General features: G+C 66.2%; 106 protein-coding genes, 1 tRNA gene and 3 pseudogenes (2 of these 110 running past the window's edge). 43 read left to right on the top strand and 67 right to left on the bottom strand.

Features of this window, described 5'->3' with window-relative positions; all coding sequences use genetic code 11:
* Both FB384_RS17065 and FB384_RS17060 read left to right on the top strand, forming a co-directional pair.
* Window positions 1–165, top strand: the final stretch of a protein-coding gene (locus FB384_RS17065; protein ID WP_183784273.1) for an aldehyde dehydrogenase family protein. 1,260 nt of this gene lie to the left of the window's left edge; only the last 165 of its 1,425 coding nucleotides appear in the window; the start codon falls outside the window, past its left edge; its stop codon occupies window positions 163–165.
* Window positions 162–1,289 carry a M20 family metallopeptidase gene (locus FB384_RS17060; RefSeq protein WP_183784271.1) on the top strand — a complete coding sequence of 376 codons (1,128 nt, stop codon included), beginning with the start codon at window positions 162–164 and terminating at the stop codon, window positions 1,287–1,289. Before FB384_RS17065 ends, FB384_RS17060 begins: the two co-directional genes overlap by 4 nt.
* A 939-nt stretch (window positions 1,290–2,228) precedes the next feature.
* Here FB384_RS17060 and FB384_RS17055 read toward each other — a convergent pair.
* The 5 genes from FB384_RS17055 to FB384_RS17035 form a co-directional block, all read right to left on the bottom strand.
* A complete protein-coding gene (locus tag FB384_RS17055) occupies window positions 2,229–3,596 on the bottom strand; it encodes an amidase family protein (protein ID WP_323985302.1) in 1,368 nt (455 codons plus the stop codon).
* Window positions 3,597–3,742: 146 nt separating this feature from the next.
* Window positions 3,743–4,282, bottom strand: a complete 540-nt coding sequence (locus FB384_RS17050; RefSeq protein WP_221212763.1) for a nuclear transport factor 2 family protein — start codon at window positions 4,280–4,282, stop codon at window positions 3,743–3,745.
* A gap of 101 nt (window positions 4,283–4,383) precedes the next feature.
* A complete protein-coding gene (locus tag FB384_RS17045; protein ID WP_183784265.1) occupies window positions 4,384–5,865 on the bottom strand; it encodes a sodium:solute symporter family protein in 1,482 nt (493 codons plus the stop codon).
* Between the two features lie 132 nt (window positions 5,866–5,997).
* Window positions 5,998–7,329 carry an MFS transporter gene (locus FB384_RS17040; protein WP_183784263.1) on the bottom strand — a complete coding sequence of 444 codons (1,332 nt, stop codon included), beginning with the start codon at window positions 7,327–7,329 and terminating at the stop codon, window positions 5,998–6,000.
* Window positions 7,330–7,346: 17 nt separating this feature from the next.
* Window positions 7,347–8,189 carry an acetoacetate decarboxylase family protein gene (locus tag FB384_RS17035; RefSeq protein WP_221212762.1) on the bottom strand — a complete coding sequence of 281 codons (843 nt, stop codon included), beginning with the start codon at window positions 8,187–8,189 and terminating at the stop codon, window positions 7,347–7,349.
* Window positions 8,190–8,542: 353 nt separating this feature from the next.
* On the opposite strand from FB384_RS17035, the gene FB384_RS17030 reads away from it, so the two are divergent.
* The 11 genes from FB384_RS17030 to FB384_RS16980 all read left to right on the top strand — a co-directional run bounded on the left by FB384_RS17030 (window position 8,543) and on the right by FB384_RS16980 (window position 19,461).
* Entirely contained in the window at window positions 8,543–9,814 is a 1,272-nt protein-coding gene (locus FB384_RS17030) for a M20 family metallopeptidase (protein ID WP_183784261.1), read from the top strand.
* Window positions 9,811–10,668: an IclR family transcriptional regulator gene (locus FB384_RS17025; protein ID WP_183784259.1), complete on the top strand. Its 858-nt coding sequence runs from the start codon at window positions 9,811–9,813 to the stop codon at window positions 10,666–10,668. The genes FB384_RS17030 and FB384_RS17025 overlap by 4 nt, the downstream gene beginning before the upstream one ends.
* A 41-nt stretch (window positions 10,669–10,709) precedes the next feature.
* Window positions 10,710–11,696, top strand: coding sequence for a thiamine pyrophosphate-dependent dehydrogenase E1 component subunit alpha (locus FB384_RS17020; RefSeq protein ID WP_183784256.1), 987 nt, complete (start codon window positions 10,710–10,712; stop codon window positions 11,694–11,696).
* Window positions 11,689–12,702 carry an alpha-ketoacid dehydrogenase subunit beta gene (locus tag FB384_RS17015; protein WP_183784254.1) on the top strand — a complete coding sequence of 338 codons (1,014 nt, stop codon included), beginning with the start codon at window positions 11,689–11,691 and terminating at the stop codon, window positions 12,700–12,702. The genes FB384_RS17020 and FB384_RS17015 overlap by 8 nt, the downstream gene beginning before the upstream one ends.
* Entirely contained in the window at window positions 12,699–13,493 is a 795-nt protein-coding gene (locus tag FB384_RS17010) for a hypothetical protein (RefSeq protein WP_183784252.1), read from the top strand. Before FB384_RS17015 ends, FB384_RS17010 begins: the two co-directional genes overlap by 4 nt.
* Window positions 13,490–14,827, top strand: coding sequence for an aspartate aminotransferase family protein (locus FB384_RS17005; RefSeq protein ID WP_183784250.1), 1,338 nt, complete (start codon window positions 13,490–13,492; stop codon window positions 14,825–14,827). The genes FB384_RS17010 and FB384_RS17005 overlap by 4 nt, the downstream gene beginning before the upstream one ends.
* Window positions 14,828–14,850: 23 nt before the next feature.
* Window positions 14,851–15,849, top strand: coding sequence for a quinone oxidoreductase family protein (locus FB384_RS17000; RefSeq protein WP_221212761.1), 999 nt, complete (start codon window positions 14,851–14,853; stop codon window positions 15,847–15,849).
* Between the two features lie 55 nt (window positions 15,850–15,904).
* On the top strand, window positions 15,905–16,318 hold the full coding sequence (locus FB384_RS16995) for a RidA family protein (RefSeq protein ID WP_183784248.1): 414 nt from the start codon (window positions 15,905–15,907) through the stop codon (window positions 16,316–16,318).
* Complete coding sequence (locus FB384_RS16990; RefSeq protein ID WP_183784246.1) at window positions 16,315–17,436, top strand: aminotransferase class V-fold PLP-dependent enzyme; 1,122 nt, start codon at window positions 16,315–16,317, stop codon at window positions 17,434–17,436. The genes FB384_RS16995 and FB384_RS16990 overlap by 4 nt, the downstream gene beginning before the upstream one ends.
* A gap of 487 nt (window positions 17,437–17,923) precedes the next feature.
* Window positions 17,924–18,265, top strand: a complete 342-nt coding sequence (locus tag FB384_RS16985) for an ArsR/SmtB family transcription factor (RefSeq protein ID WP_183784244.1) — start codon at window positions 17,924–17,926, stop codon at window positions 18,263–18,265.
* Window positions 18,262–19,461, top strand: coding sequence for an MFS transporter (locus FB384_RS16980; protein WP_183784242.1), 1,200 nt, complete (start codon window positions 18,262–18,264; stop codon window positions 19,459–19,461). Before FB384_RS16985 ends, FB384_RS16980 begins: the two co-directional genes overlap by 4 nt.
* Window positions 19,462–20,094: 633 nt before the next feature.
* Here FB384_RS16980 and FB384_RS16975 read toward each other — a convergent pair.
* On the bottom strand, window positions 20,095–20,694 hold the full coding sequence (locus tag FB384_RS16975; RefSeq protein WP_183784240.1) for a hypothetical protein: 600 nt from the start codon (window positions 20,692–20,694) through the stop codon (window positions 20,095–20,097).
* 330 nt (window positions 20,695–21,024) lie between these two features.
* Here FB384_RS16975 and FB384_RS16970 point away from each other — a divergent pair, with 330 nt between their 5' ends.
* Genes FB384_RS16970 through FB384_RS16960 form a run of 3 tightly spaced genes read left to right on the top strand, consistent with a single transcriptional unit; the run spans window position 21,025 to window position 24,204 of the window.
* Window positions 21,025–21,342 carry a hypothetical protein gene (locus tag FB384_RS16970; RefSeq protein WP_183785759.1) on the top strand — a complete coding sequence of 106 codons (318 nt, stop codon included), beginning with the start codon at window positions 21,025–21,027 and terminating at the stop codon, window positions 21,340–21,342.
* The gene (locus FB384_RS16965; protein WP_183784238.1) at window positions 21,339–22,775 is read left to right on the top strand and encodes a sodium:solute symporter family protein; all 1,437 of its coding nucleotides are present in this window, start codon (window positions 21,339–21,341) and stop codon (window positions 22,773–22,775) included. Before FB384_RS16970 ends, FB384_RS16965 begins: the two co-directional genes overlap by 4 nt.
* A complete protein-coding gene (locus FB384_RS16960; protein ID WP_183784236.1) occupies window positions 22,768–24,204 on the top strand; it encodes an amidase in 1,437 nt (478 codons plus the stop codon). The genes FB384_RS16965 and FB384_RS16960 overlap by 8 nt, the downstream gene beginning before the upstream one ends.
* Before the next feature lie 34 nt (window positions 24,205–24,238).
* Here the strand turns inward: FB384_RS16960 and FB384_RS16955 are convergent, their stop codons facing one another.
* The gene (locus FB384_RS16955) at window positions 24,239–25,576 is read right to left on the bottom strand and encodes an aminotransferase class I/II-fold pyridoxal phosphate-dependent enzyme (RefSeq protein WP_183784234.1); all 1,338 of its coding nucleotides are present in this window, start codon (window positions 25,574–25,576) and stop codon (window positions 24,239–24,241) included.
* Window positions 25,577–25,706: 130 nt separating this feature from the next.
* Between FB384_RS16955 and FB384_RS16950 the strand changes: the two genes are divergently transcribed.
* From FB384_RS16950 to FB384_RS16940, 3 genes are all read left to right on the top strand, one after another.
* Window positions 25,707–27,056: an aspartate aminotransferase family protein gene (locus FB384_RS16950; RefSeq protein ID WP_183784232.1), complete on the top strand. Its 1,350-nt coding sequence runs from the start codon at window positions 25,707–25,709 to the stop codon at window positions 27,054–27,056.
* An 85-nt stretch (window positions 27,057–27,141) separates the two neighbouring features.
* Window positions 27,142–28,647 (top strand): aldehyde dehydrogenase family protein, encoded by a 1,506-nt coding sequence (locus FB384_RS16945; RefSeq protein ID WP_228726050.1) that lies wholly within the window; start codon window positions 27,142–27,144, stop codon window positions 28,645–28,647.
* Complete coding sequence (locus tag FB384_RS16940; protein WP_183784230.1) at window positions 28,647–29,837, top strand: CaiB/BaiF CoA transferase family protein; 1,191 nt, start codon at window positions 28,647–28,649, stop codon at window positions 29,835–29,837. Before FB384_RS16945 ends, FB384_RS16940 begins: the two co-directional genes overlap by 1 nt.
* 796 nt (window positions 29,838–30,633) lie before the next feature.
* On the opposite strand, the gene FB384_RS16935 is transcribed toward FB384_RS16940, so the two are convergent.
* The 17 genes and pseudogenes from FB384_RS16935 to FB384_RS16860 form a co-directional block, all read right to left on the bottom strand.
* Window positions 30,634–31,356: a 5-oxoprolinase subunit PxpA gene (locus FB384_RS16935; RefSeq protein WP_228726049.1), complete on the bottom strand. Its 723-nt coding sequence runs from the start codon at window positions 31,354–31,356 to the stop codon at window positions 30,634–30,636.
* A gap of 114 nt (window positions 31,357–31,470) precedes the next feature.
* A complete protein-coding gene (locus tag FB384_RS16930; RefSeq protein ID WP_183784226.1) occupies window positions 31,471–31,866 on the bottom strand; it encodes an SRPBCC family protein in 396 nt (131 codons plus the stop codon).
* Between the two features lie 17 nt (window positions 31,867–31,883).
* Complete coding sequence (locus tag FB384_RS16925; RefSeq protein WP_407676084.1) at window positions 31,884–33,245, bottom strand: NAD-dependent succinate-semialdehyde dehydrogenase; 1,362 nt, start codon at window positions 33,243–33,245, stop codon at window positions 31,884–31,886.
* A 117-nt stretch (window positions 33,246–33,362) separates the two neighbouring features.
* Window positions 33,363–33,548, bottom strand: a complete 186-nt coding sequence (locus FB384_RS16920; RefSeq protein WP_183784224.1) for a tautomerase family protein — start codon at window positions 33,546–33,548, stop codon at window positions 33,363–33,365.
* 14 nt (window positions 33,549–33,562) lie between these two features.
* Window positions 33,563–34,534: a 5-oxoprolinase subunit C family protein gene (locus FB384_RS16915; protein WP_183784222.1), complete on the bottom strand. Its 972-nt coding sequence runs from the start codon at window positions 34,532–34,534 to the stop codon at window positions 33,563–33,565.
* Entirely contained in the window at window positions 34,524–35,420 is an 897-nt protein-coding gene (locus FB384_RS16910) for a 5-oxoprolinase subunit B family protein (protein WP_183784220.1), read from the bottom strand. The genes FB384_RS16915 and FB384_RS16910 overlap by 11 nt, the downstream gene beginning before the upstream one ends.
* Window positions 35,413–36,789 carry an acetyl-CoA carboxylase biotin carboxylase subunit gene (locus FB384_RS16905; RefSeq protein WP_183784218.1) on the bottom strand — a complete coding sequence of 459 codons (1,377 nt, stop codon included), beginning with the start codon at window positions 36,787–36,789 and terminating at the stop codon, window positions 35,413–35,415. Before FB384_RS16905 ends, FB384_RS16910 begins: the two co-directional genes overlap by 8 nt.
* Window positions 36,786–37,034, bottom strand: coding sequence for an acetyl-CoA carboxylase (locus tag FB384_RS16900; protein WP_183784216.1), 249 nt, complete (start codon window positions 37,032–37,034; stop codon window positions 36,786–36,788). The genes FB384_RS16905 and FB384_RS16900 overlap by 4 nt, the downstream gene beginning before the upstream one ends.
* Before the next feature lie 55 nt (window positions 37,035–37,089).
* Complete coding sequence (locus tag FB384_RS16895; protein ID WP_183784214.1) at window positions 37,090–37,425, bottom strand: Rieske 2Fe-2S domain-containing protein; 336 nt, start codon at window positions 37,423–37,425, stop codon at window positions 37,090–37,092.
* Window positions 37,426–37,488: 63 nt separating this feature from the next.
* On the bottom strand, window positions 37,489–38,268 hold the full coding sequence (locus FB384_RS16890; protein WP_323985260.1) for an FAD-binding oxidoreductase: 780 nt from the start codon (window positions 38,266–38,268) through the stop codon (window positions 37,489–37,491).
* A gap of 24 nt (window positions 38,269–38,292) precedes the next feature.
* Window positions 38,293–38,544, bottom strand: a pseudogene (locus FB384_RS27530) (2Fe-2S iron-sulfur cluster-binding protein); the annotation flags it as partial.
* 1 nt (window position 38,545) lies between these two features.
* Window positions 38,546–39,532 (bottom strand): ferritin family protein, encoded by a 987-nt coding sequence (locus FB384_RS16885; protein ID WP_183784210.1) that lies wholly within the window; start codon window positions 39,530–39,532, stop codon window positions 38,546–38,548.
* Window positions 39,529–39,843 carry an MmoB/DmpM family protein gene (locus tag FB384_RS16880; protein WP_183784208.1) on the bottom strand — a complete coding sequence of 105 codons (315 nt, stop codon included), beginning with the start codon at window positions 39,841–39,843 and terminating at the stop codon, window positions 39,529–39,531. Before FB384_RS16880 ends, FB384_RS16885 begins: the two co-directional genes overlap by 4 nt.
* 12 nt (window positions 39,844–39,855) lie before the next feature.
* Entirely contained in the window at window positions 39,856–40,110 is a 255-nt protein-coding gene (locus tag FB384_RS16875; RefSeq protein ID WP_183784206.1) for a toluene-4-monooxygenase system B family protein, read from the bottom strand.
* A gap of 26 nt (window positions 40,111–40,136) precedes the next feature.
* Entirely contained in the window at window positions 40,137–41,633 is a 1,497-nt protein-coding gene (locus FB384_RS16870) for a YHS domain-containing protein (protein ID WP_183784204.1), read from the bottom strand.
* A gap of 48 nt (window positions 41,634–41,681) precedes the next feature.
* Window positions 41,682–42,386, bottom strand: a complete 705-nt coding sequence (locus FB384_RS16865) for a hypothetical protein (protein WP_183784202.1) — start codon at window positions 42,384–42,386, stop codon at window positions 41,682–41,684.
* Between the two features lie 167 nt (window positions 42,387–42,553).
* The gene (locus tag FB384_RS16860) at window positions 42,554–44,080 is read right to left on the bottom strand and encodes a PucR family transcriptional regulator (RefSeq protein ID WP_228726452.1); all 1,527 of its coding nucleotides are present in this window, start codon (window positions 44,078–44,080) and stop codon (window positions 42,554–42,556) included.
* Window positions 44,081–44,273: 193 nt separating this feature from the next.
* On the opposite strand from FB384_RS16860, the gene FB384_RS16855 reads away from it, so the two are divergent.
* Window positions 44,274–45,245, top strand: a complete 972-nt coding sequence (locus FB384_RS16855) for a 5-oxoprolinase subunit B family protein (RefSeq protein ID WP_183784198.1) — start codon at window positions 44,274–44,276, stop codon at window positions 45,243–45,245.
* On the top strand, window positions 45,242–46,252 hold the full coding sequence (locus tag FB384_RS16850) for an acetyl-CoA carboxylase biotin carboxylase subunit family protein (protein ID WP_183784196.1): 1,011 nt from the start codon (window positions 45,242–45,244) through the stop codon (window positions 46,250–46,252). The genes FB384_RS16855 and FB384_RS16850 overlap by 4 nt, the downstream gene beginning before the upstream one ends.
* A 311-nt stretch (window positions 46,253–46,563) precedes the next feature.
* On the opposite strand, the gene FB384_RS16845 is transcribed toward FB384_RS16850, so the two are convergent.
* Window positions 46,564–46,845 carry a hypothetical protein gene (locus tag FB384_RS16845; RefSeq protein WP_183784193.1) on the bottom strand — a complete coding sequence of 94 codons (282 nt, stop codon included), beginning with the start codon at window positions 46,843–46,845 and terminating at the stop codon, window positions 46,564–46,566.
* Between the two features lie 674 nt (window positions 46,846–47,519).
* On the opposite strand from FB384_RS16845, the gene FB384_RS16840 reads away from it, so the two are divergent.
* The gene (locus tag FB384_RS16840) at window positions 47,520–48,239 is read left to right on the top strand and encodes an ASCH domain-containing protein (protein ID WP_183784192.1); all 720 of its coding nucleotides are present in this window, start codon (window positions 47,520–47,522) and stop codon (window positions 48,237–48,239) included.
* Between the two features lie 533 nt (window positions 48,240–48,772).
* Here FB384_RS16840 and FB384_RS16835 read toward each other — a convergent pair.
* On the bottom strand, window positions 48,773–48,964 hold the full coding sequence (locus FB384_RS16835) for a hypothetical protein (RefSeq protein WP_183784190.1): 192 nt from the start codon (window positions 48,962–48,964) through the stop codon (window positions 48,773–48,775).
* 305 nt (window positions 48,965–49,269) lie between these two features.
* The gene (locus FB384_RS16830) at window positions 49,270–49,854 is read right to left on the bottom strand and encodes a hypothetical protein (RefSeq protein WP_183784188.1); all 585 of its coding nucleotides are present in this window, start codon (window positions 49,852–49,854) and stop codon (window positions 49,270–49,272) included.
* Between the two features lie 638 nt (window positions 49,855–50,492).
* On the opposite strand from FB384_RS16830, the gene FB384_RS16825 reads away from it, so the two are divergent.
* The 8 genes and pseudogenes from FB384_RS16825 (at window position 50,493) to FB384_RS16790 (ending at window position 57,606) form a co-directional block, all read left to right on the top strand.
* Window positions 50,493–50,765 (top strand): hypothetical protein, encoded by a 273-nt coding sequence (locus tag FB384_RS16825; protein ID WP_228726048.1) that lies wholly within the window; start codon window positions 50,493–50,495, stop codon window positions 50,763–50,765.
* Window positions 50,766–51,036: 271 nt separating this feature from the next.
* A pseudogene (locus tag FB384_RS16820) lies at window positions 51,037–51,668 on the top strand (transposase); the annotation flags it as partial.
* 145 nt (window positions 51,669–51,813) lie between these two features.
* Window positions 51,814–52,584 (top strand): SDR family NAD(P)-dependent oxidoreductase, encoded by a 771-nt coding sequence (locus tag FB384_RS16815; protein WP_183784186.1) that lies wholly within the window; start codon window positions 51,814–51,816, stop codon window positions 52,582–52,584.
* Between the two features lie 52 nt (window positions 52,585–52,636).
* Window positions 52,637–54,016, top strand: coding sequence for a GntP family permease (locus FB384_RS16810; protein ID WP_183784184.1), 1,380 nt, complete (start codon window positions 52,637–52,639; stop codon window positions 54,014–54,016).
* 23 nt (window positions 54,017–54,039) lie between these two features.
* On the top strand, window positions 54,040–54,978 hold the full coding sequence (locus FB384_RS16805) for an NAD(P)-dependent oxidoreductase (RefSeq protein WP_183784182.1): 939 nt from the start codon (window positions 54,040–54,042) through the stop codon (window positions 54,976–54,978).
* Window positions 54,975–55,871, top strand: coding sequence for a transketolase (locus tag FB384_RS16800; protein ID WP_183784180.1), 897 nt, complete (start codon window positions 54,975–54,977; stop codon window positions 55,869–55,871). The genes FB384_RS16805 and FB384_RS16800 overlap by 4 nt, the downstream gene beginning before the upstream one ends.
* Entirely contained in the window at window positions 55,868–56,890 is a 1,023-nt protein-coding gene (locus FB384_RS16795; protein WP_183784178.1) for a transketolase family protein, read from the top strand. The genes FB384_RS16800 and FB384_RS16795 overlap by 4 nt, the downstream gene beginning before the upstream one ends.
* Window positions 56,891–56,946: 56 nt before the next feature.
* Window positions 56,947–57,606, top strand: coding sequence for a GntR family transcriptional regulator (locus FB384_RS16790; RefSeq protein WP_183784176.1), 660 nt, complete (start codon window positions 56,947–56,949; stop codon window positions 57,604–57,606).
* Window positions 57,607–58,110: 504 nt separating this feature from the next.
* Here FB384_RS16790 and FB384_RS16785 read toward each other — a convergent pair.
* Genes FB384_RS16785 through FB384_RS16760 form a run of 6 tightly spaced genes read right to left on the bottom strand, consistent with a single transcriptional unit; the run spans window position 58,111 to window position 64,786 of the window.
* Window positions 58,111–58,536, bottom strand: a complete 426-nt coding sequence (locus FB384_RS16785; RefSeq protein ID WP_183784175.1) for an acyl-CoA thioesterase — start codon at window positions 58,534–58,536, stop codon at window positions 58,111–58,113.
* A gap of 31 nt (window positions 58,537–58,567) precedes the next feature.
* Window positions 58,568–60,955: a bifunctional salicylyl-CoA 5-hydroxylase/oxidoreductase gene (locus tag FB384_RS16780; protein ID WP_183784173.1), complete on the bottom strand. Its 2,388-nt coding sequence runs from the start codon at window positions 60,953–60,955 to the stop codon at window positions 58,568–58,570.
* Window positions 60,956–60,966: 11 nt separating this feature from the next.
* Window positions 60,967–62,625, bottom strand: coding sequence for an AMP-binding protein (locus tag FB384_RS16775; protein ID WP_183784171.1), 1,659 nt, complete (start codon window positions 62,623–62,625; stop codon window positions 60,967–60,969).
* Between the two features lie 51 nt (window positions 62,626–62,676).
* The gene (locus tag FB384_RS16770) at window positions 62,677–63,621 is read right to left on the bottom strand and encodes an acyl-CoA thioesterase (protein ID WP_183784170.1); all 945 of its coding nucleotides are present in this window, start codon (window positions 63,619–63,621) and stop codon (window positions 62,677–62,679) included.
* Window positions 63,618–64,061: a cupin domain-containing protein gene (locus FB384_RS16765; protein WP_183784168.1), complete on the bottom strand. Its 444-nt coding sequence runs from the start codon at window positions 64,059–64,061 to the stop codon at window positions 63,618–63,620. Before FB384_RS16765 ends, FB384_RS16770 begins: the two co-directional genes overlap by 4 nt.
* A gap of 56 nt (window positions 64,062–64,117) precedes the next feature.
* On the bottom strand, window positions 64,118–64,786 hold the full coding sequence (locus FB384_RS16760; RefSeq protein WP_323985257.1) for a fumarylacetoacetate hydrolase family protein: 669 nt from the start codon (window positions 64,784–64,786) through the stop codon (window positions 64,118–64,120).
* Window positions 64,787–65,114: 328 nt separating this feature from the next.
* Between FB384_RS16760 and FB384_RS16755 the strand changes: the two genes are divergently transcribed.
* On the top strand, window positions 65,115–65,525 hold the full coding sequence (locus FB384_RS16755; protein ID WP_183784164.1) for a RidA family protein: 411 nt from the start codon (window positions 65,115–65,117) through the stop codon (window positions 65,523–65,525).
* Between the two features lie 64 nt (window positions 65,526–65,589).
* Here the strand turns inward: FB384_RS16755 and FB384_RS27525 are convergent, their stop codons facing one another.
* Entirely contained in the window at window positions 65,590–65,811 is a 222-nt protein-coding gene (locus FB384_RS27525) for a PaaX family transcriptional regulator C-terminal domain-containing protein (RefSeq protein WP_221212759.1), read from the bottom strand.
* Window positions 65,812–65,887: 76 nt separating this feature from the next.
* Here FB384_RS27525 and FB384_RS26890 point away from each other — a divergent pair.
* Window positions 65,888–66,048, top strand: a pseudogene (locus tag FB384_RS26890) (IS3 family transposase); the annotation flags it as partial.
* A 196-nt stretch (window positions 66,049–66,244) separates the two neighbouring features.
* Here the strand turns inward: FB384_RS26890 and FB384_RS16745 are convergent.
* The 5 genes from FB384_RS16745 to FB384_RS16725 are packed head-to-tail and all read right to left on the bottom strand — an operon-like array spanning window position 66,245 to window position 70,451.
* The gene (locus FB384_RS16745; protein ID WP_183784161.1) at window positions 66,245–67,231 is read right to left on the bottom strand and encodes an amidohydrolase family protein; all 987 of its coding nucleotides are present in this window, start codon (window positions 67,229–67,231) and stop codon (window positions 66,245–66,247) included.
* 5 nt (window positions 67,232–67,236) lie between these two features.
* Window positions 67,237–67,761, bottom strand: coding sequence for a 3-hydroxyanthranilate 3,4-dioxygenase (locus FB384_RS16740; RefSeq protein ID WP_183784159.1), 525 nt, complete (start codon window positions 67,759–67,761; stop codon window positions 67,237–67,239).
* Window positions 67,758–68,186, bottom strand: coding sequence for a RidA family protein (locus tag FB384_RS16735; RefSeq protein ID WP_183784157.1), 429 nt, complete (start codon window positions 68,184–68,186; stop codon window positions 67,758–67,760). The genes FB384_RS16740 and FB384_RS16735 overlap by 4 nt, the downstream gene beginning before the upstream one ends.
* The gene (locus FB384_RS16730) at window positions 68,179–68,976 is read right to left on the bottom strand and encodes a 2-keto-4-pentenoate hydratase (RefSeq protein WP_183784155.1); all 798 of its coding nucleotides are present in this window, start codon (window positions 68,974–68,976) and stop codon (window positions 68,179–68,181) included. Before FB384_RS16730 ends, FB384_RS16735 begins: the two co-directional genes overlap by 8 nt.
* A gap of 14 nt (window positions 68,977–68,990) precedes the next feature.
* Window positions 68,991–70,451: a 2-hydroxymuconic semialdehyde dehydrogenase gene (locus tag FB384_RS16725; RefSeq protein WP_183784153.1), complete on the bottom strand. Its 1,461-nt coding sequence runs from the start codon at window positions 70,449–70,451 to the stop codon at window positions 68,991–68,993.
* A gap of 234 nt (window positions 70,452–70,685) precedes the next feature.
* Between FB384_RS16725 and FB384_RS16720 the strand changes: the two genes are divergently transcribed.
* Window positions 70,686–71,618, top strand: a complete 933-nt coding sequence (locus FB384_RS16720) for a LysR substrate-binding domain-containing protein (protein WP_183784151.1) — start codon at window positions 70,686–70,688, stop codon at window positions 71,616–71,618.
* A 181-nt stretch (window positions 71,619–71,799) separates the two neighbouring features.
* Here FB384_RS16720 and FB384_RS16715 read toward each other — a convergent pair whose 3' ends face one another.
* The 8 genes from FB384_RS16715 to FB384_RS16680 all read right to left on the bottom strand — a co-directional run bounded on the left by FB384_RS16715 (window position 71,800) and on the right by FB384_RS16680 (window position 81,747).
* The gene (locus FB384_RS16715) at window positions 71,800–72,681 is read right to left on the bottom strand and encodes a PaaX family transcriptional regulator (RefSeq protein ID WP_323985256.1); all 882 of its coding nucleotides are present in this window, start codon (window positions 72,679–72,681) and stop codon (window positions 71,800–71,802) included.
* 194 nt (window positions 72,682–72,875) lie between these two features.
* Complete coding sequence (locus tag FB384_RS16710) at window positions 72,876–74,714, bottom strand: hydantoinase B/oxoprolinase family protein (protein WP_183784147.1); 1,839 nt, start codon at window positions 74,712–74,714, stop codon at window positions 72,876–72,878.
* On the bottom strand, window positions 74,707–76,395 hold the full coding sequence (locus FB384_RS16705) for a hydantoinase B/oxoprolinase family protein (protein ID WP_183784144.1): 1,689 nt from the start codon (window positions 76,393–76,395) through the stop codon (window positions 74,707–74,709). Before FB384_RS16705 ends, FB384_RS16710 begins: the two co-directional genes overlap by 8 nt.
* Window positions 76,395–78,455 (bottom strand): hydantoinase/oxoprolinase family protein, encoded by a 2,061-nt coding sequence (locus FB384_RS16700; protein ID WP_183784142.1) that lies wholly within the window; start codon window positions 78,453–78,455, stop codon window positions 76,395–76,397. The genes FB384_RS16705 and FB384_RS16700 overlap by 1 nt, the downstream gene beginning before the upstream one ends.
* The gene (locus tag FB384_RS16695) at window positions 78,455–79,249 is read right to left on the bottom strand and encodes a hypothetical protein (RefSeq protein ID WP_183784140.1); all 795 of its coding nucleotides are present in this window, start codon (window positions 79,247–79,249) and stop codon (window positions 78,455–78,457) included. The genes FB384_RS16700 and FB384_RS16695 overlap by 1 nt, the downstream gene beginning before the upstream one ends.
* Before the next feature lie 4 nt (window positions 79,250–79,253).
* Entirely contained in the window at window positions 79,254–80,270 is a 1,017-nt protein-coding gene (locus FB384_RS16690) for a succinylglutamate desuccinylase/aspartoacylase family protein (RefSeq protein ID WP_183784138.1), read from the bottom strand.
* Window positions 80,267–81,430 carry a M20 family metallopeptidase gene (locus FB384_RS16685; RefSeq protein ID WP_183784137.1) on the bottom strand — a complete coding sequence of 388 codons (1,164 nt, stop codon included), beginning with the start codon at window positions 81,428–81,430 and terminating at the stop codon, window positions 80,267–80,269. Before FB384_RS16685 ends, FB384_RS16690 begins: the two co-directional genes overlap by 4 nt.
* The gene (locus FB384_RS16680) at window positions 81,430–81,747 is read right to left on the bottom strand and encodes a hypothetical protein (RefSeq protein ID WP_183784135.1); all 318 of its coding nucleotides are present in this window, start codon (window positions 81,745–81,747) and stop codon (window positions 81,430–81,432) included. Before FB384_RS16680 ends, FB384_RS16685 begins: the two co-directional genes overlap by 1 nt.
* 159 nt (window positions 81,748–81,906) lie before the next feature.
* On the opposite strand from FB384_RS16680, the gene FB384_RS16675 reads away from it, so the two are divergent.
* Both FB384_RS16675 and FB384_RS27520 read left to right on the top strand, forming a co-directional pair.
* Entirely contained in the window at window positions 81,907–82,407 is a 501-nt protein-coding gene (locus tag FB384_RS16675) for a MarR family winged helix-turn-helix transcriptional regulator (RefSeq protein ID WP_183784133.1), read from the top strand.
* 164 nt (window positions 82,408–82,571) lie between these two features.
* Entirely contained in the window at window positions 82,572–82,865 is a 294-nt protein-coding gene (locus tag FB384_RS27520) for a transposase (protein ID WP_183785671.1), read from the top strand.
* Here FB384_RS27520 and FB384_RS16665 read toward each other — a convergent pair.
* Window positions 82,816–84,426, bottom strand: coding sequence for an FAD-dependent monooxygenase (locus FB384_RS16665; protein WP_228726047.1), 1,611 nt, complete (start codon window positions 84,424–84,426; stop codon window positions 82,816–82,818). The genes FB384_RS27520 and FB384_RS16665 overlap by 50 nt on opposite strands.
* 111 nt (window positions 84,427–84,537) lie before the next feature.
* Between FB384_RS16665 and FB384_RS16660 the strand changes: the two genes are divergently transcribed.
* Complete coding sequence (locus tag FB384_RS16660) at window positions 84,538–85,122, top strand: TetR/AcrR family transcriptional regulator (RefSeq protein WP_183784131.1); 585 nt, start codon at window positions 84,538–84,540, stop codon at window positions 85,120–85,122.
* Between the two features lie 310 nt (window positions 85,123–85,432).
* Here FB384_RS16660 and FB384_RS16655 read toward each other — a convergent pair whose 3' ends face one another.
* Both FB384_RS16655 and FB384_RS16650 read right to left on the bottom strand, forming a co-directional pair.
* Window positions 85,433–86,359, bottom strand: a complete 927-nt coding sequence (locus tag FB384_RS16655) for a hydroxymethylglutaryl-CoA lyase (protein WP_323985301.1) — start codon at window positions 86,357–86,359, stop codon at window positions 85,433–85,435.
* Between the two features lie 544 nt (window positions 86,360–86,903).
* Window positions 86,904–87,797, bottom strand: coding sequence for a MaoC/PaaZ C-terminal domain-containing protein (locus FB384_RS16650; protein ID WP_183784127.1), 894 nt, complete (start codon window positions 87,795–87,797; stop codon window positions 86,904–86,906).
* A gap of 129 nt (window positions 87,798–87,926) precedes the next feature.
* On the opposite strand from FB384_RS16650, the gene FB384_RS16645 reads away from it, so the two are divergent.
* Window positions 87,927–88,901: an NADPH:quinone oxidoreductase family protein gene (locus tag FB384_RS16645; protein ID WP_183784124.1), complete on the top strand. Its 975-nt coding sequence runs from the start codon at window positions 87,927–87,929 to the stop codon at window positions 88,899–88,901.
* 39 nt (window positions 88,902–88,940) lie between these two features.
* On the top strand, window positions 88,941–89,609 hold the full coding sequence (locus tag FB384_RS16640) for a TetR/AcrR family transcriptional regulator (protein WP_221212758.1): 669 nt from the start codon (window positions 88,941–88,943) through the stop codon (window positions 89,607–89,609).
* Between the two features lie 22 nt (window positions 89,610–89,631).
* Here the strand turns inward: FB384_RS16640 and FB384_RS16635 are convergent, their stop codons facing one another.
* The 8 genes from FB384_RS16635 to FB384_RS16600 form a co-directional block, all read right to left on the bottom strand.
* Entirely contained in the window at window positions 89,632–90,807 is a 1,176-nt protein-coding gene (locus tag FB384_RS16635; RefSeq protein WP_183784122.1) for an iron-containing alcohol dehydrogenase, read from the bottom strand.
* A gap of 58 nt (window positions 90,808–90,865) precedes the next feature.
* Window positions 90,866–91,837: an NADPH:quinone reductase gene (locus FB384_RS16630; RefSeq protein ID WP_323985299.1), complete on the bottom strand. Its 972-nt coding sequence runs from the start codon at window positions 91,835–91,837 to the stop codon at window positions 90,866–90,868.
* An 88-nt stretch (window positions 91,838–91,925) separates the two neighbouring features.
* A complete protein-coding gene (locus FB384_RS16625; protein WP_183784118.1) occupies window positions 91,926–93,527 on the bottom strand; it encodes an AMP-binding protein in 1,602 nt (533 codons plus the stop codon).
* Between the two features lie 2 nt (window positions 93,528–93,529).
* Entirely contained in the window at window positions 93,530–94,810 is a 1,281-nt protein-coding gene (locus FB384_RS16620; RefSeq protein WP_183785665.1) for an acyl-CoA dehydrogenase family protein, read from the bottom strand.
* A complete protein-coding gene (locus FB384_RS16615) occupies window positions 94,810–95,772 on the bottom strand; it encodes a phosphotransferase family protein (RefSeq protein WP_183785663.1) in 963 nt (320 codons plus the stop codon). The genes FB384_RS16620 and FB384_RS16615 overlap by 1 nt, the downstream gene beginning before the upstream one ends.
* A 56-nt stretch (window positions 95,773–95,828) precedes the next feature.
* Window positions 95,829–96,584: an SDR family oxidoreductase gene (locus tag FB384_RS16610; RefSeq protein WP_183784116.1), complete on the bottom strand. Its 756-nt coding sequence runs from the start codon at window positions 96,582–96,584 to the stop codon at window positions 95,829–95,831.
* 1,209 nt (window positions 96,585–97,793) lie between these two features.
* Window positions 97,794–98,975 carry an LLM class flavin-dependent oxidoreductase gene (locus FB384_RS26885; protein WP_228726045.1) on the bottom strand — a complete coding sequence of 394 codons (1,182 nt, stop codon included), beginning with the start codon at window positions 98,973–98,975 and terminating at the stop codon, window positions 97,794–97,796.
* Between the two features lie 84 nt (window positions 98,976–99,059).
* A tRNA-Ile gene (locus tag FB384_RS16600) sits at window positions 99,060–99,133 on the bottom strand.
* A 73-nt stretch (window positions 99,134–99,206) separates the two neighbouring features.
* On the opposite strand from FB384_RS16600, the gene FB384_RS16595 reads away from it, so the two are divergent.
* From FB384_RS16595 to FB384_RS16585, 3 genes are all read left to right on the top strand, one after another.
* Complete coding sequence (locus tag FB384_RS16595; protein ID WP_323985255.1) at window positions 99,207–99,527, top strand: SelT/SelW/SelH family protein; 321 nt, start codon at window positions 99,207–99,209, stop codon at window positions 99,525–99,527.
* Window positions 99,528–99,700: 173 nt separating this feature from the next.
* Window positions 99,701–100,816 (top strand): WD40/YVTN/BNR-like repeat-containing protein, encoded by a 1,116-nt coding sequence (locus FB384_RS16590; RefSeq protein WP_183784114.1) that lies wholly within the window; start codon window positions 99,701–99,703, stop codon window positions 100,814–100,816.
* On the top strand, window positions 100,813–101,136 hold the full coding sequence (locus tag FB384_RS16585; RefSeq protein WP_183784112.1) for a MoaD/ThiS family protein: 324 nt from the start codon (window positions 100,813–100,815) through the stop codon (window positions 101,134–101,136). The genes FB384_RS16590 and FB384_RS16585 overlap by 4 nt, the downstream gene beginning before the upstream one ends.
* Window positions 101,137–101,304: 168 nt before the next feature.
* Here the strand turns inward: FB384_RS16585 and FB384_RS16580 are convergent, their stop codons facing one another.
* Window positions 101,305–102,585, bottom strand: a complete 1,281-nt coding sequence (locus FB384_RS16580) for a cytochrome P450 (RefSeq protein ID WP_183784110.1) — start codon at window positions 102,583–102,585, stop codon at window positions 101,305–101,307.
* A gap of 127 nt (window positions 102,586–102,712) precedes the next feature.
* On the opposite strand from FB384_RS16580, the gene FB384_RS16575 reads away from it, so the two are divergent.
* On the top strand, window positions 102,713–103,741 hold the full coding sequence (locus FB384_RS16575) for an LLM class flavin-dependent oxidoreductase (RefSeq protein WP_183784108.1): 1,029 nt from the start codon (window positions 102,713–102,715) through the stop codon (window positions 103,739–103,741).
* A 6-nt stretch (window positions 103,742–103,747) separates the two neighbouring features.
* Here FB384_RS16575 and FB384_RS16570 read toward each other — a convergent pair whose 3' ends face one another.
* The gene (locus FB384_RS16570) at window positions 103,748–104,140 is read right to left on the bottom strand and encodes an SCO5389 family protein (protein ID WP_183784106.1); all 393 of its coding nucleotides are present in this window, start codon (window positions 104,138–104,140) and stop codon (window positions 103,748–103,750) included.
* A gap of 175 nt (window positions 104,141–104,315) precedes the next feature.
* Window positions 104,316–105,542 (bottom strand): hypothetical protein, encoded by a 1,227-nt coding sequence (locus FB384_RS16565; protein ID WP_183784104.1) that lies wholly within the window; start codon window positions 105,540–105,542, stop codon window positions 104,316–104,318.
* A 341-nt stretch (window positions 105,543–105,883) separates the two neighbouring features.
* On the opposite strand from FB384_RS16565, the gene FB384_RS16560 reads away from it, so the two are divergent.
* Complete coding sequence (locus FB384_RS16560) at window positions 105,884–106,408, top strand: hypothetical protein (RefSeq protein WP_183784102.1); 525 nt, start codon at window positions 105,884–105,886, stop codon at window positions 106,406–106,408.
* A gap of 187 nt (window positions 106,409–106,595) precedes the next feature.
* On the opposite strand, the gene FB384_RS16555 is transcribed toward FB384_RS16560, so the two are convergent.
* The 6 genes from FB384_RS16555 to FB384_RS16530 form a co-directional block, all read right to left on the bottom strand.
* On the bottom strand, window positions 106,596–107,480 hold the full coding sequence (locus FB384_RS16555; protein ID WP_183784100.1) for a mycobacterial-type methylenetetrahydrofolate reductase: 885 nt from the start codon (window positions 107,478–107,480) through the stop codon (window positions 106,596–106,598).
* A gap of 148 nt (window positions 107,481–107,628) precedes the next feature.
* Window positions 107,629–109,089: an adenosylhomocysteinase gene (gene ahcY / locus FB384_RS16550; protein WP_183784098.1), complete on the bottom strand. Its 1,461-nt coding sequence runs from the start codon at window positions 109,087–109,089 to the stop codon at window positions 107,629–107,631.
* A 249-nt stretch (window positions 109,090–109,338) separates the two neighbouring features.
* Window positions 109,339–112,896, bottom strand: a complete 3,558-nt coding sequence (gene metH / locus FB384_RS16545) for a methionine synthase (RefSeq protein ID WP_183785661.1) — start codon at window positions 112,894–112,896, stop codon at window positions 109,339–109,341.
* A 2-nt stretch (window positions 112,897–112,898) separates the two neighbouring features.
* Window positions 112,899–113,876: a carbohydrate kinase family protein gene (locus FB384_RS16540; protein ID WP_183784096.1), complete on the bottom strand. Its 978-nt coding sequence runs from the start codon at window positions 113,874–113,876 to the stop codon at window positions 112,899–112,901.
* A gap of 110 nt (window positions 113,877–113,986) precedes the next feature.
* On the bottom strand, window positions 113,987–115,186 hold the full coding sequence (gene metK, locus FB384_RS16535) for a methionine adenosyltransferase (protein ID WP_323985298.1): 1,200 nt from the start codon (window positions 115,184–115,186) through the stop codon (window positions 113,987–113,989).
* A gap of 67 nt (window positions 115,187–115,253) precedes the next feature.
* Window positions 115,254–115,343, bottom strand: partial view of a glycine/sarcosine N-methyltransferase gene (locus FB384_RS16530; RefSeq protein WP_183784091.1) — the final stretch only. Its footprint extends 1,611 nt past the window's final position; the window shows 90 of its 1,701 coding nt (coding positions 1,612–1,701); its start codon lies off the right edge, out of view; it ends in the stop codon at window positions 115,254–115,256.

Genomic DNA, 115,343 nt, shown 5'->3' with positions numbered 1-115,343 from the left:
ATCCCCGCCGGGGTCGTATGGGTAAACCAGTGGCAGGGCGGGGGCCCCGAGAGGCTGTACGAGCCGGCCGGCGACAGCGGCATGGGCGCCACCGGCTCCCGAGCCGCCTACGACGCGGCCACCCGCCCAGCTTCCATCCACACTGCACCGACGGAGGACGCATGACGGCCGACGCCAAGCAGTACGCCGCCGATGCGGTCGGCGCTCGGCGCGACCGGCTGATCGAGCTTTCCCATCGCATCCACACCCACCCAGAACTCGCATTCGAGGAAGAGCGGGCGAGCGCGTGGGTGGCGGAGGCTCTCACCGTGGCCGGGTTCGAGGTCGAGCACGGCTGCTATGGCCTTCCTACCGCTGTCCGTGCGACCGCCGGAACGGGGCCGCTGCACATCGGGATCTGCGCCGAGTACGACGCACTCCCCGATATGGGCCACGCCTGCGGCCACAACATCATCGCCGCGGCTGCCGTCGGGGCCGGAGCGGCGCTCGCCGGTCTTGCCGACGACCTGGGGTTGACGGTGACCGTCCTCGGCACCCCGGCGGAGGAGGGCGGTGGAGGCAAGATCCTCATGCTCGAACGCGGAGCATTCGAGGGAATGGACGCGGCAATGATGGTCCATCCCGGCGCAGTGGAGATGGCCGCGATGCCCGGCCTTGCCGTCTCGCAATTCGAGGTCGCCTACCGCGGAAAAACCGCACATGCGGGGGCGTATCCGCAGCACGGCGTCAACGCCGCCGATGCGATGACCGTCGCGCAGGTCGCAGTGGGACTTCTGCGCCAACAGACTGGTCCGGACGACCGCATCGCCGGCATCGTCACGGAGGCCGGCACTGCGGCGAACATCATCCCGGACGCAAGCCGCGGAGGGTGGATAGTCCGATCGTCCACACTGGAGTGCCTCTCCCGACTCAAGCAGCGCGTGCAGAACTGTTTCGATGCCGGGGCACTGGCTACCGGATGTGAACTGACCACCACACCGATCTCCCTCGACTACGCCGACCTGCGGCCCGACGCGACCATGCTCGATATGTACCGGGCCAACGCCGAGGCGCTCGGGCGTGTCTTCCCGGACCTGTCCGGCGGCTCGCCGGGCGGCGCAGCAACCGACATGGGCAATGTCTCCCACGTCGTGCCCACTATCCACCCGATGCTGGGGCTGGACTGCCTGCCCGCAGTGAACCATCAACCCGAGTTCACTGCGGCCTGCATCACCCAGGCCGCCGACAAGGCTGTGCTCGACGGCGCCACCGCGATGGCATGGACGGCGATCGACCTCGCCCGCGCCTGATACATCAGAAAGGCCCTTACGCGTTCCACCCCCGACCTGGATATGTCCCAGCGCGATCTCTGTCCTGACCAAGAAGCGTCCGCAGCGCCTTGAGCGGCGCACGGCTCGTTCTGTGAGCGTCAGGAACCTTCGGCAACGACTCCAGATCTTGTCGCGCGGCGAGCGGACAGAGGATCTGCGGCTGGTTATCGGACGAGGCCGGAGGATAGCGCCTGGTGATTCGTTCGGCGCGATACGTCGCCCCAGCATGCACAGTTGGCATCTTGAGTGCGACCGGCAACCGGCAGGACCCCGCTGCCCGGCACGGCACCACACCGACGGCGGACGGTAACAGGAAAGACGACATTCGGCTTCGCACCATCTGGAATGCCCCATCCGCTCGGAGACAGTTCACCACTGTCGAGCTGAGCAGAGTGATCTGTACCCGACCTCCCGGCTGCCAACCCAAGGAAGTGAAGGCCACGCCCGACGCTGCGCGTCGAATCCCTTGTATTGCGAGCGCTGTACGGGATCGATTCCCTTCGTTTTGCCTGGTAGTGGGCCGGGTCGGACTTGAACCGACGGCCAAAGGATTATGAGGCACCCGGCAGCCGTCGCACAGCGCTCCTACCAGCTGAAACGATCGCACGGGACGTCACGATGGGTGCGAATGAGGCACCATGAGGAACCGTTTCGCACCCAAACTCGCACCCACTAAACACACTCGAGCCAGACAATCAGGAGCGGCACAAACACCCGACATGGACGCGGCGGCCTTCATCCGCTGTCCGTAGACGGTCTTCATCCACGAGGCATACGGACTTGTTCTGGTTGGTTCGACAACACCTGCACCGAGACACGCGGGAAGACTCTCGGCGTTGCGCCTTGACCGGGACCCTAGCCATCGGTCGGCCCGTGTCCTTGGCCTATCTCCGACGAGTATGAGTTCCGGCGGGTCCTTCATCCGGGGCTCCCCGGTCTCGTCCCGAGCTCTCGCTCGCACACGGCGGCGATGTGCACCAGCGCGGCCTCGTCGAACATGTGCCCGGTGAGCATGACGCCTACTGGCAGGCCGTGCGATTCTGCTATCGGCATCGACAGCGAGGGGTGCCCGGTGAGGTTAGCCGCTGCGGTGTTGGCCAGCACCGACCATCCGCGCAGGACCCGCTCCGAGTTACTGAGTGTTCGGTCGACGGCATGTGGGAGTCCCGGCGTTGTCGGACAGATGAGGGCATCGACACCGTCAAGGGCGCGCTCATATCCGGCGACGAGCGATCGGCGCGCGTTCTGGGCTTGCGCGTACCATTCGCCTCGGAATGAACCACGGAGATGCGAACCGGCTATCAGCGCCGCCTTGGCGGCCGGTCCCAGTCGAGCCGCACCGGCCCACCCGCGCGCGATCGCCGCCGCCAGCTCGGGCCAGTACTTTCCGCGCCACTGGTAGCCGTTGCCACCGGCCGCGAGCAGGGCCGACATCCCCTCCACCGATGTGCCGAACATGATGGCACCGGCAGTCGAGTGCTCGGGCAGGTCCACGGGCACGATCTCAGCCCCGAGGCCGACCAGCGCCTTCACGACCCCGTCCATGGCTCGTCGCACTGACGGCTCGACGCCGTGAGCCTCTGAGCTGCACTGCGTCAATAGGCCGAGGCGGATGCCGCGAAGGTCGGTGGGCGGTGCCGTCGCTGCTTCGCTGCATACCTCCGGCTCCGACATGTCCGGTTGGCGCGGATCATGACCATCGGGACCGGAAATGGCGTCCAAGACGGCGGCGAGGTCGGTAATCGTGCGTGCCAAGGGACCCACATGGTCGATCGTGTGGTCCACGCCGAGCGTTCCCGTCGCAGGCACGAGCCCCGCCGTGGGTTTGAGGCCATACACGCCGCACCAGGCCGCCGGCACACGAACCGAACCGCCCTGATCCGCGCCGATGGCGACCTGGACGTCGTCATAGTGCAAGGATGCCGCTGCCCCTGCCGAGGACCCTCCTGCGGTCCGACTGCGGTCGAACGGGTTGAGTACTGCCCCACCCAGGCCGGTGTCTCCGCCTGCCGCCAGGCCGAGCTCGTCCATCCTGCCCATACCGACGATGAGAGCACCCGAGGCCCGCAAGCGTTCGACGACCGTGCTGTCCTCGCGCGGACAGAAGTCGGCGAGAAGTTCCGAGCCTGCTGTCATCGGCAGTCCGGAAACGGCGATGCAGTCCTTGACCACGGCGGTGAAGCCGTCGAGGCTCCCGTCCGACGTCGGCGCGACGTCGGACCAGACAGTAATCGCGTTGAGAGGGTCGTCCTCCTCGCTCGGAGCCTTCGTCGCACGGACGGGCACGCGTCCCGCTTCTTCGGCGGGGACCTCGCCGATGGCCCTGAGGATCTCACCGAGGAGGATCCGGATCTGCGGGAGTTCCGCATCCGTCACCGGCAGCCCGAGCGACTCGGCGTGTTCCGACAGTTTGACGAGATTCGTCCATGGGCTCACCTCTGTGCCCGTCCGGCCGCTACGTCTTCGGGGGCACCGGTTCGGTTGGGCTGCCGGACCCAGCCCTGCCGCCAATCCGAGATGTGCTGCATCTGGACGTCGATCGAGTAGAAGTACCACTGGCCGTCGATCTTGCGGAAGTCGTTGGTGTACCAGGCAGTCATGAACACCGATTCCAGGCCCTCGCTCCCGTCAGCCTTGGCCATCGTCGAGAACTCGAGCAGGTCCCAGCGGCCTGTGGCACTCAACCCGTCGTCGCTGACGTCGACGACCGGGTTGTCCATGAAGTGCGCGGCCCAGGGCATCGTGCTCGTGACACCCGAGAAGTGCTTGTGAATGGCCTCCAGTCCGTGGTGCTCGCCGAAGATGTTGCTCTTCCAGACAACCCCCTCGTCGTCCTGCGGGACGAAGAGCGCGATGAGCGCGTCCGGATCGGCGCCCAGATCGCAGGTGCGGGCGTAGACGTTCTGGAGCCGTTTGATCGCCTCGATGTCTTCGAGCCGCCGGATCCGCGCCTCGAGATCGGTGTTGGTCATGCTCATGCCCTTCCTGTGTTCATTGATTAGGTCTTGCTCCTCACGACGGCTGTGCGCTCATCGGAGGCCGTGTGCCGCCGCCGATTCGCCGTTCCAGGCGGTCACACGTGCGCCATGTCCTTCTCCCCACCGCGCTCCCCCTCGGAGCGACCATGAACCCTGAGGAAGAAGTCCTCCACTTCAGCGGGCACCTGCTTCGGGCCGGCCAAGGTGACCACGATGCCGACGACCACGCTGATCGCGAACCCGATGGGGCTGATGAGGTGGTACGGGAAACCCACCACGAGTCCGATGGTCACGTAGATGGCGCCGCTGACCATCGCGGCGAGGGCGGCGTTGGTGGTGAACCGCTTCCAATAGAGGCCCGCCAAGATCGGGACCGCGAGCAGCGACGAGTACACCGAGATGTAGGTCAGGACCAGCATGATGTTGCCGACGATCGTCAGGGCCACGACCAGTGTCGAGAGGCCCAGCGCAAGGAAGACCCCGCGGCCGACCTTGACGTAGAAGCCCTCGGACCGGCCCGGCACGATGTAGCGGCGGGCGATGTCGTTCGTCGCGATGGACACCGCGCTGTTCCAGATCGCGATCATCGTGCTCGTGCCGACGAGCAGCAGCATGACGAGGATCAACCCCTGCAGCAGCGAGGGAGCGTAGTCGACGACCAGCCGGGGCAAGGCCTCTTCGGGACTCTTCAAATCCGGCACGAGCACCCGGGCCATCATCGTGGTCCCGGCCACCAGCCCGTACAGCAACGTGATGAGCACGGTGTTGATGACCATGGCGGTGCGTGCGACCTTCGCACTGCGCGCCGAGAACATCCGCTGGCCGTACCAGGGGGCCGCGATGTACGACATGATGTTCTGGAATCCCCAGGTCAGCACAGCCGCGAAGCCATACGCCTCCAGGTCCCACACGGGACTGAACGACAGGTACTGCGGATCGAAGACATTCGACAGTCCGGACAACCCATCGGCCTGGGTCCAGCCGATGACGAACACCACCGGGATGAAGACGAGGATCATCACGTAGGCGACGACGTCGAACGAGATCGCGGTCATGAAACCGCCGCCCAGCGCGAGCACCAGACAGAACAGGACGAGCCCTACGACCGTGACTTTGGGGTCGATACCCAGCAGGACCGTGGTGATCACCGACAGTCCCGCGAGATAGATCGGTGGCAACATCCACGTCAGCGTCAAGGTAATCGCGCTGGCTACCGCCCGCGTCGCCTCGCCGCGCGGTCCGTGGAACCGCCGCTCGAAGAACTCCGCGATGGTCGAGATGCGGAGACGTCGGTAGGGCTGCGCGACCGTGACCGCGTAGATACCGAAGACGAAGATGAAGATCAGCGAGGTGTAGTACAGCCCGACCGTGCCATACATGTAGGCGACCGACGCGCCGCCGATGAGCGTCGCGGTGTTGAACTCCGCCGCGCCCAATGTGCAGACCATCGGGAACAGTCCGGTCTTCCGGCCGGCGAGATTGAAATCCTCGTAGGTCCTCGTCCGTCTCCAGGACCGGTAGGCCAGGTAGGCGAGGATCGCCGCGAAGACTGTCAGGATCACTTGTTTCTCGAGCATGTTCGGTTCCTTCAGGGCTCGGTGCGGAGCAGAGTGGGGCGGCCCGGGAACAGGTCACAGGGCACGTGAAGAGTCGAGTTGATTCGATCTGGACCCGAACTTGTCGAGTTGGCGGAGACCGACGAGGCTGGGTCAGCCTGTGGGTTCGACTTTGCCTGTGCGCAGCGAGACTCCGAGGGTCTCGTGAACGAGGAGAGCGCAGATCAGGCTGATGAGCGCACCTGCCGACAGGTACATCGCAGGCGCATAGGTCGTTCCCGTCGCACTGATCAGGACAGTGTTGATGAACGGTCCGGCACCGCCGAACAGGACCACGCCGAGGTTGTATCCGATTGCCAACCCGCTGTAGCGGCGAGACGTCGGGAACAATTCCGAGAACAGTGCCGGTTGCGGCGCCAGCAGCATCGCGTCACCGACGAGGATGAGCATCATCCCCAGCAGGACGGTCCATAGTGAGCCCTGGTGGATGAGGACGAACCCGATCGGCGCCGTGACCATCACTACGACTGCGCCCCACAGGATGAACGGTCGGCGACCGACGCGGTCGCAGACTCGGGCGAAGGCAACGACGAGCACGACCAACAGCAGCATCGAGACCATGACGGCCGTCTGAGCCGTCGAGTTCCCCAGCCCCAGGTCTACGGCCAGGAACTTCGGGCCGAAGACGAGGAGCACGTAAGTGCACATCGTCGGGCAGCAGACGAGGCCGCAAACGAGCAGGATCGAGCGCCAGTTCTCCCGGACCGCCTCGCGCAGCGGCGACTTCTCGCGGGACTCGGTCTGGCTCATCTCCTCGAACTCGATGGATTCTTCGAGCTTCAGACGCATGTACAGCCCGATCATGCCCAGCGGGAGAGCGGCGAGGAAGGGGATGCGCCATCCCCAGGACTCGAGTTGGTCTCCGGTCAGCGACACGGACAGGACCAGCGAGGTCGCCGTGGCGGTGAACAGGCCGAGCACGATGGTGATCGTCTGCCAGCTGCCGTAGAAGGCGCGGCGGTGTGAGGGCGCCGACTCGACGACGTAGGCGGCGGCGCCCATCCACTCCCCGCCTGCCGACAGCCCTTGCAGGCACCGCAGCAGCAGGATCAGCAAGGGGGCTGCGATTCCGATGCTCGCGTAGGAGGGAACGACGGCCATCAAGGCGGTCGCTACCGAGATCGTGAGGATGATCGCCGACAAGGTCGTCTTTCGCCCGTACCGGTCTCCGATGTGTCCGAACAGGACGCCGCCGAGGGGGCGCACGACGAAGCTGATCCCGAAAACGAGGAACGTCAGCATCATCGAGACTGCCGGGTCGTCGTCAACGAAGAACAGCTTGGCGAAAATGGCCGCGAAGTAGCCGTACAGCGCGAATTCGTACCATTCGAGGAAGTTCCCGATGCAGGCCGCGATGATCGCCCGGCGCCGTTCCGGGGTGAGGACGGTCGTTGCCGAGGCCGAGGAGATGTCTTGAGTGGTCATGTCACCTTCTTCGTTGGTCACCAACCGGGAGTGCCGTAGACCGGCAGGGTGTTCGGGTCGAGCTCGGCGACGTAGGTGCCGTAGTCGATGGCGAGTTCTGCCGGCCCCCACACGGCATGCGCGGGCCCGGTCGGTGCGAGCAGATGGAGCGGGTCACGCGAAGAGGGGCGCCATTCCAACTCCGCCTCGCCTTCGCGGAACGGGCCAGCAGGGCTCAGCTGGAATGGGATCTGCACCAGTCGGGCGAAGTCGTAGCCCGGCCCGTCAGCGCGGGGAATGAGCTTGGCCGTGAACTGCGTCTCGAACCACGGGGGTGCCGGACAGTTGCCTTCGACGGCGTCTCGGGCGGACCCTCGCAGCAGTTCATGCCCCAGGGCATCGGTGATCCCGAACTCGACTCCGCCGGGACGAGCCTTCAGGCGTGCCTCGGTGACCTGCTTTTTCGGCAGTCCGAACATCTCGCGGCCGAGGATGCCGTGGTTGAGGCCCTCGACGAAGGTTTCGAGTGCATAGGCTCCGCGAAGGTCGCCGTGGAGGCATTCAAGATTGACGCCGCCTTGCATGTAGGCGGGGCGCGCCTCGACGTTGCCGCGATCATCGGTGAACCGTGCGCCGAGGAACTCGGCGATCCAGATGATCACCTCAGGGTCGCGCGGGGCGCTCAACGGGCGGGGAAGCACAGCCGCTGCCACGTTCTGCGACACCGGGTAGGTCACTGACATCCAACGCAGTGCTACCTCCTCCGTCCCGGGCATGTAGAGGGGCGCGAAGGCGGGCATGGCGCCGGGAGGTTTCCGCTCGGGCAGCAGTGGAGGGTGCGTGGGAGATCCGGTCGATTCACCGGAACGCGACGTGCTCACGAGGGTGCCCTCCTTGGATGCGGAACTGAGACGAGCTTCGGCGACAATCGATACGTGTGAGGCCGGTCCTTCGTCAGGCCGTCGCGACGGCGGCCTTGGCTGTGATCCCGACAACATGAATGAGTTCATCGGTTCGCACCAGCGATTGCGAAGTCGATTTACATTATTTGAAAACCTTGAGGTTCCTCGGATCGCAGTGGCGCGTCTGGCGAGATTGAATGCCTGGTCACAGGCGAGGCAGGTGGCACGATTTCAGATAGTCGAACCTTGCGGCCAGATGCTGGACTTCTTTTCCGTCGCCCGGACACGATGCACGGCATACGCAGGACTCGCCGGCGAGAGAGGGGTTCCCCATGATCAGCGACGCCCACGAGGTCTCCGTCCGGGACGGATCCCTGGTCCTGGACCGGGGCCGGCGCGAGGCGCTGATGGAGTTCCTCGCGGAGACGGTCAGGCGGGTGAGCGTGTCCGGCGAGGAGGACCGCGTGATCGACGTCTACGAGGACTTCTTCCTCTCGCGGGGATGGCCGGTCCGCAGGGACCGTCTAGCCGATAGCTCCAGCGCAGGCGACGAGGTCCGCGCCGAGGAACGGGCGAACCTGGTCGGCTACTACCGGACCCGCAGGCCGGATCGCCCTGTCGTGGTCATCAACGGGCACATGGACGTCGTCCCGGTGCTCGACGGTGACCAGTGGGACCGCGAGCCGTATTCGGGCGACCGTTCGTGCGGCTTCGTCCACGGGCGAGGGACGGTCGACACCAAGGGCGGGATCGCCGCCGCTTTGTGGGCTCTCGACCTTATCGACCGGTCCGGTGCCGAGCTTCCGTTCGACGTCGCCGTCGAGCTGGTGGTCGGCGAGGAGACCACCGGCGTCGGCACCCGCGCCGCGCTCGAACGATTACCGCGGCGGCTTGGCACGATCGTGCTCGAGCCCACGGACGGAGCGGTCGTGACGGTCGCCTCGGGCCTCGTGTTCTTCACCGTCGAGGTGCTCGGCCGCGCAGCGCACACATCTGTGCCCTGGCATGGCGTCGACGTGGGGCCGAGGATCATCGATATCTACCAGGCGCTCACACGTCTCGGTGAGCAGCGGGCCGCAGAGCAAACCGACGCGAGGATGCCCTTCCCGTCCGCCGTTCCGCTGGCCATGGGCACGGTCGAAATCGGCGGGTGGCGAGCGGCGGTCCCCGCGCGCGGACGCCTCTCGGGCCGGATCGGGATCATGCCCGGCGAGAGCGTCGACGACGTCCGGGCGGCCCTGGCCGAGTGCGTGGCGTCGGTCGCCGCCGCAGATCCATGGATGGTCGAGCACCCACCCGTCGTGCGCTGGGACAACGAGGGTCTGGCCAGCTGGGAGACGCCCGAGTCGGATCACGTCGTCGTTGCCATGGACCGCGGACGCAGATTCGCGGGTCTTGAACCGAGGATCGAGGGAATGACCGCAGGCTGCGACGCCGGGATCCTCCGCAGTGCGGGAGTCCCCACCGTCGTCTTCGGCCCGGGAGACATGCGCTTCGCCCACAGCCCCGACGAGAGGATCGCCGAATCCGACGTCGCCGAAGCAACCCAGGTCCTCGCGCAGGCTCTGCTGGCGTGGGGCGACCTCGCGGAAGAGCAGCGATGACCGCCGAGGACCACCGGGGCAACGCCGATCCCGGAGATGACGCCGGGGCCGAAGGCACCGTTCTCCAGACCCTGGCCAGAGGGCTGTCGGTCCTGGAGGCCGTTGCCGAACGTAACGGCAGCGCGACTCCGAAGTCCCTGGCACGTCAGCTGGGGCTCAAACAGGCGACGTGCTATCACCTGCTGCGCACTCTGCGCGCCGAAGGCTACGTCATCCGACTGCCCGGCGGGCAGTTCGACGTTGGCCCGCGCGGCCTCGCCCTTGGCAAGAACCTCTCGGCCCGCACCGCGCCGTCGCCCGACATCGCCGCGATCCTGGCTCGCCTGCACAACAAGACCGGCGAGACGGCCTACGTGTGCGGATGGTTCCACGGGACGATCTTGCACCAGCAGGTCATCAGCGGGCAGCAGTCGCTCATCGTCAAAAACCTCGACGTCGGCTACGTGGGCAACATGCATGCCCGCGCGTCCTGCCAGGCGATCCTCGCGTACCTGCCAACCTCCCGCGTGACGACCATGTTCGAAGGGACTCCGTTAACCAAGCTCACTGACAACACGATCGGCACGTTCGACGACCTGCTCGAGGAGCTGGGAACGATCCGCCGTCGCGAGTACGCCCTCGACATCGAGGCGTTCGCGATCGACGTCTGCTGCGTCGCCGCACCGTTTTTCGACCCTTCCGGCGCTCCAGCCGGCTCGTTCACGGTCTCGGTGCCGGTGTCCCGGTTCGCGCGTGCCCGCGGGTCCCTGGTCAAGGAGGTCAGGGAGGCCGGGGCGATGGCGACGCATCTGCTGCGGACCGGCCGCCTATCCCCGCCTGGCGTCACACCACCGTCCGAGGCCGCTGCCGAATGACGCCGGCCGCGATGTCCTCCCCAGAGAACCGAAGGAGCACGATGACCACGTCACTCCCCTCGCCCGAAACGGGTGCCGAGGAGGGCCGCCTGCTGGCCTTTCTCGGTGCCATGGCCCGAATCAGGGCGTTCGAGACTGAGATCGCGCGCCTGCGCGGCCTCGGTACCGTCGTCGGCTCAGTGCACCTGTGCAGTGGGCAGGAGGCGATCTACGCGGGGGCCGCCGCGGCCCTCGATCTCCCGCGGGATCTCGTCTTCCCGACCTACCGCGGTCACGGCTGGGCGTTGGCGTGCGGAGCCGATCTGACGGCTATGTTCGCCGAGCTCATGGGGCGCGAAGACGGCGTCAACGGCGGCCGCGGCGGATCGGCCTACCTGTCGGTGCCGTCCGTAGGCATGATGGGCGAGAACTCGATCGTCGGTGCGGGTGCGCCGATCGCGTCGGGAGCAGCCCTCGCGGCGCGCTTCGACAACTCCGGCAGGGTTGCGCTGGCGGCGATGGGCGACGGCGCGGTCAACCAGGGTTCGGTGCACGAGGCATTCAACTTCGCCGCGGCCATGTCGCTGCCGGTCGTGTTCCTCATCGAGAACAATCACTGGTCCGAGCTCACGCCGATCAGCGCGACGACGGTCTCGGATCGGCTGTTCAAGCGAGCCTCGGGCTACGGGATGCCCGGAGTCCGAGTGGACGGCAACGATCCGGAGATCGTCCGCACGACCATCGCCCGGGCCGCATCACAGGCACGGGAAGGCAACGGTCCCACGGTCATCGAGGCGATGACTGACCGGATCGTCGGCCACTACATCGGCGACGTCCAGCACTACCGCGAGCCCGGCGAGCTGGAGCGTATCGAGGCCGCCGAGCCGATCGCACGGCTGCGCGGTGTTCTCGTCGATCGTGGTGTCGCAGAGGACCGTATCGACGCGATCCTGCGGGTAGAGCAGGAAGCGGTCGACGCCGCCAGTGCTAGAGCCCAGCAGTCCCCGACAGCCGACCCCGCGACAGCTCTGGAGCACCTGTATGCCTGACACCACATTGACTCGGAAAGACCTCACCTACGCCGAGAGCGTCAACCGTGCCCTCCGCCTCGTGCTCGACAACGACCCGACCACGCTCTTGTTCGGTGAGGACGTGGGGGTGCCCGGCGGCGTGTTCGGCGTAACCAAGGGCCTTCGGAAGCGATTCGGCGACCGGGTCTTCGACACCCCGATCTCGGAGGCGGCGATCCTCGGCGGCGCGGTCGGAGCGGCCATGGTCGGCAGGCGCCCCATCGTCGAGATCATGTGGGCCGACTTCGCACTCGTCGCACTCGACCAGATCGTCAACCAGGCGGCGAACGTGCGCTACATCAACCGTGGTGAACTCAGCGCGCCGATGACGATCCGCACCCAGCAGAGCACCGCCCCGGGGGCGTGCGCCCAACACTCCCAGAGCCTCGAAGCGCTCTTCGCGCACATTCCCGGACTGCACGTGTGCATGCCGACCACACACCAGGATGCGCACGATCTCCTCCTCGCCGCGATCGCCGACGACGACCCGACGATCGTCATCGAGAACCGCACGCTGTACCACGGCGCGAAGGAGTCCGTGACCCTCGGCAATCCGATCCAATCCGTCGGCGGCGCGGCGATCAGGCGCACCGGGACCGATCTGACGGTGGCGACCTGGGGCGCGATGCAACACCGCGTGCTCGACGCCGCCGAGCGCCTGGAAACCGACCACGGGATATCCGTCGAGGTTATCGACATGCGCTGGCTACGGCCGCTCGACATCGATGCCGTCGTCGACAGCGTCGAGCGCACGGGCGGCCTGGCCGTGGCCCACGAGGCGATGGAGTTCGCCGGGCTCGGGGCCGAGCTCGTGGCATCAGTGCTCGAGCGAGGCGTAGAGCTCCGCCGGCCGCCGGTGCGGATCGCATCCCCCGCCGCGCGTATCCCTGCGGCCCCGACGCTCCTCCAAGCCGTCGTGCCGGACGCCGAGGCCATTGCCGCGCGGATCCGCGCCCACGTGACCGAAGCGGTGCAGGTCTCGTGACGCCGGCTCCCACGTCGGAGATCCTCCGCGCCTCGCCATACCTCGATCCGGCCACCGTCGCGGTCTCGAACCGGCTCGTGCCGGACGGCGCGCTCGTGTCCGCCTGTGACCCGGTCGCCGAGCTCATCGACGCCCACGGGACCGAAACTGAGGCGATCGCCCCGGCCGACGGATACATCCACTTCGGCAAGCTGAGCGCCACCGGGTCGGAGCCCAGACTCATCGGCTGGATCCACGACCACCCACCGCAGGCCCGGCCAGCGGCACGCGTCGAGGCAGAGCCGAGGGCGACGCCGGCGTGGCAGGAATCTGCAACAGGCGTCGCGCACCTGACGACGCGCTGGACGGATGCGCCGGCGACGAACAGCGAGCACCCGCTCCTGTCCGCGGACCTTCTTGTGGACGCGATCGCTCGCGCAGCCGAGCAATGTGGGCACGGACGCCCGGCGGTGACGGTCCGAGCGATACCGATCGACGCGGAACCCGTCGAAGTCGCCCAGGGCCGGGCCGATACCGGCCAACCGCTCATCGACGTGACCCTCCTGTCCACCGCGGGAGCGGTGCACGCCCCACCCGGACCGCGGTCGCTGGTGTCGATCGCGATCTCGAAGCCGAACCCCGAGGTCGTCGCCGTTCGGGACAGGGAAGGCGGGGCATCGGTGGCGATTCGGGATCAGTCCTGGATCGTTTTCGCCTATCGCCCCGATGCGATCACCACTGACCGCGTCGAGGCCTTCAACGTCGCCCTGGCCGCCGACTTGGACGCGTCGATGAGAGGAGCCGCGCAATGAGCGCCCCCGAGACCTCCCCGTCCCTGCACGACCGACACCAGGCGGTCATGCCCGCCTGGATGCGGTGCTACTACGGCAATCCCCTCGAACTCGTCTCGGGTAGCGGACGGCGGGTCACCGGCGGTGACGGAGAGAGGTATCTCGACTTCTTCGGGGGACTCCTGGCCACCATGGTCGGCCACGACATCCCCGAGATCACCGAGGCACTGCAACGGCAGGCGGGACGAATCTTCCACTCGTCGACCCTGTACCTCATCCGCAGCCAAGTGGAGCTCGCCGAGAAGATCGCCGCCCGGGCCCCGGTGGACGACCCGAAGGTGTTCTTCGTCAACTCTGGGTCCGAAGCCGTAGAGGCCGCGTTTCTGCTCACCACGACCGCCCAGCGATCCAACCAGGTCATCGCACTGCGCGGCAGCTACCACGGCCGTTCCTTCGGGACAGTGGCGGCGACCGGCATCCGCGGATGGTCCGCGACGGGCCTGAGCCCGCTGCAGGTCACCTACGCCCACTCCGGCTACAAGTACCGCAGCCCCTTCGGACATCTGCCCGACGCGGAGTTCACCGCCGCCTGCCGCGACGAGCTCGAGACCATGATCGAGACCTCGACATCGGGCGAGATCGCCTGCTATATCGCAGAACCCGTCCAGGGCGCCGGCGGTTTCGCCAATCCCCCGGACGACTTCTTCCGCGAGATGAAGACCGTACTCGACCGCTACGACGTGCCCTTCATCTCCGACGAGGTCCAGTCCGGATGGGGTCGGACGGGCCGCTCCTACTTCGGCATCGAGCACTACGGCGTGCGCCCCCAGGCGCTCACCTTCGCCAAGGGGCTGGCCAATGGGCTGGCGATCGGCGGAGTCGTGGCCGAGGCCGGGCTCATGGACTGCGTGAGCGCCAACTCAATCTCCACCGCTGGTGGCAACCCGATCGCGACGAGCACTGCCAACGCGGTCATCGACTACATCGAGTCCCACGAGCTCCAGGCCAATGCGGACGCCGTCGGTAGACAGTTGCGTCGAGGACTGGAGGCCATCGCCGCCGGTTGTCCTCTCATCGGCGAGGTGCGCGGAGCCGGACTGATGCTCGGAGTCGAACTCGTCGAGCCAGGCACGCGCACAGCCGCACCGGCCGCGGCCGACACCGTACTCGCCGAAGCCAGGGCGGCAGGTCTACTCATCGGCAAGGGCGGCCTGTCCGGCAACGTGCTGCGCATAACCCCGCCGATGACGGTCACTGCCGACGAGGCACGCGAAGCCCTCGTCATCCTCGGCGAGGTCCTGTCCACAGTGAGCAACCGCTGCTCGCCCGACCGCCCTGCGGCAGACGCCGAGTGACGACCGCAATCCCGAGGAGAACGATGCCATCACCGACGACCATGAGGGCCCTGGTCCATGCCGGCACGCCGGGGCCGGACGGGCTGCGGATCGACGAGGTGCCCCGCCCCGAGCCAGGAAAAGACGACGTCCTCATACGAGTCGACGCAGCCGGGCTCAACCGCCACGAGCTGTTCGTCATCGACGCGCACGCCGGAGACGACGACAAGATCGTCGGCGCGGATGCCGTCGGAACCATCACCGCGGTCGGAGTCGACGCCGGCCAGGACCTGATCGGACGACGGGTACTGGTCAATCCTTGTCTCGGCTGGCCCACGGCCGAGGACGTGCCCGAAGTGCCCACCATCCTCGGCGGCCCCGTACAGGGCACGTTCGCCGAGTTCGCCACGGTGCCGGTCGACAATGTCCATCCGATCCCCGACCACCTCTCGGATGCCGAGGCCGCGGCGCTCCCCCTGGCCGGCCTGACCGCCTACCGGGCGCTCGTCACCAAGGGGAGGGTCATGGCCGGCGACCATGTCGTCATCACCGGAGCCACTGGTGGTGCCGGGACCCTGGCCCTGGCGATGGCTGCCGCCCTCGGCGCGGAGACCACCGTCGTGACCCGCCACGAGGCCAAGGTGGCCCCGGCCAGGACTCTGGGGGCAGACCACGTCGTCATCGGCGCAGACGACCTCGACGAGAAGCTCCACGCTCCGGCTGACCTCGTACTCGACAGCGTCGGATCCGACTCGTTCCCGTCGGCGGTCCGAGCTGTACGCCCCGGGGGAGGCATCATCTCCTTCGGCGCGACCTCCGGACCCGACATCGAACTCAGCCTCCGCACGCTGTTCTTCCGGCAGATCCGCCTCGAAGGCACCTCCATGGGCAGCGCTGCCGAATTCGAGTCGATGCTCCGATTCGCCGCCGAGCACACCATCAAGCCCGCCGTGCACGAACGCCGCAGGCTCGACGAAGCCCCGGAAGTCTTCCGCGGCATGGCCGCCGGACACGGTGTCGGCAAAACCGTGTTCCTGCCCTGAACACGGCTCTTCCATACGAATACGGCCCTTTCATACGAAGTAAGGACGGACACGGATGTCGAAACACGCTCCCTACAACCCCGCCGCGATCGCCGCTCCGATCGGGAAGTTCAGCCACGTCGCGATCGCCCCCGCAGGAGCTGCGACGGCGTACGTCTCCGGCCAGATCGGGGTCGACACCGACGGGAAGATCGTCTCGTACTCGTGCTACGAGCAGACGAAGCAGACATTCTCGAACCTGGAAGCAGTCCTCGACGACCTCGGCGTCGAACCGTCAGCGATCGTCAAGATGCTCACCCTGGTCGTCGGCGACGACGGCTTCGCCGATTTCGCCCGTGCCCGCGACGAGATCTACGCCCGATGGTTTCCCACCGGTGTCTATCCAGCGCACTCGGCCGCGACGGTCACGGCTCTGGCACACCCAGATCTGCGCGTCGAGATCGAAGCCGTCGTGGTCGTGCCGTCGTGACGCCGGAGGACTTCCGCAGAAACTTCCCCGCGCTGGAGTCGTGGACCTGGTTGGACACACCGGGTGCGCCTCCTGGGGCACGCACGGTCACCACCACGCTCCGGCGCGCGCTCGACGACTGGGACTCCGGTTCCTACGACTGGCTCGACTGGGATCGGGCAGCCGATGCCGCCCGCTACGACTTCGCCCGATGGACCGGAGTGTCGCCCGAGTCGGTCGCCTCGCAGACTTCACTATCAGAGGCGGCCACAGTCGCCGCCCGCTGCGTCCCCGACGGAGCGACCACCGTCGTGGCAGCCGACGAGTTCCGTAGCGTGCTCTTTCCGGCCATGGAGCACGCCGCAACGACGCTCTCGCAGATCGACCTCGTCCAGCGCCGCCCCGGGGTGAGCCGGACCGAATCGCTCGTCGAGGCGATCGGCCCCGACACCGGTCTGGTCATGGTCAGCGAGGTACTCACCAACGACGGCGAGCTCGTCGACATCGATGCGGTCTGCACCGCCGCCCACCGTCACGACGGTCTGGTCTTTGCCAACCTCACCCAGTCCCTCGGCGTGATCCGCTCCGATCTGTCGAACCACCCAGCCGATCTCGTTGCCGCCCACGGCTACAAGTGGATGCTCTGCCCACGTGGAACAAGCTGGCTGGTCGCCGACCCCGCACGCATCACCATCGGCCCGACCGTGGCCAGCTGGAAATCCGCAGCCGATCCGGAGCAGTTCTTCGCCGGGCCATACAGCCACGCGGTCACGGCCTCGAGGTTCAACTCCTCGCCGGCCTGGCTGTCCTGGATCGGCGCGCGAGCAGCCCTCGAGCTTCTCGCGGAGATCGACACCGACGCGAGCCGTAGCCACGTCCTGCACCTCGCCGACCGCTACATCAACCGCATGGCAGGCGCGGGTTTCCGGGCCATCAACAGCGGCGCACGGTCGCACATCGTGGTCGCCGCGCCGCCCGATCGAAAGCGGATCGACCCCGAACGTCTCCAGGAGGCCGGGGTCAGGGCGACAATCACAGCCCGCGGCGAGCTCCGCGTGGGCTTCCACTACTTCAACACCGAGGCGGACGTCGACCACGCCGCCGCAAGCGCCCGCAGCGCCTTGGTCGAGCATCCGTAGCGGCAGCCCAGTTGATCAGCCGGTCAGGATCTGCCAACGGGTTTGCGCGTTGAGCAGCCACATGAGGACGCAGACGGCCAAGATCCTGGCCTGCCGCGCATCAGCGAGCGGACCGGCAGGTAGCTCACCATACGCAGCGGAACATGCCGGTTGCGCCTTTGGCGCCCTCCGACGCTCGTCGGCGACCGACTGTCGATAGCCCGTCAAGGCGACACGAACACAGCTCCACCGTCCCACGCTGAACGCGTCCTGGGTGTCATTGGTGCGCCGTCCTCTCGGCCCCGCGGTGTACTCGCCGTAGGCCTCCCCGAACGCCCTCAGGGGCGGCGACGAGCGACCGGACAGTGACTCCGCGGACGTCGTCCGGGGCAGACATTGGCCCCGCAACCCCGGACGGCCACCCCAGCTGGCACCCTCTCGTCTAATCGTGCGAGAATCTTCGCACAGTCATCGTGCGACTATTTTCGAACGACATGGAGACGAGTCCTTGCCCCCACGCACCTATCACCACCCGGACACCGACGAGATCGCGATCGCGCGAGTGCTCTTCGCGCTGAGCGAGCCGCTGCGGCTGAACATGGTGCGCATGCTCGCCGAGCAGGGTGAGACCGACAGCATCGACCTCGGCCCCGATCTGCCGCGCTCGACCCTGACCCACCACACGAGCCTGCTGCGCGAGTCGGGCGTGGTCTTCGTGCGCGCCGAGGGCCGCAAGTGCATGATCCGACTCCGCGACGAGGACCTGGAGCAGCGCTTCCCGGGGCTGCTCGACACAGTGCTCACCGGATACGAAAGCGCCGCCGAAGATCACGGGGAGGCCGACGCATGATCGGCAGAGTATGGCCGCTCGTCGTCGCCGCGGTCGCGCTCGGCATCGACGCCTACGTCCTGGCCGGCGTGCTGCCGTCGATCGCCGACTCCCTGACGACCACCGTGGCGATGATCGGGCTCGGCGTAACAGCCTTCACGGCCGCCTACGCCGTCGCCGGGCCCCTGCTGTCGGGACGACTCACCCGCGGCAACACCGCACGCGCCCTGCTGATCGCACTCGGGGTGTTCAACCTCGGAAACCTCATCACCACGGTCGCGCCGGGGATCGAGGTGTTCCTGGCCTCCCGCGTCGTCGCGGGTGCCGGTGCCGGGATCCTCACCGCCGTGGCGACGGCGACCGCAGCGGCCATGGTCGCCGAGAACGAACGCGGCCGCGCCATGGCCCTGGTCACCTTCGGCCTCTCGGCCGGCACGGTCGCGGGCGTACCGGTCGGGATGCTCATCGGACAGAGCGCCGGATGGCGCTGGACCATGGCCCTGGTCGTACTCATCGGCCTGGTCAGCATGGCGGCCCTTGCGTTTCGCGCAACGACGCTCCCACGACTCGACACGACCGCGGACGAGTCCGCGGTCACTGTGCTTCGATCGAGCCGGACCAGTGTCGGCGTGGTAGCCGCCTTCCTGCTCGGAGTCGCGAGCCTGGGCCTCTACACCTACCTGCTGCCCATGGCCGAGGACCGCGGACTCGGCGCCTGGGGCTTCGCCCTGGTCTGGGCCTGGGGCATCGGCGGCGTCACCGGCTCCGCACTGATCGGCAAGCCACTCGACCGCTACGGGCCGAAACCACTGCTGATCGCGTTGCCCGCACTACTGGGGCTGAGCTTCGCCGCGGCATGGCTCACATCCGCCCCGGCAGCATGGCTGGTCGCTGCAGCGGTCTGGGGCGCGGCCGGCTGGGCAAGCGTCCCGACCCTGCAACAGGCTCTCACCGCCGACCGGCCCGCACAGGCGATGCCGATCATCGCGTTCCAAATGGCGGCCATGTACCTCGGCTCCGCCGCCGGGGCCGCACTCGGCGGCGGACTGCTCAACGCGGGAACCAGGCCCGGCAACCTCGCCACCTGGGCACTCATCCCGGCCGCGCTCGCGCTGGCACTCACCGCCTGGATCGCCGCCACAGGACGACCGGACCGTCAGACAGTCAGTGCGGCACCTGAGGCGCACAAGGAGCCGGCCCAGCCCTGCTCCTGCTGACGCCGCCAACGACGCAACGAAGAGGGTCGCCGCTGCCGGGTCGGCAGCGGGGACCCTCTTCGCGCAACCAGATCAGAAGCGTGAGGCGCACACCTGTGAACCATATCGGACACGGCGTCGAAGGTCTGGACATCATCACCGACGGCACGTTGTGGCCCGACGGGCAGGTCTCCACGGGCCGGTTCTGCAACGTCGTTCACCTTCCGCAGCACCGCGATCAACTCGGTACGCATCTACGCCGGCCCCGACATCGGCAGCCACCACGCCGAGCGAATCGAGCAGTGACACCGAGAACGATTGTCTCGCTCGTCCCTCTGAGAGACGCCACCGGATGACAGAGCGGAACCCCGTGACCCACGCTGCCCCTCCTGGTCACGGAGTCCTTCCGCATCCCTCCCCTCACCTCACCTCACAGACGAGCCGATCACACCGACTCCAGCAGCTCGTCGGCGTAAGCGGCATGCAGCAGGCAGGCCAGCTCGGCGCCCTGACCAACAGGCGTATCGCCGATCCGTGCGATCGCGAAAACCGTTGCGCTCCTATAGGGAATCGAACCCCGAACCTTCTGATCGGTACGGCGACCACGGCAGACACTCCCCTATCCCGCGACCGGTTCTTATCTGTCGCGGTTCATTACGGCTCCTCGCGACGAGAGAGCGCGTCGATGCTGTCCAGATCAGCCCGAAGTTGGTCGGCGATCTCCGCGTTCGTCGGGGGCGATGGGTCCCGCGGATTCAGTGACCAGGTTCCATCAAGCAGGTTCCTCACCGCAAGATCGGCTTTGCGGAGTCCGTCTTGGATGAGGGCGCCGGACGCCGTTGGAACTAGCTCGTCCCGAAGGGTCATGCCGATCTGCATGATCGTGTCGCACAGGTCGGCTGCGTTGTCCGGATCTTCGTTCATCACGGCTGTGTGGGCAGCGACGGCGAAAGCGGAGATCAGCAGGCCGATGTTCGGCCCGTCCAACGGCAGTGGTGGCAGTGTGTCGTCGTGGGCTTGGGTCTCCTGCACGTTCCGGAACGAGCTACGCGCCAAGGTAGCGGCTGTATCGTCGTCGATGTATTTCAGAGCGCTGCGCCGCTGGATCCGCAGATGTTTGGCGATCGTATCCAAATGGCCGCGCAAGACATCCCGAGCGGCACCAGGTTTCAGGGGCATGCCGCGGGAAGCGAACTCCCGGTCCAACGCTTCTGCGATTCGGAGAAACTTCTCCGTTCGATCAAATTCCGCCACAGCATCGGACTGTACAAGCGCGAACCGACAATCCTCCGCGGATCGGGGCGGCCCGGCCGCTGGACCGTCCGCATTCGCCATCGGCCGCAGCCCTCTTGGTGACCAGTGGTTACGGGGCCGCTAGTTGGTTAGTGATCCACCATCGACACCCTTGCTCAGCTTCGCGCGGCTCGGGTTCCCGGTGTAGCCGGGTTCAGCGGTCGCGTCGACCGCCGCAGCACTCTCAATGTCGACCACTCGGTCACCACCACCACCGTTGCCGCGCGGAGCCGTAGCCACACAGGCACACAGGCACACAGGCACATTTTGTTTGATCACAAAATAGCTATTGTGATCGCGCACAGAAAGCCATTACTTTCAGTGCCCATCGTCGGCGTGCCGGCGATCTGCACCTCACACCATGGAGGTATCGCTGTGCGCCCTATCTATTCGCTTGTTTTCCTGCCGGCCGCGGCATTGCTCGCCACGCCGGTACTGCCGTTCGTGAACCGACCTGCGCTGTGGTTCGGCCTGCCGTCGGTCGTCGTCTGGGTGACCGTGTGGTGCCTGGCCGCCGTGGCGGTAATGCTTCTCATTGATCGCACCATCAGTGCCCGTGAGGCTGCTTCCGGGTTCGACGTCGAGCCGGCCGAGGAGGCTTCGCCATGAACACGGTCCTCGTCGTCACGATCATCGGACTGATCGTCATCGGACTGATCGGTTTCCTGGGCAGCCGCGGGGCGAGTCGTTCCGCGTCCGAATGGAGCGTCGGTGGACGCAGCTTTCCTACCTGGACGATGTGGTTCCTCCAGGCAGGCGAGATCTTCACGACCTTCACCTTCCTGGGCATGGTCTCGCTCGTACTGGCCGGCGGGGTCGCGGCGATGTACGTCCCGATCTATCTGGTGTGCATTCACCTGATGCTGTTCTTCGTCGGGCCGCGGCTCTGGCGCATCAGCAAGGCCCAAGGAAGCGTCGGCCAGGCCGACTTCCTCACCACTCGATACGGCAGCCGCACCCTCGGCTGGCTCTCCGGTCTCATCGGGGTGGTCTTCCTCATCCCGTACCTCCAGCTGCAGGTCGAGGGCATGGGCATCATGGTTCAGCTGGCGACAGGCGATGCCACCTCGGCCAACCTGTCGATGATCGTCGGTGTCGTCATCCTCGTCGCATTCGTGCTCCGCGCCGGTGTCCGCGGGCAGGCCGCGACGGCGTATTTCAAGGACTTCGCTGTCCTGGTCGCGTTGACCTTCCTGGTGATCGTGATCCCGCTCCACTTCACCGATGGCATCGCCGGCACGTTCGACCAGGTCTTGACCACCCGTCCCGAGGCCTTCGTGATCGGTGGCACGACCTTCGACCTCACCTGGTTCATGACCAGTGTCGCGATCAGCGCCATCGGAGGCGGCTTCATCACCACACCCCACACCTGGCAGGCGGTGCTTCCCGCCAACAGCGCCCGGGCCGTGCGACGGAACACCGCGATGCTGCCGCTGTTCACCCTGATGCTCACGCTGCCGACGATCCTGGGCTTCACCGCCCTGGCGATCGACCAGCCCGGCGACCCCAGCGCAGCGCTACTCACGATGGCACGCGACGCCCTGCCGGACTGGGCACTCGGGCTCGTGATCATCGCCGGCGCCGCCACCGCGATGGTGCCCGCGGCGGGAATGCTCATCGGCATGTCGACGATGGTCGCCAGCACACTCGTACCCACACGGACCGACCGCGGCATGGTTCGGGTCCGGCAGTGCGCCGTCGTCCTGATCGGTCTGCTCACACTGGCCTCGGCCCTGCGCGGCTCCGACCTACTGGCCGAACTACTACTGCTGACCTTCAGCGGCCTCGCACAGTTGGCACCGGCCAACGCGCTGGCCATGTTGAAACGACCAGTACGCGCCGCGGCGATCCTCCCGGGGCTGCTGATCGGCGTGGCGATCGTGGCGTGGCTCCAGTTCGGCGGCCTGGACGTCGGCACCTGGAACGTCGGCATCATCGCTCTCGCGATCAACGTCACGATCACCGCACTTCTCTGTGTCCTTATCCCCCGACGGAATCCCAACGTCGCGACCACCACCGATTCGGAGGCAACCCGTGTCTGACCCCGTCAACACCGACCTGCACTACCTCACCGCGACCGATGCCCTGGCGCTGTTCCGGAGTCGGGAGCTGTCGCCGGTGGAGCTGCTCGATGCCGTCATCGAACGTGCGGCCAAGACCGAGCCGGTGATCAACGCCCACTGCGAGGAACTGTTCGACGAAGCCCGCGAGGCTGCCCGTGCCTCGGAGGCCCGTTATCTGGGCCGCGGAGAGCCGCCCCGCGCGCTGGAAGGTATCCCGGTCGCGACCAAGGAGAAGCACGCCATCGCCGGCCGGCCCTCGACCGATGCTGCGGTCCCGTTCGCCGACCGGATGGCCACGGAGTCGGCAGCGGTCGTGGAACGCGTCCAGGCAGCCGGCGGCATCATCCACGCCCGCACGACCACGCCCGAATTCTGTATCGCCTTCAGCACCTACACCCCGCTGTACGGCGTCACCCGAAATCCGTGGCAGCTCGACTGCACCCCCGGCGGCTCCTCCGGCGGCGCGGGCGCCTCCCTCGCTGCGGGCAGCACCATCCTCGCAACGGGCTCGGACATCGGCGGGTCGACCCGCGTTCCGGCGTCGTTCAACGGCGTGGTCGGGTTCAAAGCCCCCTACGGTCGTGTTCCGGGAACCCCGCCGAACAACCTGGACTACTACCGGGGCGACGGTCCGATGGCGCGAACGATCGAGGACACGGTGCTGTTTCAGAACGTGCTTGCCGGCCCGGACTTCCGCGATCACTCCTCCGTCGTACCGAAGCTGACCCTGCCGACCGAACTCGGCGACGTCGCGGGCATGCGGATCGCGTTGAGCATCACGCTCGGCGACTACCCCGTAGAAGCCTCGGTGCGGGAGAACACCATGGCGGTGGCCGAGGCCCTCCGGGCCGGCGGGGCGACCGTCGAGGAAGTCGCGCTGCCCTGGAAATACGAGGAGATCACTCGTACCTGGATCACCCACATCTCCCACACCCTGGGCCCGAATCTGCGGCATGTCGCCGATCAGCACGGCGATCAACTCGCCGACTACACCCTCGCCATGGCCGAGCAGACCCGACGGCACAGTGCCACGCCGTTCGGGGAGGCGATGCAGGCCGAAACCACCCTCCAGCGTGAACTGGCCGAGACAATGGAGGGATTCGACGCACTGATCTGCCCGACCATGGGACTGACCGAATACCCGGCCGACCGGACCGTGTTCGAGCCGCTGCTGGTCGACGGCCATCCGGTCGAACCGCACTTCTCGGCATTCCTCACCCACCCGTTCAACCTCGCCAACCGCTGCCCCGTGCTAGCGGTGCCCAGCGGACACGCGCCCAACGGCGTCCCCACCGGGGTGCAGATCGTCGGACACCCGTACCAGGACGAGGCCGTCTTCCGGGTCGGGAAGGCACTGCAGATCGGCCGCCCGTGGGCGTTCACCACGGACCACCAGCCGAAGTTGTGACCGGTCGCAGGGTCCTCCGAGCCACCGCGGCGACTCAGAGGACCCTGCGACGACGACGGGCGACGCTCGCCCGGGCGAGCTTGTCGGCGACCTCGGCGTGATTCTCCCGCAGCCTCCCGCACGCTACGCGGATGTGATCGTGCGGAAGCGGCTCAGTCAGGAACGCCGAGCCGGGGGTTGCAGCGATCCCTTGCAGCACCAGAGAGATCAGCGCCTCATGTTCGTCGTGGACCGGCAACCAGATATTGGTGCCATCACGGCCGTAGGCATGGACGTCCCTGTCGGCCAGTTCGTCGAGGAGCCGCTGGCGACGATGTGCGTACTCCTCGCGTGCGGCGGCGACAGCGGCCTGTGATTCGGTGTCGGTGAGAAGGAACAGAACCAGCGATTGAAGCAGTCGACTTGTCCACCCTGGACCGAGGTGACGCCGACGCATCAGAGCTGTCAACGGCCCTTCGGCCCCTCCGACGGCAGCCATGCGCAAATCCGGGCCGTACGACTTGGAGAACCCACGAACGAGGACGGTGCGCTCGGGTAGATGCTCACCCAGGCTGCGACTGGGGGTGGTGCAGATGCCGGGCGAATGGTCGTCCTCGATGACCAGTGCGGCGCTGTTACGCAGGACGTGCGCGAGCTGCTCCCCGCGGTCGGGGCTCATGCTGTGCCCCGAGGGGTTCTGTGCGTGGGGTTGGATCAGGACGAGGTCGGCGTCCCTCTCGCGCAGCGCCTCGGCCAACTGGTCGGGCAACAGACCCTCCTCGTCGGTCGGCAACCCGACGATCTCGGCCGCATGCAGTTCCAGCAGGTCGAGAATGGGAGGGAACGTGGGGTTTTCCACCAGCACTCGGGTGCCGGGGCGAATCAGCGCCGACAACAGGCGGTCGACGGCGTCCATGGCGCCGTCGACCATGGTCAGTGCCTGCGGAGTGAACGGCCAATCCGCCCGCAGCACCTCCTCGAGCTCGGGCAGCACCGGCGGGTCGAAATAGCTGGCAGTACGCGGTTCCACACTCAGATGTGACAGGGCGCCGCGCAGGTCGGGCAGTAGCTGAGGATCCGGGACCCCTTCGGAGAGATCGAGCAGGGACTCCGTGTTCTCCGGATGGATCTCGCTGAATCGTGTGGTGCCCTCGATCGGCGTCGGCCGACGCACGGTCGTGCCGCGTCTGCCGTCGGTCTGCACCATGCCCGAGCGTCGCAGTCGTTGCCACGCCGCGGACACGGTCGCCGGACTCGTCCCCAACTCCCGGGCAAGAGTGCGCACCGGAGGCAGTCGATCCCCCGCGGCCAACTTCCCCTGCGTGATCAGCGTTCCGACCGCCTTGGCTATTCCGTCGGCGCTGGGATCACTGACGTGCGCTGCTATCTCCATAGAAACTTTATACAGTAACAAAATATCTATTGTCTAGCCATAGTTGCGTACATAGTCTGAGTTGCAGATCTCGGATAAGGAATCCAAAACCGCGGGTGCGCACGGCACACGCCAGCAAGGAGACAGGCCGATGAATCACGAGTTCAGCACAGTCGGACAGCGCGTTCGCGACGACGATCGGCGGCATGTGTTCCACTCGTGGTCCGCACAAGGCCACATCGATCCCATCCCTGTCGCGGGTGCGTCGGGATCATGGTTCTGGGATTACGACGACAACCAGTATCTGGATTTTTCCTCGCAGCTGGTGAATCAGAATCTGGGCCACTCACATCCACGGCTGGTGCGAGCCTTGCAAGAGCAGGCCGAACAACTGGCCTACATCGCCCCGTCGTTTGCCGCCGAGCCTCGCAGTACCGCAGCCCGGATGATCGCCGAGCGCGCCCCGACAGGCCTGGATCAGGTGTTCTTCACCAACGGCGGCGCGGACGCGAACGAGCATGCGGTGCGCATGGCACGGCTGTACACGGGTCGGCACAAGGTGCTGAGCACCTACCGCTCCTATCACGGGGCGACCACCGGAGCCGTCACGCTCACCGGCGATCCCCGCCGCTGGTCCAACGAACCGGGGATGCCCGGAGTCGTTCACTTCTTCGGGCCCTACCTCTACCGGTCCGCCTTCGGCGCCGACAACGAAACCGACGAGTGCAGGCTCGCGCTGCAGCACCTCGAGCAGGTGATCACGCTGGAAGGCTCCGACACCGTCGCGGCCGTGCTGTTGGAGAGCGTGGTGGGCACGAACGGGGTCCTCGTGCCACCCGAGGGCTACCTCGCCGGTGTCCGCGAGCTGTGCGACCGCTACGGCATCGCGCTGATCTGCGACGAGGTCATGGTCGGGTTCGGCCGGCTCGGCCACTGGTTCGCCTGCGACGCGTGGTCGGTCACTCCTGACCTCATCACCTTTGCCAAAGGCGTCAACTCCGGCTACGTCCCGCTGGGCGGGGTTGTCATCGCGCGCGACATCGCGGATCACTTCGCAGCACGGCCCTTTCCCGGAGGGCTGACCTACTCCGGTCACCCGCTGGCCTGCGCGGTCGCCGTCGAGCACATCAAGGTGATCGAGGACGAGCAACTGTTGCCGCGGGTGCGCTCCCTCGGAACACGGCTCCATGCCGAGCTCACAGCGCTGGCAGAACGCCACCCGAGCGTGGGCGAGATCCGCGGCATGGGACTGATGTGGGCACTCGAACTGGTCCGGGACCGAGAGTCCCGCGAGCCGATGGTGCCGTTCAACGCGACCGGCGAGGCGAACCAACCCATGGCCACGATCACCGCCTCGTGTCGAGACCGAGGGGTCTGGCCCTTCCAGCACTTCAATCGACTGCACATCTGTCCCCCGCTGAACATCTCGGACGAGGAGCTCAGCCACGGCCTCGCGGCTTACGACGAGGCACTGAAAGTGGCCGACGAATACGTCGCATAACGCGCGGGCCTCGACCCACGGCACTGAAAACCCCCACGACCGACAACCACGCTGACCGCCCCGGTCAGTGATCACGAGGTGCGCGATGACGATCACCCGTTCCCAAGAGCACACGAACATGACCACAGAGGACACCCCCGGCACCGAGCTGATGCTGGTAGGTGGTGACTGGATAGCCGCCGCGGACGACCGGTGGATCGACGTCGAAAGCCCACGCGATGGCAGCATCATCGGACGGGTTCCGCGGGGCTCGACAACCGAGGTGGAACAGGCAGTTTCCGCGGCAGCCACGGCCTACAAGTCGTGGAGCACACTCCCCCCGCGGGAGCGTGGTGAGGCGATACGGCTGATCGCCGCTGCGGTCGAGCCGGAGATCGAACGCATCGCCCGCCTAGCATCGCTGGAGAACGGCAACGCATTGCGCACCCAGTCACGCGGCGAGGCTCGCTTCGTCGTGGACTGCTTCCGTTATTTCGGCGGCCTCGCCCAGGAAGCCAAAGGCGAAACCATCCCGCTGAACCCAGGCGTGTTGGACTACACGCGCCGGGAGCCGCTTGGCGTCGTCGGCGCCATCGTCCCCTGGAACGCGCCCTTGATGCTCTCCACGCTGAAGATCTCGCCGGCACTGGTCGCCGGGAACACCATGGTGCTCAAGGTTGCCGAGGACGCTCCCCTGGCGGTGTTGGCCCTCGCCCGCATCTGCCAGAAGTTCCTCCCAGCGGGCGTGCTCAACGTGGTCTCCGGCTACGGCGAGGAAGCCGGTGAAGCACTCATCAACCACCCCGGCGTCGCGAAGCTGTCGTTCACCGGGTCCACCGCGGTCGGACGCCGGGTGATGCAAGCCGGCGCCGAGCGCATCACCCCGGTCTCGCTCGAGCTCGGAGGGAAGAGCCCCCAGATCGTCTTCCCCGACGCCGACGCCGACTGGGTCGCACGGGGCGTCATGGCCGGCATGCGGTTCTTTCGCCAGGGCCAGTCCTGTACCGCAGGCTCACGCGTGTTCGTGCACGAACGCATCTATGACTCGTTCGTGGCGCGGCTGGTCGAATCGCTGCGCACCGTCACCGTGGGCGACCCGCTCGACGAGTCCAGCGACATCGGCGCCCTCGTCAGCGCCACGCAGTACCAGCGCGTTTGCAACTACATCGAGGACGGCATGAACCAGGACGGCGCGCAGCTCGCCCTCGGGGGACTGCCCCCATCCGAGGGGCCACTGGCGGAGGGCTACTACGTCGAACCCACCGTGTTCACGGGCGTCGACAACACGTGGCGGATCGCTTCCGAAGAGATCTTCGGGCCGGTCGTGTGTGTCATCCCGTGGCGCGACGAGGCCGACGTGGTGCGGATGGCCAACGACACCCACTACGGACTGGCCGGTTTCGTGTGGACGAACGACCTCGGAGCCGGGCTGCGCACGGCGCACGCGTTGGAGGCCGGCTGGGTACAGGTCAACCAGGGCGGCGGGCAGGTGCTGGGCCAGTCCTACGGCGGATTCAAACAAAGCGGCATCGGCCGGGAGTTCTCGCTGGAGGGCATGCTCGAGAGCTACACAGCACGCAAGCACGTGTCGGTCGGCCTGGGGAACAACTGATGGAAGGCGAATCCACACCGGCCGCCGCGGACGGCCCGCTGCAGGGAATCACCGTGATCGACCTGAGCAGGGCACTGGCCGGGCCCCACGCCGCGATGATGCTCGGCGACCTCGGCGCCCGCGTCATCAAGGTGGAAACCCCGAACGGCGGCGACGAGTCGCGCAGCTGGGGCACCATCGTCGGACCCGCCGAAAACCCCGAGTCGACCTACTTCCTGTCCTGCAACCGCAACAAGGAATCCGTCACCGCAGACCTGAAAACCACCGACGGCGTCGAGCTGCTGACCCGCCTCACCCAGACCGCCGACGTGCTCATCGAGAACTTCCGGCCGGGCGTCATGGACCGCCTCGGCTTCTCGGCCACGCGGCTGCACCAGCTCAACCCACGGCTGGTGGTGCTCTCCATCAGCGGCTTCGGCCACGACGGACCCCAGGGCGGACGGGCAGGCTACGACCAGATCGCGCAGGGCGAGGCCGGGCTGATGAGTCTGACCGGTCCGGACGCCGAGACACCATTGCGCGTCGGCACCCCGATCGGGGACGTGCTCGCCGGAATGTACGGCGCGTTCGGTGTCGTCGCGGCCCTACAGGGCCGTGAACGAACCGGCCAGGGCGACATCGTCCGCACCTCCCTGCTCGGCGCGATCGTGGGCGTACACGCCTTCCACGGCACCCGCTACACCGTCGCCGGCGAAGTCGGCCACGGCACCGGAAACCAACACCCCGCCATCGCGCCATACGGACTGTTCCACTGCGCAGACGGGGCACTCCAAGTAGCGGTCGCCAACGACGGCCTGTGGCGCAAGTTCTGCGACATCGTCGACCTGAACGCCGACGACCCGCGCTTCGTGAACAACGCAGCCCGCTTCACCCACCGCGACGACCTGACCACCGACATCGAGCAACGACTCGCGACCAACACCCGCAGCCACTGGCTCAAACTCCTCGACGACGCCGGCATCCCGTGCGGCCAAGTGCGCTCACTCGACCAGGTCTACAACGACGAGCAGACCCGCTCGCAGGGCCTTCTCCTCACTGTCGAACACGACGCACTCGGCGAGATCACCATCCCCGGACCGCCCCTCCGATTCCAACACAATCCCCGACGCGCACACACCGCTCCACCACAACTCGGCCAACACAACACGACCGTCCGAACCTGGCTGAAAGACATCGACCACGTCCACTGACGAACTCCCAGGAGAGACTCACTCGAGGCACGTGCACAGCCGCCAACCGCCGGACCTCGTAGGCCTGCCCGGCTGTCCAACGTCTGCGTGTGCCCATCGAAGGCGCTGGCCACAATGAGCTCGGCTTGCGCGTGCCGACCGCCTACTCGAACTACCGCGAACGCCCCGACATTTCACCGAATCGACGAAAAGTGCGCCAAACACGCCCCGGCCAGCGGGACTAGCGCAAGCGCATAAAAGGCACGCACCTCGGCCTCGGGAAGCAGAGCGCGCTGCCGAGCACGCCACCGAGGACCAGCCATCCCCAGGTGCACCGATATGGCGTTGAGCGGAACGAGCACCCAGCTCCCATCCAGGTTCAGATTCGATCAGCACACCATCACCACGACATCGGCCGAGGCGCCTACGGCCTAACTTGTCGATCGGTGATAGGCGACCACGGGAACTGTCCCAGTTCCGCCTTGTGCGACCGCGTGTCCGGTGTGGTGATGCGGCGTTGCGTCCACTGCCCGCCGGTTGGACCGGGATGGAGCCGCCGTAGCAGTAGTCCGGCCCGGGAGAACCGACCGCATGGTGGAGGGCCGCAGCGATGTGAGCGGTGCAGGCCTTGTCGTTCCTGAAGAAGCCGGCGATTATCGGCCCCCAGCTCGACCGCCCGCCACGGTCCTGGTACGGGGTACTGGGGAATCAGACCACGCTCCACCTTTGGGCGACAACCCGACCGGAGCCGTCGCGCTCATCCCCTACCGACCGAGCGACGTTTTGGCCTTGGCGATACGGACCAGCTCGACAGTGTTCAGCCATGAGCCGACAGCACACCACGAACCGCCTTGGCGATGTCGACGGCGTTCGGCGTATCGGAGTGCACGCAGATGGAGTCGACCCTGATCGCGAACTCTTCGCCGGTGACCGCCGTGGCGATCCCGTCGGCCAGCGCGCGCTTCGCGCGTTCGGTCGCCTCGTCGACCGGAGTCGCGTGCGGCCTGCGCGCGACGATAAGACTGCCATCGGCACGGTAACCGAGGTCCACGTAGAACTCCGCGACGAAAGGCACGTCCAGCTTCCTGGCGGCCTTCTCGTGCTCACTGCTCGCGATGCCGAACAACGGAACCTCGTAGTCGGCGGCTACCCTCGCGACCGCCTCGGCGATTTCCGGCTCGCGTGCGGACATTCCGTACAGCGACCCATGCGCCTTGATGTGGTCGAGCTCGGCTCCTTCCGCCCTGAGGAAGGCGACGATCACGCCGACCTGATACCGGACGATGTCCTCCGCCTCATCCGGAAGCAGCTTCATCTCGCGACGACCGAACCCGACCAGGTCCGGCAGTCCCGGATGTGCCCCGACGGTGACGCCACCCGCAACGGCCTTGGCCACCGTCTCACGAATGCCGGTCGGATCACCCGCGTGGAATCCACAGGCCACGTTCGCCGTGTCGATGAGACTGACAAGCTCGTCATCGTTGCCGAACGAGTGGATACCGAAGGACTCACCCATGTCCGAGTTCAGAGAAACCATCATGTCCCCTCTCAAGGAAGTCTGCGCTGTTACGACTGAGAACCAGGTTCGGGCACGGGCCCGGGGCCCGCTATCCGCGTCACGGACAACTTCGTCGCGTTCGATTGGCCGGTTCGCTCACGAGCCCGATGCGACCCGAGCGAGGTTCGAAACGGCCTCCTCGATCGCCGGGCCGAAGGCGTCCGCGAGGTCCGGCGGCTCGATGTCGGTGCTGTAGACAACCGCACACTTCCTCGGACCAAGTTCGAGCACGTCGACTGTACCGAGGTGGGCCTCAATAGGCAGGTCCCCACCAACGACCCGATATTGGAACCGACGAAGTGCCGGATCACAGGTAACGACTTCTTCCTGCAGCCGGGCCCCGTCCTGGAGCGTGACAGTCCGATATGAACCGTTCCCGTCGGACTGAGTGATCGCCGGAAACCAGGCACTGATAGCGGGCGCGTCACTCACGATCCGCCATACGGATTCCGCATCGCGGTTCACCACCGCGTGAGACCGTACAGTAGCCATCATCATCGACCTTTCGTCTACCAATGCGCCGCGAGGTACGTCGTCTCCAGGTACTCGTTGATCCCTTCGAAACCGCCCTCACGTCCGAGACCGGACTGCTTCATTCCACCGAAAGGCGCTGCCGGGTCGGAGATGGCGCCCCTGTTGACGCCGACCATGCCGCATTCAAGGCGTTGACCGACACTCAGCGCCCTGCCGAGGTTCCCGGAGTACACGTAGGCCGCCAGGCCCATCTCCGTCGCGTTCGCGAGGCGAACCGCGTCGTTCTCGTCAGCCACCTCGATGATCGGCGCAACAGGGCCGAAGGTCTCCTCGGTAGCGAGTCTGCATTCACGATCGACCTCCCCGAGTACCGTCGCGGGGAAGTAACATCCCGGCCCCTCGACCGGAGCCCCGCCGGTGTGTACGACGGCACCGTCCGCGATCGCTTCGGTTACCCGATCCGCGATGTCGTACTGTCGTTTCGCATTGATCACCGGGCCGAGTTTGGTGGTGTCGTCGGTCGCCGGGCCGAGTTCGAGGGCGGCCATACGCTCCGTGAGTCGTTCGGTGAACTCGTGCTTTACCGCTGTGTGGACAAGAAACCGGTTAGCCGCCGTACACGCCTGTCCCCCGTTGCGCATCTTGGCGAACATCGCGCCGTCAACGGCCGCTTCGAGGTCGGCGTCGTCCAATACGATGAACGGCGCGTTGCCACCGAGTTCCAGCGAGCAGTTGACGATCCGATCCGCCGACTTCGCCACCAGCCGGCGGCCGACGGGGGTAGAGCCGGTAAAAGAAAGCTTCCGAACCCTGCCGTCCCCGAGCGCCCATTCAACGAACTCGGCGGGCCGGTCCGTCGGCAGCACCGAGACCACCCCTTCCGGAGCTCCCGCCCGGCCGAGCAGGTCCGCCAGGTAGAGCGCGGTGAGCGGGGTGTCCTCTGCGGGTTTGAGTACCATGGTGCAACCGGCGGCCAGTGCCGGCGCGATCTTCCGTGTTGCCATCGCAGCGGGAAAGTTCCACGGCGTGAGCAACAGGGAAACGCCGACCGGACGGTGCACGGTGAGGATCGTGTTGTTTCCACTCGGCGCGCGCCGCAGGGATCCGCCAACACGCACGGTCTCCTCGGAGAACCATCGGAAGAACTCCGCGGCGTAGCGGACCTCGGCGTGCGCGTCGGCGGCCGTCTTGCCCATCTCCAGCCGCATGATGCTCGCGATCACATCGTGCTCGGCAACCATCAGCTCGTACGCCGCCCGTAGCACTTCTGCGCGATCGCGTGGCGCACGCTCCCACCAACGCGGCAACGCACGGTCGGCGGCTTCCACCGCAGCGCTGACATCGGCTTTTGTGGCACAGGGAACTTCGGCGATCGTTTTGCCGTTCGACGGATTCACCACACCGAATGCCGGACCGGTCGTCCGGCATTCGACCGGGTGCGGCAATGCGGGTTCAGCAATCTTGATGGAGCGCGTGTCGGGGCACACGGCGTACCTTCCTGATGCGTGGCGTGGTCACTTGTCCGAGAACAACTTGCCGGCGCGAGCCCAGTCGCTCGTGTCCACGTCGGTGAACACGATGCCGACCGATTCCGGCTCACATCGACCTATCCGGCAGATCTCGTTGGTCAGCGCCTCGGCGAGCTCGCGCTTCTGTTCGGCGGTACGTCCCTCGAACCAGTGGATCTGTACGTGTGGCACTGCGGCCTTCCCTTCTACTCAGCGAACAACGTCATCGCGCGGCGCAGACGTTGTTGATATCCATTGCGGGCGGAGAGCGCTTCGTCGATCGAGACCTCGACGAAGCGGGTCTTGGTATTCGGCGCGGACTGCGCCACGATGTCGAGGTCACAGCTGATCACGGTGCCGACCATCATGTAGCCACCCGCCGACACGGCGTCGCGGTGCAGGATGATGGGCTCCACACCGCCAGGTATCTGGATCGAACCGATCGGATACGGTGCGTCCACGATGTTCGACGGGTCCTGCCCGGCACCGAACGGCGGAGTGCGCTCGATCATCTCGAGCTCGGCGCCGGTGTACCGAAACCCGACCCGGTCCGCGACCGGGGTCAGCGTCCATGTGCTGTCCAGGAAGTTCTTTCGTCCAGCCGGGGCCAGCAGGTGGTCGTAGAGCCCCATCACTACCCGGACCTCCACCTCGTTTCCGAGAGCAGGACGCAGGTCTTCGGGCAGCGACCGCCCCGGTTGGCCGGCCACACCCATTCCGGTCTCCAGTACATCCCCGTCGGCAATTCTGCGGCCGTCGACGCCGCCGAGCCCGGCTACCGCGTACGTCGATCGGCTACCGAGCACGGGAGGCACCTGCACTCCTCCGGCGACCGCGATGTATCCGCGCGCACCGTCGGTGACGAACCCGAAATCGAGCACATCGCCGGCTTTCACCGGGAACGACTCCCACAAGGGGCGTGGTTCGCCGTTCACCCGCGGAGGCATCGCGGCTCCGCTCACCGCGACCACCGAGTCGTGGCTGAACGCGAGTTCTGGCCCCATGTAGGTACATTCGAGCGCGGCCGCGTCGGCCGGGTTGCCGACGAGCAGGTTTCCTACCGCATAGGCGTATTGGTCGAGCGCGCCGGACGGCGGGATACCCACGTCGTAGTATCCGTTACGACCGTAGTCCTGGGTGGTCGTGGCCAGCCCCGCTTTCCGGACCTCAATCGGCATCGAGCACCTCCAGCAGGCGGGCGTTGAATTCGTCGGTGTCCTCCAGGTAGCGCCGTGGATGAAACTCGACCTGCCGCGCGCGGATCGTGTACCTACCCGCCTCCACCTCTTTCACGTAGTCGTCGTATCTGTCTCTGTCGATCGGGGTGAACTTGACGATGTCGCCTGGCCGGAAGTAGACCATGAAGTCGTCGAAGTCCGGCATGGATAGTGTCGAATCGTAGATTGGCGACGGTGTGATCCCGAACATTTGATAACCTCCAGCGCCACGCACGGAGTACACACACCCGAAGCACCCCCCGTGGCCCACGGTCTGCTTCGGCGTGTCCGTTCGCGGTCGGAGGTACTTCGGCACGACGAGCTGCCGCTCCTGCGGGACCATCTGGAACATAAAAGGAAGTCCGGTCACGAAGCCGACCATTGAGGTGAACCAGGGCGACCGGGAGTGCACCTCGATGAACTCATCGACGCCGGACAGCCCGTTGATACGTGCCGCGTACTCGATGTCCGTGGATTCCGGATCCTGATGACGGTCGCGAAAGCGCATCAGGGTCTCCGTGGTCCAGGGGTCCTGGTAGAGAACCGGAATCTCCAGGATACGCGTCGAGAGGCTGAACTCGGTCGCGTCGCCGACCTGCTTCTCGATCTCCTTGAGTTGAGCAAGCAACGCCCGCGGTTCGATGACATCCGGGTTGTATCGCACCTGGTATGAGGCATTCGCCGGGCAGATCTCCAGTATCCCGTCCGGGCGATTCTTACGCAGCGAGGTGGTGATGGCCATCGACTTGATATGCGCCGGCAGGCTCATCGATTCAGCCATTTCCACGAAGATGTGCTCATCACCGCCCCAGCTGTAGCGTGTGGTATCGGCGACTGCACTACTCATCAACGCCCTCCTGACTGGTGCTGCGCGCGCCGTCCTCGAGCCATCGCTCGAGGGATCCCGTGTCGAAATCCGCTTCGGCGAACCAAGGCTGCGAAAGCAGTTCGTCCAAGAACCCGGTCGTTGTCGGGACACCGTCGACCACGAACTCGGCCAGCGCGCGCTTCGCACGCCGGATTGCCGTGCCACGGTCCTCACCCCACACGATCAGCTTGCCGACCAGGGAGTCGTAGAAGGGTGGGACCTGGCTCCCCGGTGCAAGCCAGGAATCGGTTCGAACCCACGGCCCACCCGGCAGTTCGACATGGTCGATCTTTCCCGGACCTGGCAGGAATCCGCGTTTCGGGTCCTCCGCACATATCCGCGACTCGATAGCGTGCCCGGACACCGTGATATCGCTTTGGCGCAGCCAGAGCGGTTCCCCGGCGGCGATGCGCAGTTGTGCAGCCACGAGGTCGATACCGGTGATCAACTCCGTCACCGGATGTTCAACCTGGATACGGGTGTTCATCTCGATGAAGAAGAACTCACCGGTCTCATCGTCGACGAGGAACTCGCAGGTACCCGCGTTTCGGTACCCGACCTGCTTGCAGAGCCGTACCGCCGCTTCCGCCATGTCACCGCGTACCGCGCCGGTGATACCCGGTGATGGCGCCTCCTCGATCACCTTCTGGCGACGGCGCTGCAACGAGCATTCCCGTTCGTAGAGATGCACGGCGTCGTCACCATCGCCGAGTACCTGTACCTCGACATGGCGCGCACTGCGTACGAAACGCTCCAGGTACATCCTTCCGTCGCCGAAAGCCTTCGCGGCCTCGCTCGACGCAGTCGGGAAGTCGGTCGAGAGCTCGTCCTCGTTCTCCACCACCCGGATGCCACGGCCACCACCTCCGGCGGCGGCTTTCAGCATGATCGGGTAACCGACCTCACCTGCCGCCTCGATGGCCTCCGCCAGGTCCGTGGTGCCCTCCCACGTACCGGGTACCGTCGGTACGCCGGCCTCGCCGGCCACTTGCCGCGCGCGCACTTTGTCGCCCATCTGATCGATCACGGCGGCGTCGGGACCGACGAAGGTCAACCCGGCGTCGGCCACCGCGGCTGCGAACGAGGCTCGCTCGGATAGGAAGCCATAGCCAGGATGGACCGCGTCGCAACCGGATTCCCTCGCGGCGCGTACCAGCGCGTCCGTATCAAGATAGCTCTTGGTCGCCGGCGCGGGACCGATGTGCACGACCTCGTCGGCGATCCTGGCATGTTTGGCCTCGATATCGGCATCGCTTGCCACGGCCACCGTCTGGATTCCCAGATCACGTGCCGCGCGGATGATGCGTACCGCGATCTCGCCACGGTTGGCTATCAGTAACCGTTTCATGAGCTGACCTCGATCGACATCAGCACCTCACCGGCATTCACGACCGACTCGTTCTCGGCGCCGATCTCCACCACTTTCCCCGCCACGCCAGCCGTGATTGGGTGGAACGATTTCATCACCTCGACAAGCCCGATGGTGTCGGCCTCCGCGACCATCTGCCCTACCTCCACATACGCGGGAATCGTCGGCTCAGGACTGCGATAGAACACCCCCGGAATCGGGGACTGCACCTCATGTAGGGACATCGTGGGTGTCTCCTCATCGTCGTTGATTCGGAATGGTTGAAATTCGGCGTCCGTGTCAGGAGTGCGCGACCTTGGGTGTGTCGCCGTCCGGATCGATGTACACGTCGTCGCCGTCGAGCTTCACCGGATACCGCGCGAGGCGGGCGTGGTCCGGGTTGATCCCTTCGCACGTCGTCAGGTCAAAACGCCACAAGTGTGCTTTGCAAGTCAGCGTCGTACTCTCGAGCTCCCCTTCCACCAGCTCGATCTGCTGATGCGGGCAGATTGCCTGGGTGGCGACGACGTCGCCGCCGTCAAGATGAGCGACTAGCACCTCCTTGTCGCCGACGTCGAAGGACTCCATCTCGCCCTCCCAGATGTCATCCAGGGTGCATACTCGAACGAATCCCATAGCCAGGACGCTCCTTAGTGCTCGGTTTCAAACGCGCGGGACGCGAGCATGCGCCGTGCCCCTCTAGCAGAATCGGTCGAAATGCAGCCGGTCCGCATCGACACCGCGCTCCACGACAAGGGACCTGGCCAGCTGTTCGGTCATCGCGGACGGACCAGCGGCGTAGAAGGTGAAGCTCTCCAACGACTCTCCGAGATCGGTGACGACCGCCTCATGCACGAAGCCCGGATACGCTCCCTCGACCAGTGCGTTACCCGCCGAACCGCCGCCCTGTACGACTTCCTCGGACAGCGCGGTGTGAATCTGCAGAGAATTCAACCTGCGGGCGGCCATCTCCACCGGCGCCGGCACCACGAGGTCGGCCGCGTTCCGTGCCCCGATGAACAAATGCACGGTCCGATTCTCGGCGCCCGGTTGAGCGGCAGCCCCGAGTACCACACTCACCATGGCGCCGAGACCGGAACCGCCACCGACACACACGATGTCGCGTCCATCATCTGGACGCAGGTAGGCGTTGCCGAACGGGCCGTCGAGAGTCACGGTTGCGCCGGGCTCCAGCTTGTCGAAAAGCAGCGAGCTGGCGTGGCCGTTCGGTGTCCGCTTGATGACGAACCGCCAGTGGCCGTGGCAGTTGCTGACGTTGCTCATCGAGTACGCCCGCTCGACCTCCCCGTCGGGCAGGTGAATCATCGCGTACTGGCCCGGTGTAAAGGCGGCAGGATTCGCCGTCTGGAACGTGAACTCGGCCATGTCGGCGGTGAGCGGCTGCACTTCCTTCAACGTCGCTGCTTGCCTGATCGGCCGGTGGGCGCGCAGACCGCCGCCCACCCCTATCCTGATCACGCAATTGGACCTCGGTTCGCTCTGGCACGCCAGCTTCCGACCCTTGCGACGGTCCCTTGCCGTGAGCCCCGGGGCGTCCGGACGACGATCGTGCACCGTCCCGTCCACGAGCTCGAACCGGCAGCTGCCGCAACCACCGCTGTTGCACTCATACCCTGGCGACAGGCCGGCGCGCAGCGCGGCTCGCAGGATGGTGTCGTCGCGTGCGCAGTCGTACGAAAGCTCACCGTCGGCGAAGGAGATCCGATGGTCGGCACGCGTCGTGGTGGGCGACATGTCAGCTGCCAATCCCGAGCTGCCGCTGGAAGACCTTCAGCGCGCCGATCGCATTGTCCGCGGCCTCGGCGTTCTCGGGGACATCCGCTGCGTAGGTGCGGATCGCCTCCGTGGCAAGCGGCTGCCACTTGTCGACCCAGCTGGTCAGCTGCTCCTGGTTGCCAGGAATGTCGTTCATCATGCCGACCAGTGCGGCGGTCCACCGGCGTGAACGCTCGCTGTCGCGCAGCGCGGCCTCCGCGAGCAGCGCGTGCAACGTGTCTCCGTGGCGGCGTGCGCTCATCCCGAGTTCGCGGAAGACCATCTCGTCGACGGCAGGCTTCGCAACGACGTTCAGCGCCACAAAAGCCTCTGCCCAGTCGAAAGTGGTCAGCTGCCGCTCCATCAGCTCACGGAATCCCTGCCACAGCGGCAGTTCTTCCCATAGCTCGCGCTCGCGTTGGCCGAATCCGACGCCAGGGTGCGCGAGGCCGAGCTCGGCCGTCCGATATGCGACGTTGGAAAGCCAGCGAAGCGAGTCCGCCGCCTGAAACGCGGCGCAGTTTGCGATTGTGCTTGCCGGCGCCATGTGTACCAGGTAGGCGCTGGCCATCTGGATAGTGTGGATGACATAGCGGCTCGGCGTGTAGAGCTTGACCAGAGTCGCGGCCCATTCCGAGGCAAGGCCTTTGTCGTGGCTTTCCGCGTTGTGCTGGTCGAGAAGGCCGTCGACATAGGACTCCTGACCGTCTTGCAGGATGTTGTAAGTCCGATACACCAGCTCGTCGGGATCGCGAAAGGAGTCCCAGTCCGGGTGCGTGATCGGGCTTCCGTTCCGGTACTTCCGGTAGTGCTCGGCCAGCGGTCCGGTATGACCCACGTCCCACGGCTGTTCCCTGTCCCGCATGTGCCACAGCAATTTCGTCGAGACGATCTCGTACTCGCTGGGCTTGCGGCGCCTCTTCGCTAGGTGTTCCCAGGTCTTCAGTGGCTTCATCGGCGCGCTCATTCGTTGCCCTCCTTGTTCCCGAGGTAGAAGCGGTAGACGTCACTGCCGGTGTCGATCCGGCCGACGAACGACGGCATGATCAGCTCGAGTTCGGACATCCTGAACGGGCGTCCCAGTTCCGCGGCGATGGTCTCGCGGCGGAGGACGCATTCGCCGCCGTCCACCTCGACCCGCACGTAGGATCCGCGGTCCTTGACGTCCACCCGCCGGTCCTCGTTATCGATCACGGCGGCCTCTGCCACCGCTCGGGCGACCTCGCCGGTCTGCAGCACCGGCCCCACCGGCCGCTCGATCGCGTCATTGGTACTCATCGGCGCTGCCCCTCACTCGAAGTAGATTTCGACGCATTCGGTGGGCTCGAGTGCCGCCTCCGCGACCGTCGTCGCCCGTGCGTACGGCTCCGCCGCACCTTGCTTGCGCACGCGCAGAGTCTTTCCCGGCTGGTCGTGCACGTGGATACCGATCACGTTCTCGGCGGCGGCCGCGGCGAGCTCGTCCATCGTGTTTGCCGAATCGATGGGCAGCAGCTTCAGCACGAAGTCACCGTCGAAGTTGGTCGCCAATGGAATGGTTGCCATCGTCTCTCGTCTCCCTTTTCGTACGATCAGCCGGCGTTCGCTAGGCGCTTGCGATAGGTCTCCACCCACTCGAAGCCGTGCGCGTCCTCCCCACCAGGGCCAACCACACCGAGGCCCATGTACTCCAGAACCCCGCCGAGGTCTGCTGGCTCGATATCGCCGCCGAGGAACCGATCGATCAGGTTCTTGTGGTGCTTGTAGCGCTCCGGATCGTCCTCGAAAATCCACTTGTCCACCTCGGACGCGAAGTGGTAGCGGCGTCCTTCGTGCACGATCGAGGTGTCCCGCAGTGTTTGCGACGGCGTTCCCACGATGGGCAACTGCGAGACGTTGCAGATGAGCGGCAGGGTGTTCGGTACAGTCTTGTCCGATCGTCCGTGTGCGAAATTGTCGATCATCACGTCCCAGACCTTGCCGAACGTGTCGTTCCAGCCTGGGTACTTCTCCTCAAGCCAATCCCTCTCCTCGGGGCTCACTCCCGCCGCCGGGTTCCACCACAGCGTCGGCCGCCAGGAATACGTGCCGAGATGCTGGCCGTGGTGGTGTTCGGAGATGTCGCGCAGGAAGATGTCCCAGTACCACGGCTTCGACAAGCCGAGGTCTTCCAGCGATCGCATGAACTGCGTGACGATCCACTCCTGCATGAAGTCTTTGAATGACTCATGCCGGTGCTCCAGCGGGACGTAGTAGTCCATCGGAATACCGGAAAGGATGGTGAACAGTCGGTACGAGCGCCAAAACGCTATGTCGATCTTCTTTTGCGCCTGTTCCTTCTGACCGTTCTCGATGAGCATCTGCAGCAACGGAGTTCCGAGCTGCGCGTGTCGCGCCTCGTCGGACTGGATACTCTGGATGAGCTTCGAGAAGGTAAAGTCCCCGGCGTTCGCGGCGTCGCCGGACAGGCCGATGAACTGCAGATTGGTGAATCCTGTCTCGAAGGCGAAGTTCGCGAAGATGGATGTCGACAGCGCATCCCTTGTCATCATCACGTCATCGAAGAAGTGCCTGGCACCGAGACTCACCCAGTTGTTCGAGAACATCGAGGCATGTGACCACTCGAACTGCCTGTCCTTGTTGATGTACTCATGCGGGAAGTACAGCTGGATCTGGCCGTGCCTGATCTCGTCGAGCATGCCGAACGTGGCCATGTTGCGCATGCCAGGCGCCTTGGACCAGCGCACGAAGCGAGATTCCTGAAGGGACGCACCGTACTCGACGAGTGCGACGGCTCCGTAATGCTCCTTCAGGATGGAGATCCACCCGGGGTCGGCCTTGTTGTAAAGGTCGGCCCGCTCCAACGCTGCCTTGACCGAGTAAGCACCCGCGTCCTTTTGACGCTGTACGTCGACGTATTCGCGGTAGCTAATCTTGTACGGCTCGTCGTAGTGCGCCCAGATGTCATCCGGCAACCCCTCGCCACCGCTCAATTCGGGCGGGAACAGTTCATCGGTCGTGACGTACCGCGGTTTCCATTCGGTGTCACGCGCGATGTCGTACCATTGAGCGCGTTCCAACAGCGCCATGTTCTCACTCCTTGGGGTATAGAAATAGGAATTCGCGGGCCGGGCTGGTCAGCTGCCGTGCTCCGACCCGAGCGGGCCCTCCCCACCCGGATAGCAGAACGTCATCGAAGGCGAGTAGAAGCCGAATGTGACGTCCAGTGGATCCGCGGGCCTCAGGGCGTAGGTGGAGTGCGTCCTGTCGAGGAATTCGAAACTTTTCACCTCGAACGTTTCCGCGATATCGGCGACGTAGGGATAGCGGCCGCTGATGAACTCACCGTCGCGACGGGTGATGTAGCGAAGCTGCCCACCGACGCGTTGCGTGTTGCCTACCCTCACATCGGCGACGGTCCTGATGATTGGAACGCCTTCGATACGTGTGGTGACCACCAACTCGGTGCCGCTCAACTCCACCGACGTCGTTCCCGGCTCGCCGACCGGGACTCCGCGCGCCGCCGCGTACCGGCGCATGGCGTCTGAACTGTTGTAGTAGTGCGTCCACCAACGACCTGGCACGCCGGCCTCGGTATCGAGTCCGGAGAGGTTCACCCCCAGGTACGTCAACGAGTAGGCGCCGAAAGATTCCGCGCCGGTCGCAGATGTTTGGTCCGACCCGTCGACCACATACTGATTGATGTAGCACGAATGGTCTCGTGCAGGGCTGAGCCCCTCCGGGACGAGCTTCGCAACGGCGTCTGGATCTGCGGGAGTCCAGACGAGGTAGAGCGTCCTCGAGTTGGCGATCAGCTGCGGGGGATAGAGCGATGTACCCATCTCGCCTCCAGGCGCACCGTCGTTGGTGGGCGTTCTGCGTGATGGCCATGACGTACTCTGCGCCGTGACCTGCACGACAGATAGTCGTCAAGCCGGGAGCGATTGGGTAGTGCGCATGTTGGACAACGACTCGCGTCGTCCGTTCCGTGCTGGAGTAGTGGACTCCGTTATGGCTGGTCAGTAAGCTGGAGCGCGATCCACAGCTCGGCACGGGTGGTGGGGTCCTCGATATCGCAGCCCAGCACCTCGGCCACTTTGCCCATGCGGTAACGCAACGTGTGGCGGTGGATTCCGAGTACGGCGGCGGAGGCGTCCGACTGCCCGTTGTGTGCAAGGAAAGTACGCAACGTGTGCCGTAGATCGATCTTCGAGGCCCGGTTCTTCTCCGCTAGCGGTGCCAGCAGCATGTCCGCCCACCCACGCGCCTCGGCCGAAGTCAGGTGGCGGATCAACCCAGAAGTGGCTACGTCACCGGCGAATGCGAGCTTGCCTGCCGCACCCGGTGCACTCGAGAAGACCGAGCGGACCTGCTGCCACGCCTCCGGGAACTCCTGTGCGGGCGTCGGGTCACTCACCGCGCCGCGCGCGTGCGGGATACGCCGCAGCAGCGACTCCAGGGTACGGATATCACCTTCGGCCGGGGGCATGACGACGACGACGCGACCACGATCCCATTCGACGACGAGTGCAGACACGGTGCGCAGTCCCCGATCTCGCTCAGCGTGTTCGAGCAGTTCATGCTCATAACCGGCAGGCACCCCGAGCAGAGCAACCCGCAGATTGCCTTCCGGGCAGTCCACGCCGAGCACTTCTGCGATGTCGGTGGCCAGCCTCGCCTCACCGGCGGCAATCGCCTCGAATACGGCCTTACGCTGCCGGCGCTGCGCATCCAGGACGCTGGAAGCACTCTGCAGGTCGGCGCGCAGTAGTGAGACCGCCGAGGCCAGCACATCCTGCTCGGCTCGGTTGAACGGAGCCGATCTGCCGACCGCCAAATATCCGCGAACGCGCTCGCCGACATTCAGGCTGAAGAGCACCACCGACTCACCGGCCACGTTCATGGTCAGGCTCGTGGCGCCGCTCTGCTCGCCGAGCCTCGGCAGATCGATCTGGATACGGGCAAGATGGAGCCGTGCGCCGGGCCCCGCCGCACGGAGCCGGCCGTCCTGATCGAGCAGCAGCGCCCAACTACGGGTCACCTTGGCGAGCCGCTCGACGATCGTTCGGGCCGCATACGGTGACACCGAGGCGCGCGTGAGATCTCGCTGTGCGGCGACCGCGTACTGCAACCCCTCCTGACAGTCGTCCGACACATGGTCGGTGACGAACTGGCTGATCGCTGCGAACCTCGTACCGGCGGGCACAGCCAGTAGCGGCAGCCCTGCGGACTCGGCCGCGTTGATCAATTCGGGTGGCACCTCCGAGTAGAAGGTGCTGATGCCGAAACCCAGCGCGGCGGCACCAGCCTTCGCCAGTTGTTCGACGTAGTGCCGCATGGTTGCGCGGTCTTGCCCGAGTCCCGAACCGGTCGTGAGGATCAGCTCCCCACCGCTGAGGTACGGCGAGGGATCGCCTTGTTCGCTGATGAACGCCCACGTCAACGGACTCTTCATCGCCGAGCCCCGCACACCGGCGACCGTGACGAGACCGAACTCGGTTTCCTCGACAAGGGTCTCGACGGTCACGTCGGCCATCATTCCTCCGATCGAACAAGGGCTTCCCATAACGATGGCAGGCTTGCCGGTACGTAGGAAGCACCAGATGTTCGCCGGCCTGGACAATCGCTGTAGGAACTAGGTACAAAACGTGGATAGCTCGCGGGCCGCCCAGCACACAGACTGCGGCCAGGGCCGAAGGCGAACAGCTATCCGGGAGACGCGCACAGTCATGTCGGCGACTATCGCGAACACCGTACTGACAAGCGGCGGCCTGAACGTGACATACCGTGCCGCCGGTGATCGCGCCGTCTTGATCGAATACGGTCCGCACTCACCGGTGGACCTGAATGTCAACTTCCTCGTCCACGCGGTCGCACGGCACGTCAACAGCCACCCGGTACGCGGACTGCTGGAAGTCGTGCCAGGTCTGCGTTCGCTACTCGTCTACTACGAGCCAAGTGTGATCGGCCAGTCCGAGGTGGTCTCCGCCGTCGAGGAATGTCACCAGCAGATGCCCGAGCCGTCGTCGCTCGTCCTGCCCAGCCGCAGGGTTCGTCTGCCGATCGCCTTCGATGACTCAGCATCGCGCGAGGCTGTCAACTGGTACTGCGTGAGCACAAGGCCCGATGCGCCGAATGTGGTGGACGGCAACAACATCGACTACATCGTGGCGTGCAACGGGTTCTCCGACCGGGAGCACTTCTACGCAACGGTCATGGAGACGGAATGGTGGAACGCGTTCACGGGCTTCTACGCGGGACTCGCCTCCCTACTTCCGCTGGATCCACGCTGCGAAGTCGTTGCTCCGAAGTACAACCCGGCACGCAATTGGACTCCGGAAGGCGCGGTTGCGTTCGGCGGGCCCTGCCTTGTCGTTCATCCCATCGAGTCACCCGGTGCTTATCAGATGTTCGGCCGAACCTTACCGATCAGCTCGCTGATGCCGGGGCCACGTACGCATCGAATAGACCCAACACTGCTGCATCCCTGTGACCGGATCTCGTTCTTCCGTACCACAGAACAAGAACTTCTCGAGCTGCGCAGACAGGTCTTCGAGGGCCGGTACGACTACGACATCGAGCCTGGCGAGTTCTCCGTCGCCGAACACACCGCCTCTACCAGAGCCGACGAGATCGCCACGGAGGTCGCGCGGCGACGGGCGACACGCGACGCTGCACTGGAAACGGTGAGAATACCGTGACGCCCGGTGCGCGCGACTACACAACACAAGTACTCGAAGTGGTAGACCCGGGCCTGCAAACCACGATCCAGGACTACCCAGGAAGAGTTGGGCGCCAGGCACTGGGGTTCTTTCCATCCGGACCGGTCGACAGCCTTGCTTTCCGTGTTGCCAACCTTCTTGTCGGGAACCGTCCCGGGGCGGCGGCACTGGAAATCCCGCTCGGCCGTTTCCACGCGAGCGTGCTCGCGCCTTGCACGATCGCGGTCTGCGGTGCCGAGGTCGCGGTCACCCTCAACGGTACCGCAGTACCACAGTGGGAGTCGGTATCCGTGCAGGCAGGAGATCACCTCGCACTGGGTTTGACACGGGATGCCGGTTACCGGGTCTACCTCGCGATAGCGGGTGGGCTCGCCGCACCGTCCGTGCTCGGGTCGAAATCGACCTTCCTTGTCGCTGGCATCGGCGGCCACAATGGACGCGCCCTTGAACCGGCTGACGTCCTCGAGATCGAGCAGCCGGATGAGAAGAAGCCGCGGCATAGGCGCCTGCCGACCTCGCTACGGCCGAGCTATGCCGACGCATGGGAGATCGAGGTCGTCCGAGGGCCACATGCCGATCCCGACTTCCTAACCACAGAGGACTACGCGTACTTCCTCGACTCCCACTGGCGGTGCGATCTCAACTCGGATCGCGTCGCAGTACGGTTCAACCCGCATCGCTTCGACTGGGCGCGAGACAATGGCTACGTCGCCGGAGGCCATCCTTCGAACATGCTGGACGGAAGCTACCCACTCGGCGGCATCCTCGCTTACGGCGACGTGTTGACCATCCTCGGTCCGGACAGTCATACATCCGGCGGATTCGCCGTCATCGCGACCGTAGCGTCGGCCTCCTTCTGGAAGGTCGGGCAGCTTCGGCCCGGCCGAGACACGGTGTGCTTCCGTGAGATCGACCTCGACCAAGCCTCGGCGCTCGGCGCTCATCTCAACCAGATACTCGACCCGCGGAACTTTCAAGCCCAGTAGATGGGGTAAGGAAAGGCGTCTTTACCGAGCGCTATGAGTGAGATCCGCAGTTACTGCATACTGGGCCAATCCCAGTGTGGAGCCATATACACCGTCGAGCGCGTCGGGCCCTCCAGGACGTCGCTCCCGTGTTACGCGGGGATGTGCCCTGCACACCCAACCGTCAACTGCAGAGGCCCACTTGTGGTGCGGGTCGCGGTGCGAACTGTCGGCAACAGCGGCTCCAGCGGTCCGTGGTGCGAGTCCAGCGAGAGCAAAAGCCCAGGTAGAAACCCCAGACACGCCGGATGAGTTCCCTCCTAAGGCGGAGTTCACCCGGTCGAAACCTCACGTGACAACCGCTTCTGCTGGCGGACCGACCCAATCTCACCTGCGAGAGACCGAGCTCGGTGCGCATGCACTTCTGCGCCGTCGGCATCATTCTGTCGACGCAAAGCGCTGGCGAGGTCGACGCGCAGCGACGTTTCCGCGCGGATGAACGTCGGATCCAACCTGTCCAGCGCCGCAACGAGAACCTCCGTGGCATCGGGGTCGCCGAGTCGGGCCAAGGCGTGGCCGCGCCAGCGGGCGAGGTGAACCTCGTCGAGTGCCACATACGGGTCCTCGTTCGCCTCGACCGCATGCAATGCGGTCTCCGCCTCGTCGAACGCGCGGCGACAACTCCGTCTCTTCCTGCGCTGCCGCTACAGCTTCTCCTAGTGTCGCCGCCAGCCACGCACGCAAGCCGGGCGGCAACGCGAGTCCGCAGGTCGCAAAAGAGATTGACGGCGTCTCGCGCACGGCCGACATCCACCAGTACCGTCGCCTACTCGGCCCTGGCATGCACGTCGTATCTCGGATCACCGGACTCCCGAGCGGCGCTGATCGCCTGGTCGTAGTAGCGCCACGCCTCCGACACCCGACCGGCGCAGTCATTTCGGTTCCGCTGCCAGCGGCCGCGTCGGACACCAGCTGCTCAAACGTCCGTTTTTCGCACCGCCGATGAAGCAACATCGCGACTCGGCAGCCGCCAGATCCTATTGGGTCCCGGCCGCACGCCGAGGCGGTTGCGGGCCTCGGCACAGTACGCGCGGCGCGGCTACAACCTGGCTCACCCGTTGATCTGGGCCCACGGCGAATTCAAACTGAACATGAACAGCCGCCTCGACCTCGGCCAGACGCGTCCGTAAGTGGATCCGCTTGCGGACGTGCGGATGGGTTCGGTCGACTGCGGGATAGGAAGAAAACGGGTCGCTCTCGCCTGCACGGTGTCACTACGATCATGAGCATGCTGTCCGCTGACCACCGCGACCTCGTTCGTGCAGCTACGACCCACGCGAAAGCCGTCAACGACGACGGTGACCACACGGTGGCGGCTGCGCTGCGGTTGCACAGTGGCGCGGTCGTCCTCGGGGTCAACACCCACCACTTCCTCGGTGGCCCTTGCGGCGAGATCAGCGCCCTGTCCAATCGCGCGGCGACCCACCCCGACGACGCGATCGTCACGGTCGCCGCCGCCTACGGCCCCACCGGAGATGTCATCCCGCCGTGCGGGAAGTGTCGCCAGATCCTGTTCGACATCGACCCCGCGATCCGCTGCATCGTCCGCGAGGCCAACGGGCTCACCGCTGTCCCGGTACGTGATCTGCTCCCGCACGCCTACGACTGGCGAGCCGCCGAGCAACCCCAGCGGGTGTACATGTGGGAAGGCTACGAAGACAGCATCCGCGACGGCAGCAAGCGCCAGACGATCCGCGTCGACGACCCGTTCCGCCCTGGCGAGGCCCGCATCGTCTTCGAGAAGGAGTCCGGCGACGTGGTGGAACTCCCCGCCGACATCGTCTCAGTCAGCACTGCAGCACGCGCAGAGCTCACCGAGCAGGATGCACAGCGCGACGGCTTCACCGACCTCGCGGAACTCCACGCCGCACTCGACCAGCACTACCCCGGGATGGGCCCTGAAGCTCCCATCGACATCGTGGCGTTCGCGCTCCACACCGAGAAGTAGCGCCTTCTGCTGGGATGCTGCTGTGAGGGCACGGGTAATGCCCTCGTTGGACATACGAAAGCCCGGACGGGATGGGGGGTTCCGTCCGGGCTTTCGCATGTGTCGATCTGTGGTTGATGGGCGTGATCCTGGTCGAACGCTGCGCCTACTGGGACCTACAGTGGCGTTGCAGCAGGCCAGGCGCAAGCTGGCGCGCAGTGATCCATCACGCGCTGCGTGCCACCGACCGTTCGGCTGCCAGCGCTACGACGGCACCAACGCGGTAGCGGGGCCGTTGGTGTCCCCCGTCGTGGCGCGGTGGCGCCGATCCGCGGCGGGCGATCCGGCTGCGGCGTGCCCATGAGCGGATCGTCGCATCGGGTACGGACATTCCGAACAGGCCGAGCCATCCGGCGAACTCGGTGACGGTGCCGAGGTGGTCGCCGATGCGTTCGAGCCAGGACCTCGCGGCGTAGGGTGACGTCGCAGGTACAGCCGCACGTGCCGCAGCGGGCGAACGCACCGTGGGGCGGCGCGTACAGGGTTTCCCCGCACTACGGGAATCCGGCGAACTCGTCGGCGCCGTCGCCGTCCCACGCGCCGAGGTAGCGCCGCTCGGGCGGCCGGTCGATGGCCGTGCGCACCCGCGCGGCGATGTGGGTGATCTCGTCGTGCATCTCGTCGGCCGCGGGGTGTGTGGCGAGTGTCGTCTCTCGCGCAGCCAGCCACCGCGCGGCCTCGGCCATGGTGGTGCAGTCCGCGACGACCTCGGCGGTCTCGGCGACTCGCGTGCCCAGGTGGCGAGCGTGTTGCCGATGGTCCAGCGCAGTTCGGAGGCGGCCAGGCTGAACGGCAACGGGTGTTGCGCGGCCCGGCTCCGCACACCGGAGCGCGCGCCGAACGCAGTCTGGCGGGCAAGGGCGGTGCCGAGTTCGCCGAGCAGCTCGTCGGCCAGTGACCGTAGGTCGGCGACAAGTTCGCGGGTGCAGTCGGCCCACAGTGTGGCGATGGCGGGCTGGCCGCATCCGGTGGGGCAGGGGTTACGCGACATTCAGTCCTCGCGCAGAGTGCTCAAGTCGTCGTCTTCCGGGTCGTGCACGTCGAGGCTGCGGCGCGCTTCGATCGAGAACTCGGCAGATGTTCGTTCCGCAGCGTCGATTGCGCTTGCAACTCGTGCAACGTCATCAGACTCGAGCCCATGGTCAGTCACCTGACGGGCATAGTCGGCCAGAATGTTCGTTGCATCAGTGAGCGAACGGTTCAACCTGCCCGCGGCAACGACCACTTCAGTGGAACCGACCACGATTACCTCGGATTGTCGCTTATAGCCCGAATCGTTCAGCTCCCTGAGCCGCCGCAGTGAACCATGAGCTGTGGCGAGACCGTCGAGCTGGACCAACTCCGCTAACTCTCTCAGCCGGCGACAAGACTCTCTGGCTTGGTCGATCACGTCTGCGTAGACCTCGACTCGCTTATCTCTCCAATAGTCGAGATTGGCACGCTCGCGCTCCCGCTGCCACCGTTTGTCATCGCGCCTGACAGTGAAGAACCCGTTCAACCACGCACCGCCGACGGAACCGACGAGGGCAATCCCGGCGATCACGAACGTCGCCCAGAGCGGTACTTGGTCCTTCATAGCGGCCTCCTTCGTGGACATGCTGTTCGGTGAGCACTGATCCTGTCAGGGCAGTCACGTGCGAGAGCCGTTCGACGGTCTGTCGTCGCGACGTTCGAACGCGGACGACCAGGACGCCCCGCGAGCAGGGCAGCCACACCGGCGATAGTCCATCCCCAGTCGCCGACGAACACCGCGACGACGACCCAGCTCGCGGAACCGGGTGACGTGACTGCCCCACATGAAAGTCAGAGCCACACCTGCCATGATCGCGACGGACATGATCACCAGGACATCGGCTTCCACCGCCGCCTCGAACGGCTTCTCCGGAACGACTCTCATGAGGGTCTCCGACAACGGCGGCCCTGGGCGGTCGCATCGTTGCTGTACCCCTCCTTGGAGCTAACGCCCGCGTGGTGCGAGTCATGGTGCGAACTGCTGGCAACGGCGACACTCGCGAGTCGTGGTGCGAGAACACCGACACTGAAATCGCTGGTCAAACCGCTCGGCCACTCAATACGGCAGCCTTCTAATCTCTAGGTCGCAGGTTCGAGTCCTGCCGGGGGCGCCCCTTCTGACCTGCATGTTCGCCGCAGAAGCAGAGGGTCGATCCCCTCTCGCCCGAGCGGCGCGGTATCGCATGGGGTATCGACGTCGCTGTGGCCGAGAGTGGGGTCGAAGCGCTCGAGGATTTGCTCCAGGAGATGGAACGTCGAGGCAAAGTTCTCGGCGAGCAGCCGGGCCGACCTCCGAAAGTGTCGCGCAAGCTGGCCGACAAGCGCAGCCTGAGCCTGCATCCGCTGGTCTGCGCCATCGACGAGTGCCACGAGCTCTTCCAGTACCCGACGTTCGGCAAACGCGCGGCCGAGCTCGCCGTCCGGCTGATCAAGCGTGGCCGGAAGGACGGGATCGTGCTCCTGCTGGCGACGTAGTCGCCGACGAAAGACTCCAGCCGCCAGTGTCCGGCTGACCAACGACAGCCTGTACCGCATCCTCGATATCGACGTTCGCGACGACGGCCTCCACACGCGCCTCGGCGTTGCCGAGTTCCTCGAGTACGCCCTCAGGCTCGAGCTCCTCGAGAACGAATTGCTCGATGCCATCGCAGGCGGACACACCACCGAACCCGGCACGCTCCCGCAACAGCGCCACGCACACCGTCCCGAACCGTGACGCACGCGTCCTCGACCCCCACCAGGAACCGGACCAGCCGGTATGTGGAAGGCCGGTCACCACAAGCTCACTGCCCTCGCGACCAAAAAGGCCCCGCGCAGGTGCCAAGTTGGTCTACACATCTTCGCCGCCCTGGACGAGCTGACCGTCACCGTTCTCGGCTCCTCCGCTGCCGACACCGTGCCCCCGCGGCTGGCCGACAGCCTGAAAGCCGTCCTGACCCAACGGGCAGCCGTCGCGTCTGAAGCTGGGAGGTCCTCGGTGCGTACCCTCTTGCCGGGGTCCTGACCTCGATGCCCGGCATCGGACTCAGGACCGCAGCCCGCATCCTGCTCGAAGTCGGCGATGCCTCGGCACACCTGGCCGCTTACGCCGGCATCCCGCCCGTCACCTGCAGTTCCGGCTCCTCGATCAAGGGCGAACATCCCGCCCCGATCGGCAACCGCAAGCTCAAACGCGCGTTCCTTCTAGCTGCATTCGCAGCACTATCCGCCCCCATCAGCACGGCCTACTGCGACCGCAAAAGAGCCGAGGGCAAGAAACACAACGCCGCCCTCATCTGCCTCACCCGACGACGCTGCGACGGCCTATACGCCACGCTCCGCAATCACGCCCACTGCCGGACACCCGCACCCACTCCCACTGCCGCGGCCGCAGCTTGACCAACCCGCATAGCCCCCGGACAACGGCCAGGTCCGCTGCCCATGAGACAGGGCACCTGAACTCTGAGGGTTGACTGTTAACAGTCAACAGCTCTAGCGTGCTCGCCACCACAGCGCCCCACCCGAACAGGAGCAAAGGAGCACCATGAGTTCGCAGCGCACCGCCGTCATCACCGGAGCGAGCAGCGAGAACGGAATCGGCATCGCCACCGCGCGACGCTTCGCCCGCGACGGCTGGGCTGTCGTCGTCCTCGACCTGGCCGGGGACCGGGCGGAGGTAGTGGCGAAGTCCATCACCTCCGAACACGGCGTACCGGCGTTCGGACACGCGGTGGACGTCGCTGATAAGACCGCGGTCGACGCAGCGCGGGACGCAGTGGCCGCCGAGGTCACGGCCGGTCGGCTGCCCGAGATCGGTGCGGTCGTCAACATCGCCGGTATCACCTCGCCGGTCGACTTCCTCGACACGACCCTCGACCTGTGGCGCCGGGTGATGGACGTCAACGCGACCGGGACCTACCTGATCACCAAGGCTTTCCTTCGCCCGATGGTCGACAGCGGGTGGGGGCGCATCGTCAACATGTCGTCGGTCTCTGCCCAGCGCGGCGGCGGCGTCTTCGGCAAGGTGCCCTACTCTGCGGCGAAGGCCGCCATCCTCGGATTCACCAAGGCACTGGCCCGTGAGCTCGGACCGACCGGGGTCACCGTCAACGCGGTCACTCCCGGCGCGGTCGATACCGACATCCGGGTCGGTAGCACTGCCGAGCAGGAAGCGCAGATCGCCGGCTCCGTTCCAGTCGGCCGCACCGCGACGACCGAGGAGGTCGCAGCGGCCATCACCTTCCTCTGTTCAACGGATTCCTCATACCTGACCGGCGTCACCCTCGACGTCAACGGCGGAAGCCACCTGCACTGACGACCTCCACTGACCATCGGCCATCGTCGCCCGATCCCTCCGGAGACCTCCCGTGGACGCATTACTTCTGACACACCTGGGCATCACGGTTATCGGCATCGTGCTGATGATCGTGGCGCTGCGCATCAACCCCGTCATCTCGCTGGTCGTCGGCGCGCTCTACCTCGGCGTCGCAGGCGGCATGGGATTCGCCGACTCCGTCAGCGCTGTCACCGACGGATTCGGCGGCCTGATGGCGGAAGTCGGCCTCATCATCGGCTTCGGCGTGATGATCGGGACGACCCTCTCGGCCACCGGCACGCTGCAACGCGTGGTCGACAGGTTCCTCGCTCTCGCGGGCCCGAAACGGTCGCCGTACGTGCTGGGCCTCACCTCCGGCATCGTCTTCCCGGCGATCTACTTCGACGTCGCACTGGTGATCCTCGCTCCGATCGCCGGCGCGATCGCCAAACGAACGGGCCGCAGCCTGGCCACACTCGCCGGATCCCTCGCGATCGGGCTCGAGGTGGGTCTGCTGATCGTCGTGCCAGGCGTCGCCGCCGTCACCATCGCCGGCCCGCTGGGCGTCCCGCTCGGCACGGTGCTGCTGTGGGGTGTGCCGCTCGGGATCGTCTTCATCCTCGGCAGCATCTTCCTGCACGACCGGCTGATGAGGCTGATCTTCAACCCGGACACCGACCGCGAACCCGACTTCGACGACTCGTTGTTCGCGGTGGCCGCGGCCGACACCACTACGCCGCGTTCCGACGGTCCGGGCGCAGCGCGAAGCCCGGCGGTCAAGACGCGCCAGCAGCCGCTCCTCGTGGCGATGCTGCCGGTCATCGTCCCGATCGTGCTCATCGTGATCAACACCATCGGCGAGGTCACAGGCAACTCGATCCCGTTCCTCGCCTTCCTCGGCAGCCCCGTCGTCGCCCTGATCATCGGCTTGCTGATCGGCATCGTGCTCGCCGTCCCGGTCGTGGGGCGCGACGGCATCGACGACCTGATCACCAAGGGCGCCCAGACCTCCGGTTCGATCCTGCTCTTCACCGGCGTCGCCGGTTCGCTCGGTGAGGTGATCAACAAGGTCGGTATCAGCGACATGCTCGGCAGCGCTTTCACCGCCAACGCCTCCATCCCGGTCCTGCTCGCCTGGATCGTCGCCGCGGTGCTGCGGCTTGCGCAGGGCTCGGCGTCGGTGGCTGCTATCACCGCGGCCACGTTGCTCGCGCCGATCGTGGGCACGATCTCGGCCCCGGCGATCCTCATCCTGCTCGCCGCCGGCACGGGAGCGGCGTTCGGCGGGCACGTCACCGACAACACCTTCTGGATCTTCAAGCAGATGCTCGGATTCACCGTCAAAGGCACGTTCAAGATCTACACCCTCGCCCAGTCCACGTTCGCCGTCGTCGGGCTCGGCGTCTGCCTCCTGCTGGGCCTCGTGCTCTGAGTTCCGAAGAGGAGAACAAGACGATGACCCCGCCGACTCCCTCGGCCATCACCTTCGTCGGTATCGGTGCTATCGGGCGGCCGATGGCAACCCAGCTGGCCCGCGCCGGTGCCGACGTCACCGCCGTCGACACAGACCCCGACCGGCTGCAGCACGCCGCCGGCGAGGGGATGCGCACGACGACCGACACCGCTGCAGTGGACGAGGCCGAGGCCGTGATGTGCATGGTCGCCACCGCCGAACAGCTGCGGACGATCACGCTCGGTCCCGACGGCGTGCTCGCCCGCATGAGCCCGGGCAGCACGCTCGTCGTGATGAGCACGGTGGGCCCCGACGCCGTGGCAGAGCTGGTCGCCGGGGCTCCCGAGGGTGTGAGCGTCCTGGACGTTCCGGTCACCGGCGGCGTATCCCGTGCCCGCACCGGCGAGCTGCTGCTCTTCGCCTCAGGGCCACCCGAGGCCCTGGCGCGGCTGCGCCCGGCGCTGGACGCACTCGGCCAGGTAATCCACTGCGGCCGCGAGGCCGGCCGTGGACAAGCCATGAAGGCGGTGAACCAGCTGCTCTGCTCAGTCCATCTGGTCGCTGCCGCCGAGGCGCTAGCTCTGGCCGAGGCCCTCGGACTCGACCCTGCGGAGGTTCTACCGGCCGTCGCCGGTGGCGCCGGCGGGTCCTGGATGCTCAGCGACCGTGGTCACCGGATGCTTCAAGGTCCGGACACCGAAGTGACCAGTGCAGTCAGCATCTTCGTCAAGGATTCCGGGCTGGTGGCCGACATCGCGGCGACGGCGGGACTCGATACGCCGCTGCTCGAGGCGGCGGCCGCCAGGTTCCGTGCCGCCGCCGACGCCGGCCTGGCGGAGCAGGACGACTCACAGGTCATTCGCACCTATTGCGCACTCGCACCCACATCGTTCACCCACAACGACCCCGCAACCGACCTCACTACTGGAGATACCAGATGAAGACAGAGGACAGCACCCGCGCAACCGGCGGGAAGATCCCTTCCGAGACCACCGCCACCCGGCAGAAGCGGCTCGAGTGCATCCGGGAGGCTGCGTTCAACATCCGCAGTAACGCCCTCATCCAGGCGGAAGTACAGGGGCAGGGTTACATCGGGCAGGCGCTCGACATCGCCGATGTACTCGCCGTGTTGTACGCCGACCAGCTGGCACTGCGTCCTGACGACCCGGAGTGGGAGGGCCGCGACCGCTGCCTGCTCTCGATCGGGCACTACGCGCTGGCGTTGTACGCCGCCCTGGTCGAGGCGAAGGTGCTTCCCGCAGAAGAGCTGGACACCTACGCGAGCGACGACTCGCGACTACCGATGTCGGCCATGGCCTCCTATACACCGGGGGTCGAGATCTCCGGTGGCTCGCTCGGCCACGGGCTGACGATCGCCAACGGGATCGCCATGGGCCTCAAGCGCAAGGACAACCCCGCATTCGTCTACAACATTCTCTCCGACGGCGAGCTCAACGAGGGATCGACGTGGGAGGCCGCTGCAGTCGCCGGGCACCACGAACTCGACAACCTGATCGCGATCGTGGACTTCAACGACCAGCAGGCGGACGGAAAGAGCAGCGGCGTACTCGGGATGGAACCGGTCGACCAGAAGTTCGAGACATTCGGATGGATCGCCCGCCGAGTCGACGGCCACGACCTGGCGGCCCTGCTCACCGCCCTGGAGGAGCTCCAGGCCGGGGAGGCCGGCAAGCCACGCTGCCTCGTCGTCGACACGAAGCTCGGCAAGGGCGTGGAGTTCCTCGAGACCAGGGAAAAACTGCACTTCATGCGGGTCGCCCCCGACGAATGGGCCAAGGCCCACCAGCAGCTCAAGGAGTCCTACGAAGCATGAGCATTCAAACCAGCACCGCCACGAGCGCCCCGAAGCGGCTCACCTCCGACGCGATGAGCGCGTCACTGGCCCGCGAGGACCAACGCGTCACCGCCGCACCCCTCGGTCATGCCCTGGTCGAACTGGCCCAGGAGGACGACCGGATCATCGGACTATCCGCCGACCTGGCGAAATACACGGATCTGCACGTCTTCCGTGACGCGATGCCGGACCGCTTTTACCAGATCGGGATGGCCGAGCAAGCGCTGGTGGGCTCAGCCGCCGGCCTGGCACTGGAGGGGTTCGTCCCCTTCGTGTCGACGTACTCGGTCTTCGCCACCCGCCGGGCCTACGACTTCCTCTGCCTGGACATCGCCGAGGCCGGTCTCAACGTCAACATGGTGTGCGCACTACCGGGGCTGACGACCGGCTACGGACCCTCGCACCAAGCCACAGAAGACCTCGCGATCCTGCGCGGCATGCCCGACCTGACCATCGTCGACCCCTGCGACGCCGTGGACATCGAACAGGCAGTGCCGCAGCTGGCCGCACACGACGGCCCGACGTACACCCGCATCCTGCGGGGCAAGGTGCCACGGGTGCTCGACGAGTACGACTACTCCTTCGAGCTCGGCAAGGCCAAACTGGTCCGGGACGGTGCCGACGTACTCCTGGTGTCCACCGGACTGATGACCGAACGTGCGCTCGAGGCTGCCCGGGAACTGGAGGCCGACAGGATCGACGTGGCCGTCCTGCACGTCCCGACACTCAAACCCCTCGACGAGGAGACGATCCTGCGCGAGCTGGGCAAGGACCGGCTGGTGATGACGTGCGAGAACCACACGGTCATCGGCGGCCTGTTCGACGCCGTCGCACACACGCTGGTACGTAACGGGAGCGGCCGGCAGGTCACCCCCGTCGGCCTGCCCGACGAGTTCCTCGATGCCGGCGCGCTGCCAACGCTCGCGGACCGATACGGCGTCAGCACCGGCAAGCTCGTCGAGCGGATCCGCGCCATGCACGGCGCCGCACACCGATAGGTCAACAGTCAACAGGCCGGGTAAGCTGGGCCCGGCCAACGACAACGAAGGAAACGATGAACAGCACCTCCGGAGCTCTCGCCGGGCTCGAACGCACCAGCCTCCGTCAACGGGCGCTACTCGCGCTGCGACGGGCGATCAGCACCGGCGAGCTCGCGCCCGGCACCCACCTGGTCGAGACCGACCTCTCGGAAAAGCTCGGCATCAGCCGCGGCACACTGCGAGAGGCGATGCGCCAGCTGCAACAGGAAGGCATCATCTCGACCAACGCCAAGGGCGGCCTCGCGGTTCGGACCCTCGACACCGAGGAGATCGTCCACCTGTTCGCAGTCCGGGCGGCCCTCGAGTCGCTGGCCGCCGAGTCCCTCGCCGCTCGCCCCGACCGGGACTCCGCTGTGGCCGTGCTACGCGAGGCCGTGCAAGCGATGGTCGATAACCAGGACGCCGAGGTCGGCGAACGCATCGAAGTCGACCTGACCTTCCACCGCGAACTGTGCCGACTCTCCGGCAACACCGTCCTGCTGCGCTCCTGGGAGGGACTCGAGGGGGCCATCCGGATGTCGGTCATGTGGGCCGGCCGCGACCGCGCCGTCGCCAACATGGCTGTCGGCCCGCACGTCGAGATCGTCGACATCATCGCGAGCGGCGAGGCCCAAAAGGCCCACGAATTCGTGCGCAGCCACATGGACGAGGCCGCAGCCAACCTGGTGAGTTGAGTCTGGCGACACGCCGAAACAGATCGAGGGTGGGCCGGGTCGGACTTGAACCGACGGCCAAAGGATTATGAGCCCGCCAAGTCACCCGTCAGGAGTAGAAACCGCAGGTAACGCGGCGAACGGTGGGCCGCATCGTCGCAACCGAGGCACCGTTCGGAACCAGTTCATGGACAGAACCATGGACAAGCCGCGCCCGACTCCAGCGCCATATCTGAAGAATGCCGCCGACCGTGCCCAGGGCCGCTCGGGAGTTGAGGAACGAGGCCACGCCGACGGCCATTCCGGGCTGGAGTGATCCCGCCAAGCTGTGGCCGGGCAGAAGGTTCTGGGTGGGACCGCGGGATTCGTACCCACCACCCATTGATCCCCAGTACTCCCCGTGGGCGTTCTGACTGATCGGGTAAGCACTGAGGTACGAGGGTCAGCTCCGCACGTCTGCCGCGGCAGCGTGGTCGACATCCGGTCCCCACATGCCCTCCTGACGAGCACCGTTCAAGCACAGACTCAGTCTCCAGGTAGTCCGTCTGGTGCTGACAGTGCTCGCCGGACGTCGATGGGCCATGGCTCCGCACCACCCGTCGGGTTGGCAAAGGCAGTCACCACACTGCCCGCAGCGGCAAGTTCGTGCTCGCTGTGCACCTCAAATCCTAGACGCATCGACTTCTCACCCAGACGCGCCAGTTCGAGTCGTATCCTCACGAGGTCGCCGAACCAAAGCCTTCGCCTATAGTCCACCTCGTAATGGACACGTGGTGTTCGTCCGAACAGCCACTCCAGGCCGTACCTGCGCAAGAGCTCGGCCTCAGCAGACTCGACCCAGCGAGCGATGGCGTGGTGGTGATGATGACCTCCAGCATCCGTATCGACCCATTCGACTCGCCGCTCGATCTCGACGGCCGGGACTACCGCCCGGTCTTTTGACGCGGTCATCGCGACCTGCTCATACTCATCCTCGATCGTTTCATTCCGCCGCCGGAGTCGTCGTGTCCGCATGTCCAGGCCGCCAGCGGAGATGAGCGCCGTCAGCGCCAGGCTCGCGGAGCAGGCTCAGACGCGGAGGAACCTTGTCCGTGCGAGAAGCCGGCGGTTTGCGACGTCCGGCCCGGAACTGGTTCGGCCACTCAGCTCCCGTTCCCCTGTACTCCTGCTCAACCGCGGCATGCAGGGTCCACTGAGGGTCGTAGAGGTGGGTTCGGCCCAACGCACACAGGTCTGCCCGGCCTGCGAGCAGGATCGAATTGACGTCGTCGTAGGACGAGATCGCGCCTACAGCGATGACCTTCGCGCCGGCCGGTTCGGCGACGTTCTGGCGGATGCGATCGGCGAATGGCGTCTGGTACGAACGGCCGAACGCTGGCTTCTCCTCCTTGGCGACCTGGCCCGTTGAGACGTCGATAGCGGCGGCACCGCGCTCGACGAACGCGCGGGCGATCTCCACGGCGTCGTGTTCGGTGTTGCCACCGGGAAGCCAGTCGGTGGCCGAGATCCGGACGGTAACCGGGATCGTGTCCGGGACGGCTGCCCGCACGGCCTTGAACACCTCGAGCGGGAATCGAAGTCTGTTCTCCAGCGTCCCTCCATACTCATCGGTGCGCCGGTTCGCCACCGGGGAGAGGAACGATGAGAGCAGGTAGCCGTGCGCGGCGTGGACCTCGATGAGATCAAATCCGGCGGCGACACCACGCTCAGATGCGGCTACGAAATCCGCCACGATCTTGTCCAGGTCCGCGCGGGTGGCCTCGCGCGGAATGTGACATCCCTCCCCGTAAGGGACGGCTGAGGGCCCGATGACCTCCCAGTTCCCATCGAGGAGTGGCTGATCGATGCCCTCCCACATCAGTCTCGTCGAGCCTTTTCGGCCAGAGTGCCCCAGCTGCAGGCCGATCTTGGCCGACGACCGCCCGTGTACGAAGTCGGTGACACGGCGGTAGGTATCGCGCTGGCGGTCGTTCCACAATCCGGTGCAACCGGGGGTGATGCGCCCCTCGGGTGAGACGCACACCATCTCGGTCATGACCAGACCCGCTCCGCCCATGGCCTTGGATCCCAGGTGGACGAGGTGAAAGTCGTTCGCCTCGCCGTCCTGCGCGCTGTACATGTCCATCGGTGACACGATGATCCGGTTGTTCAGCCGCAACGGTCCGATCTCCACGGGCTGGAACATCGCAGGCGCAACCTCCGACGATCTCGCCTTCGCTGCGAAGTTTTCCTCGACGAGGTGGGCGAAGTCGGCGTCACGCTCACGCAGATTCTCGAAGGTGATGCGCCGAGAGCGGGTCAACAGGTTGAAGCAGAACTCGATGGGGTCCTGGTTGGCGTACATGTCGATGTTCTCGAACCACTCCAACGAAGCCTGGGCGGCGCGCTGGGTGGACTCGACGACCTGCTTGCGCTCGTCCTGGTACGCCTCGAGCGCGGCCGCAACCGTCTGGTGCTCATGCAGGCAGGCCGCCAGCGCGAGCGCGTCCTCCATCGCGAGTTTGGTCCCCGATCCGATGGAGAAGTGCGCGGTGTGCGCGGCGTCCCCGATCAGCACTACGTTGTCGTTGAACCAGCGCTCGTTGCGGACGGTCGTGAAGTTGAGCCACTTCGAGTTGTTGGTCAGGATGTCGTGCCCGCGAAGTTCCTCGGCGAAGATCTCGCGCACCCGCTCCACGGCGTGCTCATCGGATACCCCTGGAGGGAAGCTCTCTCCCTCGGTGGCATCGAAACCGGCCCGCCGCCATACATCCGGGGACATCTCCACGATGAAGGTCGAGGCGCTGTCCGAATAGGGGTAACCGTGGATCTGCATGGTGCCCCAATCCGTCTGTTTGACGAAGAACTGAAAGGCCTCGAACACCAAGTCGGTCGCGAACCAGATGTACTTGTTCTTCCTGTGGTCCAGATTCGGGCGGAAGACGTCGGCGTACTTCGTCCGGATCCGCGAGTTGACACCGTCAGCTCCCACAACCAGGTCGTGGGTCGCCCGCAGCCCGTCCACGTCAGGCGCCTCAGACCGGTAATGGACAGTCACCTCGAGCTCCGCGGCACGCCGCTGAAGGATGCGGAGCAGTTCCTTACGGCCCATGGCGGCAAACCCTTGCCCACCCATGGTGCAGCTGTGCCCCTTGAACTCCACGTCGATGTCGGTCCAGCGGGCGAACAGTTCAGCCATCTGCTCGTAAACGACGGTGTCGGCGCTCTCGATGCCGCCCAGGGTCTCATCGGAGAAGACGACACCGAACCCGAAGGTGTCATCAGGCGCGTTGCGTTCCCACACCGTCACTTCGTGTTTCGGGTTCAGCTGCTTCATCAGAACGGCGAGGTAGAGGCCCCCAGGGCCGCCGCCTGCGATCGCGATCTTCAACGAAGTTCCTTTCACTGGGAGTCGGCAGGCACCGTGGCATGCTCGGCTTCGACGATCTCCCGCAACACGTAGCGCTGGAGTTTCCCGCTCGGATTTCGGGGCAGGGAGCTGCGGAAGCGCACGTCGCGCGGGTACTTGTACGGGGCTATCTGCTGCTTGACGTGGTCCTGTATCTCCTTGACTTTGGCCTCGTCACCCACGACTCCGTCGTTCAGGACCACGAACGCGCACACCACCGACCCCCGTTCGGGGTGCGGCTCGGCGACAACAGCGGATTCGACGACGTCGCGATGGGTGTCGATCGCGGCCTCCACCTCAGGTCCGCCGATGTTGTATCCGGAGGACACGATCATGTTGTCGGTGCGAGCGCAGTAGTAGAAGTAGCCGTCCTCGTCCCTGCGGAAGACGTCGCCGGTGACATTCCACCCATTCACGACGTATCCCAGCTGGCGATCGTCGTCCAGGTAACGGCAGCCGACGGGTCCGATTACCGCGAGACGGCCTTCGACACCGGGGGGCAGTTCTTCGCCCTCCGAATCGAGGATCGTCGCGCGGTACCCCGGGACCGGCTTTCCCGTGGCTCCCGGGCGGATGTCCGCCCCGGCGCCGGAGATGAAGATGTGGAGCATCTCCGTGGCGCCGATGCCGTCGATCACCCGCAGTCCGATCTCCGACTCGACTTGCTCCCAGACAGGTTGAGGGATGTGCTCACCCGCGCTGACCGCGGCCCGCAGCCCGCGCAGTCGCCCACCTTCGCCCGCTTTGAGGATCTGTTGGTAGGCGGTTGGCGCGGTGGCCATGACGGTCACGCCATGCTCCTCCACGAGTGCCGCGAGCCGGGTGGGCGTCGCGCTCTCCACGAGGAGCACGCACGCCCCGGCGCGGAATGGGAACACCACCAGCATCCCTAACCCGAAGGTGAAGCCCAGCGGCGCCGTGCACGCCACCATGTCGTCGGCCTCGAGGTGGAGGACGTGGCGGCCGAAGGTGTTGTCGATCGAGAGGATGTCGCGGTGGAAGTGGGTGGTGATCTTCGGAGCCCCGGTTGAACCCGATGTCGGGCCGAACAGGGCCACGTCGTCGGCCGCCGTCGCGATCGGCATGAACGTTCCCGACTTGGTGGCGCAGCGAAGGACGAGATCATCCTCGGTGTCGCCGCCGACCGGCACCAGCACAAGATCAGGTAAGATCTTTTCTCGTACAGTCTCCACATCGGACATATATCGATGATCTACGAGTGCCACCGACGGAAGGGATTTCGTCACGATCGGATCCAATTCCCGCCAGCGCACGGCCGCTAGCGTCGTGACGACAACAGCGCCCGCCTTCAGCACGCCGAGCCAGCATGCGACGGTCCACGGGTTGTTGGGTGATCGCAGGAGGACTCGGTTCCCCGGGACGATTCCGAGGTCTTCTACAAGCACCTGGGCGATCTGGTTCGCACGTAGCTGTAGGTGTCCGTAAGACCAGACTTCGCCGGCGTCGGTACGAATTGCAGGTCGGTCTGGGCCATGGGTCGCGACCGCGGTGTCGATGAGCTCGGCTCCGGCGTTGAGTCGGTCGGAATACTGGAGTTCAGGTGTTGTGAACTCCAGTACCGGCCACTGGCCGCAGGGCGGTAAGTGATCACGGGAGAACGTGTCCATGTGGACACTGGGAGACAGCTGCATCGGGAGTCCTTTCTGGAACCGATGAGGGTGTCCGGATGCGAGTACGGTTCCTTAAGCGGCGCGGACCATTCCTTCCTGCGCCACAGTCGCGAGATGCAGGCCATCTCGGGTGAAGAAGCGGCCGTGACCAAGGCCCCGGCCCGCGTCGATGTGACCTGCCTCTTGGGCATAAAGCAGCCAGCCGTCGGTGTCGCCCTCCTCGGGAATCCGGTGGAACCACATCGCGTGGTCCAGGCTGGCGGTGACCAGTCCCGGTTGGGCCCAAGGCAGGTCGAGTACACGCAGAATCGGTTCGAGGATGGTGTAGTCGCACACGTAGGCGAGGGCGGCCAGATCGCGTTGAGGGCGCGTCAAGCCGGGCACCGGGCGCAATGCGTCGTAAGGGCGGATCCAGAGCGCCTGGTGCGGTACGCGTTCACCCTCAACCTCCAGGTAGACCGGACCGTCGACGTGCCGCATGTCGAAACTGCGCCCACCGCCCCAGTAGGCCTTCGACTCCTCAGTCATGGTCCCGCCCTGCCGGCCGGACAAGTACTCCGCCGAGGAAGGCAGGGTTTCCGGCTCCGGGGCGTCGGGCACACCGGGCGCGAAGGTCGCACCGGGTTCGCCCGCGGCGAAGGAGGCGAGCGCCACGTAGATGGGCTTGCCGTTCTGGAAAGCGCGGACCTGCCGCGTGCTGTAACCGCGACCGTCACGCAACAGTTCCACCTCGTAACGAACCTCGGCCCCGATATCGGCCGGGCGCATGAAGTAGGAGTGCATGGACTGCAGCGACTTGCCAGTGGCCCCGTCGGGCACGGTGCGCATGACGGCTGCCGCTGCCGCCGCGACCAGGTCACCACCGTAGGCCTTGGGCCATGGGCACGGCTGGGTAGTGGCGAGGTAGGCGATGTCGAAGTGCTCGGGCTCGGTCTCGCTCAACGTAACGGCTGCGGTAAAGATCGATGAGGTCGGCGCAGATTCCGTCGGGTCCGAGCGGCTGGGCGTGGTGCTCATGCGCGGCGATACCCCTCGAGTGTCGAATCGTCGACCTCGGGCAGGTTCACGACGATGTTGTCGGGGGTCCGGCAGGTCAGCCAGACGAGCTCTTCGGTTGTGGACATGTTTCCCTCGACGTGCGGCATGAACGGCGGGACGAACACGAAGTCGCCCTCACTCATGTCGAGGTATTCCTGGTAGTTCTCGCCGTACCAGATCCGGGCCCGTCCTTTGAGCACGTAACCACCGGTCTCGGCCTCGCCGTGATGGTGTGGCAGCGAGCGGTATCCCGGTTCGTTGGAGACCTTCCCGTACCAGATCCTGGTCGCGGGGGTGTGTTGCGGCGACACACCGGAGACACGGACAGCACCGCCGGACTGACCGGTGTTGTCAAGTTCCTGACCGTGGTGGGTCACCACGGGAACGGCGCTGGTATCTAACTGCTGTTCAGTGGTCATCGTCATTCCTCCGTTGTCGATCGGAACTAACGGCGGCCGGAAACCGGCCGAAGCCCTTATGGATCGGTTGATCCGGGCTGGGGACTCAGCCGGATGTCGTTGCACAGCGATCCGATTCCCGTCACCCGGACCTCGACGACATCGCCGTCGGCGAGCGATCGAGGCGGCTTCTCCGCAGCGCCGACACCCGCGGGCGTCCCGGTGAGTACCACGTCACCGGGTCCGAGTCGGGTGAACTGGGAGATGTAGGCGATCAGGTCGATGGGGTCGAAGACCAGGTCCGTAGTGTCGGCGCGCTGAACGGTGGTGCCGTTGACGCGGCAGCTAATTTCAAGACCCTCGCTGGGGTCGAGCTCGTCAGGTGTCACAAGGACCGGGCCCAGCGGCGTCGTGGCGTCGAACGCCTTGCCAGGCAACCACTGTGAGGTGTGGTTCTGCCACTCGCGCACACTTACGTCGTTGGCCGCGGCATACCCGGCGATCGCAGCTGCGGCGCTCTCTCTGTCGGCAAAGCGCACCGGCCGGCCTACGATGACCGCCAACTCGGCCTCCCAATCCATGCCGCGAGCCCACTCCGGCACTTCGACCACGTCGTGCGGGCCGGCGAGTGTGTCGACGAACTTCGCGAACAGCGTGGGGTGCGACGGGATCTGCCTACCCATCTCGAGGATGTGGCCGCGGTAGTTGTGCCCGCAACACACGACCTTCCGGGCGCTTGTGACCACGGGTGCATGGTCAGCGTGCGCGACGGGCACGCCCGCGGCAACACCCGCCGGTCGTTCACACTCCTGACGCGCGAGCCGGAGGCCGTCCTGAGACCGCAGCAGCTCACCCACATCGGTGTGCGGCAGCACAATCCAGCCTTCTTGGCCGAGCACGGCTGCAGCCGTTGTGTGAGCACCCGTCCCGCCGGCGGGCAGTCGGAGGGTCGAAAGCCGCATGGTCAGCTTCTCCGCTCAGGGTTGGCATCATATCGCGCTTCACTTACGATCGTCACCACAGCACGTTAACCGAATTCGGGCAAGCTGCAAAGCCCGAGAAAAGAGCGAACCCATGAACCAGGAAGCGCCCCACGTCCAGCACATGAACCCACCCGAGCTCGCTAAGCCCTCGGGCTTCACCCATGCCGTGCGCCATGCCGATTCGGTTCACCTTTCCGGGCAGACCGCACTGGATGCCTCGGGAAAGATTGTCGAGGGCGACATCGTGGACCAGTTCCGCCAGGCGCTGGGCAACATGCTGACCGCATTGCGGGCGGCGGGTGGCGAGCCGGCCGACCTGCTCTCAGTGCGCATCTACCTGGTGGACATCCCCGGTTACCAGGCCCGAGGCAAGGAGCTCGGCAGGATCTGGCGCGAACTGGCAGGCGAGACCTACCCCGCAATGACGGGAGTCGGGGTGACATCCCTGTGGCAGCCGGAAGCGCTGATCGAGATCGAGGGCGTGGCCGCTCTCCGACGCTGATCACGCGAGGCCATCGTCAGCGTGGTCCCGGACGTTGCACGACCGGGGCCACGCCACGGATCGGTCACTCCGCCGATGACTCCAAAACAGCGTTCACGTGCTCGCGCGCCGCACCGTCAAGCTCTTCCCGCAGCGCGGTGAACAACTCCTCCACCTCGATGCCCTCCCAGTTCGCCGGGAGCGCATCGAGCGGCAACCCGGGTCCAAGTAGGGCAGACGCCTCCAAATGGTGACGAGGCGAACGAACTCCTGGAAAAGCTTCGACCGGCCGCCCTCCGTCGTTCATCCAGCGACGCAGAACAGGCTCCTCACGCGATGAAGTCCGCGTAGCCTGCGGCGGAGCGTTATGGCGGCACCACGTGCGCGGCTCGATGGGCCAAGTCGGCGCGACCGGTGACAACGCCGCCATGGAAAGCTTCGTCAGCCTTTCGCAACACAGGCCGCCCTCGACCGCTGCAGACAGGCCACCCGGGAGGATCTCCGAATCTCGATCGTGACCTGGATCGAACGCACAACCCGGCGACCTGAACCACTGTCACAGTTGCCTTCAACAGCCCCGTGCGTACGTTGGCGAGCTTGCCGTGGCTGACCTGCTCGGGCGTGATCTGGTGCGCGCCCTTGAGTCGACCGAGCTATACGGTGGTCAGGGTGGTGTTGGTGACCGCGATCGACATGTCAGCACCGGTGTGTGGACCACCGACAAACACAAGGATGCCGGGCTAACCCGCGCCCGTATCGTCGAGGAAGCGGCGGGCGTTGCCCTGGCAGATCTGCTCCAGCTGCTGCTCGGTCAGGAAGTCCGCGTCCTTGACCACCTGACCCGCCGGCCGCTCGCCCAGCGGGTACGGGTAGTCGCTGCCGACCATGACCTGATCCGCGCCGAGCACGTCGACGAGGGTCCGGAGCGCTGCAGGGTCGAAAACCACCGAGTCGACCGAGAACCGGCCGAGGTACTGCGACGGTGGCTGCGCTGAGGTGCCGATGATGTCGTAGCGCTGGTGCCAGGCGTTCTCGAATCTCCCGAGCCAGAACGCGAACGACCCGCCGCCGTGCGCGAAGCAGATCCGCAGACTCTCCGGCACCCGGTCGAAGACGCCGCCGAGGATCATCGCGATGATCGACAGGTGCGTCTCCGAGGGCATCCCGGCGAGCCAGCGCGCCATCCACCGATCGAGCCGGGGCGATTCGGCCATGTCCCACGGGTGCACGAAGACGGGTATGCCGAGCGCGGCCGCGTGCTGCAGGAAGGTCACGATGCCCGCGTCGTCGAGGTCCCGGTCACCGACATGATTGCCGATCTCGACGCCCCGGTGGCCTGCGGCGACGGCCCGCTCCAGCTCACGGCACGCGGCATCGGGATCCTGGAGCGGCACCTGGCAGAACGGGATCAACCGTCCTTCCCCGGGCTCGCAGATCTCCAGAGCGAGGTCGTTGAAGATCCGCGACACCTTCTCGGCTTGGCCCGCGGCGGCGTCGTACGAGAAGAACACCGGGGTCGGCGACACCACCTGACACTCGACGCCGTCGGCGTCCATGTCCGCCAGCCGCACTTCAGCGTCCCAGCAGTCCGACCGGATCCGGCGGAACTCCCGTGAGCCGACCATGATCATCGCCTCACGCTCGGACGCCGCCCGCAGCCACGGGCGCCCTTCCCCGAGATCCGGCCACCCGTTGGGTACGTAGTGGCTGTGGACGTCGATCGTCATCAATGTCATCCCTTCCCGGGATGCAGGGCCCCACAGGCGCCGCAGGTCCGCGCCCTCTCGGAGGTGTAGAACTGCTCGAATACCGGCGGCAGGTCGGCCACGATGTCCCGCACCTGCAGCTCCACCTCGTGCACCAGCGCGTCACAGGCCTGGCAGAACCAGACGAACTTCTCGAGAGTGCCCTCCTCCCGAATCCGCTCGATCACGATCCCGATCGAGTCCGGATCCGGCCGCTGGGGCGAGTGGTAGATGTTGCGCGGCAGCATCCACATCGCACCTTCCCGGATATCGACCCGCTGCGGCCCGTCGTCGGTCATCAGGTCGACGTGCATATCGCCGCGGTACTGGTAGAACCACTCCTCGTACGGGTCGAGGTGGAAGTCCGTGCGCTGATTGGGTCCGCCGATGACCTGCACGATGAAGTCGCCCATCGGCTCCCACATCTGCTGGTTGTTGACCGGTGGTTTCAGCTGGTCACGGTGGTCCTCGATCCAGCGACCGAAGTCGAAGACGGGTGGGATGGTCGTCATGAGCTCTCCTCCTGGGTGGACAGGCAGGCGGTCGCCTGGATCTCGATGAGCAGGTGCGGATGGGGCAGCTGGTGGACGGCGACGGTGGTTCGGGTCGGGCCGGACTCGTCGAAGTACTCGGCGTAGACCTCGTTGTAGCCGCCGAAGTCGTTCATGGACACGAGGTACGTCGTGACCTGCACCAGGTCCTCGAGGCCGGCGCCGGCAGCGCCGAGGAGGTCGCGGATGTTCTCGATCACCGCGCGCGTCTGGGTGCGGATGTCGAGGTCGGTGACCCCCAGCTCATCGACCTCGACCCCCGCGAAGCTGTTGTCGGGGCGGCGGCTGCTGGTCCCGGAGACGAACACCAGATCGCCGACGACCTTCACGTGCGGGAAGCGCCCGCGCGGGGTGGCCTTCCCGGCCACGACGTGTGCATCACTCATGGGCGTTCCCTCCGGCGACCCGTAACGAGGCCGCCCCGAGACCGGCGACGGTCGCCGTGAACGTGGTACCCGCCTGCAGCGGCAAGGCCGCAGTCGCGGCGCCCGCGAGCAGGACGGCGCCGGCCGGGAGCTCGTGTCCGTGGCGTGCCGCCATCCGCTGGATCGCCGGCAACGCTGCCATCGGGTCGCCGAGGATCGCCTCGGTGCTCCCCGTCTCGCCGGTCACGCCGTCGACGGCCAGCTCGACCGCGCGCGCGGCGAGGCCGTCCGTGGCGCGCGCGTCGTCGATCGACTGCCACGGGCCGATGACGTACGCCGACGCCGAGGTGTTGTCGGCGACCACGTCGGCGAGGCTGAACCGGAAGTCGCGGTAGCGGCTGTCGATCACCTCCAACGCGGGCGCGACGTCGGTCACCGCATTGGCGAGATCGATCGCGGGGTCGGTCGGGTCGACCGACTCGCCGAGGCGGAACGCCACCTCGGGCTCCACCCGCGGGTGCACACCGCGCGCGATGTCGATGATTCCGCCGTCAACGATCTCCATCGCGTCGGTCACGACACCGACGATGACGTCCGAGACGCCCATCTGCTCAGCTTTGGCCCTGCTGGTGAACCCGAGCTTGACCCCGGTCACCTGCTCACCACGCCGGCGCCGCAGATCCACGCCGGCGCGCTGGACGTCGTACGCCTCGTCGAGGGAGAGCGCGGTCTCGAGGCTCAGCTGCGGGATAGGCAGACCGCTGCGCACCGCGTCGTCGAGGCGTGCGGCGAGCTGCGTCGCGTCGGTCATGGTTCATCCCTCTCTCACAGCTGTACACAGACGTTGGTCGGCTCGGTATAGAAGTGCAGCGAGTGCTCGCCGCCCTCGCGGCCGATCCCGGACAGGCCGACACCGCCGAACGGCGACCGCAGGTCGCGGAGGTACCAGGTGTTGACCCACGCCATCCCCACGCGCATCCGCTGGGCGACGCGGTGCCCGCGCCGGAGGTCGCTCGTCCACACCGCGGCGGCGAGGCCATAGTCGGTGTCATTGGCCACCCGGACCGCCTCGTCCTCGGTGTCGAACGGGATCAGCGCCGCCACCGGGCCGAACACCTCCTCCCGCACCACCCGCGCCGAGTTGTCGAGGCCAGTCCACAGTGTCGGCTCGATCCACGCGCCATCGGCCAGGTCGGCGCCGACGTCGGGCACCCCTCCGCCGGTGAGCACGGTGGCGCCCTCGGACACCGCGAGGTCGAGATAGGACTGCACCTTGGCGCGGTGCTGCTGGGAGATCAGCGGGCCGGTCGTGGTGGCCGGGTCACCGGGCCGCCCCAGCGTCAGTTCTTTCGCGCGCTCGGTCAGCCCACCCGCAACGAGGTCGAAGATCGAACGCTCCACATAGACCCGTTCGGTGCACAGACACACCTGACCGGTGTTGAGAAAGATCGAGCGGCTCAGGCCGTCGAGCGTGGCGTCGAGGTCACAGTCGGCGAACACGACGGCGGCGTTCTTGCCGCCGAGCTCGAACGACACCGGCCGTACGGCGGGCGCGACGGCTCGCATGATGGCCGAGCCGGTCGCCGACTCACCGGTGAAGGTGACGCCGTCGATGTCCGGATGGGTCGTGAGGTGCTCTCCCGCGGACTCCTGGCCGAAGCCGTGCACCACGTTGTAGACGCCCTCGGGGACACCGGCCTCGGTCATCACCTCCGCGAGCAGGGTCGCCGAGGACGGCGTCTCTTCCGATGGCTTCACGACGACCGCGTTGCCGCAGGCGAGCGCCGGAGCGACCTTCCAGGTCAGCAACAGAAGCGGGAGGTTCCAGGGCACGATGACCGCCACCACGCCGAGTGGCTTACGCACCGCGTAGTTGAGCGCCCGTCGTCCGTCGCCGAGCTCGGTCAGGTAGGAGTCCATGCCCGCCGCAGCAACGGTGTCGGCGAACGAGCGGAAGTTCGTCGCGGCGCGCGCGACATCGAGCTCGCGTACCAGCGACTCCGGCTTGCCGGTGTCGGCGACCTCCGCCGCGACGAAGTCCTCGAACCGCTCCTCGATCCGGTTCGCGACCCGGCGCAGCACAGCGGCGCGGTCCTGGACCGTGCTGCTCCCCCACGCGCCGGCCAGCACCTTCCGCGCGGACGCGACGGCCGCGTCGATCACCTCCCGACCGGCCTCGTGCACCTGCGCGACGAGCGAGCCGTCGACCGGGCTGGTCTTGTCGAAGGTCCGACGACCGTCGACCGCGCTCCCGGCGATCGCGTTGCGCAGCTGTTGCGTTGCCATGCGGGGAGCGTAGGCACCTGGTGACATGCCCCGCCAATGCTCTTTGGTGGTGCTTCCATGTCCACAAAGACATACCTGGGCGTGGAACACCGCACACTGGGACCGGTCGACGGGTGCCGCCAGACTGGAGGCCGCAACCATGCCGGCCAGGTACCCAGATTGCGATCCGCTATGCCCGGATGGTCATGACGCTTGTACGTGACAGCGATGCGCACGCGGCATACCGTGCCCGCCATGGAGCACCTGCGTCTGCTCGACGGCCGCCTCAAGCTACGGCATCTGCTGCTCGTCGACGCACTCACCGAGCAGGGCAGCGTCGTCGGGGCCGCTGCCGCCATGCACATCACCCAGCCGGTCGCGACCCGCAGCCTCCACGACCTCGAGGACATCCTCGGTGTCCAGCTCTACGAACGCGGCCCGCGCGGCATCACCCCGACCGAGTTCGGCATCGCCTTCACCGAACACGCACGCGCCGTGCTTGCGCAGCTCACCCAAGCCGCCCGTCACGTCGACGAGATCGCGGACGCCACCCGCGGACGCGTCGTCGTGGGCACCCATCTCGCCGGGTCGAACCTACTCCTGCCGCGTGCGATCGCTCGAGTGAAACACGACCGGCCGCTGCTCAACGTCGTCGTACACGAGGCGACGCCCGAAGCCCTGCTCGTCGAGCTGTCTGCCGGCAGGGTCGACGTCATCGTCGGACGCTTGACCGGCCAGAGTACCGAGCACACCCGCCGCACCACGCTCTACGAGGAGTCGATCCGCGTGGTCACGGGCGCGGACCACCCGCTCGCCGGCCGGACCCGGGTGACGTTCGAGGACCTCTGGGAGTACCCCTGGATCCTCCCCGGCGTGGAGACGATCCTCCGCCAGGAACTGGCGGAGTTCTTCGTCCGCAACGGGCACGATCTCCCCGCCAACCGGGTCGAAGCGACATCGTTCCTCACCGTCCGCCAGCTCCTGATCGAGACAGAGATGATCGCGGTCCTGCCCGGACTGATCGGAGCGGACGACCCCCTGCTGACAACAGTGCCGATGTCGCTGGAGCCGATCGGGCACAGCGTCGGCATCACACTGGCAGCCGACCGCCGAATGACGCCAACGGTCCGTGCCCTGATCGACGCACTGGAGACGACCGCGTCCGAGATCTACGATCCAATGCCATGATTCGGCGGTCTTGCGAACGTTCGTAATCGGCAACCTCGAACACGGGCCTCCGTAGCGGGACCTGTGACACCACGGGACGTTGAGGGACTACTGAAGACTCCCGGCGCTACCAACCTCATGGCCGGGTATCTCGAGCAGAGGCGCATGCCGATACCTGTGGCCCTCGTGTTTCTCATACGCACTACGGCTGCTCCGCCGCCGCTGCTCGTCCGGGGTGTTCGTCGATCACGGATTTCGCGAAGTGGTGCGCGGGTTCGGCGAGTCGATCTTTGAGCTCGTCGAACAGCGTTGCCGCGCGAAGCGCGTGCCAGTCGTGTGGCAAGAGCTCGGGCGGCAGGCCCGGGTCGAGGAATGGGAGGCGGCGCCACGCGGTCAGCGCGCGCACATAATCGGCGAATGCATCCGCGTCGTTATCGGTGCGGCGTCGCCGCCAGCGGTTGAGCACTGGGCGGAACGATGTCAGGAAGTCGTCGTAAAGGTGTTGCAGGCTCTCGAGGTCCCACCATTCGCCTACCAGTTCGCGGATGTCCCCGAAGGCCAGGTAGTCGGCCTGGAACAGGTCCACATATTCGGATAGTTGATATCGCTCCAGTACCTCGCGGGTCTCGTCGTACAGGTAGCGCGGGGCAATCCACACCCCCGATGTCGTGGTGCCGAATCCCAGCCAGCTCAGCCGGGACCGCAGCGCGTGCCTCAGCTGGCGCTGGGACTCGGGAACGCTGAAGACTGCGAGCAGCCAACCGTCCTCCAGCTCGGCACGCTGCCGGCCGAAGATTCTCTGATCACCCTCGTCCAAGATCTCCCGGGCCTGCTGGGACGGCTCGTAGCCGGCTACTCCGTCGACTCGCCGCGCGTCGAGAAGTCCCCGGCGTTTCAGCCGGGAGATTGCCGACCGCACTGACTGCGCATCGACGTTGAGCTGCGCCATGAGCCGGATCAGCGCGGACACACCGATCCAGCCGCCGACCTCGCGCGCGTACAGCCCGTAGATCGTCACGATGAATGCCCGGGGCTGTGTTGACCTCGACTCTGCGCCTTCGGTTGCGCTGTTTAGCGTCGTCACGGAGACACGATAACGCTCCCTGCTCGAGGTGGCCGCCACCACCTCGAGCAGGGAGCCGTGATCACCGCCATCGTGCATAGCAAAGCCGATTCCGACCGGATAGGCGTGGTCGCCGAGGCTCTGGCCGAACGTCCGAGACGGTGACAGCGAGCTGCGCTGTCTGCTCTCACCTATGGATGGCTGGAGCTATTGATTCATGACACGCGATGCTGAATCCGGGCACGCTCGATCGTGCGCTCCCGACCAATACCCCGCCGCACGCGGGCAGGGTCGGCTCGGCGTGCTTCGCGTTCGATCACGGTCGCCTCCTCGTCGGCGCTCAGCGAGACGGGGTCGATGACCACGCCGTAGTCCCGAAGTGCGCCCTCGATCGACACGAGCTCGTCGAACACGTCGTCGACGACGGCGTCGACGTCTCGGTCGAGGGGGTCTCCCCAACCGCCACCGCCACCGCTCTGGGAGAAAATGACTTGGGACGGGTCGTAGCTCTGTGCCACCGGGTACTCGCCACAGATCGCCTCGTCGGCGTTCTCACCGATGATGCAGAAATTGCCGGCGCCCTCATAGCCGCCGGCATATCCGGGCAGCGGGTAGATCAAGGATTGCGAGTTGAATGTTGCGAACGTGTTGCTGGCCCCCCGGTCGGTCCGGCGCATGACGTAGGCCGGGCTTCCTCGCCATTGCCCGGGCGCGGCGCTGTCGATCTCGTACTCCGCCTGATGATAGATCGTAGGGAACTGGACCTCGGTGAACTCGTTGTTCGCTGGCCGCGAGACGCTGAACGGCGTCGCCCACGCTCCCCAGCCGTCGTGGCCGTACACGGCGCTGTTCGACATCGCCACCGGCGACATGTCCCAAAAGAAGAACTTTCTGGGATTGCTGCTCGACGCCACCAGGAATCGGTCCTCCCGGTCATCAGAACCCACGCAGTAGTTGTTCGCGATGTCGATCGAGACATTGCCGACGCGTTCGGGAACAATCTCCTCGAACGCCTTCATGACTGCTTGGCCAATCTGCCCGCCGCACACGATCGTGCCGAGAACCGTTGCAGCAGGCGAGACAGCATTGACGATCGTACCCTCCGGAAGCCTGATATCGACCGGTTCGAAGAACCCGGAGTTGACGGGGATGTCCGGGCATAGCGAGGCTAATGCAATCGAGACGTAGGCGATGGTGTTGGCTGGGACCGAGTTGACCAAACCGTCGGTCTGCGGGTCGGTCCCGTCAAAGTCGACCACAATCCGATCGTCGTCGACCGTGACCGCCACCTCGATGTTGATATCGGTATGGTCGGCGTAGTCGGTGTCCACGTTGAAGGAGCCGGAGTAGGTTCCGTCCGGCCAAGCTCGCACCTGGTCACGGAACATCCGTTCGGAGTACTCGAAGATCCAGTCGAGACTCTCCTCGACCTTCTCAAGGCCGTGGCGCTCGACGAGCTCGGTGATCTGCCGTTCACCGACCCGGCAGGCTCCAATCATGGCTTCGACGTCGGCCTCGGTGATGTCAGGCAGGCGGTTGTTCGCCATCAGCCAGTCCCACAGCTCCCGGCGTCGCGTTCCCCTCTCGTAGAGTTTCATCGGCGGGATCCGGAACCCCTCGTGCCAGATCTCGCGGCAATTCGGGTTTACCGCACCGGCGATCGGCCCGCCCTGGTCGAGGACGTGGAGCCTGCCTCCGGTCAGAAAACGAGGTCGACCGTTGAAGAAGATCGGTACGACGACGTTCCAGCAGCCCAGATGGCTGCCGCCGTGGTACGAGTCCGCGACGAGAAGAGCGTCTCCGGGATGAAGGTCCCCACGGAAGAACTCGAGGACGGTCTGGGACGACGAGAGTCCGGCGAAGGAGTGTGCGATGATACCGGCTCGCGAGACCATTTTCGAGGTTGTGCCGTCGTAGCTGTAGATGCCGGCGCCACAGTCCTTCGCCTCGTTCACCACCGAGTTCGGCGATGAACGGCACATCGTCTCGAAGATCTGGTCGGCTATCGTGTCGAGCTGGTTGCGGACAATCTCCGCGGTGATTGCATCAGCCATTGCTGTTCTGCCCTTCCAGTCGGTAGACCTTGTGTGCGGCCTCGGGAGAGATGAGCTCGTCGGCCAGGTCGGACTGGACGGCTGCGCGGTCCCGAGACCGCGGATCACCTAGTCCACCTCCGCCCCCGAGCCGCATCCGAAGCCGGGTCGCGGCGCCAACCGGGGCCTCGGTGACGACGAGGGGCGCCGGCGCCCAGCCGTCCGGTGTCTGGAACTCGAGACTGCCCGGCCGCCCCGCTCCTCCTCCATCTGTCCCCGCGACGCTCGACTGCAGGGACTCCGTCCAGAGGGTGAACAGGAGATCCGGCGGGAGGACAAAAGTCGCCTCCACGGCGGGTGCGCCGGTGTGTGCACCGGCCCCGGCGCTGTCCATGGCGAATTCGAGGCTCTCAACGGCCGGGTACTGCTCGGCCTCCCACTGCTCGACTGACGGGAGCTCGCCGCGTGCGGAGATCTGTGGTCCGCCCCACCCGTCCGCCGAGCCAGTGGCGCTCGCTCCGCCGATGGCCCAACGACCGAGGTCGATCTGGTCGCTGCGGTTGTCGGCCGGCCGACAGAGCACGGCCGGCCGCGGGACCGTGAGGGAGGGGACTGGGCGCGCCCGCGCCGGGTTGAGAGTCGCCGCGACTACGTTGGTCACCTCGCCGCCCGGATGATGCATGCCGCAGCCCACGGCAGCCGGCTGCACCGGGTCGACGATGCTGCCTGGGCGGGTGACTACACGAACGACGCGCAGCAGCCCGCCGTTCGCCGGGACCGCCTCTCCCAGAGCTGCGAGAACGGCTCGCATTGCACACGACGCCGTAACCCCCGCTGGACTGTTGACGAACTGGCTACTTTGATCGTCGGACTCTGAGAAGTCCAGGGTCACGTTGCCGCCTTCAACCTCGGCGGCGAGCCGGATCACGGTCGGCTCCCCACCGCTCGCGAGGAGGAGCTCTCGGTGGTCCGAGTAGCTGCCGCTTCGCCACGTGCGAACCAGGCCGCGAGCGATCTGCTCGGTGTAGTCCTGCGCGTAGGAGAAGGACTGTCGAACGAGGTCGACACCGTGGCGCCGGACCAACTCCGCACATCGCTGCTTGCCCATATCGAGCACGGCGAGTGCGGCGGTAATGGTGCGGCGAGTTTCCTCAGGGCGGCGTCCATTCAGGAGGAAGGCCGCGACGACATCGCGGACCGGGCGGCCCAGCCGCTGGATCTTGACCGGTGTCACGACGACACCTTCCGCCAACAGCTCGGTGGCCTCGGGATTGACGTTGCCGCCGACCTGTCCCCCGATGTCGCGGATCCGGGTGCGGACCGCGATGAGCCCCACGACGTGGCTGTCGACGAGGTACGGCGCCACCAGAGTGATGTCTTGGACGCGCGTGCCACCGGCGGAGGGATCGTTGGTCAGGACGACGTCGCCGTCGTCGATGTCGAACTCGAAGTAGTCGATCACGTGGGAGACGGTCGCCTGAATCGATGGCAGCTCTGCAGCATTGTCGACCGCGACGACCTGACCCCTCGCATCGCAGATGGCGACCGAGAACTCGCGTGCCTGCCCCACCTCGATGGTGGGCGCCGAGCGGGCGAGGACCGCCGCCAGCTCGTCGACGGACGCGACCAAGCGGGTCCGCAAGATCTCGAGCGCGACCGTGCCCCCGGGGCGGTCGTCGACGAGTGTGTTCGCGGCGGACATCACCGAACCACCTCGATCACGTAGGTCTCGTATTGGTCGAGCATCGCCTCCTGGCCGTCCGAGACCACGATGGTCGTGCCAGGCTCGTGAATCACGGCCGGCCCGGTGATCACGTGCCCGGGCTCCACGAGGGCACCGTCGAAGATCGGTGTCTCGACGAAACCGTCTCGTCCTTCGAAGTAGACCTCCCGCATACCGACCTGTGCCGGCGAGGAATCCTCGTCCGTGAACTTGTGCGGTGGCGTCACGTCGCCAAGACTGCGCACCCCCGTCAGGTCGACGCGAGCCGACACGATCTGCACCGGCTGATCGGGCCGCTGGTGCCCGTAGAGCTGGTCGTGCAGCTCGTGGAACTCATTGAGCGCCCGGGACAGGCTGACATCCGAGATTCGGCGGGTGCGCGTACGGATAGGCACGACCACCTCGCGGGTCTGCCCCTCGTACCGTACGTCCAGGTACCGTTCGAGGTGGCTGGTCTCCGCGTTCGGCAGCAGTTCCTCCGCTTCCGCGCAAACGGCGTCGAACACCTCGGTCAACTCTTCGGGACGGACCGATTCGGCAGCGCGCACGTAGGACTTGATGCGTGACACCTTGAAGTCAGCGACGAGGCCGCCGAACGCACTGAGGACTGCTGCTTTGCGGGGCACGAGCACGGTCTTGATGCCGAGGTCGACAGCTTGCACGCCGGCATGGATAGCCCCGGCACCACCGAAGGCCATCAGAGCGTAGTCGCGGGGGTCCCGCCCACGGCTCACGGACACGAACCGAAGGGCGTTCGCCATCTCGCTGTTGGCAACGCGAAAGACACCTACAGCCGCATCGAGGACCGAGATGCCCATGGGCTTGGCCACATGCTCCTCGAAGGCCCTCTCGGCGGCGGCACGATCGAGGCTCAGCTGTCCGCCCATGAACCGGTCCTGGTCCATGAACCCGAGAAGCAGGTTGGCGTCGGTGACCGTGGGCCGCGTGCCGCCACGGCCATAACAGGCAGGCCCGGGGTTCGCGCCGGCGCTCTCCGGACCGATGCGGAGGGCGCCACCGTCATCCACCCACGCGATCGAGCCTCCGCCCGACCCGATGGTGTGGATGTCTACGAGCGGTACAGCCACCCGGTACCGACTGATCCAGTTCTCGACGCCGATCTCGGGTTTCCCTTGGTGGATCAGGCATACGTCGTAGCTGGTGCCGCCCATGTCGCCGGTGATGATGTTGCGATATCCAGATCGCTCGCCTAGTGCACTTGCGGCGACGACGCCACCGGCGGGTCCCGACAGGACTGCGTCCACGCCGTGGCCCGCAGAGTAGGCGACGTCCATGATGCCGCCGTTGGACTGCATGACCACAAGCTCACCCACGAACCCGGCGTTTCGAAGGCCTTCGTCCAGTCGCTGGAGGTAGCTCTTGAGCAGAGGGGACGTGTAAGCGTTGACCACGGTGGTGCTGACCCGCTCGAACTCACGGATCTGAGGCAACACATCACACGACAAGGTGACGAAGCAGGTGGGGTGCTCCTCGGCGATGATCTCGGCGATCCGGCGTTCGTGGGTGTCGTTGACGAAGGAGAACAGGAGGCAGACCGCGATCGACTCGATGCCGGCGTCTTTGAGCTCGCGGACCGCACTGCGCACCTCGTCCTCGTCGAGAGGCGTGGCGATATCGCCGCGATAGTCGATCCGCTCGGTGACCCCCTTCCGGAACCGGCGTCGGGTGATCGGGTGCGGCGCAGGAAGGGACAGGTCGAAGATGCTCTCCTTGTAGCCCCGTCGGATCTCGAGGACGTCCCGGAAGCCCTTTGTGGTGATCAGGCCGGTGGGTACACCCTTGTACTCGAGCATCGCGTTGGTGACCACGGTGGTCCCCAGGATGAACTGGTCCGTGACGGCCAGAGTCTCCTCGGCGGTACGGCCGAAGTGCTCGGCGACGACATCGACCGCATTCAGCACGGCGGTCGCCTCGTCGTTCGGTCTGGACGACACTTTGCCGGCGAAGACCTCGGTTCCGTCGGTCGCGACCACGTCGGTGAACGTGCCGCCGACGTCGACGGCAATCGTGAAGCTCATCAGTTCTGCCTTTCAGGATGGGGCGGGCGGATAGACCGGGTGGGCCCGGAATCGGTCGGAGGAACACGATGAACCTGGTGAACGAGCGTGAAGGCACCGGATGCCAGCGGAATTTCGACGTCGGGATTCGGAACCGCGAGAGTGACCTCGATCTGCGTGTTCAAGCCGTCGATCTGGTCGAACGCCAGTTTCGCGTTGCCGGCTCGGAGCAGTTCGCCGTCCTCCTCGAGCTCGAAAAGGTCCCGATGGCGCTGTTGCCACAACCCGGCCTCCTCTCCGTACACACGCACGGCGCAGACCTCGGGGGCGGTGTCGGCCTCCTCGAGGAACGGCAGCGGGAAGAGCCGTCGTTCCTGGAGCGCGAAGAAGAGCTCACCCGTCGGCGGGATCGGCCAGAGCGCCACGAAGTAGCCCATCGACCCGTCCTCACGGCGCCACGAGCCACACTGCGCCATCGCGTCTGCGGTTCCCGGCTTCTTCGCCCAAGCCGCCATGTCGGCCGCTCCGTCAGCGGTGGTGTAGCTGACGTTGGCGATGCGGGGGGTGTTCTCGAACGGATTTCCGTGGGGGAACGACCCTGGCGTCAGCTCGCATGCAACTTCGATGAAACCGCCTCCGCCGAGCGGAAACATCCGGGACCGCAAGCCCAGAGCCGGTTCGACAACGGCATCGGCCATCCGGAGACCGGCTCTCTCCAATGCCGTCGTGATCGCGACGACCTCGTCCGGCGTCGCCATTACGATGATGTGATCGATGATCCGCTTCTCCGGCGGAGATGGGATGTGCGCTCCCATGACGTCACCGCCTCTCGGCCAACAGCGCAACCGTGGAGCCGGCGGGCAAGGCGTGCGTCGCCTGACCGTATGGCGCGCCGGGGTACCACCAACAGAACCCGTCGACCGGGGCGCGGACCGCTTCCAGTACCTCGCCGTACATGTCGGTGATTTCCAACAGGAGGTCTCCGGCACTGAATGGGACCCCGGCCGGGTGGCGTACCCAGACGATGCCGGCGGCGCTTGCCGACAGTGCCCCCCAATAGCCGAAGCGGCCGGGGATCCGCGTGTCGTCCTCGTACTTCTGGGTGGCGCTCGGGAGCATCCCGATCTCCCGGAGAATGGCGGTGAGCCCCTGGGTGCCTCGGCGGGAGTCGACCAGCGTGCGGGCGCCGTTGAGCTCCACCATGAGCGCAGGGATGCCCCTAGCCAGGGCAGTCGCCGCTGGGTAGACGTCCATCGGTCCGAGCCAAGCTGGATGCGCGGTTGGGGCGCTCATGTCGACAGGTGTGGCGCCGAATGCCTCCGCCATCCGCACCGCCACCTCGGCAGTCGCCTCGTCCTTGGCGTTCTCCAAGAACATCATCGACATCGGTGAGCAGGGCTCGTTGTTCCCGTGCACGTCGACCACGAAGTCCGCTCGCTCCAGGACCGCGCCCACCAAAGCACCGAGCCGGCGGCTGGTGGAGCCGTTCTCCTCGCTGTCCCAGTAGTGCGGCCCCGACATGTTGATGCCGTCCACAGGACTCACGTACACGCCCGCGGAGACAGCCGGCATGTTCACCGCCGGGACTGAGATCACCGTGCCCGAAAGTTCGCTCGGATCCAAGGAACGCGCGAACTCGATCGCGGCACCCGTGCCGACGACCTCGTTTCCGTGCGAGCCGGCGATAACGACGAACGTCGGCCCGTCCTGTCTGCCGTTGACGACCGTGTACGGCACCGTGATCGCGTTGCCCGACGCTTGCTGAACCTCACCGAGCACCCCGTTGGCGCGGGTACCGGCAGGGACCTTCAAGTCTCCGTGTTGAAACGTGCTCACTCGTGCACCTCTTCCTCGGTCGGTGTCTCGTTGATGTGCTTCAAGTAGTCGACGGTCGTCAAGGCCATCGCTCGTGCTCCTTGCAGCATTGCCTCACGCGCGGTCTCCGAGTCACCGTGTTTTGCCGCGTCGTGGCTATGGAACGGCGTGCCCAGCGGCCAGGTCGCCACCGACGCCAGAGCGCCCGGGATCACTTGGCTGACATTCCCGAAATCCGTCGACGCCCGCGCTTCCCATTCGTCCACCCGCTCCCCCAGCGCCTCGAGGTTCTGGCGCATTAGTCTGGTGAGTAGGGGGTCAGGTCGAACCGGGTCGGCATGCGCACCGTGCTCGATGGACAATCGAGTGTCGCTGGCAACTGCCCCCGCGCTCGCACAATCGATGACTCGCTTGACGACTCGGTCGAGCTCCTCGACGTCGTTGGATCGAATCCCGAAGCGACACTGGGCGAACGCGGGAATAACGTTGTGCACCTCGCCCCCGGCGGTGACAATCCCGTGGATCCGCACCCCGTCTCGAACCAACTGTCGGAAGGCATTCACGTTCTGCATCGTTAGCAGCACGCCGTCGAGTGCAGAAGCGCCAGCCCAGGGCTCGGTCGCCGCGTGGGAGGGACGGCCTTCGAAGGAGAAGGTGACCTCTCTACTGCCTGTGCTTCGGGTCATGACACTGGTCGTGTCCGACGCATGGAAGCTCAACACACCGTCGACACCCTCGAAGGCGCCCGCCTCGAGCATGGCCTGCTTTCCTGTGAGGGTCTCCTCGGATGGACAGCCGTAGATCTTGACAGTGCCCGCGAGCTCGGCTTGCACCGCGGCGAGCCCCAGGCCTGCGGTGACCGTGGAGCCCGCGATCAGGTGGTGTCCGCATCCATGACCCACTGTCGGCAGAGCGTCGTACTCGGCGAGAAGGCCCACCGTTGGGCCGCTCCCAGCACACTCGACGGTGGCGACGAAGCCGGTGTCTACTCCGGACGCATCCTCGACCTCGAGGCCCGCCTCACGAAGGGCAGCTACACAACTGGCCCTCGCCGACTGCTCGTGTCCGCTGAGCTCGGGGTTCGCGAAGATCGCGAGTGCGAGTTCCCAACCACGCGCTGCAACGTCGTCCACGGCGGCAATGACGGACCGCCTCAGCGACTCGTCCGTACTCGTACCCATCAGCCCACCGCCACGTGGTCGTTGCGCAAGCACTGCTCGACGATTCGGTGCTCGGTCAGAGCCGAGAGAGGTAACAGCAGTCCGATGGCGAGGAGGAGCATGCCCTGCGACCCGAAGACGTTCTGGAGGTTCGCCGCAGACAGGAAGGCTTCGGGCATTGACAGGGAGAACACGGCGGCGACGCCTACCCAAGCGACGACCAGTCCGTACCTGCTTCCAAAGCTACCGAGGGAGAACTGCTCTAGGGCTGCCCTGCGCGAGGGTAGGTCGCTCGCGTCCAAGACCGGGGCCGATGGTGCCGGTGGATCGCTTCTCATCACATCTCCTTGTCGGGAGGTGATGAAACTAATACGTACACGGAGCACTTGACAAGGGGTCGTAGCGATATAGTGGGATCGACGCCCGATAATTACTACGTTCACACAGTACTTGTGTCTGGAAGAATGTGGCCTACTAGGAAGGATGCAACCTGCGCCGTGGAGGACGTGACCCGCTTGGCTGAACACTTGGACGCCCCGGACGATGGCCATGATCTTCTCGGAGGCCTCGACCTCGACCGGCATGCGCTTCCGTACCTGCTGAGGCGCGCACACTCACGCGCGGAGGCACTGTTCGTAGACCTCATGTGCGTCGACGATCTGACCCCCCGTCAGATCACTCTTCTCACGGTCAGTGCGCAACATCCGGACGCGACGATGAGTGAGCTAGCCGAGGCGGCAGCGATCGACCTCAACACCGCTTCGGCGCTCATCCGGAAGTTGCTCGACAATGACCTGCTCGAACGCCGTCGATCGCCCACAGATGGCCGAGCATGGCTGATCTCGGTCACGGAGGCAGGTGCGGACGTGCTACGGCAAGTGCTGCCCCATAACCGCGAACTGAGGGACGCGATCCTTGCACCACTTCCACCCGAGTACCGGCCTCTTTTCGTCAAGTGCCTGCGCATGATGCTCGACATCGAGCCGCCAACGCGCTAAAGACCGAACACAGCAAAAGCCAGCGGCATGACACGGTGGCGCGCGGCTGACTCCAGCTCGGGCCCCACCGCACGGGAGTTGCCGTTCGGGCCCCAGATCGTGCTCAAACACTCCCGACGAGTCGAGGGCTTCGATGGCGCCATCATCTCCTTGCATGCCAAGGGATTGACTACTGGCGAATCCAGGCGCATCCGGCCGAGATCTACGCCACCGACGTATCCAAGGGCCTCATCAGCAGAGTCGCCGGCCAGTTCGTCGATGCACTAGACACGTGGCAACAGCGCCCTCTGCATCACGTGTATCCGGCGTTACTGATCGACGCGACCCACGTGCAGATCCGCGAAGGCCAGGTCACCAACCGGCCGAACTACGTCATAGTGGGCATCAACTGCGGCGGCGCGGTGTCGGTCATGATCGGACATCGCTTGCTGTTGTCTCGATGGTGTGGGTGGGCATAGCGGTGGCGTTCAACGCGGCGTTGAGTGCTCGGGTCGGATCGGGCGGGGCGGTGATGGTGCGCCAGGCGATGTGGCCGTCGGGGCGGACCAGGGTGACCCCGTCGGATTCAAGGCCGTAGGCGGTGCGGAAGGCGTTGGGCTCCACTGGTTTCGCATCAGTGCCGAGGTGTACGAACGTGACCGGGATACCCAACTGCTCGGTAGCGCGGGCCGCGGCGGCGGCCCAGCGGTCGTCCTCGGACAGCAGCACCCAGTCGCGCCGGAACAGATCCAGCGTCGAGCTCTCCTCGCCGTCGGTGGTGATCCACAGGTGCGGGGCCCGGGTGCCGGGCTGACCGGCCCATTGGTCGGGTCGCTGCGCGGGCGGCAGATTGGCGTCCGCGCCCAGGACGGCGGCCGAGCGGTAGAGCTGGCCGAGTTCGATGGACGCGTCGTCGAGCACCGGCACGTCTGTTCTGGGGGCGGCCAGGTATGCCTTGTAGTCGGCGCGGGCGAAGAGCTGGTCGTGGCGCAGGTCAGCGATAGGCCGGCGTTCGGCGTCGTAGGTGTCCAGCAGTCGGGGCTCGGATTTCCCGGCCAGCACGGCGGCCAGTTTCCAGGCCAGGTTGTGCACGTCGTCGATACCGGTGTTGGCGCCGAAACCGCCACGGTTGGGCGGCAATTGGTGGGCCGCGTCCCCGGCGAGCAGCACCCGTCCGTCGGAGAAGCGGTCAGCGATCAGCCCGGCCAACTCCCAGCGGCCGGTGGTCACCAATTCGATGGGAATGTCGGTGCGGCCGATCGCCTGCTGCACCACCTGGATCTGCTCGTCGACGGCACGCTCGATGTCGTCGCTGAGCATCAGCACCCACCGGCCGTCGGAATAGGTGGTCAGGAAAGCCTTCAGATCGGGCTGTTCGATCTCGAACTGGACCACACCGCGTCGCAGGTACTCATCCAAGGGTGCGCGGAACAAGATGCTGCGCTGCACCGACAGCGGACCTGCCCCGTGGCGGCCGATGTCCAACGCCTCACGCACGGCACCCGTCGCGCCGTCCGCGGCCACCACATACTGGGCGCGCAGGCAGTATTCGTGACCGTCGTCGCGACGGCGCAGAGTGGCTGTCACGCCGTCGACGTCCTGGACGAAACCCAGCAGTTCGGTGCCCAGTCGCAGGTCAGCGCCGAGTTCGACCGATCGGTCACGCAGGAGGGGTTCGAGCCGGTCCTGGGTGATCGCGATCGCGTGCACCGGGGAGTCTTCCGCGCCGTAGGCGCCCTTGCCGCCGGGCGTCCACGGGTATTCCTCGAACCAGACCCCGGCCAGGCTCTCCACCCGAGCCCGCCGCGGCGGCTTCATGCCCTGCAGCGACGGCGGCACCTCGACCCCGACCTGCCGGAAGTGTTCCACCGTACGGGTGGTGAAACCGATCGCCCGCGGATGCGGGGAGCTGCCGCGGTGCTTGTCGACCACCACGACCGGCACGCCCTGCCAGGCCAGGAACACCGCGGCGGACAGCCCGACCAGGCTGCCGCCGACGATCAGTACCGGTGTCGTTTCGTTGCCGTTCATCTCGATCATGCCTTCGCACCGTTGGGTCGAACTCTGACCCACCCAGAAAAACACAACTCGGTTAAAAATACAATTGAGTTAAGATATTGATCGAGTTAAGTAAGGTGCTAGGATGGTGGCATGCCTGTTGAGCCACCCGGACGCCGGGAACGCAAGAACGCCCAGGTCCGCCGGGCGCTGACCGAGGCCGCGCAGCGACTGTTCCTGGAGAAGGGCTACGACCAGGTCAGCGTCAAACAGATCGCCGACGCGGTGGACATCTCGAGCCCGACGGTGTTCAAACACGTCCCCGACGGCAAGGAGGCGTTGATGTTCGACGATGGCGTCGAACGCCGGGAAAGCCTGCTGTCCGCGGTACATGAACGCCCCGCCGGAGTGTCGGTGATGGCGGCGCTGCGGGAATTCATGGCCGGGCGCGGGCCGTTCGTGGCCGACCCCACCCCGGAGGCCCGCAGACTCACCGAACTGATCGTCGACACCCCGGCCCTGCGCGACTACTCACGCAAACTGTGGATTCGCTGTGAGGAACCCCTGGCCGAGGCCATCGCCACCGAACTCGGCCGCGACCCCGACGATCTCACCGCCCGCGCCCTCGCCCGCTACGTCCTCGAGATCCCGCAATTCCTCAGCGACGAACCCGACCCCCGCGCCGCCCTCGACACCGTGTTCGACCTGCTCGAACACGGACTTCACGGCACACCCTGACCGCACCGGCACACGTCGCCGAGCCGGGTCATGCCGACACGCAACCGCATCCTGGCGGTCACAGGTGCGGCGGTGTCGGTGCTAATGGTCGCGTTGCCAGCGGGAAAGTCCTTTCCGTGGTGACGAGCCGTTCGCAATGATGCCCAAAGCCGTCTTCGCCGATACCGCCCACGCCGCCATCAGAGGTGGCCTGGCAGATCTATCAGAAGATCATTGCCGCCTACGCCCACCTGCCCCGAGCGGTACGGGTGGCCGCGCTCGAAGCAGCCACGCTGGAATCCTGCGATGCATGGAAAGACCCGAACAAGAGTCAGGTCAGTGCGGCGACAGTGCGCGCCAGGCACGTACGGCCCATGTATCCGACGAGCCACGCACTGGTCTCCACCAGCTTCTGTAGGTCGATACCGGTGTCGATGCCGAGTCCGTGCAGGTGCCACACAAGGTCTTCGGTGGCGAGGTTGCCTGTCGCGCTGCCGGCGTAGGGGCAGCCGCCCAGGCCACCAGCACTGGCGTCGATGGTGGTGATCCCGCGTTGCAGCGCGACGAAAGTATTGGTCAGCGCCTGCCCGTAGGTGTCATGGAAGTGCACAGCAATCTGGTCCGCCGAGACGCCGACCTCGAACAGGTCGCGGAGCAAGGCGTCGACCTGGCCCGGAGTCGCCACGCCGATCGTGTCGCCGAGGCTCAGCTCGGTGCAGCCGGCGTCCAACAGCTGGGTCGCGATCCTGACAACCTGCTGGCGTGACACTTCCCCTTCCCAAGGGTCGCCGAAGCACATCGACAGATAGCCGCGGACACCGATACCGGCGGCGCGCGCCCGGGCGATGACCGGAGCGAACATCTCGAGAGATTGCTCGATGGAGCGATTCAGGTTGCGTTGGGCAAATGTCTCGGTGGCGCTAGCGAAGATCGCGATGTCGCGAACGTCGCGGGCGAGGGCTCGCTCAAGACCGTGTTCGTTCGGGACCAGCACGGGATAGCGCACGCCAGAGACTCGTTCGACCTGCGATAGCAGCTCCTCGGCATCGGCAAGCTGAGGTACCCATTTCGGATGGACAAAACTCGTTGTCTCGACCACCCGGTGGCCGGCATCTACGAGGCGGGCCACAAACTCGGCCTTTATCTCGACGGGAACCACCGTCGATTCGTTCTGCAGGCCGTCACGGGGACCGACCTCACAGATGGTGACGTGGCCGGGAAGGTTGGGTAGCGGGGTCGTTCCGTAGTCCACGGCAATCACACAGTCCAACCCGAAGTCGCGGACGGGACATCGCGCAGGTCGACCGTCGGCAACCACCCCGCACCCCGGCCGCATGCCGAGGCCGCGGCCGTTAGTTTGTCGGCTGGCTCAAAGATGAATTCCTCGGGCCTGCGGCCGCTCGCCGTGCGACATCGACGCTCGAAACAGGAAGCCGCGAAAACGCCGCGCAGTCGGGTCGAAGCATGGGGATCTGAGCTCAAGACAACTCCTCAGGGACGTCGATACCGTGATGGTAAGAACGTACTTCGACCGACCAGTCGGCTGACATTGGTTGGTCAGCCACCTTCATTCCTGACAATTTCGGGACAGCCGAACCACAATGTTACCCATCTCTCAGTGAGCACATTGGCTGCTTTCTATTATACCCACCAGCGGACGCATAGCTAGCCTCGACCAAGGGGAATTGGCTGGCATTGATGTGCCGGCCAGGAGTTCGCTGTGGCCGGCCGATCGGACTCCCAGATACGTTCGCTTATGCCGAACTTCCGCCGACGCCCCGGCTACCGATCGGAGAAGCCGATCAGGCACGGGTGCACGCCTGCGCGGACAGCTCGCTATGTGTCAAACGCCCGTGGGTGATGACGGGGCCGGCCGGTCCCAGAACCTGAAAACCGATCGGCCCGGCGTCGTCTTGTGTCGTGACGACGCTCAGCGTCATCCCGGCACGGACCGGCTGGATGAATCGGCACTCTATCCCCGTTACGACGGCGTCGATGGGGACCAGGCGTGAGCCGGTGATCGCGGAGACGGCGCGAGCGAGTATTTCCGTTCCGTGCAGGATCGGTCCCGGTAGCCCGGCCGCACGGGCCACCCGTGCATCGGTGTGGATCGGGTTCCAGATCCGCGCGCACTCGCTGTACACAACGGCATTCTTCTCGTCGACCGCGAACGATGCGACTGTCGCGGACGGCTCTCCGACCGGAGGGGCGATTGCGGCCAGCGGTCGGTCGACGGTCGCCCCGCAGAGCCGGACGTCGCGATAGAACGAGACGAGGTGGGTCGTGACCATGAGCGCGCCACAGTCGGAGTAGGTGCGGAACTCGACGGTGAGCCGCACCGAACCGCGAACGGGTACGGCGGCATACAGCTCAGACTCGGTGCGAACGCGCTTACCCGGACGCAAGGGTGAATGGAGGCGTATCCGGTGTGCGGCGTGCAACCCGTCACCCACGGCGTGGCCGGTCAGCTCGACCCCCGGCGGACCGTGCTCGATAAGAGGCCATTCGAGACACACTGGAAACAGCGGGTGCGCGACCAGCCCCCCTGGATGATCGACGTCGAAGAAGGACGCCCGCGTGTCCCCGACTGCGACCGCGAACGCTCGCAGCCAGCGCTCGTCGAGATCGTGCTCGGCCGTCCGGACGCGATCACTGCTGTTCACGAGCACGCGGACGGCACCGTCCCGATGACTCACCAAACCCTCCTGATGCGCATCTCGACCTTGCAAAAACCCGACTGGTCGGTACAGTAAAGTCGATCCCGGGAACCGTCAAGACACGCGGACCCCAGGAACCCTGTCGTCAGTTCGGATGGAGGAAGCCCGGTGCGAGCAGTCCAGATCTCCACACTTGACGGACCGGAGGCGGTCCAGTGCGTAGACATCGCCGAGCCGGTCGCAGGCCCCGGCGATGTCGTCATCGACGTTCACGCTGTCGGCGTCAGTTTCGTGGATGCCCTGATGACCCGTGGGAAATACCAGGTCAAACCAGATCTACCGTTCGTACCGGGGGTCGAGGTGGCCGGCGTTGTGCGCTCGGCGCCGCCGGAGGCCTTGGTGACCGCGGGAGATCGCTGCGTAGCGTATGTCCCCATCGGAGCGTACGCCGAGGTGGCTGTGGCCAGCCCGAGCGTGACGTTCCCGCTGCCGTCTGAGCTGTCCTTCCGCGAGGGCGCGGCGCTGGCGATGAACTTCCCGACCGTGCACTTCGCGCTGGCTCACCGCGGCCGTCTGAAGGCCGGAGAAACCGTCCTCGTGCACGGCGCGGCCGGCGGTGTAGGAACCGGGGCAACACAGGTCGCGAAGGGTATGGGAGCAACGGTAGTCGCCATCGTCGACTCCGAGACCAACATCGGCGTCGCCCGGCTCGCCGGGGCCGACCACGTCATCGTCGCTGGGCCGGGGTGGCCTGACGAGGTCCGGTCGCACACTGGCGGGGTCGACGTCGTCGTCGACCCGGTCGGCGGGGACTACTTCACCGACTCGATCCGGCTTCTTCGCCCGGCAGGGCGTCACTTGGTGATCGGCTTCGCCTCCGGCGACATCCCGACGATCGCGGTGAACCGGCTGTTGCTCAAGAACGTCGAGGTCGTTGGGGTCTACTGGGGCGGTTTCGTCGAGCACGACGACACCATCGCAGCGGAGTCGGCCAGGGAGCTCGCCAGACTGGCGCGTGAGGGTTTCGTCAAACCCGTCGTCGGCGGTTCTTACCCGCTCGCCGACGCCGCGACGGCACTGGCCGCCATGGAGCAGCGAAGCGCATCGGGCAAGCTCATCCTCGACGTCGTTACCATGTCCTAGATGAGCGGTCCGGAGCGCGGATGAGCGTCGGGGCCGGGGGTGTCCAGCGCGGACCGGAGGAAGAACGCGATGACTGCCACGAAGCCGACCATGCCGTCGCGGCGACCCAACCGGGCGGGGCTCGAGGCTCGACAGCGCATCATGGAGGCCGCGGTCCGACTCTTCGCAGAGAACGGCTACCACGGGACCGGCATCGAGATGGTCTCCGGTGAGACCGGAATCGGCCGCGGAGCGCTCTATCATCACATCGGGAGCAAGGAGAATCTGCTCTTCGAGATCTGCCATCATCGCATGTCAGACCTGCTGGAGCGGTCGCGGCGGATCGTCGCGACAGACGCCGGGGCCGAGGTCCGATTCCGCGAGCTCATGCGCGCCACCGTGCGAAATCTCGCCGAGAACACCAGCGAGTGGGTTGTCACTTTCCAGGAGTTCAAGGCACTCACCGGCCGGCGGAAGACGGTCATACAGGAGGCCCGAGAGCAGTACGAGGAGATCGTCGACCGGCTCCTGCGCGAGGGCGCGGAAACCGGGGAATTCGCACGGCTGGACCCGCTCGTCACCAAGGCCGTGCTCGGCCTCTACAACTACTCCTACGCGTGGCTGCGTCCCGACGGGGAACGAACCCCGGAGGAGGTTGCGGACCTGTTCACCGATGCACTGCTTGCCGGGATCAGCAGCGGGAGCGTGCCGCCATCGTCAGCAAAGTAGACGACGGCGGCACGTCGGCGTTCTACCAGACGGCCTCGAGTAGCGAGTAGATCGCGGCCTCGTCCACGGTCCGCGGCGACTCGCGGACCACCATGTCCCCCAGGGCGGCGTGTGCAACTCCCTGCATCTTGTCCCGACCGACTCCGAAATCGGATACACGGCGCGGCACGCCGAGGTCATCGAGGATCCGCTCCAGTCTCGCCGCAGCCGACAGGTCTTCCTCATCGCCCTGAACCGCAGCAAGGGCACGCGCCATCCGCGCCTGGTGCTCGGCGGTTACCGGTTCGAGGAACCGCATGACATGGGGAAGCATGATGCACGACGTCACCCCGTGCGGAATTCCGACCGCCCCGAGCTGGTGACCGATCGCGTGCGACAGCCCCAGCGACACGTTGTGCACGCCGAGAATGGACATCCACGCAGCTTGCTGACACTTCAACGCCGCATCGTAGTCCTCGGGATCGGCCACCGAACGGGGCAGATTCTGAGCCAGAATCGTGAGCGCGTCGTTGGCAAGCGCGGTCGTGAACGGGTGCGCATTCTTTGCGTACGAGGTCTCGACTGCGTGGTCGAGCGCCCGGACGCCGGTCGTCGCCCATAAGTCCCGTGGGGTATGTGCGCACAGCTCCGGGTCAAGGAAGACTGCCGTGGGCGTCGCCTCGAGGTATACGGTCAGGTCCTTGGTGTCCCGGGCGCTGTCGACCGAACCGGCGAAGCCATCCCACTCCGCTGCCGAGAGGGTGGTCGGTACCGCAAAGACAGGAACCGGCGTCCCCGTCAACGGGCGCTGGCGCACAGTCGCGGGGTACTCGAAATCCAGGTAGTTGCGGGCGAGGTCCTGCGCAGTAATCGACCCTTCACAGAGCCCCACCGCCGCGAGCTTGGCGGCGTCACACGGCGAGCCGCCGCCGACCGCCACGAATGCATCAATCTCCGCCGAGCGCGCCGCTTCCAACAGCTCGACGACCAGCCCGACCGGGTTGTGCGCCTCGACCCGGCTGAAGGTCCCGACCACACGGACCCCGAGCTCTTCGGTCAGTTTCGCGAACGGTTCCGACGAACCCACAGTATTCCCCGTCACGAGGAACACCCGGTTGAGTCCGCGCCGGTCGAGCTCGGCTCCGATCGCACCGGAGGCGCCGGCGCCCTGCACGACCGTCTCCACCCGGGGCATCTCGAATCTGACGATCTCCGACATTTGTGACCTCCAGCCACTACACATCATCGTGTCGAAATTAGTGTACCGATCGTTCGGTTTAGAGTCGACCCTCCGGCACGACGACCAGCACCTTTCCAACCGTGTTCCCCTGCACTGCCTCGTGCGCCTCGGCCGTGTTCTCCAACGTGAAACGATGCAGGGGCAAGCCGTGCTCCGCCCCGATCCGCAGTGCTCGGGCCTCCAGCGCCGCGTTCACGTCGTGGATCGCGGCATCCTTGTACGGCGCGGCCGTGGTGTAGGTGTAGACGAAGCTGATCGTCGCGTTCGTGACCAACCATTCCGGGGACGGCACCGGAACGGAGTCACCCGTGCGGTAACTGTAGATGCCGACGATTCCTCCGGCGGCGAGCACCGCCGCGTCCACGGAATGGTTCGCACCGAAGTCGACCTCGACGATCCGATCGACACCGCCTGGTGCAACCGACAACACACGCGCTACGACATCCTCGTTCTTGTAGTCGACCACGAGGTCTGCCCCGGCCTGGCGGGCGAGTTCAGCCTTCGCCCGCGAGCTGACCGTGGTCACGACCGTGGCGCCGGACCACTTGGCCAGCTGAATCGCGGCGTGCGACACCGCCCCTGCGCCACCGTGGACGAGGATCGTCCGTCCAGCCAGCATGCCCGGACCGAGATGCGGTGCCGCCCCCGTGGTGAGGGCGCGGTGCGCGGTGAGAGCCGGAATGCCGAGCGCGGCCCCGTGCTCGAGGTCGATACCGGCCGGGAGCGGGACGGCGTGCCGGGCCGGCACTACGGTGTACTCCTGTGCCGTGCCTGTCGGTCTGCCGAACGCCACGTCCCACAGCCAGACCCGCTGGCCCTCGTGGAATGCGGTCACGTCCTCGGCCAGCGCGTCGATCACCCCGGCCCCGTCCTGGTGCGGGACCTGCTCGTCGAACCTCAACGGGGTCGACTGTCCTGACCGGCTCCGCCAATCAGTCGCGTTCACCCCCGAAACGGCGATCCTGACCCGCACATGGCCGGGCGGGACATCAGGAATCTCCCGGCGCACGACACGCAGGACCTCGGGGCCGCCCGTTCGGTCGTACACGACTGCTCGCACGTTCTGCTCCTACCGTCGACGACACAACTCGGTGAGATCAACGCGAGATCGTGATCCCGGATTTCTCGCGGTCCCAGGTGTCCTCGGTGAGTGCGGCCTCGCGCAGGACGTTCTTCTGGATCTTCGCCGTGGGGGTCTTGGGCAGCTCACTGAGGAACCGGACGTAGCGCGGCACCATGTAGTGGGCCATCCTCGGTTCGAGGAAACGGATCAGCTCGACTGGGTCGATCGTCTCACCTGGAACGGGTGAGACGATCGCCAGCACCTCGTCCTCCGAGATCTCGCCCGGCACTGCGACCACGGCGGCCTCGCGCACCTTCGGATGGGCGAGAATCTCGTTCTCCACCTCCATCGAGGAGATGTTCTCGCCGCGCCTGCGGATCGCGTCCTTGAGACGATCGACGAAGAAGAAGTTGCCCTCGGCATCCCGGCGTGCCGAGTCGCCGGTGTGGAACCAGCCGTTGCGCCACGCCTTTGCAGTCGCCTCCGGCATCCGGTAGTAGCCATGAGTCACGGTCCACGGCGCGTCGGTCCGGACGACGATCTCGCCGACGTCCCCGATCGGAACCTCGCGGTCGGCTTCGTCGACCAGCCTCACCTCGACCCCGGCGCGAACCTTCCCGCATGTCCCGCGCAGGGTCGGATTGGGCCCGGACACGATCGGAGCCGACAGCTCCGTCATGTTGTAGATCGTGTACACGTCGACGCCGAAGCGCTGCGCGAACCCTGCGACATCGTCGATCAACGGGGACGTGAATACAGTGCGGAGCGGGTTGCGCGCGTCGTCGGGCGCGGGTGCCCGGCGTTCGACGAACTGCGCCATGACCCCCAGCAAGAAGACGGCCGTGCTGTCGCTCTCGCGGATCTGCCGCCAGAAATTCTCACCACTGAACCGGGCGGTCACCGCTACAGACCCGCCGTTGACGAGCATGGCGTAGACCAGAGTCGAGCCGCCAACATGGAACGCAGGCATGTTGATCAAGAATCGGTCGTCGCGGGTCAGGAACGGCATGGCCTGAGGGCTGAACCCGGCCCAGGACTGCATGTAGGAGCACAGCACGCCCTTCGACGGGCCGGTGGTCCCGGAGGTGTAATAGATCGCCTGCGTGTGCCAGGGCTCCACCGGTTCCGCCGGTTCGACGAGGACGTGCTGCGTTTCCGCAATCTCGTCGACAGTGACGACATCGGGCCCTTCGAGTGAGCACCGTTCGGTGCCGCCGACCTGGATCACGCGGCGCAGACGCTCTGGCGAGCCCGCTTCGTCGATTCGCGGGATAAGTTCGGCCGCTCCGACGAGAACCTCGGCATCAGCGTTGTCGAGCACGTGCGACAGCACCCCGCCGCGGTAGGCCGTGTTGATCGGTACGAACACCGCACCCAGGTAGTTGATGGCGAACCAGAACCGCATCATCTCCGGGCCGTTCGGCAGCCAGCAGACGACGTGGTCGTTCTGGCCGACCCCGAGCGACTGCAGCTGGGCCGCGGTCCGACGAACCTGTTCGAGCAGCTCTCCGCGCGTCCAGACCGGGCCCCCGTCGAACACCACGAAGACTCGCTCAGGGTCCTCTGCCGCGCGGCGTTCCAGGAGGTAGCGGAGTACCACCTCGTCCCGAGGCGGAACCCGAGAATCTGTGTTCATGACTACTCCTTTCCTGTCGGCACGACCCCTGGAGTGGGACCACCGGACTCTGTGCGAACCGAACGGGAACGGCGCTGGCGGTTCAGTTCGGCGCGGGCCAGCGAGCCCCGGTGCACCTCGTCCGGGCCGTCGGCGATGCGGAGTGTTCGAATGCTCGCGTACGCCTCGGCGAGCACGAGATCTTGCGAGAGGCCACCGGCACCGTGCACCTGAATGGCCTTGTCGAGGATCCACTGCACCGTGCTCGGCGCGGCGATCTTGATTGCCTGGATTTCATTGTGGGCAGCCCGATTGCCGGCGGTATCCATGAGCCACGCGGCCTTGTGGGCCAACAGCCGCAGCTGCTCGATCCGGACCCGGGACTCCGCTATCCAGGCCCGGATCACCCCCTGCTCCGAGATCAACCTACCGAAGGCCACCCGTTCATCGGCGCGGGCGCAGATCATCTCGAGAGCCCGTTCGGCGACCCCGATCGCGCGCATGCAGTGATGGATACGTCCGGGGCCCAACCGAGCTTGCGCGATCGCGAATCCGTCGCCTTCGTCACCGATCAGGTTGGTTACCGGCACGCGGACGTCGGTGAACCGCAGCTCCGCGTGGCCACCGTGCGACCGGTCGTCATAGCCGAAGACGGTCATTGCCCGGACGATCTCCAGCCCCGGGGTATCGCGCGGGACAAGGACCATCGATTGCTGGCGGTGCCGGTCAGCCTTCACGTCGCTCTTGCCCATGACCACGAACACCGCCGCATTGGGGTTCATTGCGCCAGTGATCCACCACTTGCGCCCGTTGAGCACGTAATGGTCACCGTCGCGCACGATCCGTGTCTCGATGTTCGTCGCGTCCGAGGAAGCGACGTCCGGCTCGGTCATGGCGAACGCTGATCGAATCGTGCCGTCGAGCAGGGGCTGCAGCCACTTCGCGCGCTGCAGCTCGCTCCCGAAGCGCTCCAGAATCTCCATGTTCCCCGTGTCAGGGGCGGCACAGTTCAGGGCAGCCGGAGCGAGTTGCGGGCACCACCCCGTGATCTCGGCGAGTGGTGCGTACTGGACGTTCGTCAGGCCGGCTCCCTCCGCACCCGGAAGGAACAGATTCCACAATCCCCTCTGCCGTGCCTGACCCCGGAGCTTCTCCAACACAGGGACCGAGTCCCACGCCCACCTGTCCTGTAGTCCGTCCAGCTCGGCCGAGAACACCTCGGCCGCCGGATACACATACGTGCGCATGAACTCCGTGAGCGCGGCGCGATACTCTTCCGTCCGCGCGTCGAGGCCGAACTCCATCACGCGCCCTCCTGCACCGATGCGAGACCGGCCGTGAGCAGCGGCGCGACAGCGTCGCCGACCCGGTCGAACCCAGAACCAACGGTTTCGCGTCGCATGTGCCGATAGTGGATCCCTTCGAGGATCGCGGCCAGCTTGAACGAGGCGAGCCCAATGTAGAGGCCCAGATCGGACACGTCGCGGCCGCTGCGTGCGGCGTAACGGCTCACGATCTGTGCTTCCCCGAGATAACCCGGTGCGGCGGCCACGTCAGAGACGACATCGCTGTCAAGAAGTCGGGCGAGCCGGTCGTAGACGATCATGAGTGCCAGGTCGGTGAGCGGGTCACCGATGGTGGCCATCTCCCAGTCGATGACGGCGACAAGACGATCGCCGTCATCGACGAGCACATTGTCCAGCCGAAAGTCGCCATGCACGATCGCCGGCGGCGCGGGGGGAGGGACCGTGGCAGCGAGACGATCGTAGAGATCGTCGGCGACCGGGAGGTCCCGGCTGTGTGAGGCCTCCAGTTGCCGACGCCACCGGGCGACCTGGCGGGCGAAGAACCCGTGCGGGCGCCCGAAATCGGCTAGTCCGATGTCGTCGGGGTCGATACCGTGCAGCGCCGTGAGCGTGTCGATCAGTCGTTCCGACACGGTCCGGGTGCGGTCTGCCCCGATATCCGAGAGGGCTGCGGCGGTGCGGTACGACGTGCCGTCCACTTTGTCCATGAGGTAGAAGGGGGCACCGATGACCGAATCGTCGAGACACAGCGCACGGGGGACGGGAACCGGGACTGTGGTGTCGCGCAGGGCGGACAGGACGCGGTACTCGCGTCCCATGTCATGCGCGGTAGGCAGGACGTGTCCCAGCGGCGGGCGGCGCAGGACCCACCTGCTGGTGCCGTCGGTTATCTCGTAGGTGAGATTGGACTTGCCGCCCGCCAACATGGTCGCGGTAAGCTTGCCCGCCACGCCGGGCATGGTCGAGGAGAACCACACCGCGAGACGGTCGAGGGGAAGTCCGGTCGGCGCGGTACTCACAACCCACCCGCCAGGGTGACGCCGCCATCAACCACTACCAGCTGCCCGGTCACCCAGCTCGCCTGCTCGGAAAGCAGGAGGGCAACCATGTTGCTGATGTCCTCGGGTGTCCCGAGTCGCTTGAGTGGATAGCTCTCCGCGAGCTCGGCCTCGCGACCCTCGTAGAGCGCCCTGGCCATCGTGGTCTTGACTAACGCGGGAGCCACCGCGTTGACCCGGATCCCGGGCCCGAGCTCAGCGGCCAACTGCTGTGTCAGCTGGGCAACGAGCGCCTTGCTGGCTCCGTAGAAGCCAATGCCCGGAGAAGCTCGCTGCCCCGCGATCGAGGAGATGTTGACGACGGCACCGCCGTGGTCCTTCATCCAAGCCCGGTACGCAGCCTGAACCCACGCCAGGGCAGCAACGCAGTTGACTTCAAGGATCTTTCGAGCAGCCTCGAGGTCGAGATCCATCAGCGGGCCGTAAACCGGATTGACCGCCGTGTTGTTGACGAGGAGGTCGGCGCTGCCGAACGCGTCCACCGCCCGCTCCAGGACGTCCGCCTGATGGTCGACGTCGTCGACGCGTCCGGCCACCCCGATCACGTACCCAGGGCCGCCGAGCTCTTCGACGGCGGCATCCAAGGTGGCCTGGGTGCGTCCGGTGATCACCACCTTGGCCCCACCAGCCACCAGGCGCCGGGCGACCGAGAGCCCGATCCCACGGCTGGCACCGGTCACAACGGCCGTCTGCTGTGCAATTCCTGTGTTCATGGGGCGTGCTGACTCCTCTAGGCCGCCGGACGGTGAATTGCGGCAAAAAATCGACTGGTCGGTACAGTAATTGGGCGATCGGCGACCGTCAAGGCCATCGAATGTGCGGTGGCCGCCCTGCCGGTGTCGCGTCGGCCGGCATGCTCGTTCGGACGTTCGCCCTGGTTGGCATGGGCAACACAGACACTGAAGCGGACGCTGACACAGCGACGCTGATAGAGGAGCTTTCTCGAGCTTCCCGCATCACACTCGATGGTCGGCGCGGGTAGATTCCGAAACGGACCACCGACCCAGCCGCGTCGTGTCGCTGCCGAACTCGCCTGCACGCCTCGCGGCGACACCATCGACATTGAAGAGACCGCACGACTGACCGGTGTGTCGAAGCAGAAATTCGTGCGAATGCATGACCGCGGGGAGGTCATGCACGACAAACCTGTTGGAACACAACGAACGGTCCGCCGCAGGGAAGCGTCGAGTACCTGCACCGTCTCGCTAACGGCACCACGCGGATCTGATGCTCAACCTGGCCACAGTCGGACTCGCACCGCCGCGATCCGAGCAAATCCTGGAAGAGACGGAACGGGCGCTGATGGAGAACACCATGACCAGTCGATCGCGAGCACAACCTCCATGCGCAGGCATCGTGCAAGCCTTCGGCTCGACCGAGGTGTCCGACCACGACCCGCTGATATCTCACATGAGGAATGCCCCGGGGACAGACTTGTCCTCGCTGCTGCGGGGCAGCGCAATGCCTCCATCCGCACCCGTGCCACTCCCCCGGCTCGCAAGAAACCGGCGGCCTCACCCTCGGCTTGTCACCAGCCCAGGCCACTGACCATGTGGCATGACTTCGTGGCGTGCTCAGGTACCGACGGAACTCCCGCTGTGGAGTTGGTTGGTTGGGACGACCCACCACCCCGAGCCTCCCGACCCCGTGATCACCTGCCCGCTACCCCGCCGTTCCGGAGATCAACCCGCACCACCCGCGCAGTCGTGCCCCCATGGTTGGGGCGGTTGTCGACGGCCGTCATCGCGCCACCTCTCCTCTCATGCAACTGTGACTCAAGTCGCGTTAGAGAAAGGGGAGGCAGTGTCTCCGGCACCGTCAGTGGGCGCAGAGCACACTGGTGACTGTCGGACGGTGCGATGAGCACGACACTAGGCATGCGGTCAACGGACCGTACGGCAAGCCAGTCGCTGCAGGGCTTCTCACCGAAGATTCCGCAGTCGCGGAAGCAGCTCCTGTCCGGCGACTTCGAGAAACCGGGCCTGATCGCTACCGGCAGCGTGCAGCACCAGATCCGTGAACCCCGCATCCACATATGAGCTGATCCGCTGGGTAACCTCGTCCGGGTCAACGGACACGATCCAACGCGAGGCTACCTGTTCAATCGGCAAGCCCTCGGCTGCGCGTTCTATATCGACGGGGTCGGACAACCCGTGCTTCTGTTCGGCGGTCAGCGACAGCGGCGCCCAGAATCTGGTGTTTTCGGCTGCGGTGGCCGGATCGGGGTCATACGACAGTTTGATTTCGATCGAGCGCGGAACATCCCCCGGTTTTCGGCCGACCTGCTCGGCGCCCCTGTCGACTGCAGGCTGCAGCTTCTCCGTGTAGAGATCCATCCCTTTGCCGCTGGTGCAGATGAAGCCGTCGGCCGCTCTTCCTGCATACTTTGCTACTACTGACCCACCAGCCGCCACGTAAATCGGAACCGGGCGTGCCGGCCGGTCATAGACCGTCGCGTTCTCAGTGCTGTAGTAGTCGCCGTCGAAGGTCACTCGTTCCTCAGTCCACAATCGACGGATCAGTTCGATGGCCTCGCGGAGGCGGGCGAACCGCTCGCGAAACTCAGGCCACTCTATTCTGGTAACCGGGACTTCGTTGAGGGCCTCACCTGTGCCCAATCCCAGTACAACACGCCCAGGATACAGCGCGCCGAGGGTTCCGAAAGCCTGAGCCACCACGGCTGGGTTCCCGTCGCAGCGCATCCGGCACCGACGCAGATCGGCGTAGAGGTTCTCCAGCTGCCGCGCTCCGAGCTTGTTCACCGCGACATCACCGAGCACGGGCTTGATCACGCGATCGATGTATCCGACATAGCTGTCCCGCGTGCTCTGCTCGATGTCGGCGGTGCGCAGCCACTCGTCGACCGCGTAGTCGAACCGCACCGTCGAGGCCGTCGACCGCTGCTTGAGCACCTTGGCCCGCAACTGCGTCAGCGTGTTCTCCGCCTTGCGCCACGCCGCGTCGTCCGTGCCGTTGATCTTCTCGCGCAGATACGTCCGTCGCCCCGTCACCGGATCGGTCCCGGCGAACACGACGACGCGAAGACTGTCGCCGCGCTGCTCGAAGCGACCGCGCCGACGACCTCCGGAACGACTGCGAGCCATACCCGGCCGCCACCTCGGACCCAAACCCGCACCCAAGGGTCGAAACCCAGATGGGCCACCGCGTGAACATGCAGGTCACAAGGGTGGGCCGGGTCGGACTTGAACCGACGGCCAAAGGATTATGAGTCCTCTGCTCTAACCAACTGAGCTACCGGCCCCTGCGCCGATACCGGCGCAGGCTGCACTATATCCACCCGTTCCGACAGCGATGCAGCGGAGATACTGATCTGCGTGACCAACTCCGCCAACGCGCGTTCGCCGCGCCTCGAGATCGAATACTGCACCCGGTGCCGCTGGGTGATGCGCGCCGGATGGACCGCCCAAGAACTCCTGGCCACCTTCGGAACATCGCTTGCCGAGGCCTCGCTCGTTCCGGGAACCGGAGGCGTGTTCGACGTCCGCCTGGACGGCCGGACGCTGTGGTCCCGCCGGGTCGACGGCGGTTTCCCGGAATTGTCGGTCCTCAAGCGTATGGTCCGCGACATCGTCGACCCCACCCGCGACCTGGGGCATTCCGACCGCTCCGCAGGTGACGGCCGGCGAGGGAACTGACAGCTGCGCGTCCGACACCGGACCAGTTCACACCGGGCTAACTCACACCGTGCTCGTCCACGACGACACTCGTCCGACATCGGACGATGATCTTGCTTCACAGATGCACGCTTGTTTTTGACAAGTGACGCCGGTTACAGTTCCCACACCACGACTTGAGAAGGGGACTCAACATGGCCGGCGTACGCGTACTCGTAGGCACCCGTAAGGGCGCCTTCATCCTCACCGCCGACGGCACGCGCCGTGACTGGCACGTCGAAGGCCCGCACTTCGCGGGCTGGGAGATGTACCACCTGGCAGGCTCGCCGCAGAACACCGACCGCATCTACGCGTCGGCCTCGCTCGGCTGGTTCGGCCAGCAGATCCAACGCAGTGACGACGGCGGCTCGACATGGACGCCGGTGGGCAACGAGTTCACCTACGACGGCGACGTCGGCACCCACCAGTGGTACGACGGCTCGCAACGCCCCTGGGAGTTCACGCGCGCCTGGCACCTCGAACCGTCACTGTCCGATCCGGACACCGTGTACGCCGGCGTCGAGGACGCGGCTCTCTTCCGTTCGGTCGACGGCGGGCAGACCTGGCACGAACTGCGCGGCCTGCGCTGCCACGAATCCGGCCCCGACTGGCAACCCGGCGCAGGCGGCATGTGCCTCCACACGATCATCCAGGACCCGCGCGACGCCGACCGTCTCCACGTCGCGATCTCGGCCGCCGGCGTGTTCCGCACCACCGACGGCGGCAAGACCTGGCAACCCGCGAACCGCGGGCTGCAGTCCGGTCAGATCCCGCAACCCGAGGCGGAGGTCGGCCACTGCGTCCACAACCTCGCCCGCCACCACGGGCGGCCCGACACTCTCTACATGCAGAAGCACTGGGACGTCATGCGCAGCGACGACGACGGCGCCAGCTGGTACGACATCGGCGACGGCCTGCCCACCGACTTCGGCTTCCCCATCGACGTCCACGCCCACGACCCCGACACCGTCTACGTCGTGCCCATCACCAGCGACGAACAGCACTTCCCCGTCGACGGCAAACTGCGCGTGTACCGCAGCCGCACCGGCGGCGGCGACTGGGAACCGCTCACCGACGGTCTCCCCCAGCAGCACTGCTACGTCAACGTCCTACGTGACGCCATGGCCGTCGACCGCCTCGACGACTGCGGCATCTACTTCGGCACCACCGGCGGCCAGGTGTACGCCTCCCCCGACGCCGGCGACACCTGGGCGCCCATCGTGCGCGACCTGCCGTCAGTCCTGTCCGTGGAAGTGCAGACACTGCCATGAGCGACTCCGCCACCAGCACCGCGATCCGCGTGCACCTGCCCACCCACCTGCGCAAACTCGCCCACATCGACGACGGCGAACTGACGCTCGACGTGCCGGGCACCGTGACACTCGGCGCCGTGCTCGACGTCCTCGAAACCCACTACCCGGTACTCAAAGGCACGATCCGGCACCACGACACACAGCGGCGCCGGGCCTTCGTCCGGTTCTTCGCCTGCGAAGAAGACCTGTCCCACGAACCACACGACGCCCCACTACCCGACCCGGTCGTCCGCGGCACCGAACCACTGTTGATCATCGGCGCGATGGCAGGCGGCTGACCCGGCAGCAGCTCGCCGACACGCCATAGCCGACGTGGCCGGCGGGGCGGCCCACCGAGCCACCCCGCCGGAACGGGTCGCCGGTCTCACCGAACAGGCCGGCCTGGCCAGTCGACCGGCCAGGCTCGCCGAACCGCACCCAACGCAGGCCACCGGCCGACCGGCCCGTCAGTCGACGTGCACCGGCAGCTTCTCTACGCCGTACACGATCGACGTCTGCCGGAACTCCAAATCGGCGGGGTCCGCCGCCAGCGTCATGTTCGGGAACCGGCGCACCAACGCCGAATACGCCGCGCGCAACTCCAACCGCGCCAGCTCTGCGCCCACGCACCGGTGCGCGCCGTAGCCGAACGCCACATGCTGCGTCGGCGACCGCTCGGCATCGAACGTCTCCAGGTCGGCACCCAGCACATCGTCCCGGTCGGCACCCGACAACGACACGGCCACCATGTCGCCCTTGCCGATCGTCACCCCACCGACCTCGATGTCTTCGCGCGCGAACCGCGGGAATGCCACCTGCACCACCGACAGGTACCGCAACGCCTCCTCCACGAAGAGGCGCACCGCCTCGTCGTCCTCACGCACCCGGCGGAACGTCTCCGGATCGCGCAGCATCACGAGCGCACCCAACGACAACATGCTGGCGGTCGTCTCGAACCCGCCCGTCAACACGCCGTCGGCCAACCCGGCGAGCTCCCGATCATCGATGTCGTCGCCGTGCTCGCGGATGATCATGCCGATGAGCCCGTCACCCGGGTCCTCACGCTCCTTGCGCACGACCTTCAGCAGATACTCCAGCGACTCCGAGATCGCCCCCACCGCGGCACCGGCACCCGCGAACAGGTCGAACCGCGCCACCGCCAAGTGCTGGAACTCGTCCCGGTCCTCGTACGGCACCCCGAGCAGCTCGCAGATCACCAAAGACGGGATCGGCAGCGCGAACTCCTCGACCAGATCCACCGGCTCGCCCGCCGCCGCCTTCTTTTCCATGGCATCGAGCCGATCGCCGACGATCCGCTCGATGCCCGGCTGCAGCCGCGACAACCGGCGCATCGTGAACTCCGGCGTCAACAGCTTGCGCAGGCGGGTGTGCACCGGCGGATCGACGAACCCCAGACCCCCCGGATTGTCATCCGGATCCATGCCGATCTCGGCCATCAGAGTGCCGAAATCGTTACTGAACGCCTTGCCGTTGCCCAATACGGCCTTCGCTTCGTCGTACCCGCTGACCAGCCATACGTTCAAGCCGAACGGCACCGGCAGTTTCCGCACCGGCTCCGTCGCCCGCGCCTCGGCGAGCTCCCCCACCGGATCGAGACCGTTCCGCCGCAACGGCATCAGGGCCGCTTCAGGCAACACCTTCTGCAGGTCGAGGCCGCCCTTGCGCTGCGCTCGGGCCAGGTACAGTCGCGTGGCCCACGAGGTGATACGCGATCGAAGTTTCCCCACGTACGCGACGGTACCAACTCACCCGCCTCAGTGACCCGCCGGTAGGTCCCGTACACGCCCACCGACCTGCGCACGCACCACCCGCCGGTCCACATCGGACGATGCAACTCACGTAGGGTTACACCCCGTGGAATTCGGGATATTTCTCCTCGGCGCCGTGTTCGGGGACGACGACCCCGGCGCGGCACTGCAAACCGCCGCCGACGCCGTCCGCTGCGCCGAACACGCGGGCTTCGACGAGGCGTGGATCGCCGAACACCATTTCATGTCCTACGGCACCTGCCCGTCCGCCATCACGTTCGCAGGCCACGCCCTCGGAGCGACCAGCAGCATCACCGTCGGCACCGCCGTGAGCGTGCTGTCCACCACTCACCCCGTCGCTCTGGCCGAACAGACCCGCATGCTCGACCGACTCTCCGGCGGCCGCTTCGCACTCGGCGTCGGCCGTGGCGGCCCATGGGTCGACCTGGAAGTCTTCGGCACCGGCGTCGAAGCCTATGAACACGACTTCGCCGAACGCCTCGACCTGCTGCTCGCAAGCCTCACCGGCGACAGCGTCCGGGGTGACGGGCCGAGCCTGCGCTTCCGCGAGGTGCCACTCACTCCGCCCGTCCTGACCCGGCCGCACCCGCCGGTCACGGTCGCCTGCACCTCCGAGGAGACCGCAGCACTCGCCGCGGCACGTGGCCTGCCGATCCTGCTCGGCATGCATGCCGGCGACGACGAGAAGGCTCGCACCGTCGCCGCCTACGATCGGGCGGCCGGCCAGGCAGGAGGCACCCCACAGGCCCGGCACACCTCCACCGTCGTCGCCCACGTCGCAGCCGACCGCACCTCGGCGGTCGACGAACTCCGCCACTCACTGCCCCGCTGGCTCACGCCAGGCCTCGCGGGCTACATCCCGGTCGACGACCGGCCACGTCAGCCACGCGACCCCGTGGCCTACGCCGAACTGCTCGCCGACCTGCATCCGGTCGGCGATCCCGCCTACTGCATCGACCGCCTCCGCACCGGGATCGCGGCAACCGGCGTCGACCGGGTTCTCATGCTGGTCGAAGGCGGCGGCTCCCGCGCACGCACGCTGGCCACCATCGAACGCCTCGGCGCCGAGGTGCTGCCCGTGCTCCGCGGGAGCCGCCGCCCTGATCCGTTGTGAACGACGTCAGCAGTCGCGCAGCTCCGGACTCTGATTCAACAACTGGCCACGGGCCGACACGAACTCGCGGTACTCGGCACCGTCGATGGCGCCCGGACGGAACGCCGCCACGCGGTGACAGTTCTGGAACGCCAGCTTCACGCCGAAGTGCCGCTCCAACCCACCGCGGATCGAGTCCGACGCGAGCGCCCGCAGCAGCTGCCCGCGCTCGGCCTCACTCGGTGGCGGCGTCGCGTGATCCGCAAACTGCCCACCCTCGGTCTCCAGGTCGGCGACGACACCGGTGATGATCTCCCACGCGTACGGCAGCGACTCGCGCACACACGCGACGAACTCGGCGTCGTCGACGCCGCCACTCTCCGCACGGTCCAGCAGCTCGGTGGGCACATTCAGCGACATGGATCGGCCTCCAGCCTTCCTTGCACTCGGGATTCGGACCCGCCGCCGCCATCCGGCGACGACGACCCCGTCCAGTGCTACTGAAACCGATGTTCATGTGCAATAGAACGGTCTCGGCGCCACCGGGACGGACGATCGCCACCACACGGCCGGGCGCCTGGGCCGCCACGCGCAGCTACCGCGCCCCGGCGGTCTCGGTCACGTCGGCCGCATCCCGGGCGGGCGGCGTCTCCGACCCTTCCTCGGCGGGCGACTCCGAGCGTCCGGGGCTCACCGCAGCCCCCGTGCCGGCCGCAGCACCCGCGCCGGCCCTGGCACCCGCGCCGGCCGTGGCACCCGCGCTCCCTGTGGCACCCGCGCTCCCTGTGGCACCCGCGCTCCCTGTGGCACCTCCGCTGACTGTGGCCCCCGTGCTCGCGGCCCCGAGACTCGAGACCTCGCCGATCGAGGGCCCGACTGCCGGTCCGGCGTCGTCGCCGCCGTCACGCGGCGCAGGCACCGCCTTCGCCACCGAACCGGGGTCCCCGGCCACAGGCTCCGACTCCTGCACGACCCCCGGCTCCGCCACGGTCTCCGGCTCCGCCACGGTCCCTGATTCCGCTGTGGGTGCCGGTTCCGCCTCGGCCGGGTCGGTGAGCTCACCGACCGCACTCAGGATCGCCCGGGTCTCCCGCAGCCGTGCGGTGAGCGTGTGCGCCGTGCCCTCCAGTTCGGCGACACGCGCGTTCGCCCGAGCCACCACCTCGGCGGCGTGCTCACGCGCCTGCGCCAGGGTCGTGACCGCACGGTCGGCGGCCTCCTCCTCACGGCGCCGCACCTGACGTTCCGATTCGGCCCGCCGCGCCGCGAGTGCCTTGCCGACCTCCTGCTCCGCCCGCTGTCGCCGACGGGCGGATTCCTCGCCGAGCCTGCGTCGCCGTTCCTCGGCCGCGAGCTCCCGCTCCTCGGCCTCAGCCTCGATGCGTCGGGTCCGCTCGGCGAACTCCGCCTCCAACTGCGTGCGGCGATCGTCCAGTTCGGCGAGCGCGCGCTCATACCGCCGACGGAGTCGGCGTGCTTCCTCGTCCGCAGCCGTGCGCGTGCGTTCGGCCCGACTGCGTGCGTCCTGCACAATCTCGGCGGCTTCGACGTGCGCCAGTTCCACCATCCGCAGCATCCGCTCCGACAGGCCGTCGTTCTCGATCGGGCTGCGGCACACCCGGTCGAACTTGTGGCGCAGCGCGGTGTGCGCTTCCCGCAGCTCGGCCAGCTCCGCGGCCAGCGCCTCGGCGCGCCGCTGCGGGAACGCCCGATCCGTTGCCATGGCGCGGTTTTGCTCCTCGAATGCGGTCAGGTGACGATCGACCGCCTCGCGGTCGTAGCCCGCGAACGTCATCCGGAACCGGTTCTGCGAAACACCCATGCCAACCTCCACTGCGCGCCGACGACGTTCGCCGGAGCCGAATCCACCACGTGCCACACGGTTCCTCACCCACGGGGAGGCACCGTGTGGACGGATCGGTTCGTCCGGCGTACCAAGGGAAAAGTGACCGTCCACGGCTGATCGCCGGCTCACACGAACCGGCGACCACGACCCCCATCGACACTACCCGAACTCTCCGCCCGCCCACCGCCGAAAACCTTGCGGTGCCACGACATCCGAAAGCGATGACGACCGCACCGGCGCCGGAGGCGATGCCGACGGCGACGAACTCGCCTCCGAGCGCGCACGGGGCGCACTCAGAGGCACGGAAGGGAGCGAGCATGGAGCAGACCGGACTGACCCACCACGACTGTGTAGCTTTGATCGGCGATCGGGCCCGCCGCGTTACCGCCACGGTCTCCGTCGACGGCGGTGACCCCGTCCCCCTCGCGGCGTACGCCTGTCCCGGCGGCGATCTGCTCGTACCGACCGGCACCGATCCGTCCTTGCCCCGCTCGGCCGTCAGCAAACCCGTCACCGTCGAATTCACCGGACCGGTCGAGGGCGACGAGAACTGGACGATCAGCGGAACGGGCCTCGCCCAGCCGCTCTCGCACCACGACCGCCCGCACGACGACCATCCGCAGGCCATGCTCTATGCCTTCGACAACGGCATCCGGGTGCTCATGGCCCGCCTCTCGGCGGTCCCAGCCGACACCACGACGCTCCCGCAGCAGCGGACCGCGGACACCCCGCGGCACCGTCCGCACTCGCACCGTCTCGGCACGCCCGCGCAGACCCAGCGACGACAGTCCGCAGGCAGGCATCGCCTTCACCGGGCAGCGGCTGCCGACACCGACGGTTGAGCTAAAGCCGAGGCGGGTAACCGACGACCGCGGCGGAGCGGAACAGCAAAAATCCCGAGGACTCGCAGGCGGATGTCTCCGCAGGCGAGTCCCCGGGATCTTCGGGGACCGGTAACTGCCGTGAACGGGCCGGCGCTCGTCGACGCCGCCGTCTCACGGCGCGCCGCAACCCAGCGGCGAACAGTGATCAGCGCAGCGGCGAGTAGTAGTCAAGCATCTCGGCGAACACCTCGAACGCCGGCTTGGACACGCCGAGCGGCACCTCCAGGTGGACGCTGAGCTCGAAACCGAGGTCGCCCACGCCGTCGATGACGCGCTTGTACAGGTCCACGAGCTCGCGCTTCTTCTGCTCGAACGGCATCTCCGCGAGCCGCGCGACGTACTCCTGCTCCTTCTTGACGACCTCGTTGCCCGGGTCCTGGATCAGCCAGTCGATCAGGCCGATCTTGGTCTCGATCTTGGGCACGAAACCGAACGACAGCAGGATGTCCGGACGGTGGTCGGACTGCTTCGCGAAGTCGCGCAGGAAGCCGACGATGGCGTCGGAGTACAACAGCTGCGTCATCCCGTAGGTGGCGCCGCGGTCGCACTTGAAGCCGAACCGGCCCTGCTCCCCTTCCCGCGTCGGGATCAGGATCGCACCGCGGTTGGGCACGACGTCGGTGAACTCGGCCAGCGCGTCGGTCGGCGCCATGCCGGAACCCTCGCCGTCGGCCATGGTGCGCGGCACGCCCACGAACACGATGCCGTCCATCCCCGCGTCACGCAGGGAGTGCAGCCGCTCGGTGAGCTGGGGCTTGTCGTGGAACGCCGTGACCTGGGTGCACAGACCCCGCACGTCGTCCAGCTCGCCACTGACCGAGTTCCAGAAGTCCAGCACGTCCATCCGTGGCTTCAGCTCCACGGGACGGTCGGACTCCTCCTCGATCATGCCCGGGATCATCAGGTGCTTGATGGCGCCGTCCAGGCCGGTTTCCTTGGCGACGCGCGCGACCTTCTGACCTTCCTCGACAGCGGCCTGCGAGCCGCCGTCCAGCTCGGGCGGGACCAGCTCAAGGGCAATGGTTTTCATGTCGAACCGCCTTCTCGGGTCCTCCGGTACACGAACGGTGACTGCTTCGGGCTGCGGGTCCGCCCGATGCGCATCGGGCGGACCCGCGCGGTACGCACCGGCGGCCCCGGATGACGGGGCCGCCGGACACGACCTCACCGCGAAGTGATCAGTACCGGTAGTGCTCCGGCTTGTACGGACCCTCGACGTCAACGCCGATGTACTCGGCCTGCTCCTTGGTCATCTTGGTCAGCTTCACGCCCAGCGCGTCGAGGTGCAGTCGCGCCACCTTCTCGTCCAGGTGCTTCGGCAGCAGGTAGACGTCCTTGCCGTACTCGCCCGGCTTCGTCCACAGCTCGATCTGCGCCAGCGTCTGGTTGGTGAAGCTGTTGGACATCACGAAGCTCGGGTGGCCCGTCGCGTTGCCCAGGTTCAGCAGGCGACCCTCGGACAGCACGATGATCGAGTGGCCGTCGGCGAAGGTGAACTCGTGCACCTGCGGCTTGATCTCGACCTTCTTGATGCCCGGGGTGGCCTCGAGGCCGGCCATGTCGATCTCGTTGTCGAAGTGACCGATGTTGCCGACGATGGCCTGGTGCTTCATCTTCGCCATGTGCTCCGACGTGATGATGTCGAAGTTGCCGGTCGTGGTGATGAAGATGTCGGCCGTCTCGACGACCTCGTCCAGCGTCGTGACCTGGTAGCCGTCCATCGCGGCCTGCAGCGCACAGATCGGGTCGATCTCGGTGATGATGACCCGGGCGCCCTGGCCGCGCAGCGACTCGGCCGAGCCCTTGCCGACGTCACCGTAGCCGCAGACCACGGCGACCTTGCCGCCGATGAGCACGTCGGTGGCACGCATGATGCCGTCCGGCAGCGAGTGGCGGCAGCCGTACTTGTTGTCGAACTTCGACTTGGTGACCGAGTCGTTGACGTTGATCGCCGGGAAGAGCAGGTCGCCCGTCTTCACGAGCTCGTAGAGCTTGTGAACACCGGTCGTCGTCTCCTCGGTGACGCCCTTGATCTCCTTGGCCAGCTTGGTGAAGCGGCCCTTGTCGCTGGCGAGCGACTTGCGCAGCGTCTCGAGGACGACCTTGAACTCGGCCGGGTCCTCGTCGGTCGGCTGCGGCACGACGCCGGCGGCCTCGAACTCGACACCCTTCTGCACGAGCATCGTGGCGTCGCCGCCGTCGTCCAGGATCATGTTGGCGACCTTGCCGTCACCGAAGTCCCAGAGCTGGTCGGTGCACCACCAGTAGTCCTCGAGCGTCTCGCCCTTCCACGCGAAGACGGACACGCCCTGCGGCTTCTCCGGCGTGCCGTTCGGCCCCACGACGACCGCCGCGGCGGCCTCGTCCTGCGTCGAGAAGATGTTGCAGGACACCCAGCGCACCTCGGCACCGAGTTCCACCAGGGTTTCGATCAGCACAGCCGTCTGCACGGTCATGTGCAGCGAGCCCGCGATACGCGCGCCCTTCAGCGGCTTCGACGCGGCGAACTCGCGGCGCGTCGCCATCAGACCCGGCATCTCGTGCTCGGCGAGCCGGATCTGGTGCCGGCCGGCCTCCGCCAACTTCAGGTCGGCTACGGCGAACTCGAGACCGTTCACCTGCTGCAACTTGTTACTCATGACTTCCTTTCTGATCCTGACCCTCGCCTACCGGCACCTACACGACGACGCGCGCCGACGACGCGCTCGTGAGCTGGGATTCCGGCAATTGCGATGGGCCTCCTGTGACAGAGGCGCCCTTTCGTTGCCAGGGAAAGTGGCCGAGCGTGGCGGAGAATCCTCCGCTGCAGCGCCTCTCGGCCCACTCGTATCGAGTTTCCCAGGCTCATTGTTGCGCGGTCAAACATGTCGAAGCACCGTCACACCTGTTCAGGTGTTGAAGTACTTCGCCTCCGGGTGGTGAGCGACGATGGCGTCGGTCGACTGCTCAGGGTGCAACTGGTACTCCTCCGACAACTCGACACCGATCCGCTCCGCCTCCAACAGGTCCACGATCTGTGACCGGTCCTCGAGGTTCGGGCACGCGCCGTACCCGAGTGAGAACCGCGCACCGCGGTAGCCGAGCTTGAAGAACTCCTGGACGTCGGCAGGGTCCTCGTCCGACATCGCCGCTCCGGAAGCGAACTTCAGCTCCTGCCGGATCCGGCGGTGCCAGTACTCGGCCATGGCCTCCGTGAGCTGCACGCCGAGGCCGTGGACCTCGAGGTAGTCACGGTAGGAGTTCTTCCCGAACAGCTCGTTCGCGAAGTCCGCGATCGGCTGGCCCATCGTGACCAGCTGAAGCGGCAACACGTCGACCTGTCCGGTGGCCTCGGCCTGCTCCTTGGTGCGGTAGAAGTCGGCCAGGCACAGCCTGCGGTCCCGCAGCTGGCGCGGGAACGTGAACCGGGCCCGCTCCGGCGCGTCCGGCTCGTCCTTGTCGAGCACAACCAGGGAGTTGCCCTCGGAGTAGCACGGGAAGTAGCCGTAGACCAACGCCGCGTGCTGCAGAACACCCTTGGTCGCGAGGTCGTCGATCCAGGCGCGCAGCCGCGGCCGGCCCTCGGTCTCGACGAGCTCCTCGTACGAGGGGCCCTCGCCCTTCTTGGCACCCCGCAGACCCCACTGGCCGAAGAACGTCGCACGTTCGTCGAGCAGCTGCAGGTAGTCGTTCACGGGCAACCCGCGGACGATCTTCGAGCCCCAGAACGGCGGGGTCGGCACGGCCACGTCGTCGGCGACGTCGGAGCGGGTCGTGTCGTCGTGCGACGGTTCGGGACCGTCACCGCGCTGCTCGGCCTTGCGTTTCTCGGCGATCCGCAGCGAGCGTTCGCGACGCTCCTTGCGCTCGGCCTTCTTCGCCTGCTCGGCCGCGTCCTCCTCGGGCGTCTCACCGCGCTTGATGGCCATCAGCCGGTCCATCAGGTGCAGGCCCTCGAAGGCGTCCTTGGCGTAGCGGACGTCGCCTGCGAACATCTCGTCCAGATCGTTCTCGACGAAGGTCCTGGTCAGCGCCGCACCACCGAGCATAACCGGGTACTTCTCGGCGATACCGCGGTCGTTCATCTCCTGAAGGTTCTCCTTCATGATGACCGTCGACTTGACCAGCAGACCCGACATCCCGACGACGTCGACCTCGTGCTCCTCCGCGGCGTCGAGGATGGCGTTCACCGGCTGCTTGATGCCGATGTTGACCACGTCGTAGCCGTTGTTGGAGACGATGATGTCGACCAGGTTCTTGCCGATGTCGTGGACGTCGCCCTTGACCGTGGCCAGCAACAGCTTGCCCTTGCCGCCCGAGTCGTCCTTCTCCATGTACTGCTCGAGGTGCGCCACGGCGGCCTTCATGACCTCCGCGGACTGCAGCACGAACGGCAGCTGCATCTGGCCGGAACCGAACAGGTCGCCGACGACCTTCATGCCCGCGAGCAGGTTCTGGTTGATGATCTCGAGCGGTTCCTTCTCCAGGCGTGCCGCTTCGAGGTCGTCCTCGAGACCGGTGCGCTCGCCGTCGACGATGCGCTTCTCGAGCCGCTCGAACAGCGGCAGCTTGGCCAGCTCCTCGGCCCGCGAGGCACTGCCCGACTTGGCCGTCTGGCCCTCGAACAGCTCCATGAGCTTCTGCAGCGGGTCGTACTCGCCGTCGCGCCGGTCGTAGACGAGGTCCAGCGCGACGCTGCGCGCCTGTTCGTCGATCTTGTTCATCGGCAGGATCTTCGACGAGTTCACGATCGCCGAGTCGAGCCCGGCCTCACGGCACTCGTTGAGGAACACCGAGTTCAGCACCTGCCGCGCCGCCGGATTGAGGCCGAACGAGACGTTCGACAGACCCAGCGTGGTCTGCACGCGCGGGTGCTTCTCCTTGAGCCGCTTGATCGCGTTGATCGTCTCGATGCCGTCCTTGCGGACCTCCTCCTGACCGGTGGTGATCGGGAACACCAGGGCGTCGATGATGATCGCCGACTCGTCGAAGCCCCAGTTCCCGGTCAGGTCCGCGATGGCCCGCTCGGCGACCCGCACCTTCCAGTCGGCCGTCCGCGCCTGGCCGTCCTCGTCGATACAGGTCACGACGACGGTCGCACCGTGCTCGCGTGCCATCGTCAGCATGCGGTCGTAACGGCCGCCCGGCTCGGTGCCGTCCTCGTAGTTCACCGAGTTGATCAGGCACCGGCCACCGAGGTGGTTCAGTGCCACCTCGATGACGTCCGGTTCCGTCGAGTCGACCATGATCGGCAGCGTGGAGGCCGTGGCCAGGCGCGAGGCGAGCTCGCCCATGTCCACGGTCCCGTCGCGGCCGACGTAGTCGACACACAGGTCCAGCACGTGCGCGCCCTCGCGGGTCTGCGCCTTGGCGATCTCGACGCAGTCCTCGTAGCGCTGCTCGAGCATGGCCTCGCGGAACGCCTTCGACCCGTTGGCGTTGGTGCGCTCACCGACGTTGAGGATCGAGGCGTCCTGCTGGAACGGCACCGCCTGGTACACCGAGGAGATCGACGGGACGACCTCGGGCGTGCGCTGCACCGGCTCCAGGTCCTTCACGGCCTCGGCGATCGCCGCGACGTGTTCGGTGGTGGTGCCGCAGCAGCCGCCGACCAGCCGAGCGCCGTAGCGCCCGGCGAAGTCGGCCAGCGACTCGGCCAGTTCGGCAGGCTGCAGCGGGTACACCGCACCGTTCGGGCCCAACTCGGGCAGGCCGGCGTTCGGCATCACCGAGATCGGCACCGTCGAGTGCTCGGCCAGCACCCGGAGGTGCTCGCCCATCTCCGCAGGACCGGTCGCGCAGTTCATGCCGATCATGTCGATGCCCAGCGGCTCGAGCGCCGTCAGCGCCGCGCCGATCTCCGAGCCGACCAGCATCGTGCCGGTCGTCTCGACGGTGACCTGGGCGATGATCGGCACCTGCCGCCCCGCCTGCTTCATCGCCCGCTTGGCGGCGACGATGGCAGCCTTCGTCTGCAGCAGGTCCTGCGACGTCTCGACGAGCACCACGTCGATGCCGCCGTCCAGCAGGCCGAGGACGTTGTCGACATACGCGTCCCGCAGGTCGGCGTACGGCGCGTGGCCCAGCGTCGGCAGCTTCGTGCCGGGCCCCATCGAGCCGAGCACGAAGCGCGGCTTGTCCGGGGTCGAGTACTCGTCGGCTGCCTCCCGGGCGAGCCGGGCACCCTTCTCCGCGAGGTCGCGGATCCGGTCGACGATGTCGTACTCGCCCAGGTTTGCGAGGTTGGTACCGAACGTGTTCGTTTCGATCGCGTCCGAACCGGCTTCCAGGTAGCCACGGTAGATCGCGCTGACGACATCCGGACGTGTTTCGTTCAGGATCTCGTTGCAGCCCTCGAGGTGGTTGAAGTCGTCGAGCGTGAGGTCATAGGCCTGCAGTGCAGTACCCATACCACCGTCGGCGACCAGCACGCGCTTCTCAAGAGCCGACAGAAAAGCGCTACCCATCGTCACACTCGCAGCTTGGATTCAATCTCGGCGGCGGCGTCGTTGCCGTAGGCCTTGGCGACACGGTTCGAGAACTCGGACCGGTCCAGCGTGTACTCCTGCGGGCCCACGGCCTCGAGCACGATGCTCGCGAACACGCAGCCCACCTGGGCAGCGCGCTCCATCGTCATGTTGACGCTCAGGGCCCACAGGAAGCCGGCGCGGAACGCGTCGCCGACGCCCGTCGGCTCGGCGACCTTGACGTCGGGGACGGACGGGATCTCGATCGTCTCGTGGCTCTTACCCGAGATGCGCACGCCGTCACCGCCGAGCGTGGTGACCCAGCTGCCGACGCGGTCGAGCACCTCGGCCTCGCTCCAGCCCGTGTTCTTCAGCAGCAGCGTGGCCTCGTACTCGTTGGTGAACAGGTAGGTCGCACCGTCGACGAGTTTGCGCACGTCGTCGCCCGACATGATGGCCAGCTGCTGCGAGATGTCGGCGGCGAACGGGATGCCCTGCTGGCGGCACTGCTCGGTGTGACGCAGCATCGCCTCGGGGTCGTTGGCGCCGATGAGGGCCATGTCCAGCTCGCCGACGCGATCGGTGACCGACGTCAGGTCGACGTCCCGCATCTCGCTCATCGCGCCTGCGTAGAACGAGGCGATCTGGTTCTCTTCCTCGTCGGTGGTGCACAGGAACCGCGAGGTGTGCTGGGTCTCGGAGACGTGGACGGACTTGGTGTCGACGCCCTGCTTCTCCAGGAAGGACCGGTACTCGCCGAAGTCCTGCCCGACGGCCCCGACCAGGACCGGGTTCAGGCCCAGGCGGCCCAGTCCGAGCGAGATGTTCCCGGCGACTCCGCCACGACGGACGTCGAGGTGTTCGACCAGGAACGAAAGCGAGACGTTCTCGAGCGAGTCGGCGACCAGCTGGTCCTTGATCTTGCCGGAGAACGACATCAGATGGTCGGTTGCGATCGAGCCGATGACGGCGATGCGCATAACGGGGTCCACTCCCTTTTGGGTGTATGAAAGCTTGTGTGACGCGCGTGGAAACGGCGCCGGAGGAGGCTACTGGCTGCTACCGGCCTCCTCCGGCGCCGGATTCACCGTCAGGCCTTGGCTGCGTCCTTCAACGCCGCCGCGCGGTTGGTGTTCTCCCACGGCAGGTTCGCATCCGGACGGCCGAAGTGACCATAGGCCGCCGTCTGCGCGTAGATCGGCCGCAGCAGATCCAGATCACGGATGATCGCCGCCGGACGCAGGTCGAACACCTCGTTGATCGCCGCCTGGATCTTCTCCGGCGCCACCTTCTCCGTACCGAAAGTCTCCACGAACAGACCCACCGGAGCCGCCTTACCGATCGCATACGCGACCTGCACCTCGGCCCGATCCGCCAAACCAGCAGCCACCACGTTCTTGGCCACCCACCGCGTCGCATACGCCGCCGACCGGTCCACCTTCGACGGGTCCTTACCCGAGAACGCGCCACCACCATGACGGGCCATCCCGCCATAGGTGTCAACAATGATCTTCCGACCCGTCAGACCCGCATCACCCATCGGACCACCAACCACAAACCGGCCCGTCGGATTGATCAGAATCGTCGGATTCTCCGCCTGCAGACCCAGATCCTCGATCTCCGGATCAATCACATACTTCTGCACATCAGCCGCAAGCTGCTTGTCCAGATCGACACCCTCAGCATGCTGCGACGAAAGCACCACCGTGTCCAACCGGACCGGCTTGTCCTTGTCGTACTCGATCGTCACCTGCGTCTTACCATCCGCACGCAAATACGGCACCGTGCCGTTCTTACGCACCTGCGACAACCGCAACGACAACCGATGCGCCAACGCAATCGGCAACGGCATCAACTCCGGCGTGTCCGAGCAGGCATACCCGAACATCAACCCCTGATCACCAGCACCCTGCTTATCCAGATCATCCAGAGCGTTCTCCAGACGCGACTCATACGCCGTGTCCACACCCTGCGCAATATCCGGCGACTGCGCACCAATCGACACACTCACCCCACACGAAGCGCCATCAAAGCCCTTCTCCGAGGAGTCATACCCGATATCCAACACAGCCTGACGAATCAACGCCGTCGTATCGATGTTCGCCGCCGTGGTCACCTCACCAGCCACATGCACCTGACCAGTCGTCACCATCGACTCCACCGCAACCCGCGACCGCGGGTCCTGCGCCAACATCGCATCCAAAATCGTGTCGCTGATCGCGTCACAAATCTTGTCAGGATGACCCTCGGTCACCGACTCACTCGTGAACAACCTGCCTGTAGTCAAAATGCTTCCTTCTTGTCGACGGGAGCGGTCTTACTTGTTCTCGTGAACTTTCTTGCGATGTGGCGCCGGATCACGCCTTGACGTGGAAGATGCCCCACGCGAGGTTGCCGGACTTGCCGCCGGCCACCCAGTTCTTGAGGCCGAGCTTCATGCGGTCGCG

Origin of the sequence: Prauserella sediminis, assembly GCF_014195435.1 — a bacterium.
Taxonomy (GTDB): Bacteria; Actinomycetota; Actinomycetes; order Mycobacteriales; family Pseudonocardiaceae; genus Prauserella; species Prauserella salsuginis.
This window is presented reverse-complemented; position numbering and strand designations above follow the sequence as displayed.

Coding starts and splice junctions, on each gene's coding strand:
- FB384_RS16930 (WP_183784226.1), bottom strand. CDS start 31,866: ATGGCTACTGTACGGTCTCACGCGGTGGTGAACCGCGATGCGGAATCC.
- FB384_RS16620 (WP_183785665.1), bottom strand. CDS start 94,810: ATGGAGTTCGGCCTCGACGCGCGGACGGAAGAGTATCGCGCCGCGCTC.
- FB384_RS16905 (WP_183784218.1), bottom strand. CDS start 36,789: ATGAAACGGTTACTGATAGCCAACCGTGGCGAGATCGCGGTACGCATC.
- FB384_RS16755 (WP_183784164.1), top strand. CDS start 65,115: ATGAACCAGGAAGCGCCCCACGTCCAGCACATGAACCCACCCGAGCTC.
- FB384_RS17020 (WP_183784256.1), top strand. CDS start 10,710: ATGACCACGTCACTCCCCTCGCCCGAAACGGGTGCCGAGGAGGGCCGC.
- metH (WP_183785661.1), bottom strand. CDS start 112,896: ATGGGTAGCGCTTTTCTGTCGGCTCTTGAGAAGCGCGTGCTGGTCGCC.
- FB384_RS16915 (WP_183784222.1), bottom strand. CDS start 34,534: ATGCCGATTGAGGTCCGGAAAGCGGGGCTGGCCACGACCACCCAGGAC.
- FB384_RS16680 (WP_183784135.1), bottom strand. CDS start 81,747: ATGAGAAGCGATCCACCGGCACCATCGGCCCCGGTCTTGGACGCGAGC.
- FB384_RS16870 (WP_183784204.1), bottom strand. CDS start 41,633: ATGGCGCTGTTGGAACGCGCTCAATGGTACGACATCGCGCGTGACACC.
- FB384_RS16995 (WP_183784248.1), top strand. CDS start 15,905: ATGTCGAAACACGCTCCCTACAACCCCGCCGCGATCGCCGCTCCGATC.
- FB384_RS26885 (WP_228726045.1), bottom strand. CDS start 98,975: ATGGCTCGCAGTCGTTCCGGAGGTCGTCGGCGCGGTCGCTTCGAGCAG.
- FB384_RS27525 (WP_221212759.1), bottom strand. CDS start 65,811: ATGAACGACGGAGGGCGGCCGGTCGAAGCTTTTCCAGGAGTTCGTTCG.
- FB384_RS16895 (WP_183784214.1), bottom strand. CDS start 37,425: ATGGGATTCGTTCGAGTATGCACCCTGGATGACATCTGGGAGGGCGAG.
- FB384_RS16880 (WP_183784208.1), bottom strand. CDS start 39,843: ATGAGTACCAATGACGCGATCGAGCGGCCGGTGGGGCCGGTGCTGCAG.
- FB384_RS16720 (WP_183784151.1), top strand. CDS start 70,686: ATGGAGCACCTGCGTCTGCTCGACGGCCGCCTCAAGCTACGGCATCTG.
- FB384_RS16740 (WP_183784159.1), bottom strand. CDS start 67,761: ATGACGACCATCCCACCCGTCTTCGACTTCGGTCGCTGGATCGAGGAC.
- FB384_RS16725 (WP_183784153.1), bottom strand. CDS start 70,451: ATGGCAACGCAACAGCTGCGCAACGCGATCGCCGGGAGCGCGGTCGAC.
- FB384_RS16635 (WP_183784122.1), bottom strand. CDS start 90,807: ATGTCGGAGATCGTCAGATTCGAGATGCCCCGGGTGGAGACGGTCGTG.
- FB384_RS16775 (WP_183784171.1), bottom strand. CDS start 62,625: ATGCAGCTGTCTCCCAGTGTCCACATGGACACGTTCTCCCGTGATCAC.
- FB384_RS16830 (WP_183784188.1), bottom strand. CDS start 49,854: ATGAAGGACCAAGTACCGCTCTGGGCGACGTTCGTGATCGCCGGGATT.
- FB384_RS16665 (WP_228726047.1), bottom strand. CDS start 84,426: ATGATCGAGATGAACGGCAACGAAACGACACCGGTACTGATCGTCGGC.
- FB384_RS16560 (WP_183784102.1), top strand. CDS start 105,884: ATGGAGCAGACCGGACTGACCCACCACGACTGTGTAGCTTTGATCGGC.
- FB384_RS16885 (WP_183784210.1), bottom strand. CDS start 39,532: ATGAGCGCGCCGATGAAGCCACTGAAGACCTGGGAACACCTAGCGAAG.
- FB384_RS17045 (WP_183784265.1), bottom strand. CDS start 5,865: ATGCTCGAGAAACAAGTGATCCTGACAGTCTTCGCGGCGATCCTCGCC.
- FB384_RS16685 (WP_183784137.1), bottom strand. CDS start 81,430: ATGGGTACGAGTACGGACGAGTCGCTGAGGCGGTCCGTCATTGCCGCC.
- FB384_RS16865 (WP_183784202.1), bottom strand. CDS start 42,386: ATGGGTACATCGCTCTATCCCCCGCAGCTGATCGCCAACTCGAGGACG.
- FB384_RS16585 (WP_183784112.1), top strand. CDS start 100,813: ATGAGCGACTCCGCCACCAGCACCGCGATCCGCGTGCACCTGCCCACC.
- FB384_RS17030 (WP_183784261.1), top strand. CDS start 8,543: ATGATCAGCGACGCCCACGAGGTCTCCGTCCGGGACGGATCCCTGGTC.
- FB384_RS16840 (WP_183784192.1), top strand. CDS start 47,520: ATGCTGTCCGCTGACCACCGCGACCTCGTTCGTGCAGCTACGACCCAC.
- FB384_RS16935 (WP_228726049.1), bottom strand. CDS start 31,356: ATGATGGTTTCTCTGAACTCGGACATGGGTGAGTCCTTCGGTATCCAC.
- FB384_RS16835 (WP_183784190.1), bottom strand. CDS start 48,964: ATGGCCGAGGCCGCGCGGTGGCTGGCTGCGCGAGAGACGACACTCGCC.
- FB384_RS16570 (WP_183784106.1), bottom strand. CDS start 104,140: ATGTCGCTGAATGTGCCCACCGAGCTGCTGGACCGTGCGGAGAGTGGC.
- FB384_RS16800 (WP_183784180.1), top strand. CDS start 54,975: ATGAAGACAGAGGACAGCACCCGCGCAACCGGCGGGAAGATCCCTTCC.
- FB384_RS16855 (WP_183784198.1), top strand. CDS start 44,274: ATGTCGGCGACTATCGCGAACACCGTACTGACAAGCGGCGGCCTGAAC.
- FB384_RS16730 (WP_183784155.1), bottom strand. CDS start 68,976: ATGACCGACGCGACGCAGCTCGCCGCACGCCTCGACGACGCGGTGCGC.
- FB384_RS16735 (WP_183784157.1), bottom strand. CDS start 68,186: ATGAGTGATGCACACGTCGTGGCCGGGAAGGCCACCCCGCGCGGGCGC.
- FB384_RS16805 (WP_183784182.1), top strand. CDS start 54,040: ATGACCCCGCCGACTCCCTCGGCCATCACCTTCGTCGGTATCGGTGCT.
- FB384_RS16615 (WP_183785663.1), bottom strand. CDS start 95,772: ATGCCCGGCGTGGCGGGCAAGCTTACCGCGACCATGTTGGCGGGCGGC.
- FB384_RS16795 (WP_183784178.1), top strand. CDS start 55,868: ATGAGCATTCAAACCAGCACCGCCACGAGCGCCCCGAAGCGGCTCACC.
- FB384_RS16555 (WP_183784100.1), bottom strand. CDS start 107,480: ATGAAAACCATTGCCCTTGAGCTGGTCCCGCCCGAGCTGGACGGCGGC.
- FB384_RS16955 (WP_183784234.1), bottom strand. CDS start 25,576: ATGGAGATAGCAGCGCACGTCAGTGATCCCAGCGCCGACGGAATAGCC.
- FB384_RS17005 (WP_183784250.1), top strand. CDS start 13,490: ATGAGCGCCCCCGAGACCTCCCCGTCCCTGCACGACCGACACCAGGCG.
- FB384_RS16980 (WP_183784242.1), top strand. CDS start 18,262: ATGATCGGCAGAGTATGGCCGCTCGTCGTCGCCGCGGTCGCGCTCGGC.
- FB384_RS16695 (WP_183784140.1), bottom strand. CDS start 79,249: ATGGGAGCGCACATCCCATCTCCGCCGGAGAAGCGGATCATCGATCAC.
- FB384_RS16950 (WP_183784232.1), top strand. CDS start 25,707: ATGAATCACGAGTTCAGCACAGTCGGACAGCGCGTTCGCGACGACGAT.
- FB384_RS17000 (WP_221212761.1), top strand. CDS start 14,851: ATGCCATCACCGACGACCATGAGGGCCCTGGTCCATGCCGGCACGCCG.
- FB384_RS17040 (WP_183784263.1), bottom strand. CDS start 7,329: ATGACCACTCAAGACATCTCCTCGGCCTCGGCAACGACCGTCCTCACC.
- FB384_RS16790 (WP_183784176.1), top strand. CDS start 56,947: ATGAACAGCACCTCCGGAGCTCTCGCCGGGCTCGAACGCACCAGCCTC.
- FB384_RS16540 (WP_183784096.1), bottom strand. CDS start 113,876: ATGCGCATCGCCGTCATCGGCTCGATCGCAACCGACCATCTGATGTCG.
- FB384_RS16660 (WP_183784131.1), top strand. CDS start 84,538: ATGCCTGTTGAGCCACCCGGACGCCGGGAACGCAAGAACGCCCAGGTC.
- FB384_RS16610 (WP_183784116.1), bottom strand. CDS start 96,584: ATGAACACAGGAATTGCACAGCAGACGGCCGTTGTGACCGGTGCCAGC.
- FB384_RS16785 (WP_183784175.1), bottom strand. CDS start 58,536: ATGACCGCGTCAAAAGACCGGGCGGTAGTCCCGGCCGTCGAGATCGAG.
- FB384_RS17015 (WP_183784254.1), top strand. CDS start 11,689: ATGCCTGACACCACATTGACTCGGAAAGACCTCACCTACGCCGAGAGC.
- FB384_RS16710 (WP_183784147.1), bottom strand. CDS start 74,714: ATGGCTGATGCAATCACCGCGGAGATTGTCCGCAACCAGCTCGACACG.
- FB384_RS16815 (WP_183784186.1), top strand. CDS start 51,814: ATGAGTTCGCAGCGCACCGCCGTCATCACCGGAGCGAGCAGCGAGAAC.
- FB384_RS16770 (WP_183784170.1), bottom strand. CDS start 63,621: ATGAGCACCACGCCCAGCCGCTCGGACCCGACGGAATCTGCGCCGACC.
- FB384_RS16745 (WP_183784161.1), bottom strand. CDS start 67,231: ATGACGATCGACGTCCACAGCCACTACGTACCCAACGGGTGGCCGGAT.
- FB384_RS16590 (WP_183784114.1), top strand. CDS start 99,701: ATGGCCGGCGTACGCGTACTCGTAGGCACCCGTAAGGGCGCCTTCATC.
- FB384_RS16565 (WP_183784104.1), bottom strand. CDS start 105,542: ATGGGTGTTTCGCAGAACCGGTTCCGGATGACGTTCGCGGGCTACGAC.
- FB384_RS16765 (WP_183784168.1), bottom strand. CDS start 64,061: ATGACCACTGAACAGCAGTTAGATACCAGCGCCGTTCCCGTGGTGACC.
- FB384_RS16625 (WP_183784118.1), bottom strand. CDS start 93,527: ATGAACACAGATTCTCGGGTTCCGCCTCGGGACGAGGTGGTACTCCGC.
- FB384_RS16900 (WP_183784216.1), bottom strand. CDS start 37,034: ATGTCCCTACATGAGGTGCAGTCCCCGATTCCGGGGGTGTTCTATCGC.
- FB384_RS17060 (WP_183784271.1), top strand. CDS start 162: ATGACGGCCGACGCCAAGCAGTACGCCGCCGATGCGGTCGGCGCTCGG.
- FB384_RS16945 (WP_228726050.1), top strand. CDS start 27,142: ATGACGATCACCCGTTCCCAAGAGCACACGAACATGACCACAGAGGAC.
- FB384_RS16910 (WP_183784220.1), bottom strand. CDS start 35,420: ATGAGTAGTGCAGTCGCCGATACCACACGCTACAGCTGGGGCGGTGAT.
- ahcY (WP_183784098.1), bottom strand. CDS start 109,089: ATGAGTAACAAGTTGCAGCAGGTGAACGGTCTCGAGTTCGCCGTAGCC.
- FB384_RS17050 (WP_221212763.1), bottom strand. CDS start 4,282: ATGACCAACACCGATCTCGAGGCGCGGATCCGGCGGCTCGAAGACATC.
- FB384_RS16940 (WP_183784230.1), top strand. CDS start 28,647: ATGGAAGGCGAATCCACACCGGCCGCCGCGGACGGCCCGCTGCAGGGA.
- FB384_RS16705 (WP_183784144.1), bottom strand. CDS start 76,395: ATGTCCGCCGCGAACACACTCGTCGACGACCGCCCCGGGGGCACGGTC.
- FB384_RS16700 (WP_183784142.1), bottom strand. CDS start 78,455: ATGAGCTTCACGATTGCCGTCGACGTCGGCGGCACGTTCACCGACGTG.
- FB384_RS16965 (WP_183784238.1), top strand. CDS start 21,339: ATGAACACGGTCCTCGTCGTCACGATCATCGGACTGATCGTCATCGGA.
- FB384_RS16860 (WP_228726452.1), bottom strand. CDS start 44,080: ATGGCCGACGTGACCGTCGAGACCCTTGTCGAGGAAACCGAGTTCGGT.
- FB384_RS17025 (WP_183784259.1), top strand. CDS start 9,811: ATGACCGCCGAGGACCACCGGGGCAACGCCGATCCCGGAGATGACGCC.
- FB384_RS16875 (WP_183784206.1), bottom strand. CDS start 40,110: ATGGCAACCATTCCATTGGCGACCAACTTCGACGGTGACTTCGTGCTG.